Annotated in this window: 98 protein-coding genes, 1 tRNA gene and 5 pseudogenes (1 of these 104 running past the window's edge); 52 read left to right on the forward strand and 52 right to left on the reverse strand. The window is 41.8% G+C overall.

Annotation, left to right across the window (positions count from 1 at the left end; translation table 11 throughout):
- Positions 1 to 3,533: cobaltochelatase subunit CobN (cobN, locus tag RMY16_RS08500; RefSeq protein WP_322736016.1), on the forward strand; the 3,533-nt coding region annotated here is incomplete at its 5' end.
- A gap of 9 nt (positions 3,534 to 3,542) precedes the next feature.
- Complete coding sequence (locus tag RMY16_RS08505) at positions 3,543 to 4,673, forward strand: peptidoglycan-binding protein (protein ID WP_322736017.1); 1,131 nt, start codon at positions 3,543 to 3,545, stop codon at positions 4,671 to 4,673.
- Positions 4,674 to 4,804: 131 nt separating this feature from the next.
- Here the strand turns inward: RMY16_RS08505 and RMY16_RS08510 are convergent, their stop codons facing one another.
- The 4 genes from RMY16_RS08510 to lipA all read right to left on the reverse strand — a co-directional run bounded on the left by RMY16_RS08510 (position 4,805) and on the right by lipA (position 9,526).
- Complete coding sequence (locus tag RMY16_RS08510; protein WP_012407750.1) at positions 4,805 to 5,260, reverse strand: Fur family transcriptional regulator; 456 nt, start codon at positions 5,258 to 5,260, stop codon at positions 4,805 to 4,807.
- Positions 5,261 to 5,723: 463 nt separating this feature from the next.
- A complete protein-coding gene (gene sigC, locus RMY16_RS08515) occupies positions 5,724 to 6,977 on the reverse strand; it encodes an RNA polymerase sigma factor SigC (protein ID WP_289799195.1) in 1,254 nt (417 codons plus the stop codon).
- Positions 6,978 to 7,681: 704 nt separating this feature from the next.
- The gene (locus RMY16_RS08520) at positions 7,682 to 8,617 is read right to left on the reverse strand and encodes an NAD(P)H-dependent glycerol-3-phosphate dehydrogenase (RefSeq protein ID WP_322736097.1); all 936 of its coding nucleotides are present in this window, start codon (positions 8,615 to 8,617) and stop codon (positions 7,682 to 7,684) included.
- A 24-nt stretch (positions 8,618 to 8,641) separates the two neighbouring features.
- Positions 8,642 to 9,526 (reverse strand): lipoyl synthase, encoded by an 885-nt coding sequence (lipA, locus tag RMY16_RS08525; RefSeq protein ID WP_322736018.1) that lies wholly within the window; start codon positions 9,524 to 9,526, stop codon positions 8,642 to 8,644.
- 136 nt (positions 9,527 to 9,662) lie between these two features.
- Here lipA and RMY16_RS08530 point away from each other — a divergent pair.
- Positions 9,663 to 9,736 (forward strand) — tRNA-Pro (locus RMY16_RS08530).
- Between the two features lie 541 nt (positions 9,737 to 10,277).
- Here the strand turns inward: RMY16_RS08530 and RMY16_RS08535 are convergent.
- Both RMY16_RS08535 and RMY16_RS08540 read right to left on the reverse strand, forming a co-directional pair.
- Positions 10,278 to 11,045: a circadian clock KaiB family protein gene (locus RMY16_RS08535; RefSeq protein ID WP_322736019.1), complete on the reverse strand. Its 768-nt coding sequence runs from the start codon at positions 11,043 to 11,045 to the stop codon at positions 10,278 to 10,280.
- Between the two features lie 205 nt (positions 11,046 to 11,250).
- Positions 11,251 to 12,534 (reverse strand): type IV pilus twitching motility protein PilT, encoded by a 1,284-nt coding sequence (locus RMY16_RS08540; protein ID WP_322736020.1) that lies wholly within the window; start codon positions 12,532 to 12,534, stop codon positions 11,251 to 11,253.
- Positions 12,535 to 13,266: 732 nt separating this feature from the next.
- On the opposite strand from RMY16_RS08540, the gene RMY16_RS08545 reads away from it, so the two are divergent.
- On the forward strand, positions 13,267 to 13,638 hold the full coding sequence (locus RMY16_RS08545; RefSeq protein WP_094349008.1) for a hypothetical protein: 372 nt from the start codon (positions 13,267 to 13,269) through the stop codon (positions 13,636 to 13,638).
- 702 nt (positions 13,639 to 14,340) lie between these two features.
- On the opposite strand, the pseudogene RMY16_RS08550 reads toward RMY16_RS08545, so the two are convergent.
- The 5 genes and pseudogenes from RMY16_RS08550 to RMY16_RS08570 all read right to left on the reverse strand — a co-directional run.
- Positions 14,341 to 14,464, reverse strand: a pseudogene (locus RMY16_RS08550) (IS701 family transposase); the annotation flags it as partial.
- Positions 14,459 to 14,719: pseudogene (locus RMY16_RS08555) on the reverse strand (IS701 family transposase); the annotation flags it as partial. The pseudogenes RMY16_RS08555 and RMY16_RS08550, both read right to left, overlap by 6 nt.
- 252 nt (positions 14,720 to 14,971) lie before the next feature.
- A complete protein-coding gene (locus RMY16_RS08560; protein ID WP_322736021.1) occupies positions 14,972 to 15,181 on the reverse strand; it encodes a DUF4351 domain-containing protein in 210 nt (69 codons plus the stop codon).
- Between the two features lie 7 nt (positions 15,182 to 15,188).
- Positions 15,189 to 15,992, reverse strand: a complete 804-nt coding sequence (locus tag RMY16_RS08565) for an Rpn family recombination-promoting nuclease/putative transposase (RefSeq protein ID WP_322736022.1) — start codon at positions 15,990 to 15,992, stop codon at positions 15,189 to 15,191.
- Between the two features lie 407 nt (positions 15,993 to 16,399).
- Positions 16,400 to 17,272: an S-methyl-5'-thioadenosine phosphorylase gene (locus RMY16_RS08570; protein WP_322736023.1), complete on the reverse strand. Its 873-nt coding sequence runs from the start codon at positions 17,270 to 17,272 to the stop codon at positions 16,400 to 16,402.
- Positions 17,273 to 17,714: 442 nt separating this feature from the next.
- Between RMY16_RS08570 and RMY16_RS08575 the strand changes: the two genes are divergently transcribed.
- Complete coding sequence (locus RMY16_RS08575) at positions 17,715 to 18,842, forward strand: metallophosphoesterase family protein (RefSeq protein ID WP_322667823.1); 1,128 nt, start codon at positions 17,715 to 17,717, stop codon at positions 18,840 to 18,842.
- Between the two features lie 59 nt (positions 18,843 to 18,901).
- Here the strand turns inward: RMY16_RS08575 and RMY16_RS08580 are convergent, their stop codons facing one another.
- Entirely contained in the window at positions 18,902 to 20,134 is a 1,233-nt protein-coding gene (locus tag RMY16_RS08580; protein ID WP_322736024.1) for an FIST signal transduction protein, read from the reverse strand.
- Positions 20,135 to 20,508: 374 nt separating this feature from the next.
- On the opposite strand from RMY16_RS08580, the gene RMY16_RS08585 reads away from it, so the two are divergent.
- From RMY16_RS08585 to RMY16_RS08640, 12 genes are all read left to right on the forward strand, one after another.
- Positions 20,509 to 20,754: a Calvin cycle protein CP12 gene (locus RMY16_RS08585; RefSeq protein WP_322667825.1), complete on the forward strand. Its 246-nt coding sequence runs from the start codon at positions 20,509 to 20,511 to the stop codon at positions 20,752 to 20,754.
- Positions 20,755 to 21,241: 487 nt separating this feature from the next.
- Complete coding sequence (locus tag RMY16_RS08590; RefSeq protein ID WP_322736025.1) at positions 21,242 to 21,838, forward strand: DUF3177 family protein; 597 nt, start codon at positions 21,242 to 21,244, stop codon at positions 21,836 to 21,838.
- Between the two features lie 36 nt (positions 21,839 to 21,874).
- Positions 21,875 to 22,171, forward strand: a complete 297-nt coding sequence (locus RMY16_RS08595) for a hypothetical protein (RefSeq protein WP_322667827.1) — start codon at positions 21,875 to 21,877, stop codon at positions 22,169 to 22,171.
- Between the two features lie 49 nt (positions 22,172 to 22,220).
- On the forward strand, positions 22,221 to 22,409 hold the full coding sequence (locus RMY16_RS08600) for a DUF6888 family protein (RefSeq protein WP_099099501.1): 189 nt from the start codon (positions 22,221 to 22,223) through the stop codon (positions 22,407 to 22,409).
- Entirely contained in the window at positions 22,396 to 22,647 is a 252-nt protein-coding gene (locus RMY16_RS08605) for a DUF6887 family protein (RefSeq protein WP_322736026.1), read from the forward strand. The genes RMY16_RS08600 and RMY16_RS08605 overlap by 14 nt, the downstream gene beginning before the upstream one ends.
- 35 nt (positions 22,648 to 22,682) lie before the next feature.
- Positions 22,683 to 22,907 carry a DUF433 domain-containing protein gene (locus tag RMY16_RS08610; protein WP_322736027.1) on the forward strand — a complete coding sequence of 75 codons (225 nt, stop codon included), beginning with the start codon at positions 22,683 to 22,685 and terminating at the stop codon, positions 22,905 to 22,907.
- Positions 22,904 to 23,104 (forward strand): DUF5615 family PIN-like protein, encoded by a 201-nt coding sequence (locus tag RMY16_RS08615; protein ID WP_322736028.1) that lies wholly within the window; start codon positions 22,904 to 22,906, stop codon positions 23,102 to 23,104. The genes RMY16_RS08610 and RMY16_RS08615 overlap by 4 nt, the downstream gene beginning before the upstream one ends.
- Before the next feature lie 125 nt (positions 23,105 to 23,229).
- Positions 23,230 to 23,583, forward strand: a complete 354-nt coding sequence (locus RMY16_RS08620; protein WP_322736029.1) for a hypothetical protein — start codon at positions 23,230 to 23,232, stop codon at positions 23,581 to 23,583.
- Between the two features lie 238 nt (positions 23,584 to 23,821).
- Positions 23,822 to 23,989 (forward strand): hypothetical protein, encoded by a 168-nt coding sequence (locus RMY16_RS08625; protein WP_322736030.1) that lies wholly within the window; start codon positions 23,822 to 23,824, stop codon positions 23,987 to 23,989.
- 47 nt (positions 23,990 to 24,036) lie between these two features.
- The gene (cbiD, locus tag RMY16_RS08630; protein ID WP_322736031.1) at positions 24,037 to 25,152 is read left to right on the forward strand and encodes a cobalt-precorrin-5B (C(1))-methyltransferase CbiD; all 1,116 of its coding nucleotides are present in this window, start codon (positions 24,037 to 24,039) and stop codon (positions 25,150 to 25,152) included.
- A 228-nt stretch (positions 25,153 to 25,380) separates the two neighbouring features.
- Positions 25,381 to 27,003 (forward strand): glutamine-hydrolyzing GMP synthase, encoded by a 1,623-nt coding sequence (gene guaA / locus RMY16_RS08635; RefSeq protein ID WP_322667830.1) that lies wholly within the window; start codon positions 25,381 to 25,383, stop codon positions 27,001 to 27,003.
- A 735-nt stretch (positions 27,004 to 27,738) separates the two neighbouring features.
- A complete protein-coding gene (locus tag RMY16_RS08640; protein WP_322667831.1) occupies positions 27,739 to 28,143 on the forward strand; it encodes a response regulator in 405 nt (134 codons plus the stop codon).
- A gap of 247 nt (positions 28,144 to 28,390) precedes the next feature.
- On the opposite strand, the pseudogene RMY16_RS08645 reads toward RMY16_RS08640, so the two are convergent.
- Positions 28,391 to 28,797: pseudogene (locus RMY16_RS08645) on the reverse strand (cation diffusion facilitator family transporter); the annotation flags it as partial.
- Between the two features lie 328 nt (positions 28,798 to 29,125).
- On the opposite strand from RMY16_RS08645, the gene RMY16_RS08650 reads away from it, so the two are divergent.
- A complete protein-coding gene (locus RMY16_RS08650; RefSeq protein WP_322736032.1) occupies positions 29,126 to 29,479 on the forward strand; it encodes a hypothetical protein in 354 nt (117 codons plus the stop codon).
- A 524-nt stretch (positions 29,480 to 30,003) separates the two neighbouring features.
- Here the strand turns inward: RMY16_RS08650 and RMY16_RS08655 are convergent.
- The 3 genes from RMY16_RS08655 to RMY16_RS08665 all read right to left on the reverse strand — a co-directional run bounded on the left by RMY16_RS08655 (position 30,004) and on the right by RMY16_RS08665 (position 31,822).
- On the reverse strand, positions 30,004 to 30,240 hold the full coding sequence (locus tag RMY16_RS08655) for a DUF4327 family protein (RefSeq protein WP_094347157.1): 237 nt from the start codon (positions 30,238 to 30,240) through the stop codon (positions 30,004 to 30,006).
- An 836-nt stretch (positions 30,241 to 31,076) separates the two neighbouring features.
- The gene (gene rbfA / locus RMY16_RS08660; RefSeq protein WP_322667833.1) at positions 31,077 to 31,496 is read right to left on the reverse strand and encodes a 30S ribosome-binding factor RbfA; all 420 of its coding nucleotides are present in this window, start codon (positions 31,494 to 31,496) and stop codon (positions 31,077 to 31,079) included.
- A 119-nt stretch (positions 31,497 to 31,615) separates the two neighbouring features.
- Complete coding sequence (locus tag RMY16_RS08665) at positions 31,616 to 31,822, reverse strand: DUF751 family protein (RefSeq protein WP_322673395.1); 207 nt, start codon at positions 31,820 to 31,822, stop codon at positions 31,616 to 31,618.
- Between the two features lie 156 nt (positions 31,823 to 31,978).
- Here RMY16_RS08665 and RMY16_RS08670 point away from each other — a divergent pair, with 156 nt between their 5' ends.
- Positions 31,979 to 32,893 carry a DNA adenine methylase gene (locus RMY16_RS08670; protein WP_322736033.1) on the forward strand — a complete coding sequence of 305 codons (915 nt, stop codon included), beginning with the start codon at positions 31,979 to 31,981 and terminating at the stop codon, positions 32,891 to 32,893.
- On the opposite strand, the gene RMY16_RS08675 is transcribed toward RMY16_RS08670, so the two are convergent.
- The 5 genes from RMY16_RS08675 to RMY16_RS08695 all read right to left on the reverse strand — a co-directional run bounded on the left by RMY16_RS08675 (position 32,890) and on the right by RMY16_RS08695 (position 36,419).
- Positions 32,890 to 33,378 carry a PD-(D/E)XK nuclease superfamily protein gene (locus RMY16_RS08675; RefSeq protein ID WP_322736034.1) on the reverse strand — a complete coding sequence of 163 codons (489 nt, stop codon included), beginning with the start codon at positions 33,376 to 33,378 and terminating at the stop codon, positions 32,890 to 32,892. The genes RMY16_RS08670 and RMY16_RS08675 overlap by 4 nt on opposite strands.
- Before the next feature lie 214 nt (positions 33,379 to 33,592).
- Positions 33,593 to 33,892: a type II toxin-antitoxin system RelE/ParE family toxin gene (locus RMY16_RS08680; protein WP_322736035.1), complete on the reverse strand. Its 300-nt coding sequence runs from the start codon at positions 33,890 to 33,892 to the stop codon at positions 33,593 to 33,595.
- Positions 33,885 to 34,106: an addiction module protein gene (locus tag RMY16_RS08685; protein WP_322736036.1), complete on the reverse strand. Its 222-nt coding sequence runs from the start codon at positions 34,104 to 34,106 to the stop codon at positions 33,885 to 33,887. Before RMY16_RS08685 ends, RMY16_RS08680 begins: the two co-directional genes overlap by 8 nt.
- Positions 34,107 to 34,136: 30 nt before the next feature.
- Positions 34,137 to 35,357 carry a HetZ-related protein gene (locus RMY16_RS08690; RefSeq protein ID WP_322736037.1) on the reverse strand — a complete coding sequence of 407 codons (1,221 nt, stop codon included), beginning with the start codon at positions 35,355 to 35,357 and terminating at the stop codon, positions 34,137 to 34,139.
- A 402-nt stretch (positions 35,358 to 35,759) separates the two neighbouring features.
- Positions 35,760 to 36,419, reverse strand: a complete 660-nt coding sequence (locus tag RMY16_RS08695; protein WP_322673399.1) for an L-threonylcarbamoyladenylate synthase — start codon at positions 36,417 to 36,419, stop codon at positions 35,760 to 35,762.
- A 123-nt stretch (positions 36,420 to 36,542) separates the two neighbouring features.
- On the opposite strand from RMY16_RS08695, the gene larC reads away from it, so the two are divergent.
- Positions 36,543 to 37,829, forward strand: a complete 1,287-nt coding sequence (gene larC, locus RMY16_RS08700; RefSeq protein ID WP_322736098.1) for a nickel pincer cofactor biosynthesis protein LarC — start codon at positions 36,543 to 36,545, stop codon at positions 37,827 to 37,829.
- Between the two features lie 46 nt (positions 37,830 to 37,875).
- Here the strand turns inward: larC and RMY16_RS08705 are convergent, their stop codons facing one another.
- The 4 genes from RMY16_RS08705 to RMY16_RS08720 all read right to left on the reverse strand — a co-directional run bounded on the left by RMY16_RS08705 (position 37,876) and on the right by RMY16_RS08720 (position 45,017).
- Positions 37,876 to 39,429, reverse strand: a complete 1,554-nt coding sequence (locus tag RMY16_RS08705; protein WP_322736038.1) for an NAD(P)H-hydrate dehydratase — start codon at positions 39,427 to 39,429, stop codon at positions 37,876 to 37,878.
- Between the two features lie 83 nt (positions 39,430 to 39,512).
- Positions 39,513 to 40,919: a family 2B encapsulin nanocompartment shell protein gene (locus RMY16_RS08710; protein WP_322736039.1), complete on the reverse strand. Its 1,407-nt coding sequence runs from the start codon at positions 40,917 to 40,919 to the stop codon at positions 39,513 to 39,515.
- Positions 40,920 to 41,261: 342 nt separating this feature from the next.
- Positions 41,262 to 42,671 (reverse strand): family 2B encapsulin nanocompartment shell protein, encoded by a 1,410-nt coding sequence (locus RMY16_RS08715; protein WP_322736040.1) that lies wholly within the window; start codon positions 42,669 to 42,671, stop codon positions 41,262 to 41,264.
- A gap of 111 nt (positions 42,672 to 42,782) precedes the next feature.
- Entirely contained in the window at positions 42,783 to 45,017 is a 2,235-nt protein-coding gene (locus RMY16_RS08720) for a family 2 encapsulin nanocompartment cargo protein terpene cyclase (protein WP_322736042.1), read from the reverse strand.
- A 1,269-nt stretch (positions 45,018 to 46,286) separates the two neighbouring features.
- Between RMY16_RS08720 and RMY16_RS08725 the strand changes: the two genes are divergently transcribed.
- Positions 46,287 to 47,462, forward strand: a complete 1,176-nt coding sequence (locus RMY16_RS08725; protein WP_322736043.1) for a homospermidine biosynthesis protein — start codon at positions 46,287 to 46,289, stop codon at positions 47,460 to 47,462.
- 120 nt (positions 47,463 to 47,582) lie between these two features.
- On the opposite strand, the gene RMY16_RS08730 is transcribed toward RMY16_RS08725, so the two are convergent.
- From RMY16_RS08730 to RMY16_RS08745, 4 genes are all read right to left on the reverse strand, one after another.
- Positions 47,583 to 49,490 (reverse strand): adenylate/guanylate cyclase domain-containing protein, encoded by a 1,908-nt coding sequence (locus tag RMY16_RS08730; protein ID WP_322736044.1) that lies wholly within the window; start codon positions 49,488 to 49,490, stop codon positions 47,583 to 47,585.
- A 758-nt stretch (positions 49,491 to 50,248) separates the two neighbouring features.
- Entirely contained in the window at positions 50,249 to 51,394 is a 1,146-nt protein-coding gene (locus tag RMY16_RS08735) for a hypothetical protein (protein ID WP_322736045.1), read from the reverse strand.
- Positions 51,395 to 51,744: 350 nt separating this feature from the next.
- Positions 51,745 to 52,809, reverse strand: coding sequence for an agmatinase SpeB (speB, locus tag RMY16_RS08740; RefSeq protein ID WP_322736046.1), 1,065 nt, complete (start codon positions 52,807 to 52,809; stop codon positions 51,745 to 51,747).
- Between the two features lie 301 nt (positions 52,810 to 53,110).
- Entirely contained in the window at positions 53,111 to 53,413 is a 303-nt protein-coding gene (locus RMY16_RS08745) for an acylphosphatase (protein WP_322667846.1), read from the reverse strand.
- Between the two features lie 38 nt (positions 53,414 to 53,451).
- Between RMY16_RS08745 and RMY16_RS08750 the strand changes: the two genes are divergently transcribed.
- The 6 genes from RMY16_RS08750 (at position 53,452) to RMY16_RS08775 (ending at position 60,707) form a co-directional block, all read left to right on the forward strand.
- The gene (locus tag RMY16_RS08750) at positions 53,452 to 53,826 is read left to right on the forward strand and encodes a hypothetical protein (RefSeq protein WP_322736047.1); all 375 of its coding nucleotides are present in this window, start codon (positions 53,452 to 53,454) and stop codon (positions 53,824 to 53,826) included.
- A gap of 242 nt (positions 53,827 to 54,068) precedes the next feature.
- Positions 54,069 to 54,434 carry a DUF1823 family protein gene (locus RMY16_RS08755; RefSeq protein ID WP_322736048.1) on the forward strand — a complete coding sequence of 122 codons (366 nt, stop codon included), beginning with the start codon at positions 54,069 to 54,071 and terminating at the stop codon, positions 54,432 to 54,434.
- Between the two features lie 371 nt (positions 54,435 to 54,805).
- Entirely contained in the window at positions 54,806 to 56,464 is a 1,659-nt protein-coding gene (locus RMY16_RS08760; protein ID WP_322667849.1) for an alpha-amylase family glycosyl hydrolase, read from the forward strand.
- Between the two features lie 199 nt (positions 56,465 to 56,663).
- Positions 56,664 to 57,719, forward strand: a complete 1,056-nt coding sequence (locus tag RMY16_RS08765; protein ID WP_322667850.1) for a 3-deoxy-7-phosphoheptulonate synthase — start codon at positions 56,664 to 56,666, stop codon at positions 57,717 to 57,719.
- Positions 57,720 to 58,336: 617 nt separating this feature from the next.
- The gene (locus RMY16_RS08770; RefSeq protein WP_322736049.1) at positions 58,337 to 60,532 is read left to right on the forward strand and encodes a transglycosylase SLT domain-containing protein; all 2,196 of its coding nucleotides are present in this window, start codon (positions 58,337 to 58,339) and stop codon (positions 60,530 to 60,532) included.
- Positions 60,533 to 60,551: 19 nt separating this feature from the next.
- Positions 60,552 to 60,707 carry a hypothetical protein gene (locus tag RMY16_RS08775; RefSeq protein WP_322736050.1) on the forward strand — a complete coding sequence of 52 codons (156 nt, stop codon included), beginning with the start codon at positions 60,552 to 60,554 and terminating at the stop codon, positions 60,705 to 60,707.
- A gap of 211 nt (positions 60,708 to 60,918) precedes the next feature.
- Here RMY16_RS08775 and RMY16_RS08780 read toward each other — a convergent pair whose 3' ends face one another.
- From RMY16_RS08780 to RMY16_RS08795, 4 genes are all read right to left on the reverse strand, one after another.
- Positions 60,919 to 61,305 (reverse strand): type II toxin-antitoxin system VapC family toxin, encoded by a 387-nt coding sequence (locus RMY16_RS08780; protein WP_322736051.1) that lies wholly within the window; start codon positions 61,303 to 61,305, stop codon positions 60,919 to 60,921.
- Entirely contained in the window at positions 61,305 to 61,583 is a 279-nt protein-coding gene (locus RMY16_RS08785; protein WP_322736052.1) for a hypothetical protein, read from the reverse strand. Before RMY16_RS08785 ends, RMY16_RS08780 begins: the two co-directional genes overlap by 1 nt.
- Positions 61,584 to 61,720: 137 nt before the next feature.
- Positions 61,721 to 62,503 carry a DUF3883 domain-containing protein gene (locus RMY16_RS08790; RefSeq protein WP_322736053.1) on the reverse strand — a complete coding sequence of 261 codons (783 nt, stop codon included), beginning with the start codon at positions 62,501 to 62,503 and terminating at the stop codon, positions 61,721 to 61,723.
- Positions 62,415 to 62,840 carry a hypothetical protein gene (locus RMY16_RS08795; RefSeq protein WP_322736054.1) on the reverse strand — a complete coding sequence of 142 codons (426 nt, stop codon included), beginning with the start codon at positions 62,838 to 62,840 and terminating at the stop codon, positions 62,415 to 62,417. Before RMY16_RS08795 ends, RMY16_RS08790 begins: the two co-directional genes overlap by 89 nt.
- 1,117 nt (positions 62,841 to 63,957) lie before the next feature.
- Here RMY16_RS08795 and RMY16_RS08800 point away from each other — a divergent pair.
- Entirely contained in the window at positions 63,958 to 66,177 is a 2,220-nt protein-coding gene (locus tag RMY16_RS08800) for a peptidase domain-containing ABC transporter (protein ID WP_322736055.1), read from the forward strand.
- Between the two features lie 100 nt (positions 66,178 to 66,277).
- The gene (locus tag RMY16_RS08805; protein ID WP_322736056.1) at positions 66,278 to 67,780 is read left to right on the forward strand and encodes an HlyD family efflux transporter periplasmic adaptor subunit; all 1,503 of its coding nucleotides are present in this window, start codon (positions 66,278 to 66,280) and stop codon (positions 67,778 to 67,780) included.
- 143 nt (positions 67,781 to 67,923) lie between these two features.
- On the opposite strand, the gene RMY16_RS08810 is transcribed toward RMY16_RS08805, so the two are convergent.
- The 6 genes from RMY16_RS08810 to RMY16_RS08835 form a co-directional block, all read right to left on the reverse strand.
- Positions 67,924 to 68,505, reverse strand: a complete 582-nt coding sequence (locus RMY16_RS08810; RefSeq protein ID WP_322736057.1) for a Uma2 family endonuclease — start codon at positions 68,503 to 68,505, stop codon at positions 67,924 to 67,926.
- Positions 68,506 to 68,553: 48 nt separating this feature from the next.
- Positions 68,554 to 70,149 carry a DHA2 family efflux MFS transporter permease subunit gene (locus RMY16_RS08815; protein WP_322736058.1) on the reverse strand — a complete coding sequence of 532 codons (1,596 nt, stop codon included), beginning with the start codon at positions 70,147 to 70,149 and terminating at the stop codon, positions 68,554 to 68,556.
- Between the two features lie 170 nt (positions 70,150 to 70,319).
- Entirely contained in the window at positions 70,320 to 71,579 is a 1,260-nt protein-coding gene (locus RMY16_RS08820) for an MFS transporter (RefSeq protein ID WP_322736059.1), read from the reverse strand.
- Positions 71,580 to 71,849: 270 nt separating this feature from the next.
- Positions 71,850 to 73,301, reverse strand: coding sequence for an HlyD family efflux transporter periplasmic adaptor subunit (locus RMY16_RS08825; RefSeq protein WP_322736060.1), 1,452 nt, complete (start codon positions 73,299 to 73,301; stop codon positions 71,850 to 71,852).
- Between the two features lie 162 nt (positions 73,302 to 73,463).
- Complete coding sequence (locus tag RMY16_RS08830) at positions 73,464 to 73,931, reverse strand: MarR family winged helix-turn-helix transcriptional regulator (protein ID WP_094348154.1); 468 nt, start codon at positions 73,929 to 73,931, stop codon at positions 73,464 to 73,466.
- Positions 73,932 to 74,008: 77 nt separating this feature from the next.
- Complete coding sequence (locus RMY16_RS08835) at positions 74,009 to 74,173, reverse strand: hypothetical protein (RefSeq protein WP_322736061.1); 165 nt, start codon at positions 74,171 to 74,173, stop codon at positions 74,009 to 74,011.
- A 152-nt stretch (positions 74,174 to 74,325) separates the two neighbouring features.
- Here RMY16_RS08835 and RMY16_RS08840 point away from each other — a divergent pair, with 152 nt between their 5' ends.
- A complete protein-coding gene (locus RMY16_RS08840) occupies positions 74,326 to 76,053 on the forward strand; it encodes a hypothetical protein (RefSeq protein WP_322736062.1) in 1,728 nt (575 codons plus the stop codon).
- Between the two features lie 10 nt (positions 76,054 to 76,063).
- Here RMY16_RS08840 and RMY16_RS08845 read toward each other — a convergent pair whose 3' ends face one another.
- Entirely contained in the window at positions 76,064 to 77,722 is a 1,659-nt protein-coding gene (locus tag RMY16_RS08845; RefSeq protein WP_322736063.1) for an ArnT family glycosyltransferase, read from the reverse strand.
- 128 nt (positions 77,723 to 77,850) lie between these two features.
- On the opposite strand from RMY16_RS08845, the gene RMY16_RS08850 reads away from it, so the two are divergent.
- Together RMY16_RS08850 and RMY16_RS08855 are read left to right on the forward strand one after the other, a co-directional pair.
- Positions 77,851 to 78,495 (forward strand): class I SAM-dependent methyltransferase, encoded by a 645-nt coding sequence (locus RMY16_RS08850; RefSeq protein WP_322736065.1) that lies wholly within the window; start codon positions 77,851 to 77,853, stop codon positions 78,493 to 78,495.
- 151 nt (positions 78,496 to 78,646) lie between these two features.
- The gene (locus RMY16_RS08855) at positions 78,647 to 79,102 is read left to right on the forward strand and encodes an EVE domain-containing protein (RefSeq protein WP_322736066.1); all 456 of its coding nucleotides are present in this window, start codon (positions 78,647 to 78,649) and stop codon (positions 79,100 to 79,102) included.
- 489 nt (positions 79,103 to 79,591) lie between these two features.
- On the opposite strand, the gene RMY16_RS08860 is transcribed toward RMY16_RS08855, so the two are convergent.
- From RMY16_RS08860 to RMY16_RS08875, 4 genes are all read right to left on the reverse strand, one after another.
- Complete coding sequence (locus RMY16_RS08860) at positions 79,592 to 79,816, reverse strand: hypothetical protein (RefSeq protein WP_322736067.1); 225 nt, start codon at positions 79,814 to 79,816, stop codon at positions 79,592 to 79,594.
- A gap of 604 nt (positions 79,817 to 80,420) precedes the next feature.
- On the reverse strand, positions 80,421 to 81,245 hold the full coding sequence (locus tag RMY16_RS08865; RefSeq protein ID WP_322736068.1) for a M90 family metallopeptidase: 825 nt from the start codon (positions 81,243 to 81,245) through the stop codon (positions 80,421 to 80,423).
- A gap of 84 nt (positions 81,246 to 81,329) precedes the next feature.
- Positions 81,330 to 83,252 (reverse strand): Hsp70 family protein, encoded by a 1,923-nt coding sequence (locus RMY16_RS08870; RefSeq protein ID WP_322736069.1) that lies wholly within the window; start codon positions 83,250 to 83,252, stop codon positions 81,330 to 81,332.
- A 14-nt stretch (positions 83,253 to 83,266) separates the two neighbouring features.
- Positions 83,267 to 84,166 (reverse strand): hypothetical protein, encoded by a 900-nt coding sequence (locus RMY16_RS08875; protein WP_322736070.1) that lies wholly within the window; start codon positions 84,164 to 84,166, stop codon positions 83,267 to 83,269.
- 153 nt (positions 84,167 to 84,319) lie between these two features.
- Between RMY16_RS08875 and RMY16_RS08880 the strand changes: the two genes are divergently transcribed.
- From RMY16_RS08880 to hpsP, 6 genes are all read left to right on the forward strand, one after another.
- Positions 84,320 to 85,111, forward strand: a complete 792-nt coding sequence (locus RMY16_RS08880) for a hypothetical protein (protein ID WP_322736071.1) — start codon at positions 84,320 to 84,322, stop codon at positions 85,109 to 85,111.
- A gap of 390 nt (positions 85,112 to 85,501) precedes the next feature.
- Positions 85,502 to 86,278 (forward strand): glycosyltransferase family A protein, encoded by a 777-nt coding sequence (locus tag RMY16_RS08885; protein WP_322736072.1) that lies wholly within the window; start codon positions 85,502 to 85,504, stop codon positions 86,276 to 86,278.
- A 362-nt stretch (positions 86,279 to 86,640) separates the two neighbouring features.
- Positions 86,641 to 88,296: a hormogonium polysaccharide biosynthesis protein HpsL gene (gene hpsL, locus RMY16_RS08890; RefSeq protein WP_322736073.1), complete on the forward strand. Its 1,656-nt coding sequence runs from the start codon at positions 86,641 to 86,643 to the stop codon at positions 88,294 to 88,296.
- Between the two features lie 271 nt (positions 88,297 to 88,567).
- Positions 88,568 to 89,548, forward strand: a complete 981-nt coding sequence (hpsN, locus tag RMY16_RS08895) for a hormogonium polysaccharide biosynthesis glycosyltransferase HpsN (RefSeq protein ID WP_322736074.1) — start codon at positions 88,568 to 88,570, stop codon at positions 89,546 to 89,548.
- Between the two features lie 52 nt (positions 89,549 to 89,600).
- Positions 89,601 to 90,776 (forward strand): hormogonium polysaccharide biosynthesis glycosyltransferase HpsO, encoded by a 1,176-nt coding sequence (gene hpsO, locus RMY16_RS08900; RefSeq protein ID WP_322736075.1) that lies wholly within the window; start codon positions 89,601 to 89,603, stop codon positions 90,774 to 90,776.
- A 34-nt stretch (positions 90,777 to 90,810) separates the two neighbouring features.
- Entirely contained in the window at positions 90,811 to 91,983 is a 1,173-nt protein-coding gene (hpsP, locus tag RMY16_RS08905; RefSeq protein ID WP_322736076.1) for a hormogonium polysaccharide biosynthesis glycosyltransferase HpsP, read from the forward strand.
- 2 nt (positions 91,984 to 91,985) lie between these two features.
- Here the strand turns inward: hpsP and RMY16_RS08910 are convergent, their stop codons facing one another.
- Positions 91,986 to 92,699 (reverse strand): hypothetical protein, encoded by a 714-nt coding sequence (locus RMY16_RS08910; RefSeq protein WP_322736077.1) that lies wholly within the window; start codon positions 92,697 to 92,699, stop codon positions 91,986 to 91,988.
- 436 nt (positions 92,700 to 93,135) lie between these two features.
- On the opposite strand from RMY16_RS08910, the gene RMY16_RS08915 reads away from it, so the two are divergent.
- Both RMY16_RS08915 and RMY16_RS08920 read left to right on the forward strand, forming a co-directional pair.
- Positions 93,136 to 93,774: a peroxiredoxin gene (locus RMY16_RS08915; RefSeq protein WP_322736078.1), complete on the forward strand. Its 639-nt coding sequence runs from the start codon at positions 93,136 to 93,138 to the stop codon at positions 93,772 to 93,774.
- Positions 93,775 to 93,889: 115 nt separating this feature from the next.
- Positions 93,890 to 94,474 (forward strand): Uma2 family endonuclease, encoded by a 585-nt coding sequence (locus tag RMY16_RS08920; protein ID WP_322736079.1) that lies wholly within the window; start codon positions 93,890 to 93,892, stop codon positions 94,472 to 94,474.
- A 7-nt stretch (positions 94,475 to 94,481) separates the two neighbouring features.
- Here the strand turns inward: RMY16_RS08920 and RMY16_RS08925 are convergent.
- The 3 genes and pseudogenes from RMY16_RS08925 to RMY16_RS08935 form a co-directional block, all read right to left on the reverse strand.
- A pseudogene (locus RMY16_RS08925) lies at positions 94,482 to 95,057 on the reverse strand (sensor histidine kinase); the annotation flags it as partial.
- 244 nt (positions 95,058 to 95,301) lie between these two features.
- Entirely contained in the window at positions 95,302 to 95,997 is a 696-nt protein-coding gene (locus RMY16_RS08930) for a DUF305 domain-containing protein (RefSeq protein WP_322736080.1), read from the reverse strand.
- A gap of 189 nt (positions 95,998 to 96,186) precedes the next feature.
- A complete protein-coding gene (locus tag RMY16_RS08935) occupies positions 96,187 to 97,011 on the reverse strand; it encodes a hypothetical protein (RefSeq protein ID WP_322736081.1) in 825 nt (274 codons plus the stop codon).
- A gap of 104 nt (positions 97,012 to 97,115) precedes the next feature.
- Here RMY16_RS08935 and RMY16_RS08940 point away from each other — a divergent pair, with 104 nt between their 5' ends.
- Positions 97,116 to 97,913 (forward strand): HAD family hydrolase, encoded by a 798-nt coding sequence (locus RMY16_RS08940; protein WP_322667490.1) that lies wholly within the window; start codon positions 97,116 to 97,118, stop codon positions 97,911 to 97,913.
- A gap of 58 nt (positions 97,914 to 97,971) precedes the next feature.
- A pseudogene (locus RMY16_RS08945) lies at positions 97,972 to 98,562 on the forward strand (Uma2 family endonuclease); the annotation flags it as partial.
- Positions 98,563 to 98,624: 62 nt separating this feature from the next.
- Here RMY16_RS08945 and RMY16_RS08950 read toward each other — a convergent pair.
- Positions 98,625 to 99,335: a DUF4336 domain-containing protein gene (locus RMY16_RS08950; protein WP_322736082.1), complete on the reverse strand. Its 711-nt coding sequence runs from the start codon at positions 99,333 to 99,335 to the stop codon at positions 98,625 to 98,627.
- A gap of 30 nt (positions 99,336 to 99,365) precedes the next feature.
- Positions 99,366 to 99,872, reverse strand: a complete 507-nt coding sequence (locus tag RMY16_RS08955) for an MAPEG family protein (protein WP_322736083.1) — start codon at positions 99,870 to 99,872, stop codon at positions 99,366 to 99,368.
- 143 nt (positions 99,873 to 100,015) lie between these two features.
- Here RMY16_RS08955 and RMY16_RS08960 point away from each other — a divergent pair, with 143 nt between their 5' ends.
- The 8 genes from RMY16_RS08960 (at position 100,016) to RMY16_RS08995 (ending at position 108,089) form a co-directional block, all read left to right on the forward strand.
- Positions 100,016 to 100,930: an AraC family transcriptional regulator gene (locus tag RMY16_RS08960; protein ID WP_322736084.1), complete on the forward strand. Its 915-nt coding sequence runs from the start codon at positions 100,016 to 100,018 to the stop codon at positions 100,928 to 100,930.
- A gap of 68 nt (positions 100,931 to 100,998) precedes the next feature.
- Positions 100,999 to 101,124, forward strand: a complete 126-nt coding sequence (locus RMY16_RS08965; protein WP_322736085.1) for a hypothetical protein — start codon at positions 100,999 to 101,001, stop codon at positions 101,122 to 101,124.
- Positions 101,125 to 101,386: 262 nt separating this feature from the next.
- On the forward strand, positions 101,387 to 101,554 hold the full coding sequence (locus RMY16_RS08970; RefSeq protein ID WP_180277428.1) for a hypothetical protein: 168 nt from the start codon (positions 101,387 to 101,389) through the stop codon (positions 101,552 to 101,554).
- Between the two features lie 217 nt (positions 101,555 to 101,771).
- Positions 101,772 to 102,566 (forward strand): 30S ribosomal protein S2, encoded by a 795-nt coding sequence (gene rpsB / locus RMY16_RS08975; protein ID WP_190913288.1) that lies wholly within the window; start codon positions 101,772 to 101,774, stop codon positions 102,564 to 102,566.
- A 260-nt stretch (positions 102,567 to 102,826) separates the two neighbouring features.
- Positions 102,827 to 103,771, forward strand: a complete 945-nt coding sequence (tsf, locus tag RMY16_RS08980; protein WP_322736086.1) for a translation elongation factor Ts — start codon at positions 102,827 to 102,829, stop codon at positions 103,769 to 103,771.
- Between the two features lie 227 nt (positions 103,772 to 103,998).
- Complete coding sequence (locus RMY16_RS08985; RefSeq protein ID WP_322736087.1) at positions 103,999 to 104,859, forward strand: hypothetical protein; 861 nt, start codon at positions 103,999 to 104,001, stop codon at positions 104,857 to 104,859.
- Between the two features lie 91 nt (positions 104,860 to 104,950).
- The gene (gene recG / locus RMY16_RS08990) at positions 104,951 to 107,476 is read left to right on the forward strand and encodes an ATP-dependent DNA helicase RecG (RefSeq protein ID WP_322736088.1); all 2,526 of its coding nucleotides are present in this window, start codon (positions 104,951 to 104,953) and stop codon (positions 107,474 to 107,476) included.
- A gap of 265 nt (positions 107,477 to 107,741) precedes the next feature.
- Positions 107,742 to 108,089: a hypothetical protein gene (locus RMY16_RS08995; RefSeq protein ID WP_322736089.1), complete on the forward strand. Its 348-nt coding sequence runs from the start codon at positions 107,742 to 107,744 to the stop codon at positions 108,087 to 108,089.
- A gap of 227 nt (positions 108,090 to 108,316) precedes the next feature.
- Here the strand turns inward: RMY16_RS08995 and RMY16_RS09000 are convergent, their stop codons facing one another.
- Entirely contained in the window at positions 108,317 to 108,580 is a 264-nt protein-coding gene (locus RMY16_RS09000; RefSeq protein ID WP_322736090.1) for a hypothetical protein, read from the reverse strand.
- A 360-nt stretch (positions 108,581 to 108,940) separates the two neighbouring features.
- A complete protein-coding gene (locus RMY16_RS09005) occupies positions 108,941 to 109,882 on the reverse strand; it encodes a glycosyltransferase family 2 protein (RefSeq protein WP_322736099.1) in 942 nt (313 codons plus the stop codon).
- Between the two features lie 278 nt (positions 109,883 to 110,160).
- Between RMY16_RS09005 and RMY16_RS09010 the strand changes: the two genes are divergently transcribed.
- Both RMY16_RS09010 and RMY16_RS09015 read left to right on the forward strand, forming a co-directional pair.
- Positions 110,161 to 112,500: a PhoX family phosphatase gene (locus RMY16_RS09010; protein ID WP_322736091.1), complete on the forward strand. Its 2,340-nt coding sequence runs from the start codon at positions 110,161 to 110,163 to the stop codon at positions 112,498 to 112,500.
- Between the two features lie 930 nt (positions 112,501 to 113,430).
- Positions 113,431 to 115,343, forward strand: the 5' portion of a protein-coding gene (locus tag RMY16_RS09015; RefSeq protein ID WP_322736092.1) for a PhoX family phosphatase. The gene runs 250 nt beyond the window's last position; the window shows 1,913 of its 2,163 coding nt (coding positions 1-1,913); the start codon lies at positions 113,431 to 113,433; its stop codon lies off the right edge, out of view.

A 115,343-nucleotide genomic window follows, 5' to 3' on the forward strand; every position in this document is an offset into this window, starting at 1 on the left:
AATCCACCTCAGAACTCCGTTCATCCACCTTTGAACTGGATGAATCCACCTCAGAACTCCGTTCATCCACCTCTGAACTGGATGAATCCACCTCAGAACTCCGTTCATCCACCTTTGAACCGGATGAATCCACCTCAGATACTCGTTCATCTACCTTTGAACCTCAAATTTCCCAATCCCCAATCTCCAAAATCGGCATCCTTTTCTACCGCGCTCATTATTTAGCGGGGAATACTAAAGTAATTGATGCTTTATGCGAAGCTTTGGTAGAGAAAAATTTACAACCAGTGCCAGTATTTGTTTCTTCATTACGTGAACCAGATGTGCAAGTTGAGTTGAGTGAATTTTTTCAACCTAAAGAAGCCGAATCAATCGCTGTGCTGCTAAATACCACTAGTTTTTCTCTAGCACGCTTGGAAAGCGAAACACCCCAAACCGAACTTTGGCAAAAATTAGATGTGCCTGTGTTGCAGGTAATCCTCAGTGGCGGCTCGATTGAGCAGTGGGAGTCACAGTTTCAAGGGCTTTCTCCCCGCGATATTGGGATGAATGTGGCGCTACCAGAAGTAGATGGGCGGATTATTACTCGTGCTGTGTCTTTTAAAGCATTGCAAACTCGTAATCCCCATTTAGAGACAGATGTGGTAATTTATGAACCAGTGAGCGATCGCATCAAATTCGTTGCTAAACTAGCAGCAAATTGGGCGCGTCTTCGTTCCAAACCATCCCAAGAACGTCGAATTGCCCTGATTCTGGCAAACTACCCCAACCGCAATGGCCGCCTTGCCAATGGTGTAGGACTCGACACCCCAGCTAGTTGTGTACAAATCCTGCAAGCTTTACATCAAGCTGGGTATGAAGTAGAAAATCCACCTGCTCAAGGAGATGAGTTGATTCAACGGCTGACAGATGGCGTAACCAACGATCCAGAAGGTAGAGAATCGCTTCCGGTACACCAAAGTGTTTCTTGGGAAGAATACCAAGAATATTTCGCTTCATTAGCGCCAGCAGTGCAGCAAGGTATTAGTGAAAGGTGGGGAAATTTAGAGCAGGAAAGCAATCAAGAATTATTCCCCTCTGCCCCCCGGTCACTGAGCGTAGCCGAAGTGCTGCCCCCCTGCCCCCCCGCCTCTATCCCCGTTCCCGGAATTCAACTCGGCAACGTCTTTGTGGGAATTCAGCCAGCAAGGGGTTATGATAATGACCCCAGTTTGAATTATCATGCGCCGGATTTAGAACCAACTCATGCTTATTTAGCTTTCTACTATTGGGTTAGAGAAACTTTTGGTGCTGATGCTGTAGTTCATGTAGGGAAACACGGAAATCTAGAATGGCTACCAGGTAAAAGTGTGGCTTTATCGAGTAATTGTTATCCAGAAGTGGCTTTTGGCGCACTTCCCCACCTGTACCCGTTTATTGTCAACGATCCTGGCGAAGGTTCCCAAGCCAAACGTCGCGCTCAAGCGGTGATTATAGATCACCTAACACCGCCAATGACTCGCGCGGAACTCTACGGTTCTTTGCAACAGTTAGAAAATTTAATTGATGAGTATTATGAAGCCGACAGTTTAGATCCTTCGCGTTTACCAGTGATTCGCGATCGCATCCACGAACTGGTAATCAAAGAAAATCTCCATCTAGATTTAGGAATCCAAAATGAAACAGAAATTTTTAAGTCTGAATCTTTAATTTTGAATTCTATCGGTGGCTATCTGTGTGAATTGAAAGAAGCCCAAATCCGCGACGGGTTACACATTTTCGGGCAATGTCCCCAAGGAAGGCAGTTGCGAGATTTAATAGTAGCGATCGCTCGCATCCCCAATCGCCATTCTTCAGGTATTACCCGTGCGATCGCTCAAGATTGGGGACTAGATTTCGACCCTCTCACAGCCGATTTGTCAATGCCTAGTGGTGAATACTCAATAGTCAATGGCACAGAATGCCGCACCCTCGGTGATATCGTCGAAGTCCTAGAAGAACACGCCGCTCTCCTAGTAGAACAACAACTAATAAATCAAAATTCTTCTTGTAGAGACGCGATGAATCGCGTCTTAGCTGGAGAGGGAGACGCAACGAATCGCGTCTCTACCTGGATACACGATCGCCTACTCCCAGCTTTACAAAAAACCCACGAAGAAATCACCCATTTATTACACGGACTCGATGGCGGATATGTCCCAAGTGCCCCATCTGGCGCACCCACGCGCGGCCGCCCAGAAGTTCTACCAACAGGGAGAAACTTTTATTCTGTCGATATTCGCGCCATTCCCACCGAAACCGCTTGGGATATCGGTAGAAAAGCTGCTGAAACTCTCGTTGAATATTACACTCAAGAGCATGGCGAGTATCCCAGAACACTAGGCTTATCAATGTGGGGAACAGCCACCATGAGAACAGGCGGTGATGATATAGCCGAAGCCTTAGCTTTACTCGGAGTCCAACCTGTGTGGGATGGTGCAGCACGGCGAGTAGTAGATTTTGAAATTTTGCCCTTAACAATTTTGGGGCGTCCCCGTGTAGATGTCACCTTGCGAATTTCGGGATTCTTCCGAGATGCTTTTCCCAACTTAATTGACTTATTCGATCAAGCAGTATCAGCAGTAGCAGACTTGAATGAACCGCCAGAACAAAATCCCTTAGCAGATGCAGTTCGCCAAGAGACTGAATTGTGGACAAGCCAAGGATTAACTTTAGAAGAAGCAGTGGTGCGATCGCGCTATCGTATCTTTGGTTCTCGCCCAGGTGCTTACGGCGCCGGACTCCAAGGTTTAATCGAATCCCAAAACTGGACAGATGACGAAGATTTAGCCCGTGCCTACATTAACTGGAGTTCTTACGCCTATTCTTCGGGAGCAGGGGAGCAGGGGAGCAGAGGAGCAGAAATTCTTCCTAACTCCCAATCCCCAATCCCTACTCCTAACTCCTCACTCCTAACTCCTAACTCCCCACTCCCCTCCCCCGAAGCCTTCGAGCAACGTTTGTCTCAAATGCAAATTGTCCTGCACAATCAAGATAACCGCGAACACGATCTACTCGATTCTGATGATTATTACCAATTTCAGGGTGGCTTAACAGCAGCGGTGCGTTCTCTACAGGGAAAAAATCCCCAAACCTATTTTGGAGATAATTCTATACCTGCACAACCACGTGTTCGTCAACTGAAAGAAGAAATTGCACGAGTGTATCGTTCTCGCGTAGTTAATCCCAAGTGGATTGCAGGAGTAATGCGCCACGGATACAAGGGAGCCTTTGAAATGGCGGCGACAGTAGATTATCTATTTGCCTACGATGCAACCGCAAAATGTGCTGAAGATTATATGTATCAAGGTATAGTAGATGCTTATTTACTTGATCCAGTTGTTGTAGAATTTATTCAGCAAAAAAACCCTTACGCACTGCGTGATATTGCTGAAAAATTATTAGAAGCACACAAGCGCAATTTATGGGAGGATGTAAATATAGGAACATTAGAAGCTTTGAGGAACCTAGTACATCAAGCTGAAGCAGTTATCGAAGAAAAATCAATGGTGTAGGAAACAAATATGGAAAATCTTGCGTATTTGCACCTAGCTTTCGCCTACGAAGACAGCACACCCAGTGAATTGGTCTCCCTCAGTTCCTTGTTTAAGGACGCAGCTGCACCAGACTGGAAAAGGCTTTCAGGTAGGGCTTGGAAGTATATGTTGCCCCTTGCTCTGTCTTTATCTATTCTTGGCGCCCTCAGCAGCGTCATGGCACTAGAAAAAGGCGATCAAGGCCCTTCTGTCAGAAATCTACAACAAAAGTTGAGAACAGCAGGTTTTTACCAATCTTCTGTTACCCAAGTATATGACGCACCCACACAAGAAGCTGTGCGGCGCTTCCAAAAGGCCGCTGGCTTACCAGTGGATGGCATTGTTGGAGCAAGCACTCTGCAAAAATTAGAAAGTTGGCAGGCCAAAAAGGCCACAACTAGGACTACACAAGCTCAAAGAACCGCTGCTGTAGGCGCACAAGCCAAAAAGTCCAGCACTGATAGTTCAGCCACCAGCAAACGCCGCAATCCTAACTACCTTGCTAAAGGGGATGAAGGTGAAGATGTCAGAGCTTTGCAAGAACGGTTAAGAGTCGCAGGCTTTTATTACGGAAACGCCACAGGCATATTTGGCCCAATTACCGAAGAAGCTGTCAAACGGTTCCAAGATTCTTACAAATTAAGCGTTGACGGTGTTGTTGGCCCAGCAACATTAGGTAAATTGCCGGGAGTAGGCATCGGTGATGGAGAAGAGGCTCCCAAAAAGGTAGTCAATCGAGACAAACTTCGTGTAGGCGATCGCGGTGAGCCAGTTAGAATTGTTCAAGAACAATTGATCCAGGCTGGATATTTAGAGGGAGAGCCAAATGGCTACTATGGTCCCTATACTGCTGATGCTGTGAAGAGATTTCAGGCAGCTAATTTCTTAGCAGCAAGTGGTGTTGCTGGCCCAACTACACGAGCTAAGTTATATAGCTCAGTTAATACTGCTAGCAAAAGCGAATTTAATACCTTAGAAATTCAAACCCGACTACGGGAGCGGGGTTTTTATAAAGGCAAGCTCAATGGTGTGATGGCAGATGACACCAAAAAAGCGATTAAACAAGCCCAAGAATTCTACGGGATTAGTCTTAAGGATCTTAAGAGCGGACGCTTTTAACATCCGCTTTGGTGTCGTTAGTATCAGTTCCCAACTGGTTGCTTGCCTCCAGTAACAGCAAATTACGAACTGCTCAGATTCCATTTATTTGGTAAATTTGAGTAGTTTCGTCTTATTTATCCACCCAAGTGCTAAAGCGGCATCAGCGCTCGTTGGCACTTGGGACACACTGCATGGATGGTCATTTGACAATCTAAGAGGTGAAAACCTTCTTTTTGAGCGGTTTTTGACCCAATTTTTAAAATTGAATCATTTTTAAACTCAATAGTTGAGTTGCATCGAACACAAATTAAGTGATGATGGTGATGAGGATAGGGCTGGTTGATCTCATAATGCTTATGTCCCTCGCCCAGTTCTAATTCCCGTAAAATTCCCATCCTTGCCATCAACTTCAAAGTCCGATAAATAGTTGACAGACTGATCCCTTCACCATCAGTTTCGAGCCGATGATAAAGATCCTCCGCACTCAGATGTTCACCTTGCGGAAGTTCTTGAAAAATGTGTAAAATTGTTTCGCGCTGGGGAGTTAATCGCCAGCCTCGTTCGTTCAGTTCTGCCTTGAGTGAAGTAGTTGTGTAGACAGTCATACTAATAGTTCTCAACAAAGCTTGTTAGTTGAGAATATAACAAATCTTGGGAGCAATTTGCAACAATCATTGCCTATTGAGAATTCTTACTAAATATTTAAGAACAATTCATCAAATCTTGAGCAAAATTCAAGTAATCAGCTGTAGTGCATTTAATTTGCATACAGCTAATATTTAGGATACTTGTAACGATTGCATCCCTTGACTTTGGATTTTGCATAAGTTAAATTTGAATTCTTAGTTGCTCCCCACCTTCAAGATATCTGAGCAAAGATTGGGGAAAACTTTTATACAGCTTAATGCTAATTATTTGCTGTAAGCCGATAAGAGGCTTTTGACCTATGAATAAAATCACTCTTTTGTTCCTAGTCATTTGTCAAGTGTAGTTTTCTAATGACAAATGACTAATACTTCGGCTTCTCTACGAGACGCTACGCGAACGCTCAGTACAAGTGACAAATGACTAACTTAGAGACTCCAAATAGTCGCGGATGAGGTTGCGGCGCTTGGGTTGACGTAGCTTTTGCAAAGCCTTAGATTCAATTTGGCGGACTCGTTCGCGCGATAAGTCAAGAGCGCGACCAATTTCTGCTAAAGAATAAGGATGACCATCTGCCAAACCAAACCGCATCAGAATTACATCGCGCTCCCGGCTAGTCAAATCTGACAGCAGATGATGCAAATCTCTTTGTAAAGATTCTCGCATTAACATCTCTTCTGGAGTTACACTGTCAGTTTCGAGTAATTCGCCTAACTCAGTGTCTTTATCTTTTCCTACCTTGGTTTCCAAAGAAACGGAGCGAGGAACCCGCAACAAAACTTCTCGCACTTGAGTTGGTGTCATCTCTAACTCTGTTGCTAAATCTTCTAGAGTTGGGGTGCGACCTTTTTCTTGAGCAATTTTGCGTTGAGCCTTTTTGATTTTGTTTAACTTTTCGGTGATGTGAACCGGTAGGCGAATCGTGCGACTAGAAGTAGCGATCGCCCGTGTAATACCCTGACGAATCCACCAGTAAGCATAGGTACTAAAGCGATAACCCTTAGTTGGGTCAAATTTTTCTACAGCTCGCTCCAAACCTAATGTACCTTCTTGGACTAAATCCAATAATTCCAAACCACGATTTTGATACTTCTTAGCAACAGACACAACTAAGCGAAGATTCGCCTTAATCATGTGTTCTTTTGCTTGGAGTCCTTGGGACTGAACTTGCTCCAACTCTTCTACAGTCAACTTGGCGATTTCAGCCCAGCGACGTTTGCCATTTGCCAAAGTCGGCCTAAGATCGGATAAAACTATATCAGCAGTAGCAGCCCATCTTTCCAAAGACGGCCGATGTCCCAGTTCCGAAGTAAGACGTTCTTGAACTTCAACTAACCGAAGATAGGGCGTAATCACTTCATCCCCTTCCTTGGCGGCCTTAGCAAGTACTATCCGCATCCGCAAGTAGCGTTGGACTTTTTGAGCTTCTGAAACCTCTTCATCGCGCCCCAACAAGCGAACCCGACCAATTTCTTGAAGATATAGACGTACTAGGTCTGTACTCCGACGGTTGGTACTAGCAGCAGCAAAGTTAGCATTGTCAACAGAAGCTAGCTCTAGCTCCTGTAAATCATCTACCGATAACTCACTGTCATCAACCGTGAGATCCGAGTCCAAAGCCTGGCTAGACTTTTTGGTGTTGTAGGGGGCGTCTGCATAAAAAGATGTTGCTGGCATAAGATCGTCTCAATGGCTCCAGGTAACAATAGATTTCGGTCAGCTTAGATTACGGTCAGCTATTCAACTGTTGCTATTGTTCCCGCGATTAACGATGAACTAACATGGTTGAACGTTCCCTTACAATTTTTTTAGAAATTAACTGTAAGGGTTTTATTGGATACAGGATTACTGAACTTAATCGGCTGCTAAACTTTTGATTAAACCAATAGCTATTTAAATCCACAGCTAGGTTTGCAATATTTCAACTACTTAGTTAATATTTCAACCTTGATGGTTTTTTGATAGTAACTTTTGTAACACAGTATAAACATCCTTCAGTGAATGTCATCTTTATAATTGGCATAGTCACATTTACATGGCTGCAAAAGTAATATCCTGACGATTTGTCAATTTTTTCTCAGGATTATTCAGGTATAAGTAGAACTAATAGATATTGAGGAAGTGATTAGCATTAACAGCAAAAATTCTCTCGACACGGAGATAGAAAATGCGGATAAATTATCAAACACCCTCTCCGTGTACCTGCGTCGTCTTGTATGTGAGTATTGACGTGCCAATTTCAACTTGACAGACTACTAACTAGTAGCCCATCAAGCTAAGGAAAGCCTGGTATGTAGTAAGCACTTCAGTGCTTAATATAAGGACTAAAGTCCTTACTACAAACTTATTTACGCAGCATAGTTGACTTAATAAACCACTAACTAGTAGTTGTACTCTGGCTTGATATCTCGCAACATCAGTTCATCAAGTGCTTGTCCGGGTGTGATTTCGCCTTGAAGTAACCGATAAACTTGCTCGGTAATTGGAACTGCGATGTTTTGTTGCTTGGCTCGTTGCATCAAAACTCGGCAAGTATTCACTCCTTCAGCAGTTCCTTGTAAATTTGCGAGAGTTTCTGTAAGTGACTTACCGCCAGCTAGCTGATAGCCGACTTGGTAATTGCGACTTAAGGGACTATTGCACGTTGCTAACAAATCTCCTAGACCCGATAAACCATAAAATGTTTCCGTCTTTGCACCCCAGTTGTTGCCGATGCGAACCATTTCTGTAAGTCCACGGGTAACTAAAGCAGCTTTGGCATTGGTTCCCAGCTGTAAACCATCGCACACACCAGCTGCGATCGCAATCACATTTTTCAGTGTTCCTCCCAGTTCTACCCCCAAGGGATCGGGATTCGTATATACCCGGAAACGATGAGAAGAAAATACTAACTGCACTACTTCCGCAGCCGTGGGAATATTACTGGCTACCACGCTGGCTGCTGGTAATTCCATTTGAATTTCTTTTGATAAATTAGGCCCAGACAAAACAACTACTGGATGGTTAGGGAATGTTGTCTGCCAAATTTGTGACGGCGTGCAGGTAGTTTGAGGATCTAAGCCTTTCGTCGCTGTCACAAAAATTGTCTCTGGAGAAAGGGGGAAAGACTGGACTTGGGAAGCAACATCTCTCACACCAATCATCGAGATAGCAGACAGGACTATTTGGACATCTTTTAAAACTACTTGAAGACTTTGGGAACCTTGACGCGACCACACACGCACCTGATGACCATTCGCTGTGGCGAGATTTGCTAGAGATGCACCCCAAGCACCTGCACCCAGAATTGCAACGGAAAGTTTTGTGTTGGAGTACATCTGCTCACTCATAACTCCTAATTTCTAACTCCTAACTTTTGAGCGTGGGTAACGTTCCATCAACTCCCTAACTTGTTCTGCATGATATGAGCTTCTTGTCAATGGTGAAGAAACAACTTGTAAAAATCCGATTTCTTCACCGAATGCCTTCCAGTCAGCAAATTGTTCTGGATTGACAAATTCGTTTACCTGCAAGTGTTTTTGACTGGGTTGGAGATATTGCCCAATGGTCAAAATGTCGCAATCGACAGTTCGCAAGTCTTGCATAACTTGGCGAATTTCTGCGTCAGTTTCACCGAGTCCAACCATGATGCCAGATTTGGTGTATGTGCTAGGAGAAAGTTGACGAGTGCGTTGCAATAATTCTAATGTGCGATCATAGTTTCCTTGGGGACGCACCCGGCGATATAGGCGTGGAACAGTTTCGGTATTGTGGTTTAATACTTCTGGTGCAGCCTCTAGAATTAACTCTAGAGCATTCCAATTACCGCATAAGTCAGGAATTAGCACCTCAATTGTGGTGTTGGGTGAAACAGAGTTAACTGCATCAATACACGCCATAAACTGAGATGCACCACCATCAAGCAAGTCATCTCGATTTACAGAAGTGATTACTACATGATTAAGGTTCAGGCGGCGAACAGCTTCCGCCAGTCGTGTAGGTTCTGTGGGGTCTAGTGGTTTGGGTTTTTTCTCAAAATCAATATCGCAATAGGGACAAGCGCGTGTACAAGCGGGGCCCATAATCAAAAACGTGGCAGTCCCAGCGTTGAAGCATTCACCAATATTCGGACAGGACGCTTCCTCGCAAACTGTATTGAGGGCTAAATCCCGCAAAATTTCTTTAACGTTACCGATGCGTTCACGCTGAGGTGCTTTCACCCGCAACCAGTCTGGTTTTACAGTCACAATCCGCTTTTACCACTAGAGTTATACAAATTTAATCCTAGCAAGCAAAGCCTTTAGTGAAGCGATCGTATATAGATGTAATTCTGCTATTTGGCACAGATTATGATATTCTTGATTTACAATGCCATTTTTATGGCGGGATGTGGCGCAGCTTGGTAGCGCACTTCGTTCGGGACGAAGGGGCCGCTGGTTCGAATCCAGTCATCCCGATTTGTTTTGTAGAGCGACAAATTATTTGTCAAATGCTCTCCTATGAACTTAAATATAGCTGACTTTCTTTGAGTTTAAGCAGTACTGCCCGAAGTCGTGTATTTAGAGGTTTCAATCCCTAATAGGGATTTTAGCTAATTGCTATCGGACAACAATTGGAACACTTGGCGGAATTTAGAAGTTTCAATCCTTAATAGGGATTTTAGTTGATTGCGATGTGAGTTCCGCTTTTGAATCGTTGACCAAGTTGTTTCAATCCCTAATAGGGATTTTAGTTGATTGCGATCGCAGGCGTCTGAAAGCCCTGTCTTATTTGGTTTTCAAGGTTCAATAGCGCGAATGCGAAAATCATAACATAAGGACTCGGAATTGTGCTAACCATAAATAGCTGAAAGTCAGTTTATATAAGGTGCGCGGATGGTTTTAAGATGCTGCACAACTTTCAAAGTCTTGCAGATACGGCAATCTAGCCATTTTTGTCCTAACCCCTTTACCAACACCTACCCATTCGCGCATTTAGCAAAAAAACTAGTCTAATTACTTAAAAGTTTTCCTTAGCAGCTAACATCTGTAAAATCTTTTCTACATGATCCAACTCTCCAACGATGCGCCGAATTGGATGAGGCCAAACCTTGACAAGGGTAGGAGTTGCAGAAACCTGATTTAGTTCTGCTTGTTCTGGATGACTTAAAACATCAATTACCTTCAGAGTATAAGGGTGTCCGAGCGATCGCTCTAACAATTCGTGTAAATTTTGCAGAATGCGTTCAGTAGAACTGCTATGTCCGGCAACAAATAAGCGGAGAACATAGCCTTGTGTGATGGCTTCTTTTTTTTGTACTATTACTGGTTGGTGATATTTTGGTACAGGTTCAGAAAGGTCTAGACGGACAATTAAATCGTGATCCTCCCAAAGCTGCCCAAATGACGAACGATAGGTTGTTAATACCATGCGATCGCACAATCCTTCTTGCCAAGGAGCTGCTTGCCATACTAATTCCCCTGTGCCAAAAACAGCATTAAGCAAAGTTTGGTGCCTAATTACAGCCGGATAAGCTTCAGCAAAAGTTCGCACTTGTTGAGTGCGCGGATCTAACCAATTGTCAATAGTTGCAGTATAACAAGGCACTAGAAAGTGTGGTGGCTCTGGTAAATCTAGGATTTCTTGCAAAGCCGAGCACAAATGCAAATGCCATCGACCTTGCTTGCTAGGGTCGATGCAGTAAATTAAATCTCCTCCAGGTGTAAATAGCGCAATGCCTTTAAATAGCTGGGGTGTAGATAGTTTATTTGTCGTCAAGTTATTCACAGAGGTTAGGGAACTAAAAGTAAAAATTCTCTCTTTTACCTTTTACCTTAGCTATAACCTCAACCAGGATTGCAAAGATATTTGGGATTTGGGTACTGGGAGATGAGGGAACGGGGGGAGCAGAGGAGAGAAGGGGAACAAGAGAGACTTGTCTCCCCCCTCTTCCTTGTCTACCTTGTCTCTTCTCCATGCCCAATGCCCAATCTTAAACTCGACCTCGGAGAAACTGCGCCATTTCGTTAGGAGTTGGTGACATTTCCAAAGCAGTTTCTTCGGTGATTCGTCCGTCTTGATAGAGATTGAGCAGTGACTGATTCATCGTAATCATGCCGTCAAAGCCGGCTTGTTTCATCAGTTCGCCAATTTCATCATACTTACCATCTTTGATCCATTCTTTAATCGCCTCAGTATTGATCAGCACATCGTGGAAGGCAGCCCGCTTACCGTCAGTTGTGCGACACAAACCTTGAGCAATTACTGCCACTAAAGACTCAGAAATTGCCACCCGCATTGCATCCTGCTCATCACCAGAATAGAGGTTGAGAATCCGCTCAATGGTTTTGACCGCACTATTGGTGTGCAGGGTTCCCATGACTAAGTGACCTGTCTGAGCGGCTTTTAGGGCGGTGTTAACTGTTTCCTTGTCCCGCATTTCCCCTACCAGAATCAAATCTGGGTCTTCCCGCAAGGCTGCTTTCAAAGCGTTGTCAAATTTCCGGGTATGCATTCCCACTTCCCGCTGTTTGACTAAAGACTTGCGGCTTTGATGAACAAATTCTATCGGGTCTTCAATGGTGATGATATGCTTGGCCATCTCCTTATTGATGTAGTCAATCATCGCTGCCATTGTGGTGGACTTACCAGAACCAGTGGGCCCTGTCACCAGAATTAAACCTTTATGGTGATGACATATATCCCGAAAAACTGGAGGTAATCTCAACTGTTCCATAGTTAAGATTTTTAGCGGAATCAACCGCAACACCATTGCAGGCCCTTTGAGGGAGCCAAAAACATTTATCCGCACGCGAGCAAATTCGTACTGAGTTGCTCCGTCAAATTCTAAGGATTCTTCAAAGCGCTGAATTTCTCCCTCACTCATCACCTCCCGCAACCAACTCATAAAAGTTTCTTTATCTGTTTCTGGATAATCTCCTGATTGAATTTCTCCTCGGCTGCGGAAGCGGGGTGGTTCACCTACACCCAAGTGCAAGTCAGAATATCCCTGATCGTAAGCTTCTCTGATTAACTTCTCCAAAGTTACTTCTGGATTGTTGTTTTGAGGGCGAACTGAATTAGGTATTGGCGGTGGACTACCCGGACGATGACCTGAAACAGGCGGATTAGTGCCCCTATCCATTGACATATCGAGTGTTTGTGTCATCTGCCGCTGCGTACTAAAGGTTGGCGTTGGCGGTGGTGGTGGCGGCATTGGTGGCAAATTACGTGCGGCAGCAGAGTTAGAATTTAAGGGAGACTGTGATTCTGTCATATATCTTCACATTTGGCAGTTAATAAAGTTGAATTAACGAGAAGTAAAGTCACTTGCTTTGATGACTTTTGGAGAATGCTTGTCTGCAAGCCTTAGCGGTGATAGAAGGCGATTGAAACTCTAGAACCACGGTCAATCTATTTCATCCACCTCAATTGGTATCTTTTATTTCCTAAAATTTCACTACTCAGAATATTTAGATAGATTATTTAACCCATCTAAACTGGTTTAACACACGTAAGGACTTAAAAGACCTCAGTAAATACACATTGATTAAAAAGTATTTTTTAATGCTTTGATTTTAAAGTAAATATTCTCATGACTTAGATGAGAAATTTATCTCAAGTCTGGGCATGAATTGCCAGCAATTAACAGTACAAATACTGGGCAGTTCATTTATTCAGCCCGTCTAGGAATTATGAGAAAGACTACTAATTTTTATAAGAAATGTTAAGTTGAGTAGGGGCAAGATGCTGGGGATCGAGGTTGAAAGGTGATACCTTTTAGGTTCTATACCTGAAGGTAGATGCAGCAAACAAGTTTTTTTAATAGATATAAACTTGACTTTATATCCATAATTACAAAAAACTAACTGTGAACTTTAGTAAACAAATGCTCATTTTTCCAATTAGTTTTTATATACTGGATTTCACTGAAACAATTCAGTTTGCTCGTGAAAAGCGAGAAATTACTGAAATTAAAATTTGTTGTGTATTTTTGGGAGGAAAAGTCATGGTTTCTGCTCAAAGCTCTAATCAAGGAAAGACCTACTCCTTGTTGATGATTAAAAGCTTTTTAATATGGACTTTTACATTAGCAGTATGTTTGTTGGTTGTGGGTTTTCCACTAGTTGTCTTAATGGCTACGGTCGGATGTCTGTTGTCGATTATCTTGCAATCTGTGATGCCTGTTAGTGCAGTTTTGCTTGTAGCAGGCGCTCTAATAATGTTTAATGTCATGGCAGTTGTATTGGCTGCGGGTGTGCTAACTGTTAAGGGAGTTCATCCTAGTGAAGTTAAATGGTTAAGCTGGCTGCATGGAGAGGCAGACCAAATGCAGGCTACTGTTTACGCTGCTTGCCCTCTAACTTGTGAAATTAAATAGTTATTACAGGTTAATAAGACAAACAGTGCGTCTGCCCGGTTAAGCCGGGTTTTTTCATGGTTTTTATAATTTGAACTTTTAAATAGTCATTACAGTTAATTAGAGGATATTTGAAAAATCATGATTGATGTATCAAATATTTTTACCCCACCCTAACCCTCCCCTTATAAAGGGTAGGGAACCGGATTTTCTTGTTTGCCCCTTTATAAGGAGGGATTAAGGGGGGTAATAATTCGATTAAAATCACAACATACCACATTTTCAAACATCCTTTTAGATAAACAATACATTTGCCCGGTTAAGCGGTTTTTTTTATATCTTGTGTGATTTATCTATTAATATTTATGGTTTATGTAATCCCTCTTTTGTTACTTTAGGAAAAGAAAAATTAGCAAGAAATTCAACTAGCTATAGGGAAACTGACTGGACTCGCCCGAAAATTATTCATGAAGTTAATTAATTTCAAAAAGCAACGTTTCAGGCCAGGAATATTAAATACTGTGAGCCAAGGTTGAATCAAACAGTAAAAAATATAGGGTTGAATAATCAATCTCAGGTTATTTAAGGCACTCTTCCATGTAGTGCCAGACTCCCAATAAGGATGTTGGCTATAGTGAAGAAGATTAGATTCAGTGTGTGACGAAAATTCTGAAGTAGATGTTGTGCTTGATTGTTGATTAAGCTGAAAGTAGGTGGCTTGAACGCTGACTAAAAGATAGGCGCTAAAAATTATTTCCCACCAGCGTTCAATACTTTCATAATCAGTCAAACGAAAATCAGCCCAACCCAGTTCGTTTTTGACTTGTTTAAAACCATATGTTAACCACAGCCTAATTTCTCTTAACTTTTTGATATCCCACTGCGCATCTCTCAAAAAATGATGTAGTGTTTGGCTATCCTTTAGCCCCACTGTTTTAGCTATTTCTGGCAGAGATTTTCGTGAAATTTCTGAAAGTATTCTCAAATGTAAAAATTTGAAAGCTTCAAAATGCCTCACATCCTCAAATACTGAATAATAGTGTTGGCAATAGTTATCTATGAAAGCAACTGTGTTTACTGCCTGTCTACGCGGTGTAACCATTCCTGTTACTTACTTTTTCCAGCTTGCCTCCTGATTATACTCTCCCCGTAGTAACAAAAGAGGGATAAGTAGATAAACAAAAATATTTACAGCCATTACGATTGCCATGCTTCGCTCGCAATGACAACTAATTACCTGAACTTGGGATAATGCGAGCCTGTATAATTTTATGATGATGGTGCGTCACTAAATAGCCTGTCATAGCGATCGCTCTTGCTCTAAGAAATTGTGATCGCTCTTGCATCACTAACCTTAATTTTGCGCCAACCAAGCTTCTAAATCGGTTAAACCCGAAAAATCAAGTAAAGCCTCAGTCAAATCATCCAACTGTGTTGAATCTAAAGCTTGAATTTTCAATAATTGTGCAGGTGGAACAGTTCCAACCTTACGGCGAAGTAATCGCATAACAATCGATAAAGCTTTTTCCTGCTGAATATCCTGATAAATTACAGACTCACGCATAGCATTACTAACCTTGATTTTGCGCTAACCAAGCTTCTAAATCGGTTAAACTCGAAAAATCAAGTAAAGCGTCTGCTAAATCATCCAACTGTGTTGAGTTTAAAGCTTGAATTTTCAATAGCTGTGCAGGTGGAACAGTTCCGACTTTACGGCGAAGTAATCGCATAACAATCGATAAAGCTCCTTCCTGCAAAATATCCTGGTAAATTACAGACTCGCGCATAGGATCACTCCGTAATAACCTTTTAATCAGTTCCTTGTTTAATACTAGCCCAGCTAACACTGCCGTTGACGCAGCAATATTACTTTGTGTTCGAGTGTCGTTTATTTGCTCGATAGCTTCTGCAACTTGTTGTAATGTTCGCGTTTTATCCTCAGTTTGACTGAGGGTTGCGAACGGTAACAAGCCAGGAGTATTTAAAAATATCTCGCTGGGTTGTTCCCAAAGACGAATAACTCCAAATTCATGACGGGTATTTTCTAAAACAAAAGCTGTTTGTTGGACTAATTCGGATGTGGTGGGTTGCAGGTAAATGACAACTTGATGCATCCGCTTTCGGGGAAATCTGCGATACACTCTTAAGCGATAATCAGTCATCCGAAAGGGAATTTCGGCTTTTGCTTCGGTTTGGAATTCGATATGCAGGACAATTTCATCTGACTGTAACAGAATTAACGCATCTGCTCGAATCGGTTCGAGGGATAATTCTGATGGACTGAGTTGGGTGAGTGCAATAGATTCACCAAGTAACCAAGTAGCGAAATCGGCTGAATATGACTCTGCTAAAAAGCGACAGACGTTATCAAACATAGACAGGTATTATATCAGCGAGGTCTTGTCTGTCACAAAGAGATTTTAGTAATGAGCGATATCAACGACGGGCTACGCCTACGCCCAAAATTGAAATAAAGCGATCGCCCGTATGATTTTATGATGATAGTGCGGTGTCTACAATGGGCTATTCGGTGACGCCCTATCATTTGCTAGACACAAGGAACAAGCAAAGCTTTATAACAAAAATCATGAGTTTGTCAACAAAAATCACGAGTTTGTCAATGAAAATCACGAGTTTGTCAATGAAAATCATGAGTTTGGTGACGACAGCTTATATATTTACGTGCGTAGGCGTAGCCCGTCGTAGACATCGCTCTTGCTGTAATCTGATAAATTGCATTACCGAACAGCCCGTCATAAACATCGCCCATTCATCACCAACACTACAAATACTTCTGCAACAATAACCCTAACTTTTCCTTCGTCGCTGCTGGTGCTTTATCCAACTGAGTCAAAATCGCATACTGCAACGCCGAATGCGCCTCACTGGTTGGCGGATTTTCACTCAAGCGCCGCACAGTTTCTTGAATCACCTTTTGAGCATTCACAGCATTCCGCAGCAAATTGCCAATTACCAATTCCACCGTTACACTGTCATGGTCTGGATGCCAACAATCATAATCTGTCACCAGCGCTAAGGTTGCATAAGCTATTTCCGCTTCCCTTGCCAACTTCGCCTCTGGTAAATTTGTCATCCCAATGATTATTGCACCCCAACTGCGGTAAAGATTCGATTCCGCTTTAGTGGAAAAAGCTGGCCCTTCCATGCACACATAAGTACCGCCGCGATGGAGAGTAACTTCTGGTAAATTGAGAGATGCGATCGCATCTGCCAATACAGCAGCCAAGTTCTTACAAATCGGATCGGCAAAGGCAATGTGAGCAACAATTCCCTCACCAAAAAATGTTGAAATTCGATTTTTCGTTCTGTCAATAAACTGATCTGGCACCACCATATCAAGTGGTTTCGCCTCTTCTTTCAAGGAACCCACAGCACTAGCTGAAATTAAATACTTCACACCCAATTGCTTCATCGCATAGATATTAGCGCGAAACGGTAACTCAGAGGGTAACAGCGTGTGATTGCGCCCATGACGCGCTAAAAAAGCTACTCGTGTACCATCCAAAGTCCCCAGAATCAAAGCATCAGATGGTGAACCAAAAGGAGTCTCGACTCGCACCTCTTCGACATCTTTGAGGGCATCCATTTTGTAAAGACCGCTACCACCAATAATCCCAATACTAGCTTGAGCCATGATTCTGAACCTGTTTTTTGCTAATCTGCTCAGTTATTTTATCGAAAAGGGGAGTAGCAGAAAACAAAGCGATGTCTACGATGAGATATGCGTAGGCGTAGCCCTTCGGCTGCGCTCAGGAACCACCCGTCGTAGACATCGCATTTCATGCCGCTAACACTATTGAATTATTACCCATTCATTATTTATTCAGGTACAGATAGCAGCAATGCCCAATTATTCGAGCATTAATTAATAATTTTTAGCAATCAAATTTCCGATAATTTTTGGAAATTAAATGCTTCTGATTAACCCTTAAGTCAATTGTCACCATAGTGTATAATCGATGCTTTGTGTATACAAATGTTAATTAAAGACACTCCTACGCACGGAAACAAAGCAAGCGTTATACTTTTGGAAAAAGGCTTATTTTAATCCCTGCTTTTAACATTTTCATAAATCAATGACTCTCAATTTTCGCTTTGCGGTAGTCAGCGACTTACACCTGGCACTTCCTCACACAATCTGGGATCACCCTAGCCGCTTTCATCTGGTAGAAGTAAGTATCTCAGCATTTAAAAGTGTACTAGAACATTTAACACAACTCGATTTAGATTTCTTGTTGTTGCCAGGAGATTTAACCCAGCACGGCGAACCAGAGAATCACGCCTGGTTGCAACAATGTCTAGCCCAGCTACCTTTTCCCGTCTATGTTGTTCCTGGCAATCATGACGTTCCTGTGCTGTTAGCCGATCAGCAATCAATTGCTTTTGCGGATTTTCCCTACTATTACACGAAGTTTGGCTATGACGATCCCCAGCAAATGTACTACATTCGTCAATTGCTGCCTGGAGTTAAGCTGATTGGACTGAATTCTAATTCCTTTAATGATCAGGGGGAGCAGGTAGGGTCTTTGGATGCCAAACAGCTACGGTGGCTAGAAGAGGCACTGGCGGCATCTGGTGATGAATTAGTTTTGGTGATGGTGCATCATAATGTGGTGGAGCATTTGCCCAATCAATCGAACCATCCACTAGCAAATCGTTATATGTTGTCCAATTCAGCAGAACTATTGCAGCTGCTGAGGCGCTACGGAGTCAAGCTAGTGTTTACTGGGCATTTGCACGTTCAGGATATTGCTTACTCTGATGGAGTATACGATATTACCACTGGCTCTTTAGTGAGCTATCCTCACCCTTACCGAGTGCTAGAGTTTCATCGGGATAACCAAGGTAAAGAATCGTTGCAAATTTTATCCCATCGTGTAGAGTCAGTGCCTGAGTTTCCCGACTTGCAACACTCATCGCGACAGTGGATGGGCGATCGCTCTTTTCCTTTCCTAATCAAGCTACTAACTCACTCTCCGTTAAACTTACCGTTATCACAGGCAAAAAAAATAGCTCCTGGTTTGCGCGATTTCTGGGCAACTATTGCCGATGGGGATGCAGTGTTAGATTACCCTCATTTTCCCCCAGAAGTGCGGCGCTATATTCAGACATATAGTGCATCACAGTCTAACTCAGCGATCGCCACTGCTGGAAATTTGACAATGATTGATAATAACAGCACACTTTTGCTGAATAGGAGTTAGAAGGTGATCATCACTCAGCACTCAGCACTCAGCACTCAGCACTCAGCACTCAGCACTCATTACTGATTTTGGCGACAAATTCCAAATGCTGAAGTGTAGGCGTGTAAAAAGGTTCTGCCACCAACAGGGCCGATTTCACCGCCACAGAAAAAACCACCTACAGGAATATCGTTGAGGTAGCGCTGAAATAGTTCAGAATCGAAGTTGGGTTTACCATAAAGTCCTTCGCCTCGTCCCAGACAAGAAAACATTAAAGCAGCTACAGCAGAGGGTTCAGATTCTCGTTGATGTTGATAACTTTGGAGGAGTAATTCTAGGTCTTCAGCAGAGGCTTGGGCATCGCGGAGGTGGAATTGCAGCCTTTGTCCAGGACGAACGCGATCGCCAATTGCGATCGCCCCAGCATTTGGATCGACCCCAAGAATACCACGTATTAAAAAGTCTCCTTGCTGTAAAGCTAGCTTGAATTCATCCATTGCCACACCAACAAAGAGAGAATGCTGTGCTAAAATCCTTTCTTGTTCGCTGAGACTAGCAATCAAATCTCGCAATACTACTAAAGGTACTTTCTCATCTAACTCTAAAATGATATTGCGATCGGCTTTTGTAACTTGTAATGGCTTGCCAATTGGTCGGCATCCTTGGGCGACAATCGTTTCCAAAACAATATTGCCAGTCAAAGCTATACCAACAGTGCCTTCACGATACAAGTTTTGCTGTTCCTCACCATTAGTATCATTACAAAAAAGGGCAACACGGCCACCCATACCTCCACCACTAGCCTGTCCTCCCACGATCGTCGATCCTGGATAAGCAAAATCCAGTCCCTGCAACAAATCGTTGATTCCAGAGGCGAAAGAACTCGACAGCAAGATGAACTGCGGTGTCGGTGATGATGGTACACCGATCAAATCAAGCCAAGCATCTGGTGAACTGTCTAAATCAGGTAATTCTTCAGCAGCAATATGAAAAACTTGAATCTTTACTCCTGGAAGGTGTGCTAAAGTCAAGCTAATAGCTGGTTCAGCTTCCAATTCTTGGGTTTCTCCGGTTACTGTCGTCCCAATTACACCACCACCACTACAGCCAATTAGCACAGGCACAGAAAGTTTTTCAGCTAACAAGGGTAAGAGTCGGGAATACTCACTCGCAAAAGCAGACGAAATGAATACCAGTCCTAGATCCGCAGGTGCTGTTAACGATGAAACAGCTCGTTCTACCACATCTGTAACAGCGGCTTCCAGAGAATGACGGGTTGATAGGGCATTTGCCCACTGCATTTGGTCTGCCATGAGTTTTGAGCTTCTTTCTCTTTTTAGGCTAGTAGATTTTGACTTTTTATTTTGGGAAGAATTGCATCTTACAAGAATTGATGCCAGCCCTTTGTCTCCTCCATCCCAAGAAGCTGGGGTTGTCATTCCCTAATATAGGCATCTAAATATATTGTATGATTATTTATCTATGCTACTAATTCCACAAAATCTTAAAAAATAAAGGTAAATGTACTATAGATACGGTAGCTTGCTGTATTGGTTATAAATCAATAAGCTAAAACACTAACTTATGATCGACTAAATGGTTAGAATGGTTATTAATCAAGCGAAAAACTGCCATTTCTGAACATTTTCTATACTAGTATTAACAACACACAACGAGACTAAAGCTAATGACCAACATCCAAGAAACAGCAAAAGGCGACATCCAAGAGAAAATCCAAGAAGAAGTGGAACAAGCGCGTACTGTCTGTGATATTAACGGTAGCAACTCACCAGAGTGTGCTGCTGCTTGGGATGCAGTAGAAGAATTGCAAGCCGAAGCTTCGCACAAACGCCAAAGCAAGCCAAAAAATTCTCTAGAACAGTATTGTGATGACAATCCAGAAGCAATTGAATGCCGGGTTTACGACGACTAGAAATTGAGGTAACTGGATTTTCTGTTGTTTGGTGAGCAAATAACCAGCATTGAATAAAGAAGACGCCTAGAGTGGAGGACGTGGGAACTCACTAATGCCCTCCACTCGCAAGCGTTTTTCTTAAAACTACCGATTTTAGCCGTGGAAACAAAAAATAAATTCCTTATTTGAATCAATAGGCTTCTTCCAAAGGGATAAGTTGCGATTTTCATAAATTAAACAACCAATTAATTGGCACTAGGGGCGTACAGATGTACGCCCCTATAAATTTATTTTTTTTAATACTCGTGACTTCTAGTCATCCGAGGTTCAATAAACTATTATCAAGAAGAATTCAGGATGAATTGGAGTTTCACTGACTCCTGAATAAAAGGGTTTAATACCCCTGCCTTATTTAGCAGTCTACAATCAGGTAAGAGTATAAAATCACACTTGATTGATTATTTGGACTCCTGACTTCTTTTTTATCTATTGTTTGAGAAAAAATATGGACTATGATATTTGGTTTCGACCTTTCGTCTGGATTGATTACCGACTGGCAGTATTATTCCTAGTAATTATTCCGTTAATTCTTCTAATTTGGGCATTTGTACAAAAAGCAGAAGGCATACAACGCTTATTGGCTATATACTGGCGAGTATCAAGCTTGGTGGCAATCACGATTTACTTAATGATTGCCCAGTATCCAGTTAGCTTTATCTCTGGATTAATAGCTCAGATTTTGATCCCCATTTCGTTGTGGTTCTGGGTAGATATCAACGATGAAATTGAGTATCAAACCAGTGGCGCTTTGAAATTGATTTTTACTTCTTGGCGCTGGGCCACAACTGTTTATTGTTTTTTGGGCGCACTAGCATTTATACCTTTTTTGGGTTGTGCTTTTTCTGGCAATATGCTTAAGACTCCCTATTGTCGTGTCTGGTTTGAGGCTCCGTTACTATTCAAAGAATATTTTCATGCTAACAGTAAGGCTGAGTTCTTAGGTTTTCTTGGCATAACTAGTTTAGTAATTTATGTGCTTTATTTAAGCTATTTTGTCCTTATTAAGCTGGGCAAACAGGGACGCTCGGCTACACCACAGTAACCCTCGCTGTGCCACTTTACTTTTACTATTAAAACAATGAATTCCATTGGTAAGCGACTGGAACAATACACCGCTAAACGCACTAAAGAAGTCCTAATTGTAACGGTGGAAATTGCTGATGAGCAAGATACAATTGCTATTTTCAAAGGCTTTTCCAGTTCTTTAATGCGTCCAACGGCATTTGATGCAGATGTACCAGTCCTACCAGATGGAGCAAACATCCTCAACATTGATCGAGTAGCCAGTCCTTACAATCCTGAAGCACCCCGTTATATTCAACAAGGAATTTCTTGGGAAGCTATGGAAGCTTTATTATTAGAAGTAGGTGTTTGACTAATTACTAATTCGTAATTCGTTCGTAATTTTAGTGTAATTAAGTAAAATGCCTACTGCTGCTCAAGTAGCAAGTTTGTATCGTATTAGCTATCAACTGACGTATATTATGCTTCAACCCATATACCTCATTTGTGTTGATAATCGGACTCGTAATGTATACATCCTTGCTGGGTATGACGAAGAGATTGAATTCCAAATTTTACCCAACGGAGAGTTGTCTGATGAGCCGAATTAATTACGATTCAATGTCAGATGTTGAATTGAAACAGTATTTTCTCAAGCATCGCGGGGATCAAGCTGCTTTTCAAGCATACTTAGACAGGCTTAATCAGCGTCCGCGTAGGATTGTTGCAAGCCCTGACGATCCCGATTTTGATGAGAAGGTTCAAGCAGCAATTCGCCAAAAGCTAGAATCAGCAAGAAGCAGTAGTCAGCAGGCTAACACTGCGTTAGAGCCGACCGATCAAGAGTGATTTGTGAGAGTTAAAGAAAGGTTATCTACTAATTTATGAATTACCACGACATTATTACGATTGAATCTGGAAAACGCAGTGGTAAACCCTGTATCCAGGGAATGCGAATCACTGTTTCTGATATTTTGGAGTGTCTTGCTGGTGGAATGACTGAAGCAGAAATCCTAGAAGATTTTTCTGAATTAACTTCTGAAGATATCAAAGCGTGTCTAGCTTTTGCTGCCGATCGGGAGAAGAAGTTATTTGTGGTATCCCTGTGAAACTGCTTCTCGACGAAAATTTGTCTGATCGAATTATTTCACGAATTATAGATTTGTATCCTGATTCAGTACACGTTAAAACTTTAGGGTTAATCAACACAGACGATGTGCTTATCTGGGAGTACGCAAGAGCCAAAGGTTATCTGCGGCGGCTCAACGATGCCGTTGTGCGGCTTCGTCTTTTAGTGATGCCATAACCATTTATGTAAATTCATTAATGAAAATAAACTCAATTAGTGATATAAAAATATGCAGTCATCTATATACTTTTCCTGACGATAAAACTAAACAGGAAACGTATTATCTAATTTTTGAAATTCTTGTGAATGGTCAGAGGCTAACTGACTTTACATACTACGCAGTGGACTTAAAGGAGTTAATTCAATCTATCGATCGGGACGGTCAATTTTATATCATCACATGTTGGTGTGGCGTTCCAGAGTGTGCTGGTGTCAACAAAGGCGTAGACGTACTTCATAATCAAGACTTGATTCGTTGGACTGTTACTCAACCAGCACCATCACGAACGTTGACATTTGAGCAAAAAATGTATGAAAATGCAATTCGTACAGCCGTCAAGCAAGGTAAGAAACTCATTGCACAAGCAAAGTACAGCAGTAATCAAAACCTTGAAGTTGTTCCAATGCAGAATGAGGGATTGATTGCACTGGAATAACGCTTGTGCTTAAGCAAAGAAGTTTGGACTAGAAAATTGCTTCGCAGCTTATTTCCCAAAGCCAGAAGCAATGATTGACGATCGACCATTTCCGGCTTGGCGAAGCTTACGCCATGTGTATCCATTGCAGGCTAAGAGTTTGCTCAGTGAGTAAGACTGTGGACGACTGTGATAGAGCGATCGCCCAGTTTGATAAGATGGTTGGCATCGTTGGAGAAGTTTATAAGTCTTTTACGCTATGACAACCAAAAAATATGTTTACTGGCAAGATGAGGAGATGTGGCTTGGCTATTTGGAGGAGTATCCAGACTATTGGACTCAGGCAGAAACCGAAAACGAATTGAAGGAGAACTTAACTGATATTTATAAAGAATTAACGAGTGAGACAATCCCCAATGTCCTCTGAAACTGTCTTTATTTTTGAAGAATTATTTTGACTTTTAAATTTAAAAAATGTCCCGTACTGGATACACACTTCCCGTCTTTGCCTGTGCTGCTGCTATTGCAGCTTTACACTGGTTACACGATCGCAAACCCCTAACTTTAGCATCTATAGATTTGATTGAACCCGCTCAAATTGCTGAAATCCCCATTGAACAGGTAGCAGGATTATCTGAGAATACCGCTTTAGCAATAACTCGCAGCGATCCCGGTGATAATCTCGATTTGACTAAAGATACACCGATTTGGGCATTGGTGGAATGGCGAGAACAGGGTGATGATGCAGTAACTATTAAAGGTGGAGAAGGGATTGGTAGGCAATTAAACGCTGATGACAAACCAGCTATTTATGCTTATGCTCAAAGGCTGTTGCAAGAGAATTTGCAACGGATACTAGCACCGGGGGAAAAAATCACGGTGACGATTATTCTACCTGAAGGGCGATCGCTTGCTGTTCGCACTTCAAATTCTGGCTTTGGTGTGGTTGAAGGACTTTCTCTTTTAGGTACAACTGGCATTTCTCAACCTTTAAGTACACCAGATCAGCTTGCAGTTTTTCGGGCAGAATTACAAAATAAAGCCAGTCGTTTTGACAGCTTAGTATTCTGTATTGGGGAAAATGGCCTAGATTTGGCGCGTAAACTAGGGATTAATCCCGATCAATTGGTCAAAACTGCTAACTGGCTGGGCCCAATGTTAGTAGAAGCTGATGTACTAGGTGTAAAAGAAATCTTATTATTTGGCTATCACGGTAAGCTGATGAAGCTGGCTGGCGGGATTTTTCACACTCACCACTACTTAGCTGATGGACGGCGGGAAATTTTGGCAGCACACTGTGCGATCGCAGGTTTAAAATCACCAGATATCCAAGCTGTGTTTAATAGTGCTACTGCTGAAGCAGCACTAACATACTTAAAATCCCTAGATGCTGCAACTGGTAGTGATTGGGTAAATAAAGTTTACAGTGCGATCGCCGAAACTATCGATGTTCGTTCCCAAGAATACATTCAAAGTCATAGCGAAAGCGGCACAAAAGCAACAATCTGTGGCTCTATTCTCTTCGATCGCGATCGCAAAATTATCGTGAAGAGTAAAACTGCTGGTCTGTTGATAGGAAAATTATGTTAATTTATTATGAATAATCGTAAACAATCCAAAAAAATAATCCTTTAAGTAACCACTCTAGGGTAGATTTATCGTTTTAATACCATCTCCAACTCCGGGGTTTGACAAATGCACCTAAACTAGCGTTTGTCAAGGCTTTTTATACCATTATCAGCCTATCCAGGCTGGATAATAGCATCACCATAGACCACAAAGCATCTATTTATCCTTAACAGATATAACACTTCCGTCATGAATACAGCGGTGACTCTACCAACAGAACAAGCGCCCCAAACATTGGAAAATTTTGGGCGGCTTGATCGCCAATTAATTGTAATTCTGGATTTTGGCTCTCAATATTCTGAGTTGATTGCGCGTCGCATCCGCGAAACTCAAGTATACTCCGAAGTTTTATCCTATCGCACTAGTTCTGAACATTTGCGCCAACTCAATCCCAAGGGAATCATCCTCTCAGGTGGCCCAAGTTCAGTTTATAGTGATAACGCTCCCCATTGTGACCCAGAAATCTGGAATTTGGGAATACCCATTTTGGGTGTTTGCTATGGGATGCAGTTGATGGTAAACCAACTTGGTGGGGAAGTGGCAAAGGCCGATCGAGGTGAATACGGCAAAGCCTTATTATATATTGATGATCCCACAGATTTGCTTACTAATGTTGAAGATGGCACTACTATGTGGATGAGTCATGGAGACTCAGTTATCCAAATGCCATCAGGGTTTGAATTGCTGGCACATACAGAAAATACTCCCTGTGCTGCTATTGCTGACCACGAAAAGAAACTTTACGGCGTTCAGTTCCATCCAGAGGTGGTGCATTCTGTAGGTGGTATAGCATTAATCCGTAATTTTGTCTACCATATCTGCGATTGCGAACCCACTTGGACAACAGCGGCTTTTGTTGAAGAAGCAATTCGAGAAATTCGCGCCAGAGTTGGTGAAAAGCGGGTGCTGTTGGCGCTGTCTGGGGGAGTAGATTCTTCTACCCTGGCTTTCTTGCTATACAAAGCAATTGGTGAGCAACTGACTTGCGTGTTTATCGACCAAGGGTTTATGCGAAAGTATGAACCAGAGCGATTGGTAAAGCTATTCCAAGAGCAGTTTCACATTCCTGTAGAGTATGTTAACGCTCGCGATCGCTTTTTGGCTAAAGTTGCTGGGATCACTGATCCTGAAGAAAAACGCCGCCGCATCGGACACGAATTTATCAGTGTATTTGAAGAAACATCCAAGCGCCTCGGTCACTTTGACTATCTAGCTCAAGGAACTCTTTATCCAGATGTGATCGAATCTGCTGACACCAATGTAGATCCCCAAAGTGGTGAGCGGGTAGCGGTGAAAATTAAGAGTCATCACAATGTTGGCGGTTTACCCAAAGACCTAAGATTTAAATTGGTCGAACCACTGCGGAAACTATTTAAAGATGAAGTCCGCAAACTTGGGCGTTCCATTGGTTTACCAGAAGAAATTGTTCAACGGCAACCTTTTCCTGGGCCTGGTTTAGCAATTCGGATTCTGGGGGAAGTTACATCTGAGCGGTTAAATATTTTGCGCGATGCTGATTTGATTGTGCGGCAAGAAATTAACCAACGCGGTATGTATCATGACTTCTGGCAAGCATTTGCTGTATTGCTACCAATTCGTAGTGTTGGCGTTATGGGAGATCAACGTACTTACGCTTACCCCATTGTTTTGCGGATTGTTACCAGTGAAGATGGCATGACTGCTGATTGGGCGAGAGTACCTTATGATGTCTTGGAAGTGATTTCTACTCGAATTGTGAATGAGGTGAAAGGGGTGAATAGAGTGGTTTATGACATCACCTCTAAGCCACCTGGAACCATTGAATGGGAGTAATCAAGTTTTGAGTTGACTTAACTAAAGGCTCATTACTCTTTACTACGCTTGAGATTACTTGCATGAGTTTAAATTCACATATCGCAGTTTGCAAGTTGATAGTCAGATATATTACTTCTGGCTCCTAATTCCTGACCTGAGGCGGAGCGTTTTCGGCTTTGCTTCTACTGTATTGAAAAATGATAATGCCGACCTGACTAGTTTTAAAACTCGGCATTGTCTATTTTTTTGACTTTTGGTTTATAAGAGTAAGAATGCCGCAAATTACCGTATTTGCTAAGTTTTAAGTAACCTTATCCCAATTGGCTATGAAGATGCACTTCTTTATTAAAGCAGCTGCCCAGTACGCTAAGTAGAAAAAGTAAAAATTAAGTACAAGCTTACGGAGGATTGGTACTACTATTTTGATTTTTAAATAGCTTCATCAAAATCCAAACCTGTTAGTAATAAAGCAGTCAGTAGCTAGTAAGATTATTTTTGAACTTAAACAAACTATTGGTTAAAGTTAATTTTTAAATGTAAAGTGATTTAAACACTAACATAATTTTATCCAGTCAATAATTATGAATGCCAGTGAATAACTAAGCATCAATTGGATGTTGACTAGACAAATTGAGTTATTTTCTAGGAAAATCGGCACGATCGCAGTAAAATTACCAATGGTATGGTGACAGAGATAAAAACAAGCAGCTGATTGGAAATACATTTCATTCGATCAACGTTAATGGAGATGTTATGGAACCTGCTCTTCCCCTTGCTGGCTTAAACATCCTCGTAGTTGATGATGATGATGATAGCCGTTTTTACATTACTACTGTGTTGGAAGCTGATGGAGCCACCATTATGGCAGTTGCATCGGCGGCGGTAGCATTGAAAGTATTACCTGAGTTGCAACCAGATGTCTTGATTTGTGATATTGCGATGCCTGATGAAGATGGCTACACCTTCATCCGCAAAATCCGGTCACTGAAGCCTGATATTTATGAAAAACTTCCGGCGATCGCTTTAACTGCTTATGGCGATAGCGAGTATCGTAGCCGTGCTCTGGAAGCGGGTTTTCAGACTCATGTGCCTAAACCAGTCGATCCCGGAGAACTAGTTGCGATCGTCGCAGATTTGGTTGCTTCTTATAAGAGTTAATACCAAGATACAGTTATTTGTTGGTCATTATTTGTTATTTTCTTGAGTATATTTTTAAACGAAGAAATCAAGGTTATGGAACACTACTTTTGGTAAAGTATTGGCTTGGAAAAAAATGTTGCCAATCAGACAATATACTTAGGTTCAGCCTTGATCCCCCCTAACTGCCCTTTTAATGAAGGAATTAAAGCAAGCCTTTTTAAGGGGAACCCGCATAGTATAAGACGTGATTTAGAATTAGCTAAGACTACATTGCTCCAGTTTCAAAGCTAATTTCCTCAGACTTATACGCTGGTGGCTCGACTGAATTAAAATTCTCACTGGACGAAATCGTTCTTCTAATCGGCTTTCTACTTCTTCGGTGATGTGGTGGGCAATTTCTACGTCTGATGCATCCACTATTAAATGCATTTCAATGAACACTTGACGACCAAGAAGACCGCGAGAAGCGATCGCGTGACAGTTAATTACACCTGGAACAGAAGTTGCGATCGGGTGTATTGCTTCTGGTGCGATCGCCATTTGATCTACAAGCTAAGGCAAATTCTCTTTTAAAACTGACCAGCCACTCCAAAATACCAACAAGGCGACAGGAAAAGCTAACACCAAATCCATCCATTGATAACCTAGCCAAACTCCTATCAAGCCGCCGATATGGTTTCCTATCTTGCCAGTGCGGAAGCTGGCTTCATTACTGGTGCGAGTCTGAAAATTGATGGCGGCTTCGCAGCCTGATTCGGCGGTAACAGAACGACCCGATAATACTGTGATTGCAAATTGATGACAACCTGCTACGTATTAAGCACTGAAGTGCTTACTACAAACTTATTTACCCAGCAAAAATACTTGTCTTGACAGACTAACGAATTACGCCAAGCTGTACTAATGGTCTTTGAAGAAGACATGGGGAACTCTCAAAGTGGGATTCAGACCCCTTCTTCCGGTAATATAAGTACTTATCAAGAAGTTTTAATAAAAAAATATGTCTTCAATTCCTCTAACATTGAATTTAATTGAAGGTTCAGTCTCCTTCAGTTTTTCACCCCAAGCAGCACGAGAATTAAAGACAGCGACGGATCAACTGATGGAACGCCTAAAAGCGATCGCCGCTAAACCCACTCCTGGCGGTGGTAGAGTCGCTCCCCAGCCTCCTTTGGAATATCGTTATACGGGTGAAGTATTTTTAGAAGTTTTTTGTAATCCTAATATCTGGCCAACACCCTTCGCAGCCAAAGTTTTGCTGACTGTCCGCAACGCCAACATCCGCTTGACTACTGAGGCTGAACTTACTCGCATCATTGAAGACATTAATCAATATTTAGAGCAAGTAGGATAATAGTTCATCCAATTTTTCTGTGCTTTTCGAGATTTTTTCAGAAAAAATACTATAAAAATTTTGGATTTTGTGAAAGTTGAGCCAGTTGCTGGCGGAGTTTCCCTTTGTTGTTGCAACTGGTGTCGGTTAGCCCGACTTAGCAAACTTTTCTAGACGGATTTTGACTTTGAACAGCAAGCAGGTTATCACTTATTTGAGGGAAGCGATGCCATAAATTGGGAGTCAAGAGTGAAGTTCCTACACTTCTATCAGATCGATGTAGGAACTTCGCAGAATCTACATACTAAACTCAAGCCGTGACACCAGATGTACAGAACAAATGGTTTTTACGCCTTCTTTAACTTGAAAAGTTGTATAAATTCAGACTCAAATGCTTCTGTATTAATCAAAAACGCAAGATTCTGTATAGGGCAATGCTCATCAAAAACCAGAGATTATTCCCCTGATTGAGCGATGAATCGCTAATGATGACATTCACACATCAAAAACAAATCCCCAATCACAAACCCGAAATAAAACATTGATTAGTCGTTATCCCACTGTTCGCGACCAATTAGGTCGCCAATGCGATCGCGTAACAAAAAGTCACATTTTTCTAATTCACATTCAACGCAAACCCACTCTCTCGCTGGAATGTATTGGCAGAGGCTATATATTGGCTGTTGTCGGCTAACCATTCCCTTTTGCACCAGTCGGCGTGCTTCGTCTTGAATCACATCTAGAGAGTAGTAATTGATAGAAGGCACCGTATTCACACTCATGTTTTTTACTCACAAATTAACACTTACGATAGTGTTCCCGTTAATAATTAGGAACAAACATTACAGAAATTAGACTTGTGGCTAGGATTTTGTAGTTTGCTATACGGAACTATTTTTATTTTGACGCTACATCTCCTAATATTATTTCAAGAAATGTTAAGAAAGTCAACGAATCCTGACATTTGGCAAAAATCCGCTTTACAAAAAAAATTCCGAGTAGTTAACTTAACCTGCTTATGTAACTATATGACTTTGATGCCAAAAGTCTGAAAGTCTTACCATTACTGTATTTAGGCAAGATTTGGGGGTGGGAAGAGTTTATATCGAGATCGCTTACATATCAAATAATCACCTTAAAACCTGGATTTATAACTGCGGGTATTCATCTAAGGTAAACAACACAATAATATTTGTCAGTTTCTAAGGTATAAACTGTTGCAAAACATCACGGCTAAAGTATACTACGAAGGCTTTAACCATAGTATCTGTTAACAATTTCTTAAGTAAGCCTAGAATTTCTTAGTTAATTTCAGCACTAACGCCATCCAGTTTTGTTTGGAAAAACATCTGTAAAAGGGTCGAGTAATACTCTAATTCGTAATCAGGACACACATACAGGAGTCAGAATTTCAGAATTAGTGAATATTCCACCCATAAAGGAATGGAGTTTTAGCAAGGAAGAATGTTTAAACCTTGTTTCGCCTACAAGAAGAGAAGTGTCTTGCTGAATTGGGTTATGTTTACATTAAAACAGACGCGATCTAGTCACGTCTGTAAACTGTTTGGCGGATTTGCTGAGATTAATTGTTCTGAAGTTACATTGTTGTTTTAGTTACTTATTCGGAGAATTCCTCATCGTTTTGATCGGTGCTGTCTTCTACTGCTACCAGATTTTCTGGCGGGCGATCGTGGTTAAGTTGGTTTAGTAGTGCTAATACCTTATTACCGCGTTCTATAGAGCGATCTTCGAGGAATATTACCTCTGGTGTACGACGTAGCCGTACCCGCGCCCCCAGTTCGCTGCGGACGTAACCCGTGGCCGACTTTAAACCGGCCATTGTTTCTACCTTAGCTTCATCCGTACCATAGATGCTGACGTAGATTTTGGCGTGTTGGAGATCGCCGGAAACATCAACATCAGTTACACTGACCATTCCAGTACCCACACGGTCATCCTTAATTCCGTTAAGCAGCATTTGGCTAACTTCCCGTTTGATCAGTTCAGCAACGCGGGAAACCCGACGATTTGTAGCCATAAAAATTTCGCCTCATTACAGAGGTTGTACGACAAAAATAGATGCAGAATAGACAGTACTTAGGGGGAGCAACGCCAAAAGCAACCGTCTGTGGGGCACAGCCCCGATATAACGCTAGTCTAGATTGGACTCAAGCCCAGCATTGCCCGTAGGGTGAAAGTAAGGAAAACTAAGCTGCTCACAAATAAACCCAAGATAGCGATCGAGGTGATAGGGCGCTTCAACAATGGCACTAATGGCGCAAAGGTGTTCAGAAACAAGCCTAAGACGATCGTAATTAAGTACCGGGGGTAGCGAAAGACGTTATCCCAAAATCCGTCAAACATCTGAATTTATACTCCTCTATTATAATTCAGGTGGTCTATCTTACCTTTTTTTCATGACTTTATTCTAATACGTGTTGCTTTTCTCGCACCATACTAATATAAAATATAATCTCTCATTAACACCATGTAATTTTCCCTTTGATTAAATTAATAGTAATGCTAACTCAACTCAATGATAAAAGTTGTTATCGTCCGTTCCTCAAATGGGCTGGCGGTAAAAGTAAATTAATTCACAAATATATTAAATATTTGCCCCCAAATATTGATAATGTTAAACGTTACTATGAACCATTTTTAGGCAGTGGGGCTTTATTTTTCTATTTAGTAAATCGATACTCAACAATTAAATCGTCATATTTAACTGATATTAATGAAGAATTAGTTAATACATATCAATGTATTCAAAAAAACCTAGACGATTTAATTTTACTACTACAAGAGCATGAAAAACAACATAATGAATATGCTATTTACTATAAAAAAAATGGCAGTAAAAGTAAAAATAGTAAAGATAAAAATCAATACTACTACAAGGTAAGAGACGAAAGTTACGATAGAGATATTGAAAGAGCCGCTCGTTTAATTTATCTTAATAGAACCTGTTTTAATGGACTTTATAGAGTCAATTCACGAGGTATATTCAATGTACCATTAGGTAGATATGAAAATCCTAAGATTTGTCAAATAGATTTACTGGGTTCAGCATCCCAAGCACTTTCTAGGGCTGAGGTAAAAACAGCAGATTTTAAGGAAGTACTAGATTATGCAAACAGCAGTGATGATTTTGTTTATTTTGATCCACCGTACTACCCTATTAGTAAAACTAGTTATTTTACAGCTTACAGTCGCCACTGTTTTAGTGAGGATGATCAAAAAGATTTGAGAAACATTTGTGCAACGCTAGCAAGCCGAGGTGTCAGAGTTATGGTATCAAACTCTGATTGTAAGCAGATCAAAGACATTTATAGAGAAATTGGTTTTCAAATACACCCAATACAAGCAGCACGAACAATTAACTCTAATATAGAAAATCGAGGAACAATTTCAGAACTTTTAATTACGTCTTATTAGAGATGATTGTTTGACCATGCAATAAATCTATCCAAACTATAAACTGCTAATAAATTTTGATTATGGTCAACTTGTTTTTTAAACCAATCAAGTGCTTTTTGCCTCATACCTTCGCCTCCCATCACTAAAATAGTTGGCGCAGGGTAAGAGGACTGAATATTTAAGTTGAGGTAAGGAAATTTTTCATCAACTGAACCACCACTTTCTTGCCATTTGCACTCGATAATTAATCCAGATGGAAATTTAACTGTGTCAATAACGTAAAAGTCAACATATAGATCGGTTTGATATATTCCAGTTCCAATGTAAACACTTCTGGCATAGCGTTTTGGTAGTACAGTAGAGTTTAATATGTATTCTCTTTGCTGCCGTTTCGGTACATTGGGACTTACTTGATAATATTCATGTGCCCTTAATATTCCTTCTACAGTCGTTTCTAAAACCTGACCAGATTTATTTGCCCGTCCGCCTTGACTCAGAGCCATCCTAAATTCCTCTGGTAAAAGTACCTTTTATTCTAGGATTCCACGGAAGCAGTCACAAATAGTCAGTTGCTTAATATGAATTTTTGATGAAAGTACAAAAAATTGGTAATTTTGTACTAAAAAATACAAATGTATTAATAATTTGGATTAGGAACGAGTTACTAATTCAGGTAATAGTTAAAATAATGGATTTATCTTTAGTCTCAAAGAGGAACTATTGCAAGCGACTACGCCATTTTTCTGGGTCTTGGGAACAGTGAAAAACAGCGTAGATAATAATCTCCTGTTCATTAAACTCGTAAAAGACAACGTATGGAAAACGCCTAATTGTAGCGCGGCGATAAGTTTCATGAACAATCTGGTATGTGCTAGGGTGACGCTGAATTAAATTCAGGCAGGCATCAATACAGCGTAGGAACTCAGCGCCTAACCCTAATTCGTGTCCCTCGTACCAGTCATAAGCTTCAATAATGTCCAGTTCTGCGGCTGTAAGGATAGTTAAGTTTCTAGCCATGTCGTTGAGAGATTCTGGCTTTTACATCTTCCCAACTACTGCCAATGGCTAAATTTTGCAGATATTCGGCTTTGCGATGAGCTAGCTCTTGTTTCTGCCAATCTAAAACTGGGAGCGCTGCTGGTGTAGCGGCAATCTCATCCCATAAGTCTTCCACCAGTTGAAGTTTTTCCGCTCTCGAAAGACTAGAGAGTTCGGTAAATACTGGGTTCATGGTCTTCTCTATATTTTATTCACCTTTATTTTAGCCTGTCTGGGCTTCAGTATGACCGTTGCGGATAGACCATGCGATTTCTAAAAGTTGAGTCCAGCGCTTTTGTAGCTGTTTGGGGGTGCATTTGATGGTTTTGGCGATCGCAACGTCGTTTTCCCGTGCAGTTTTTAACTCTAATATTTGCTGTTGCTGTTCTGTGAGTTGATTTACAAAGATTTCCCACTGCTGCGAAGATAAACCCAGCTTTTGCTCTAAACCTGCACCTAACCATTGATGTACCAATTGCCAATGGTGTTGCTTGGCAAACTTTTCTACGTGGTATTTAAACCGTTGTTGGAGATAATCGCGCTGACGGCTAGTTAAACCGAGAATTTGGTCAATTTCTGGGGCTGAAAGGTCTTGAAGTTTCAAGCTGAGGTAGTTCATACAATCAGATTGACCTTGAGATTCCAGGTATTTCATCAATTCAGCGATGACGCGATCGCGTTCTGATTCTTCAGATGGATCGAAATTAGTTTGGGCGATCATTTGCGATCGCAGCTGTTGCACCGCCGAGTTACGCTGGTAAGATTCTGCTTCTTCACCCTTAGCAGACTCTACCGCCATTTCAATATCCACGGTAGTTTCTTGGGGCTGACGACGAGCAAAACCTTGGGCGCGCAAGATAATCAATTGCTGATTTGCACCACCAGGTAAATTGATCCGGCGTTTGGCATACTGTTCTGTAAAAGCCATATATTCAGCTAATTGCAGCTGAGTACGCGGCGTGTGATTCTCTGGTAGTTCGTTTTCTCTACGGAAAGCTTTGATCGCTTCGATATAAAATGCTTGTAAAAAATCTTCAATTAGGCTGTAACGAGCATCAAAGCCCAACTCCGAACCAGATACAGTTACATGACGGTAAACCATAGCACCCAAATTGCTATGTAATTCCACCCGCCCTTGTTTGGAACCTAGTTGGTAGTAACGTAAGCATTTTTGCATCCGATGCCTTCCCAACGTCATCTGCCAGGACTTGATTTCCCCAGATGTTTGAATGCGGGAGCTTTTGTCACAAATGCGTTCTACTTCTACGGCTATGCGCTTTGCTAAAGCTTCTACACACTTGGGTGTTGCTTTCACTTGCGCTTGCATTTCCTCAGACAGCAATTGAATCAAGCGATCGCTGCTGCTATTTGAAAATTCTTTAGTCGAAACGTGGTTCTCAAAAATTGGTGTAGAGTTTGGTAGATTGACGACGTTAGCTTTCATGACTTTTCCAGTAGTATTGCACCGTAATTACAACGCAGACACAGCAATCAAGACCGTCCAAGGCTTGTGAATTAGGCATTCATCCATCAAGACTTGCCGTATATAATGCTCACATCTAAAGCTCATATATCAAAACTATAGGAAATACGAAAGAGTTACAGTTATGGCAATGTGTCGGTTTTCTTCACAAGCCACCATCTCAACACTGGCACACGAGTACCCGCCATTTTCTGAAAGTTGTCAAATACCTTACTATGCCAAGTTTTGCCCCCATCCTCTTATATCCACTGCCTCACGGAACAGCCCATCCTAGACATCGCTTTTAAATATGACAATTTTAAAACTGGAGTTGTTTTTATCACAATTTCCGAAACCGAGAGGTGCGCCTGTGAAGTGGAATTTTTATACCCATGCTGCTGCTGCTTCCCAACCTAAACCCCTCCGTATAATTGCTGCTTCGTCTCCGGTCATATCTAGGATGGTAGATACTTCAAATGTAGGTTCCTCGCCAGTGTCTACAATTATGTCTACCAACTTGTCCAAACGATCGAATAGCTCTACCCGCGACTGAATCGTTTCAGGATCTATCCGAATCATGCCATTATCTGCTTCATCTGGTGGCAGATGTGCTGAAGTTGAGATAATCGGATTGCCCAAGGCTGCCAGCAACTCCAAACACACAGTATGGTTTGGTACTCTAATTCCAGTAGTTTTCCGCTTGGGGCTTTGCACCAATCGCGGTACTAACTTCGTAGCTGGGAGCAAAAACGTGTATGGCCCTGGAATCAGACGTTTCATAATCCGATAGGCTGTGTCACTTACGAAGGCATAAGTTGCCACATTTGAAAGCGAGGGACATAAAAATGTCAATGGTTTATCGTTTGCTAGCTGTTTAATTTGCCGCACTCGTTCTACCGCCGACTTAGCATTCAAATCACAACCGATCGCATAGACTGTATCAGTAGGGTAAAGCATGACTGCGCCACTAGAGAGCGCCGACTTTATTTCCTCTATTCGGCGAATTTGAGGATTATCCGGATGAACTGGGAAAATTTTTGCCATAGGACGGGGATTGGGGATTGGGGACTGGGGATTGGGGATTGGGGACTGGGGATTGGGGAGAATAAAAAATTATTCTTGACTAATGACTAATGACTAATGACCAATGACTAATAACTAATGACTATGAATAAAATCGCTTATCTTCAATGTCCGACAGGAATTTCTGGTGATATGTGCCTGGGTGCTTTGGTAAGTTTGGGTGTTCCTGTGGAGTATTTAATTGAAAAACTTAATGGGTTGGGTATTGAACAGGAATATCAGTTAAGGGCGGAACTTGTCCAACCGAATGGTCAACAGGCGACTAAAGTCCATGTGGATTTAGTACACGATCGCCATCACCACCATCACCACGACCACGAACACAGTCACCATCACACACGCCACTTGCCAGAAATAGAGCAGATGATTCTCAAAGCTCAGTTGCCATCAAGGGCAGAAGCTTGGAGTTTGGCGGTATTTCGGCAGCTAGCAGTGGCAGAAGGGGCGGTGCATGGCATTTCACCTGAAAAAGTTCATTTTCATGAGGTTGGTGCTATAGATGCAATCGTAGATATTGTGGGTACTTGCCTGGGGTTGGATTGGTTGGGGATTGAAAGCAATAGCGAAGGATTGCCCCTACTTTACTGCTCGGCGTTTCCGACTGGTGGCGGCACTGTTCGGGCTGCACATGGTCAGATGGCAGTACCAGTACCAGCGGTATTAAAGCTGTGGGAAATGCGGGGTTGTCCAGTTTATAGTAATGGCATTGACAGAGAATTAGTAACACCAACAGGAGCCGCGATCGCCACTACTTTAGCAAGAGATTTTGGTTCACCACCTGCGATCGCTATCAAGCAGATAGGATTGGGAGCAGGAACCATCAATTTACCCATTCCCAATATTTTACGCCTCTGGTTGGGTGAAAGCACAAGTTTGCAGTCAAATTTCAGTGATTCTGAAGATACTAGCTCAAATTTGGAAACCATCTCGGTATTAGAAACCCAAATTGATGATTTAAGTCCACAAGCTATCGGCTATGCGTTTGAGGCGTTGTTTGCGGCTGGTGCGCTGGATGTTTTTACCCAAGCGATCGGTATGAAAAAGTCGCGTCCAGGGATGTTGCTGACTGTGATTTGTCATCCAGAAAATTTACTCAGTTGTGAAGCTGTCATCTTCCGCGAAACTACAACTTTAGGCATTCGTCGCACAACTCAGCAACGCGCTATTTTACAACGAGAAATTCAACAAGTGGAAACGGAATACGGCAAGGTGCGTGTCAAAGTAGCATGGAAAGGGCGATCACCAGAAAAAGTTATTGCAAATGTGCAGCCAGAATATGAAGATTGTGCAGACTTAGCCCGAAAACATAATATTCCCTGGCGCGAAATTCAGCAGTTGGCGCTACAGCATTGGTATTTAGTCAATCCCTGATCCCAATTCCTCGTTCCCAGTCGGAGACTGGGAACGAGGAATTTGACTAAGTTAGAGCTTTCATCAAATATTGTGTCAATGTAAACGCATCTACACCTAATTCGGTACGCTCTTGGGCTGCTGAAATACCTGCTTGTGAATGCCACCAAGCGGCAGTTGCCACAATATTTTCTAGGGGAATCTGTTTAGTTGCTGCTTGCGCTAACAATCCGCCCAGTAGCCCAGTTAACACGTCGCCACTACCGCCACGGGCTAAGGCGGGTGTGCTTTCAGGAACAATCCAAACGTCACCTTGAGGGTTGGCGATCGCAGTTCTTGCCCCTTTTAACAATACTATCGCCCCACTTTGGGCGGTTGCTTCTTGTACAGCTTTCACTCTGTCATGTTTGGCATCGGCGACATCAGGAAACAATCGTTCAAATTCGCCAGTATGGGGTGTGAGTACGGTTACTGCTTGGCGTTTTTTTAATGTGGCGATCGCTCTCATTTGTGCCAAGATATTTAAACCATCGGCATCGAGAAGCAAAGGGCGATTGCTATCGATCGCTTCTTGGACAATGGGCGTAGCATCTCGTGTTAAACCAGGGCCACAAGCGATCGCATTGAAGGAACTTAAATCGGTTTTTTCTGGTAATTTTAATTGGGCTATGGCTCCGGTTTCCGTCTCTGGACAACCGACAATTAGCGCTTCTGGCAAGTGTGACACCAAAAGAGATTTCAGGGATTCGGGTACGGCAATCGAAAGCATCCCGACACCACTAGCCCTAGCACCCAAACCAGTTAAAATCGCCCCACCTGCATAGCGCCGCGAACCGCAAATCAGCAGTAAATGTCCTTCCTTATATTTGTGAGTAACTGATGGACGGGGTAAAGGTAAAGTAGCAAGTGCCTTTGCTCGTGTAATAAGTTTAATTTTAGGTGCATCTTTGAGAACAGCTTCTACATCAGCTAAAGGAATATCGAAATCGATTAACTCAACTTTACCAAGATATTCCAACGCTCGATCTTGGAAGAAAGCAAGTTTCCATAAACCTAAGCAAAATGTGTGAGTGGCGCGAATGGCAGTTCCCAATACAACGCCAGTGTCGGTGTGTAAACCTGAAGGTAAATCGATACTATAAATCGGTATAGATAATTCATTTAACTGATTAATTGCAGAGGCAATGGGATCGGTCAGGTTTTTTTCTAAACCAAATCCAAACAAGCCATCAATCAACAAATCAGAATCTGGCAGTTGCTCAATTGTTTGATAAATTGGAATGCCCAAACTCTGGGCATATTGCAAGTGCTGCGAAGTTAATTCTTTAAGCTTAGAAAAAGGAGAATAAATCCAAACTTTATACCCACGAAAGTATAATTCACGAGCTACGACTAAAGCATCGCCACCATTATGACCTGGGCCGACAAGAATTCCCACACGAGATCCCCTTAACAAAGGGGTGTTTGCAGGAATTTCTGGAATGCGACGAGCAATTAATCCCGCTACCTTTTCCATCAAAGCAACTACAGGCATTCCCGCTGCAAAGATTCGCTTTTCAATATCGCGCATCTGCCCAGCAGTTACTACCACTTGCGAAATTTGTTCTTGCCTATCTTGCATCAGTTTTGAGTGGTGAGTTATGAGTTTCGTATTAACTCTTATTTTGACACTACCAAAATTGACTCATATTCCACTCAAAAAAGTTACAAACCGATTTCCACATCTTCAAGGATGCCAAGTGCGTCGGGGATGAGAACAGCTGCGGAGTAGTAGGCTGTAACAAGGTAGGAGATAATGGCCTTTTCGCTGATGCCCATGAATCGGACAGACAAACTGGGTTGGTATTCATCCGGGATACCAGTTTGATGTAAGCCAATCACGCCCTGATCTTTCTCACCAGTGCGGAGTATAAGGATAGAACTGGTTTGATTCTTAGTAATCGGGATCTTGTTACAGGGCAGAATCGGTACATTGCGCCACGTGATTATTTTGCTCCCATCCATGTCTATGGTGTCTGGATAGATGCCTCGACGGTTGCACTGGCGACCGAAGGCTGCAATAGTGCGGGGATGAGCCAAGAAGAACCTCGGCTTCCGCCGACGAGTGACCAGTTCATCCAGGTCATCGGGAGTGGGGGGGCCGCTGCGGGTGTAGATGCGCTGTTTGAGGTCGGCGTTGTGCAACAATCCAAATTCGCGGTTGTTGATCAACTCGTATTCTTGACGTTCCCGCAATGCCTCAATCGTCAGCCGCAATTGTTCTTCCGTCTGGTTGTATGGTTGATTGTACAGATCCGCAACGCGAGTACTTACTCGCAACACAGTCTGAGCAATGCTTAATTGATATTCGCGGGGTGAGAGTTCGTAGTCAACAAATGTTCCTGGTAACGTCGTCTCTTGACTATGACCGGTTGACAACGCGATCGCAGCTTCCCCATACTTGTTTTGTGGAAGTTCGGCGCGAATCCTAAATTGCTCAACCTGAGCCTGCAACGCCGGCGACTGGTTGAGCTGTTCTCGAAATGCCTGTTGTGGTAGCGCCAATACCGTGCATCGGGTCACAGCTTTGACCGTAAACTTCCAATTGCTTTCTGACTCCACCAACACGCGATCGCCGAAATAATCACCGTCAGCTAGCATATCCAACAGAGGCTGCTCGTCATACTTGCCAATACCAATCTTGTTTACCTTGCCATGTGCGATCAAGAAAAGCTGATTGGCTGGCTGACCTGACTGGACAATGATATCACCAGGCGCGAACTCCTGCTGAACAAACCGACTTGCCAACGCCCTCAGCACCTCGGTGTCGTCAAATCCTCGCAGCAAGGGCAACTCACCAAGTTCCTGGGGAATCACCTGCACTTCGGCTCCGGTGTTAGAGAAACTTAACCGTCCATCACCCACCGTATAGGTCAACCGACGGTTAACTCGATAAGTCCCACCCTTCGTTTGCACCCACGGCAACATCTTCAACAACCATCGTGAGGTAATTTCCTGCGTTTGCGGTGCAGATTTGGTGGTCGTGGACAAATTACGCGCAGCATCTTTACTCAAACTCAGTTGAGGTTGTCCACTCTCAACATTTAAATTTGATTCAATAAAATCCGTCATCACCTCATCCTCTAGTTATTAATAAAAGTGCCATTCAGTGCTGAGTGCTGAGTTCCAAGTGCTGAGTTAAAAGACCGCCTACTTTCTTGCAGGGTATCAACAGTCAGTCCTAATTTTTAATCACTCAGCACTCAGCACTCCTAATATTTAGCGCCGAATGGCACTAAGAAAAGCCCAAAGGCTTGTTTAGTCTCGTTCCCAGTCTTAAGACTGGGAATGTATTCAGAGAGGCTCTGCCTCTCGTCAAGAAAGAGGAGGCAGAGCCTCCCAGAATGGGTTTTCAGCCTCCAGGCTGAGAACCAGTCAGGGCAAGGGCTGTGTCTTAACTTAGTGCCATTCTATTTAGCGCCCGATTTCAACATCTTCGAGGATACCAAGTGCGTCAGGAGTGAGGACGGCTGCGGAGTAGTAGGCGGTGACGAGGTAGGAAATGATCGCCTTTTCGCTGATGCCCATGAATCGAACAGACAAGCTGGGTTGGTATTCATCGGGGATACCAGTTTGATGTAAGCCGATTACCCCTTGTTTTTCTACACCAGTGCGGAGTAAAAGGATAGAACTGGTGCGGTTATTGGTGATGGGGATCTTGCTGGAAGGAAAGATAGGTACGCCGCGCCAAGATGTGACCTGAACGCCATTCACATCTACGCTTTGTGGATAGAGACCCAAGCGGTTGGCCTCACGACCGAAGGCAGCGATCGTGCGGGGGTGAGCCAGGAAGAATCCCGGCTCCTTCCATACCGTCGCTAACAGCTCGTCCAAGTCGTCGGGGGTAGGTGCGCCGCTACTGCTGTAGATACGTTGTTTGAGGTCGGCGTTATGGAGCAACCCGAATTCGCGGTTGTTGAGCAACTCGTATTCTTGACGTTCCCGCAATGCCTCAATAGTCAGCCGCAGTTGTTCTTCAGTCTGGTTGTACGGTTCATTGTACAGATCGGCTACCCGCGTACTTACTCGCAACACCGTTTGAGCAATGCTCAACTCATATTCCCTGGGTTTGAGTTCGTAATCAGCGAAGGTTCCGGGCAACTCAGCCTCTTGGGGATGATTTGCCGCCAGTTCAATGGCAGCTTCACCTTGGGGAGTCTGTGGCTGGCTCAGACGGACGCGGAACTGTTCAACATGAGTTCGCAACGCCTCGGACTGATTGATCGCCCTCTCAAACACCGCTTGGGGTAGCGACAAAACGATGGTTCTGGTAATCGCCTTGAGGGTGTACTGCCAAGTATCCTGGGACTGCACCACAGTTTCATCACCGAAATGGTCGCCGTCCGCTAGCACATCGTACACAATCTGCTCGCCATACTTGCCAACACCAATCTTGTTGACCTTACCACGAGCAATCAGAATCACGCGATCGGCAGGCTGGCCAAGTTCAACGATTACATCATCTGGAGCATACTCTTGCTGAACAAACTGGTTTGCTAACCCGATCAATACGTCAAGGTTGTTAAACCCTCGCAGCAAGGGCAACTCAGTAAGTTCTAAAGGAATCACCTGCACCGCCGCTCCAGTGTTGGTGAAAGTCACCCGTCCATCACCCACAGAATAATTTAACCGACGGTTGACCCGATAGGCGCCACCTTTTGTCTGCACCCACGGCAATAACTTCAATAACCACCGCGATGTAATTTCCTGGGTTTGCGGTGCAGATTTGGCCGTTGTCGCCAAATTCCGCGCCGCTGCTGTACTCAAGGTTAAATGGGGCTGCTGATCTTCTACATTCAAATTGGGATCGTTAGAATACGTCACAACTTAATCCTCCACTTTTTAGTTACTAAAAAAACCGATCTCACGCGATCGCATACTGACCTTGAACTAACTCAGCGACAAAAACCTAACTTCATTGACCGAGTAATGACCTTAAACTCCCCTTACCGATCCAATACGCCTAGCTGAAGTACCCAACCCTCTGGGCCCGCTAAGTAGCCGCCCTGCTAACGAATTACGCAATTCAAATTCCTTATAGCGGTCTACCGTTATATGCCATTTGAGTACGCCGCACATCCACTGCTCTAGTTTCTTGACGTATCCGAGCAGTTGCTTGCGGGTACTTGTATCCAGGTCGAAATCATCGAAAAGAACTGGCAGTTCGGTGGCGACAATGTGTTGAAATTGGAGCGCCCTAGAGGTCATCAGGTTGTTGACAACTTCAACGGCCTGTGGTTTACCGCAGTTGAGGAAATTCTGAACGACCAGCACACAGTTATGGATTTCACCCTCGAATTCGATTTCTTTTTGATAGGAGAAGATATCGTTGGTAAAACAGGCGAAGTCGGCGGCGGAATTATCGAGCGATCGCATTGTTCGGGTGCGGTAAATCTCCTGGGGGATCTCGTTGCCCTGAGCTAGTCGGGACAGACTCATGGTCAGATCCGAGCCAAAGGTCTTACGGCGCATCTCAATATAATCTATCGGGTCGGGAATCCGATTTTGGATCTGGTTGGCGAGTTCCCACACCCAGCTATCAGTCATATCCTGAATCGCCCGGCGGAACTGAGTCCGTGCGTTGGCAGACATGGGACCAGCTGTGCGAGACCAAATATCTGCCAAGCCAGCTTCCACCGGATTGGTCGGAACCTCACTGGGGGTGGAGTCATCCAGAGGCATAAACGCTGATAGTCGGGCATTGAACACTTTCGCACCAGCCATGTTACGGTTATTCCCGTAGAGCGCCGGGAAGTAATCGTCGGCATAGGTTCCCCAAACAAGCCAGCAGGCGGTCAGATTCAGCTCGTGACCAGACCCATTCGGATGGATCAACGCACCGCATAGGGCTACATCGGCAACATCAAACTTGTGGTCATCCCAGATGACGGCATCAGGAATCCCAGGTAATGATTCCAGCATCCCCATCTGGCGCGCCCATTCCTTGGAATGCTTCCGCGCAGCATTCAGATGGGGATTCAAACTTGTAGTGAAAGGCATATAAAACTTCGGCAGTGTTACTGGCCCGACAGCCTGGTATGGAACGTGAGTAAAGTTCTTGAACCTTCCCAAACCCAAGGCGGCGTATAAGGATTGAATACGCGCAGCCGATGTGCCTAGCCCTGTGGGGCCTCCCAGAACTGTAGATGTCGAAGAATTGTCTCCTCCCTTGTTCATGTAGCGGCTCGATCGCATGTGCCACTCGTGACCGCCCGATTGCCAGTCCTGGAGTCCTTTGATGTAAAGGAGAACATTCACACGAGCCACTGGGTCTAGTCCGTACTCCTCAAACAGGGGGGGCAACTCGGTGACGGCAGTGTTATCAAACTGGTATAACCGCGAGGTCAGCAGTTCGTTGGTAAGGTTAGCCGCCTCCTGAGTACTGACATTTAAAAAGCGCTCGAAGACCAGTACGCAGTTGGCGTTCTCACCTTCATCCTCCACTTCTCTCTGGTAGGAGAATAAATCATTGCGAAGATGCACCCCATCAGCAAATGTGTCTTTGAGGATACGCATTGGCCGAGTCGAGGCGATTTCGGCCGGAATCTCTATAAACACGGCGTGTTCGACGAGATCCGCTGACCACGGAGCGCCGCCAACCTTACGGCGCATCTCGATGTATTCGATGGGGTTGGCGACTCGATCTTGGTTGATATTGGCAAGTTCCCACAGAGACTCTTCTAGGAGGTTCTTGGTACTCTCAAAGAATCGAAGTCGCCAGTCCACAGATTTAGTAAAGGCGGTGCGAGACCACAGATCAGCCAAGCCGCGCTCTACTGGGTTAGTCGGAACGGAAGGGGTATCGGTGGGATGCACTGGCATAAACGCTGGCAATCGGTCAAGATACTCCTTTGCCCCAGCCATGTCTTGGGTGCGCTTATAGATTTCCAGGAAGTGATCATCGAAGAAGAATACCCAAACATACCAGTCGGTTACTAAGTCAAGCTCCGCTTCTGGCGCATCTGGATGGGTATAAGAGCAAAGTAAGGCGTAGTCGTGGGAGTCAAATGTATGTTCATCCCAGATAACCGAGCTTTGTGCTTCTTCTTCTGAGCCAAGTATCCCCATCTCGTAGGCCCAGGCTTTGGAATGGATTCGTGCCGCTTCCAGGTTTGGGTTCAGCCGTGCGGGCCAAGGCGTGTAAAATTCTGGCAGTTCAAAGGGTTGCATGATCTGCGCTAAACCTCCTCTGGGGTCTTCTTGCTATCTTTGTTTCGTGGCCGGTCTGAGCATTGTTGCAGTTCACAACTATCATCACTACCCAGCTAGATCCCCACATCTGGTTTGCTCGTGGTGGCTCGTTTCAAGCCGATAATATTAAGATGCTCATAATCTAAATAACGAACTATGTACGTTTTATTTGAAGTTGTTGGCAAATAAAATTTAATTACTGGATCGTGGTGTTCTCATAATTTTTCATAGTTGTAAATAAAAAGCAAGCTGTACATTGAAGCCGTTAAGCAAATAGTTAAATCAAAAGTTGAAGAATTAAAAGACAGTTAAGACAGTTAAGACAGTTAAGCAGATAATTAAATCAAAAATTGAATAATTAGAAGACAGTTAAGACAGTTAAGCACATAGTTAAAAGATTTAAGATAGTTATTAAAGAAAAAATACTAATTGTTAATTTTTTGATACTAATGTCCATTAAGGCATCACCATTCCAAAACAGAAAAATTACGCATTTGCCTGAAACCACGCCAGAATCAGCATTCGTGGCTTATACTAAAAAATATTTGCGTATCCTGCGCACCCTCCTTGATGTCTGGGCTACGGTGTACACACAAGTCGAATTACCCCACTTAATCCCCCAATATATTGGGAGAAAACATAAAATTTAGTTTTCTGTCCTTCACAAAGGTGAGAGATAAAACTGACGCTAAAATCTTTGCATTCTTGATTTTAAATTTGTATTAGCGATTTCCAAAAAATAAATTACTACTATTTAGAAGGTGATCCGCAAATCTAGCTTTTTCGGACTACCTCACAATAAATAATTGGATATTTTTTTATTTGAAAGTCCCTTACTTAACTCTCTTCACCTGCAAGAGATGCAACTTGTGATGCTCGCTACAAAGCTGATCGGTGGCAATGGCAACTTGGACGTATACTGAAAAGAGCTAGAGTAAGTAACACTGCTACTTGCTAGCGATAAATAGTCAAGAATGATTGTAAGCGATCGCCCACTCTGGATTGTATACAACCCAGTGCTAGTAAAGTTATGGTGCAATTTCGCAGCAATGTGACTAATGTGCCTGTGAAATGCTTCTAAGGTTTCAAGACAGCTAATCATAGTAAAATCCCAAAAGGGCTGAAAAAGGTTTCTTCTCCTACTCCTCACTTGCTTTTTCAAGCTAGTAGTAAAAAAGTATTGCTGTTACTTTGGCTGAAAGCTAGATACCATTAGATTCGGCGTGTTTACTGTTAGGGAGTGCCAAAATGTCTAAACAGCTGGGTCAAAAAATTGCACCCACACCTATATCAAATGATATCAATGTGGTGGATTTGATCGATCGATACTTCACCGCTTACAACTCAGCGCGGTTGCGGGAAATCTGCCAACTACTGAGTCGTGATGTGCTAACGGAAGGTGTCACGGTGGGAGTTAGCCTTTCCGGTGCGATGACGCCAGCAGGATTTGGGGTTTCAGCGCTTGCACCCTTAATTCGCAACGGCTTTATTGACTGGATGATTAGCACTGGTGCAAATCTTTATCACGATATGCACTACGGTTTGGGTTTTGAACTCTTTGCTGGTAATCCGTTTTTGGATGATGTGAAACTGCGCCAAGAAGGCACGATCCGCATTTATGACATTATTTTCGGTTATGATGTGCTGCTAGAAACTGATGCATTCATCCGCAAGATTCTCCAAGGAGAAGCGTTTCAAAAGCGGATGGGAACGGCTGAGTTTCACCATTTACTAGGTAAATATGTCCGAGAAGTAGAAAAGCAATTGGGTGTGCAGCATTCTTGCTTGCTAGCTACAGCTTATGAGTACGGTGTACCGATTTATACGTCTTCTCCAGGAGATAGTTCAATTGGGATGAACGTCGCGGCTTTAGCATTGGAAGGTTCGCAGTTGGTAATCGATCCATCAATTGACGTGAATGAGACAGCAGCGATCGCATATAATGCCCGTGAATCAGGAGGTAAAAGTGCGGCTGTAATTCTTGGTGGCGGTAGTCCTAAAAACTTTTTGCTACAAACCCAACCGCAACTTCATGAGGTTTTGGGGTTAGAAGAACGAGGACACGATTACTTTGTGCAATTTACCGATGCACGTCCAGATACAGGCGGTTTATCTGGAGCAACCCCATCGGAAGCTGTCAGTTGGGGTAAAATTGACCCGGATGAGTTACCTAACACAATCGTTTGTTATACCGATAGCACGATCGCTCTACCACTGGTGAGTGCGTATGTGTTAAACAAATGCCAGCCTCGTCCCCTGAAGCGTATATACGACAGGCGAGAAGCCATTTTAGAGAAACTGCAAAAAGACTATCTAGCAGCTAAAACCCAACCATCAGATCAGGTTCCAGCAGCAGTTGCTGAAAGTGCTTCACAGCAAACAGCAACTTATCCCTGTGGACGGCTGATTCCGAATACTCACTAAGGGGATAGGTAGGGAGCAGGGGAGCAGGGGAGAAGTTATAGTAAGTTTTTCTCCTCTGCCCCTCTGCCCCTCTGCCCCTCTGCCCCTCTGCCCCCCTGCCTCTTTCCATGCTCAATGCCCTCATTCCTTCCGTCCAATCAACAAATAAGTTGTCATCTTGCCTTTGCCTTTAACTTCGATTTCGCCTCGTTTTTCAAATACAAATTCATCACACAAGCACTTATAAGTATTTTCTGTAACCTGGATTTTACCAGCAATACCTTGAGATTCCATGCAGCTAGCTATGTTTACCGTGTCTTTACAGAGTTCATAAGTAAACTTATTCAGATCGATGACTTCCCCGACTACCGAACCGCTATGGATGCCGATACGGATGTTGAAATTTTGGTTATTCTCAATATTAAATAGAGCGATCGCAGTTTGCATATCCAATGCCATCAGAGCGATCGCTTGAGCACGATCTTGGCGGCGTGTAGGTAAGCCACCAACCACTACATAAGCATCATTAATGGTTTTGATTCTCTCTAAACTGTATCGTTCGGTGAGGCGATCGAAAGCTGAGAAAATTGAGCTGAGTAGGTTCAGCAGTTGAATTGCATTTATAGAAGTAGCAATTTCGCTAAAGCCAACGATATCTGCAAATAAAACTGTGACATCAGCAAAGTCTTGGGCAATACTAGCTGGTTGTTCTTTCAGTTCTTTAGAAATTGCAGCTGGTAAAATATTCAGCAATAAACGTTCGGTTTCTTCCTGCTGATGGCGCAGCGCTTTTTCTGCTGCTAGTCGTTGGGTGACATTGCGAAAAATGCCGCGAATCGCAGTTGGATGACCTTCGACAAATTTACAATTAATATTACCTTCTAGAAAGATTGTTTGACCGTCTTTAGTAACGAATGTGGCCGTTACTTGCCCAAGCTTTTTTCCTGATAAAACACGATAAAACCTTTGCAAACAGTGTTGTTTAAAGTCTGGATGTATAATATCGAAAACACTCATATTTGCGATTTCAGCTTCGCTATATCCCAAAGTTTCTCGCCATGCACGATTGACATACAAAAAACGACCAGATGGATTAACACATTGAATCAAGTCATTAGCATTTTCAAATAAATCTCGATATCGTTCTTCACTTTCCACAAGAGCATCTTCTGCTTGTTTGCGTTTAATAAATTGGGCAATTTGGCTACCAATAGAACCCATCATTTGCAATAGGTCTTTATCTTTTGGTAGTAAATCCCGGCTAAAGAAAACCATTACTCCTAAGATTTCACTATCGTCTAAAATGGGGAAGCCAAAAGCTGCGTGTAATCCAGCCTCCGCAGCCGGTCGCGATCGCCTTTGATCTCCATCTACTGTGATATCTTTAATCCACAAAGGCAAACGTCTGATCCAAATTCGACCAGGTAAGCCAACACTAGGTGTATAAGTAGTTTGCCAGGTGATTGCTTTAAACTCTCGGACAGAAACTAATCGACTTGACCAAATTTCCACACACCTTAATACTGCATTTAGACTATCTCCTTCTACCGAAGTGCCAATATATTGGCTTGGTGTCCAAAGTTCACCTAAATCCCATCCCAAGTTTTGACAAATCGACTGCAAAATTTGTGGAATTGCCTGCCTTATGCTCTGTGATTCGGATAATATACGAGTAATAGAATACTGGGCACTTGTACGCTGTTCCCGGCGTTGCCAAGCAGTGATATCCCGACCAATATAGACAATATCTTCTAGTCCTTCTGTTTTTTTGGGAATCACTGAGCAAGAAAAAGCAATCAACAATTTTTCTCTAGTTTTTGTTCGGCAAACTACTTCTAGATTCTGGGAATTAGGCTTTAAATAAGAATGTTGATAAATAGCTTTAATTAAAAGTTGATCCTCATCAATGATTACTGATATTGGTTGATTTATTAATTCTTCTTCTTCAAAACCAAATAATTCTTGAGCAGCACGATTGACTTTTTTTATTTTTCCTGAATTACTGGTGACTAACAAAGCATCTGCCATTGAAGTAATGACTTGTTCCATGTAATTAATGTTTGATTAATATACAAGCCTGTTTTTCCAAAATTTATATAATTTACTATTACTCATTTTTTTACTAAGTTTATATTACTTGATTAAGCGTGCTATTTTTACATCAATCGAGTATAGTTGAGCAAAAACGACTAGTTCGCTGTGGCGGAAACTTGCCTACCTTTAACAAGTTGTTCAGAGTAACTTATCTAGTTAATTGAGATAGTAGCTAGATTTCCGTCGTGCTGTACTAATGTAATGTCTAAGCTAGTACAAGAGGTTTTGTAATAAGCACTTTAGTCCTTATTACAAACTTACTTACCCAATTTAAACTAAATAGGCTTGATTAATATTTTTAATATACTTCTTTTGGAGGATTGACAATTTAATATAATATTGCTGTTTGAGTAGCTTATCGTTAACAGTTGCCTTCATGTTTAATTTTAATCCTATGTGGTATTTTACAAAACGGCGAATTAGATAAGTATTTCAACCAAATATAGCCGTAAACACCCAATACGGTTCGGATAAGCATTTTGAACTCAGAATAGGGTTTGGGGAAAAGGGCAAGAGTTAAAGGGGAAAAAACCTTTAACCGAACCGTATTGCGTAAACACCTTTCATTAGTTTCGCGTATCTTGAAAGTTAATTTTTAAGATAGCGCGATCGCCAGCATTTAGGAAATTTGAAACCCGCCACTTGATAAGAGAGTGGCGACTCTGTAGCTAGGTTCCCGCCACTCTCTTATTCTTCAATTCCATCAATGAAGTTTATGATTGTGCGCTGGCTACAATTTGATTCCAGGCTTTAACTGCTGTCTGTAAATTTTTTAGTAGGTTATTTTGAGAAATATCATTGTACTGAACCGTACCTTCTTGGCTGGTGAGGGTATAGGTGATATAATCAGCAGCACCACTGGGGGCTGGATAACTCAGATTCCGAAATTTACTAAACTGAGAACGTTTTAGCGATCGCACAAATTGTTGTACCTGTTGCACAGAAACGCGGCGAACACTACGTTCAGAATCATTAGCATCACCAATCCGCACGCGAATGAGTCGCCCATCTTTGAGTAAAACAGTCTCATAGGTTGTGCCAGCAAAACCCCCACTGGAGATTTGGCGAAACACTATATCTCGATCTAACGGTGGTGGTAACTCACTAGTTGGAATTTGCACAGGCTCCAGTGTAGTTTCGTTAGGCTTTTGATTCAGCCTGAGTGCGGAACCTGTTTGATTAGTATGATAAACCAAGGTTTGATCAACTCCGCCGACAACCACCCGCCAGCCTGATACCAAAGCTTGGGTACAGAATTCATCAGGATTAGCTAATTCTAAACAGCTATCTCTCCAAGTTTGCTGTTGAGCCTCAATAATGGTTAACTGAGAAATTGGCTGTTGCAAACGTCTGGATGCAGCTTGTAAAACAGCATTTTTTACAGATGTAGGTAATTTATTTGGCAGATTTTCTGAGGGAGTGTTTGCCGAAGCTAAACGTAGCGATCGCCCATTATTATTGGTATGATAAACCCAGTTTTGTTTGCCATTAGATACCACAATCCGCCAACCAGGAACTAAGGCTTGGCTACAGAATTCATCAGCTTGAGGCAGTTCCAAGCAACCATTGCGCCAAGTCTGTTGATTATAGTCAATAATTTGCAGTTGTCTAGTAGGAATTCCCTGCCTGCGCGCTAAATCTCGTAGTACTGCATTAGCTACTGGACGTGGCAAGCGGTTTCGTTTAATATTGTCTTTGAGAACTTCATTGCTTGTTTCTAGAGAGAAGTTTGCAGAAGCGCCCGTCGCACTTTTGATAACTGTTAAACCGCTAGCAACAGATAAAATTCCAGTCAAAATCAAAGCAGTGAAAATTCGCCCTTGATTGGTGTTAAAGTAGTTTTTTCGCATGATTTTCATAGTAAAATAGAACAAACAAATAGTATTCAGCTAGTAATAGACAATAAAGTATATAATTCCAGAACTTCACTATCTGGAATTAGTTTAGTCTCTAGATTCTGAAACAGATATAGAGACAGACGCTGATGTACTGATCGTTTGTTCCTTATAGAAATTCTGGTTGAAGAATTCAGCAGTCAGAACAATCAGTGGTGGATACCCTGCGGGATCTTGCTACAGAACCGCCACTGATTGAAAACCACTAAATCTTCTCTTTCATAGACGTTACACGAATGATTTAGTGGGGATTTTAAACCCTCTTATTCATCCGCCAGCCGACAGAATAAATTCTGTTACCGGTAGCGGGGCGTTTAGCCCATTCTGACTCCTGACTCCTGAATTCTATTTGATAAATCCATCAAATTTGCCAGCTTGTAAACTACCCGCGCTCCCACATTACCATCCCACTCCGCATCACCGACTTCGCAGATATCAAAGCCAATAATTTTTTTTCCACTATTGACCAATTCTCGGAACAGACAAAAAGTTTGCTCTAATTCTAACCCACCTGGAACAGGAGTACCCGTACTCGGACAGAGTTTTGGATCTAAACCATCTACATCAAAGCTAATATAAACATATTCAGGTAAATGACTAATAATTTCTCGGCATAAATCAATCCAAGTTGTTCCAGAATAAAGCTTTTGCTTAATAGCTGGGTCGTAATAAGCAATAATGCGATGATCAGATTGGTCAATCATTTGCACTTCATCATGACTAATATCACGCAAACCTACCTGCACTAACTTAGAAATTTGCGGTATTTTCATCGCATTAAACATAATCGACGCATGGGAAAACTCAAATCCCTCATAAGCGTCGCGTAAATCTGCGTGGGCATCAATGTGCAAAATGCCATAGTTTGGGTATTTAGCTGCTAATGCTTGGAAATAACCTAAAGGCGAACTGTGATCTCCACCTATGACTGCAACTTGCTTACCATTATTAAATGCTGCCTGACAATTTTCAAACAGCCATTGATTAACCTGTTGACCAGCTTGATTAATTTCTGCCAACACAGATGTTAAATCTGGTGTATCGGAGAGTTGTTTCCCTTGGGCTAATCGTTCAATAATTTTTGCTGCCAAGGCACGGTAGTATGTGTTCTTCTCTAAAATATCCTGGGGAATTTCTTCCATAAAAATTCCCTGCTTCCAACCATCAGGGTTATCAAAATCGAACAAATCTAATTGAGTCGAAGCATCTAGAATTCGCTGTGGGCCATTAGCAGTGCCAGCACCATAGGAAACAGTGACTTCCCACGGCACACCAAAAACAATCAAGTTTGCAGACTCATAATCGCAGGGCAAACCTAAGAGGTTGCCATTTATTTCACCTACGCCGCTGGGATTGTAGTCTTTTAATTGATTACTCATTGAGTATCTTCTGGATTTACGTGGATAGACAGCACGCCGCCTAGTTGACATCTGCATTGTAATCAAAATTTTTCACAGGCGGTAAACTAATGGTCTGTCAAGTTTAAATTGATGGGTAAACAAGCTCGTAGTAAGCAAGTGGATCAAATTAAACATAAAACCTCACCCTGCCCCCGGCTTCCCTCTCCTTAGTAAGGAGGGTGAGGTTTGATCTTATGTTTAATTACGCCTACCTACTTAAAGACTTTAGTCCTTATTTTCTAAGCACTGAAGTGCTTATTACTGACGAATGACTAACTATTTACTCAACCCGCTTAACTTCAAATCCCCGTAACCCTTCTGGTACTTCATATTCAACCACAACATCTTTAACTACAGCAGCAGGTGGCCCAGAGTGACACCAGCGAACCATGTTATCCACAACCTCTCGCGCCCCTTCAAAAACTGCCTCTACTCGATTATCGGGGAGATTCCGCACCCAACCGGTTAATCCCAACTGGCTAGCTGTATCCACAGTGGAATAGCGATAGCCCACTCCTTGGACTCGGCCAGAAATGAATACATGGGCGCGGATGATCTTTGGCAGTGCTGTGGAATTCTGCATAGACTGGTCTAATCTTTACGTTTTCCAGTCTACCTAGTTTGTGTATACACAACCTGTTTTTAATTTCAACTGGCGAAATTAATCACGGTCATCGTCATCATCATCATCGCGATGTCTGTACTCCCGATCATCGTCATCATCACCGCGATGCCTATACCTCCGGTCATCATCGCTGCGATGTCTATACTCCCGATCATCGTCGTCATCATCGTCGCCGCGATGTCTATACTCCCGATCATCGTTGTCATCATCGTCGCCGCGATGTCTATACTCCCGATCATCGTCGTCATTATCGTCGCCGCGATGTCTGTACTCCCGGTCGTCATCATCATTACGGCGATGTCTATGCTGGCGATCGCGATTATCCCATTCTTCATCACGTTGTTGCTGCTTGTCACCGATTATATTTCTGAACATATCCCCTATTCCCATAATTTTCCTCCTGAGTTAGCGAATCTCTTTATTCGGGTTATCTTTAGTAGTTTGTCTAATGCTTGTGGCGGATCAATCTTCCAGTGGGTGTAGATAAAAATAAAATTATCTCTATCTTTGGGAGTGTAGCAAAGTAGTGATAAAGTATTTTTTACTACCTGCTAAATACTGTGAATTTAATTCAATAGTAGTCTGTTTTTAAACCTGGAATTTTGATTTTTTTATGTCTAACCTGCCACCACTCAGTACAGAAACAATTTGGGCAATTCTTGATGATAAACTTGATGATGCCACAGTCAACCAGTTACTATGGCATTATTTAGGCTATCGGTATGATTCCTCAACTGCACAATGGGACACTAGCCTAGTTGCACCAGGATGGCAGAATGACTACCCACAACCACCAGATTTTATTGAATCTCGCCCCGCAATAGTCAAGTTGACTCGTTCCATTCCTGCTGAAAATAAACAAATGCTAAAAGAAAAGCTAGGTTTTAAAGGATATAAAATTGGGGAATTTGGGCCTAGGCAAACCCGCAGAGCAACGGCGGCAAATTGGTTATTAAGTTATCTACAACAAGCAAATTAACGGTAAAATTGAGTAATCTGATACCGCAGATATTTAGTAAAAAACATCTTATCTTTACTGAATATCTGCTATTTAAAAAGTTAAGAAATAGCCATTGTTTATCCGTTAAAATTTTATACTTTGAATTATATAACATTTTAGGCTTAGTAGTATTAAGGGCGAAAAATGCCTTAATTTAATTTTGATATTAGTAAAAAAATATGATGCACAGTCAAAAAATGCTAAGAACAGTAATTCTTTACAATTTTATTGATAAATTCATCCTGAAGATAGAAGCGCTGGCTGCATAATTCTTTCTCTAGAGCTATTTGCAAATTCAATTGAGCATCAGAGAATATTTCTATCAACCCTTGATATTACAAACACGTTCTATGGCAAAGCCAATTGAATTTAATTTATTTGCACCTTATAACAAAGGAGCTGCATTAATTGGTTCTTTTTCTGATTGGCAAGAAATTCCAATGGAAAAAGGTGATGATGGTTATTTCCGCACAAGTGTTGAACTAGAAGACGGCGTTTATAAATATAAATTTCGCGTTCAATCAAATTCATGGTTTTTTGAACCAGAACAATGGGTTGATGTTACAGATCCCTGTGCAACTGATATAGATGAACAAAGTGGAAAAGATGATGGTGTTATCCGGGTCAAAGATGGCGAAAGGATTACCGATACATACGTTTGGCAACATGATGATAAACCTTTACCTGCTGACCATGAATTGGTAATTTATGAATTACATGTTGGTGACTTTTCTGGTGGCGAGGATGACCCTTATGCACGAGGCAAGTATAAACACGTTATTGAAAAGTTAGATTATTTGTGTGAACTAGGAATCAACGCTATTGAATTGATGCCACTTAAAGAATATCCTGGTGATTATAGTTGGGGTTATAATCCGCGCCACTTCTTTGCAACAGAATCAAGTTATGGTTCAACTGCTGAGTTGAAAAATTTGATTGATGAGTGTCATGGCAAAGGTATTCGTGTAATTCTTGACGGTATTTATAACCACTCAGAAGCATCTGCTCCCTTAACACAAATTGACCACGATTATTGGTATCATCACGAACCTCGTGACCCTGATAATAATTGGGGGCCTGAGTTTAATTATGAACATTATGATGAAAAATTAGATATTAAGCCAGCTTGGAAATTTATTGGTGAGACAATCCGTTTTTGGATATCAGAATATCATCTTGATGGTATTCGCTATGATGCAGCGCGGCAAATTGCTAACTACGACTTCATGCACTGGGTTGTTCAGGAAGCCAAAAAAACTGCTAGCATGAAGCCTTTTTATAATGTTGCTGAACATATTCCTGAAACTACCAGCATTACCAATGTAGATGGGCCAATGGATGGTTGCTGGCATGATAGTTTTTATCACTGCATTCTAGAACACATTTGCGGTGATACATTTGATTTAGAGCGTCTCAAAGATGTCATTGACTGCAAGCGCCAAGGCTTTTTGGGTGCTACCAATGTGGTAAATTACCTCACCAACCACGACCATAACCATGTCATGGTTGAACTGGGTAACCGTGAGATTTTTGACGAAGAAGCCTTTCGGCGGGTTAAATTAGGAGTAGCCATCCTAATGACTGCTGTTGGCGTACCTTTGATTTGGATGGGAGAAGAATTTGGCGAGTATAAACCTAAACAACCTGAATCATCCAAAATTGATTGGACGCTGTTAAGTAATGATTTAAATCGGAGTTTATTTGATTCATACAAAGGCTTAACCAACCTGCGTAAAAGCAATCATGCTCTCTACACGGAAAATATTGATTTTATCCACGAAAATGCAGAGGCGAAAGTATTAGCTTATACTCGTTGGAATGATGAAGGTTCTCGTGTAGTTGTAATAGCAAATTTCTCAGGAGATTTTCTAGCTGGCTATCATGTTCCTAACTTTCCTAGCGCTGGTACATGGCACGAGTGGACAGGCAATTATGATGTCGAATCTGGTGACGATGGCATCATCACAGACTTGGGACCATACGAAGCGAAAGTGTTTGTATGGCAGTAATTATATACACTACCACTGAATCAGTAGTCTAATAGCAAAGAAAAGGGGAAAAGATATTTCCCCTTTTCAGTTATTATTTTAGTTCACGTACAGTTTAATTAGAAATTTGTCAATTAAAAAATAAGCTATTTTAAAATTTCATGAGTTTGTGTTACACTTCTGAGTTGAAGTGCGTATATAAAATTGTCAGAGCATCCCCATGCACAATAAATTACTTAATAGTAATATCGACAACGCTAACATTGAGAACGATCGCATTTTATTAACTCCCAATGAAGTAAAGTCAAAATTACCTTTAACACGATTAGCCGAACAAAGAGTTTTAGCATATAGACAGGAAATAGAAGATATCCTGGATTTTCAAGATCGTAGAAAATTTATAGTAGTTGGCCCATGCTCAATCCACGACCCAAAAGCAGCGCTCGAATATTCTGAGAAATTGAAAATATTGGCCGAGCGAGTCAAGGATAAGTTGCTACTAATTATGCGAGTATATTTTGAAAAGCCAAGAACAACCGTAGGCTGGAAAGGATTAATTAATGATCCAGATATGGATGATTCTTTCCATGTAGAGAAAGGTTTATTAATTGCACGGGAGCTACTATTAAAAATTACAGAGTTGGGATTACCTGCTGGCACAGAAGCACTAGACCCAATCATCCCTCAATACATCAGTGAACTGATTACATGGTCTGCTATTGGCGCACGTACAACTGAATCACAAACTCACCGTGAAATGGCAAGTGGGCTTTCGATGCCTGTAGGTTTTAAAAACGGTACTGACGGCAATATTCAAGTAGCTTTGAATGCCCTACAATCAGCTGGAAATCCGCATAATTTTTTGGGAATTAATCAAAACGGTCAGGTCAGCGTCTTTCAAACTAAAGGTAATGGCTATGGTCACGTAATTTTAAGGGGTGGTAGTCAACCTAATTTTGATCCAGCAAATGTCAAACTGGTAGAAGAGAAATTAAAACAGGCAAATTTACCACCGAGAATTGTAATCGACTGTAGCCACGGCAATACCAATAAAGATTACAAATTACAAGGTGCTGTCTTAGAAAATATTATTCAGCAAATAGTGGATGGTAATACATCAATTGTTGGCATGATGCTGGAATCGCATTTGTATGAAGGTAGTCAACCGATTACTGGTAAAGAAGAATTAAAATATGGTGTTTCTGTAACCGACAAATGTATTAGCTGGGAAGAAACCGAAAAAATTATTTTGGCTGCTCACGAAAAACTTAAATAAGAAGTCAGAATTCAGAATGTCATGAATGGGGAATTTAGAGCATGTTTGCAAGCCTGAAAGTATAATAATAAACCCCGCTGCCATTCCTCTTGTTTCGGCTACAGTCAGCATAGATACAAATTGAAAAACCTGCTCCACATTAGCTTTAATTTGGTTGTAGCGTGGCAAGGATAAAAAGTTGAAAGTAGATTTTTGAAAAAACGGAGATAAATCAATATTTTCTGCTTTTTCCTAATGCACAACTTTAGGCTTGCCACGCCATTACAAAACTAATGGCCCAGAAAAACGCTCAGGTGGTGGCGATAAATTTTATCTATCGAGAGAAGAGTTTTAGATTTGTAGCGTCAGCTTTTGGTAGGGTAGGAAAGTTCAGTGGTTCTAAATCAGTAGGAAGCGAATCCCCAGCAGAAGAGCTACCTACTAGGATCTTTAAGATATACCTAAGATAGATGTAATAGTATCTAACATGTGCTAAAGACTCAATACTACCAACTGTAGGATTGAAAATTAGTATTTTTCTACATAAAATTAAAAATCTAAAATTAAAAATTGGTAACACTGATGGTTAGGAGTGTTAGAGTTTCAAGAAATTCACCGAAACTTTTCAGCGGGTATTCATGCTGAAGAAACTACAGAAAAAGCAAATTTCGATAATTGCGGGTGCAGCACTCTTTGCCTTTTTAACTGGGGCAATGGTATCAGCACCTGAGATTGGCAAGTCTCTGGGAAAATGGCTCAAACTGAGTCAGAATCAAGCAGAGCAAAAATCAGACGGTAGTGTTGCCCAATCAGCCGTCTTTGGGCTGATATCGCAATCGCTGCCAGAACGGGCGGCAAAACTAGCTGCGATCGCTCAAGAATCGCGATCGCCAGACCGGAATCGCGCTCGTTATCTTTTGGCGAGTGATTACATTGAAAGAACCCAAGGGAAAAAAGCTCTGGTTTTACTCCAAGGACTAGAGAAAGACTATCCCATCCTCGCGCCCTATATTTTACTCAAACAAGCCCAAGCAGAGGATATGCTGGGCGAGGACGGCAAAGCCTCGGATCTCAGGCAAAGGGTGCTGAAACAGTATCCCAAAGAAGCGGCCAGCGTGAAAGCGTTATATCTGATTGCTCAACCAAAGCAACAAGAAACTGCGATCGCTCAATTTCCTTCCAATCCTCTAACTTGGGAAATTATCCGCAAACGCTTGCAAGAAAATCCCAATCAGCCACAATTACAATTGATTTTGGCTAAGTATGCCTACGATCAACCAGGCATTGTGGGCGTTTTGGATCAGCTAGCAAAACAGACTACCCTCAAACCCGAAGATTGGGAACTCATTGGTACTAGCTATTGGGAAAATAGTCAATTTCTGAAAGCGGCTAATGCTTACGCCAAAGCACCCAAAACATCGCGCAACCTCTACCGTACTGCACGGGGTTTACAGGTAGGAGGCAAAGATAAAGAAAAAGCGATTGCTACCTATAAACAATTAGTGCAGGAATTTCCCAATAGTGAGGAAACTGGGACGGCACTACTGCGTTTAGCAGAAACCGCAAAAACACCTAAAGACGGCTTACCCTATCTTGATCAGGTAATTAGTAAATTTCCCAAACAAGCTGGTACTGCACTGGCACAAAAAGCCAAAACCCTCCAAACTCTCAAGGATCAAAAGTCAGCTAGCGCGGCGTGGCAATTACTCATAGGTAAATATGGTAACTCTGACGAAGCAGCAGAGTATCGTTGGAAAATCGCCCAAGATAAAGCCGAAGCCAAAGATTATGTCGGTGCTTGGCAATGGGCAGAACCAATCGTCACTAATAACCCCAATAGTATTTTGGCTCCAAGAGCGGGCTTTTGGGTAGGTAAATGGGCCGCTGCACTGGGGAAACAGCAAGAATCTAAAACTGCTTATGAATATGTGGTTAGCCAGTTTCCTTACTCTTACTATGCATGGCGAGCCGCGACAATGTTGGGGCTAAATGTCGGCAATTTTGACAACGTGCGCGTCATGAACCCAGAAGTAATCGCCCCCCAGCGTCCATTACCGCCTGCTGGTTCTGAAACTTTCAAAGAATTGTATCTGCTAGGTCAAGACCGCGATGCCTGGTTACAATGGCAAACAGAATTTCAGAACAAAATTCAGCCAACGGTAGCAGAGCAATTTACCGAAGGGTTGATGCGGCAGGCTAAAGGAGAAAATCTCATCGGAATTGATGAAATTTCTAAATTGGAAGACCGGGAAATACCAGCCGAACTTGCCCAATATCAGACTCTGAGTAAACAAATCACCTACTGGCAAGCGCGTTATCCATTTCCTTATCAGCGAGAGATTGAAAAGTGGTCTATTGACCGTAAACTTAATCCTTTGCTAGTAACTGCTTTGATGCGTCAAGAGTCACGGTTTGAACCAAAAATCAAATCTGTCGCTGAAGCTACTGGTTTAATGCAGGTGTTGCCGAGTACAGCTAAATGGATCGCGCCACAAATCAAGGTGGATTTCAAAACAATAAGTTTAGAAAATCCCAACGATAACATCATGCTGGGTACATGGTATTTGGGTCATACCCACGATCAATATAACAATAACTCCTTGCTGGCGATCGCTAGTTACAATGCTGGCCCCGGCAATGTCTCCAAATGGTTGCAAACTCTAACTACAAAAGATCCAGATGAGTTTGTTGAACAAATTCCCTTTGATGAAACTAAAAACTATGTGCGGCAAGTATTTGGCAACTACTGGAATTATCTAAGGCTTTACAACCCTGAGATTTCTGGCATAGTGACAAAGTACTCGACCACACACCCACAACTACCGACGCGATAATCTTAGAAAGTTATGAGTTGTGAGTGTTGAGTTCAAGCAATTTTTTAATTCAAAGTTCACAACTCATAGTGATATCTGTTTAGGTTACGATGTCGAGATTCGCTTTGTAGCACCCAAAGGAAAGCGATCGCACAAAGTCGAGCCTCTGAGGATTTCTGCTAAGGAGTTAGTTTAGTCCTGTGATTGCTCTCACCAAAAGTATCCCTTTTTAGTTGGATAACTAGCTATCCAATAAAGTAGGCAGACTCAAGAGCGATTACTCTGACAAAATTGCGATGTCTACGACGGGCTACGCCTACGCACCAAAAAACAATTAGCAAAATCAAGTAAACCTGTAGTAGTCATTCTAGAAAAAGCTAGAGTTCTAAAATTTTGGCATATTTGAGCTACCCAAAATCATCAGAGAATAATGGCACATCATAAAATTTAAACTTTTGGTCTACTGTAATTATTGTTAAACCTTCTACCAAAGCTTGAGCAATTAACATCCGCTCAAAAGGATCTTTATGGTGTAGAGGCGAATCAGCAACCTTTATTCCATGTGCCAATGTCATAGATAAAACCTCAAACCGACTGAAACGCAAAGCCTCCTCCAAATTACCAGGAGCAATTAACTTTCCTAAAGACTGTTTAATTGAAATTTCCCAAGCACTAATCGCACTGACAAAAATTAAATTTTCAGGATTAATAATTACCTCTCGTAACCGATCTGACAATTTAGAATCATTTTCTAAAAACCACAACAAAATATGAGTATCTAATAAAAAACTCACTACTCATCCCCATAAAATGCTGCAATTACTTCTTCTAGAGTCTCATCAAAATCATCAGCAATCTTAACTTTTCCCTGCCAAAAACCCGCGACTCTTGGCTTTAAGGCATCATTTAAATCAGCTTTAGTAACTGTCGGCTCAGGTTGAGTCAAAGGCAAAACTTTTGCCAAAGGGACACCTTGATGAGTTAGGGTAACTTCAACATTATTTTGGATATCTGACAATAAATCAGCTAAATTCTCAGATAAATCAGCAATATCAAAAGTTTTTGGTGACATTTGGCTTATGCCCTACTGATTACCAGCATTATAACCAATAAAATCTACCCTCATTGAAGATAAAATCGAATAGTCTTGGAGGATGAAGAATGATTAAAAAATATAAAATGTAATCGTTAACACGGTAAACAATTATTTTAAATCGGCTCAGTTCCCTGTTGCCACAACTCCAGCCAATCATAATTAATACTCGTCACGGCAAAATCTGGTTCTTTATGGAACGGACGGCGTAAGTAGTGAATAGAACAATTACCTTCCATATCTTCTCCTAAAGGCACTTGCACCAATGCCAAAATGAAATTATCTGGCTTGTTTAGAGCAGTAATAATTTCATTCTTCGTCACTGTCACAGTTTTAGCACCTGTGATTCTCCCTTTCACTTCAATAAATCGCAACTGTCCTGTTTCTGGAATACGCGACTCAATATCATAGCCGCACTTCTGATGACTCACATTTATCGGTTCGTACCCTAAATTGCGTTCTACTTCCATCACAGCCGTCATTGCTGCCTTTTCTACTCGTTCCGTCTCCCTGGCAAACATCGCCGTTGTTGCCTGTTGTTTGCCTTGCATTCGTTGCAGCAAGCCTACTGAAACTACCAATGCGCCCCCAACCACCACAGGCGGTAATGGCGATAATCTACGTTCTTGCTCTAATTCCTCCAAGCGCTGCATTAACCGTGCTTGCAAATCATCCGCTCGCTGACGTGCCTTACCTGAGTTAATTTTGGCATTAGGCTTGCCAGCTTCCTCTTGCATTTTCAGTTCTTCAGCCCGATGATCCCAGTAATTAATCTCCTTGGTTAATCTATCTTTTACTGCTGTCATCGTCTTAGCAATAAGTTCCTCTTTGCGCTGCTTGAGTTCTTGAAGATGTTGGGGAACAAGGTGAGCGATCGCATAACTCTTGGCTTTCGGCACGATTAAATTCCTCGCGGACATACTCAGTGACTCGCTTATACAGTACCGCTTCTAAATCCGATAGTTCATATTCTATACGGATGCGGTGTGCTTCTGATGCCAGACGAAAATTAGCTCCATCAGCAGTAAAACTCCAAGCACCACCAGAGGTGATTATTTCTAAAGTAGGTTCTCTGTCTCGAAAGACTAACTCATTCCCTAGCGTGCCGCTAGCATCTTTGTATGTTAATTCCACAACATCAGATCCATGCCACTGAGCATCAACGATGGCGACAATACTGTTTGGCAGGATACCTTGTACTTGCGTGCCTTTTGTTAAATCCTCAAGTCTAAGCATATTGCGGTGTTTTCCCTTTTGGCAAATGTCAGTAGCAATGTAGATACCAATGTTTTTTGGACAGACATTGCTCCTTATGACCATAAGAGACACTAGGCTGGTTAGTAGCTAGTATATTTACTGTTTGTGGCTGTGGTAGCTTGATGTTGCCTAGAAAATAGCTTGAGGGCTGATTTAAGCGATCGCTCCATGCTAGTGGCTACAGGTAAAGTGAAATAGAGTGCGATCGCATTCCCTGCTACTTAGATATCTTTGCGAAAATTATAGATTGACAAAGAATTTGGTGGAGCCGTGAAGGACTGGATACTAGAGAAGGTGTATAGGAGATTTACGCAAGAAGCTAGCTAAAGGCTATGCAACAATTCTGATTTTTAAGGGGGGTTGGGGGGATCAAAAGCTTGTGGGGCAATGTTAAAAGACTTGTGTGTACACCGTAGGCTTGCGGGCAGGGAAGACGAAGCGTAGCTTTGGCGGGGTGGGGTTCTTCGGGTTTAATAAGTAATCAAGGGAACATGACAAAATGTCCTGTTTGCAAGAAAGTTTTGATTTTTTGAGTGATCGCTTCTAGTGTTTCTTGGCTTGGTTGTTTCTTAGGAAGCTTTTTGCCCCGATATCTTCTGCATAAGGATTTTACAGATTTTTTCCCAGATTTTCGCTTCTTCAGTGCATAAACACTAAAAGTCATCGTAAAGAGTCATAACAGAAAAGTTTACTTAATTAAGTATCAGAAAAAAGGTGTAAAGAAGATTTACTGGCTGATTACTGATTTGAATCTTTGAGTTTACATTAGACCTGCCTTGAAAATAGAGGCTGAAACAACGCAAAATCGTTCCAAGATCATTTTCATTGTTCCTTGTGAGCGCAGCTCATGGAGTCTCTTGCAAAAATATATTTTTGCACTCTTAGGGAAAAGGAAAAAGGTTAAAGGGAAAGGATTTTGAGTTTCTTTACCCTTTTCCCCCGCCCCTTATCCCCAGAGGGGGCCCCACCTTCCCCTTTACCCCGACAAATGCCAAGAAGTCTATTGTCCTGTCTCAGTTCAAATCGTAGAGTTAACAACTCAATTAAGTCGGGTCAAATGACTCGACTGTATTCTTCCCCATAATTGCAGCAGAAAATGAAATACCAAATAGTCCTTCAACACAGCGAAGAAGACTGCGGGGCTGCGAGTCTTGCAACCATCGCCAAACACCACGGACGCACATTTACCCTCAACCGCATCCGAGAAGCCGTAGGTACTGGTTCTAGAGGAACATCCTTGCTGGGATTGAAGCGGGGTGCAGAAGTACTAGGATTCAATGCCCGCCAAGTTAAAGCTAGTCCCCAATTACTCGACCAATTAGATCAAGCTCCTCTACCAGCAATTATCCACTGGAAAGGCTACCACTGGGTCGTATTATACGGACAAAAAGCTAAAAAATACGTCATTGCCGACCCTGGTGTTGGTATCCGTTACCTTACCCGTCAAGAGTTAATGGCAGGTTGGGGTAATGGCGTCATGCTGCTGCTGACTCCAGACGACAGTCGTTTTTATCAACAAGAATCAGATAAAATTGGCGGACTGGGAAGATATCTGCAACGGGTTTGGCCTTATCGTTCTATTCTCGCTCAAGCGATCGCCATTAACATCGCCATTGGACTACTTTCTTTGGCATCTCCTTTCATGATGCAACTCCTCACCGATGATGTCTTAGTACGAGGTGATACCCAACTACTAACGACTGTGGCCATTGGCGTTATCGCCATGAACTTAATTAGAAGCGCCATTAGTTTAGTCCAATCTCACCTGATTGGTCACTTTGGTCAAAGATTACAATTAGGGCTAATCCTAGAATACGGACGCAAACTCTTACATTTACCCCTATCCTACTTTGAAGGACGACGCAGTGGGGAAGTTGTCAGCCGCATTGCCGATGTCAAAGCCATCAATAACTTAGTTTCCCAAATTGTCCTCGGATTACCCAGTCAATTCTTTATTGCTATAATTTCCTTGGGTTTTATGCTCTTTTACAGTTGGGAACTAACTCTAGCTTCCATAGTTGCATTTATGATTATCACGGGTGTTAACCTACTTTTCTTACCCGCGATGCGCCAGAAAACCCGGAATCTGATTATTTCTGGTACAGAAAACCAAGGCTTTTTGGTAGAAACATTTCGCGGTATCCAAGTATTAAAAACTACCCAAGCCACTCCCCAAGCTTGGTCAGAATACCAAGGGAATTATGGTCGCCTCGCCAACCTGGGCTGGAGTATGATGAAACTGGGGCTGTATAGCAGTACAATTACTGGCATTCTTTCCACCTTCATTAGTATTGGCATCCTTTGGATGGGTAGCTATTTAGTCATTAATCGCACCTTAACAATTGGTCAATTAATGGCATATAACGGCATGAGTGGCAACTTTCTTGGCTTTTTAGGTGCTGCCATCGGCTTAGTAGATGAGTTTATCACAGCCCAGATAGTCCTTCAACGCATGACGGAAGTTATTGACGCTACCCCAGAATCTGAAAATGATTTTAAAAAGCCTTGGGCACAAATTCCTGGTCATGCAGATATTACTTGCACTGAACTTAATTTTCATCACGCAGGTAGAGTTGACCTCCTCCAAGATTTTTCCTTAACTATTCCTGGCGGTAAAGTTATTGCTTTAATTGGCAAATCTGGCTGTGGTAAAAGTACCCTGGCAAAATTGCTGACTGGTTTATATAAAGTCGAGTCTGGCAATATTCGTTATGGTTTTTATAATCAGCAAGACCTATCCTTAGAATGTCTCCGCCAACAGGTGGTATTAGTTCCTCAAGAACCCCACTTTTGGAGTCGTTCGATTATTGATAACTTCCAGTTTAGCTATCCCCATATTAGTTTTGAAGAAATTGTCAAAGCTTGTCAGATTGCAGGTGCAGATGAATTTATTAGCAAACTCCCTGATAAATATCAAACTGTTTTAGGAGAATTCGGGGCAAATCTTTCTGGTGGACAACGCCAAAGATTAGCCATAGCCAGAGCCATAGTTACTCAGCCACCAATCTTAATTTTAGATGAATCCACGGGCGCACTCGACCCAGTAAGCGAAAGACAAGTATTAGATAGACTTTTATCCCATCGTCACAATCAAACGACTATTTTAATTAGTCACCGTCCCAAGGTGATACAGAGAGCAGATTTAATTGTATTTTTAGAACAAGGACGCTTAAAAATCCAAGGTACACCAGAAGAATTGCGCTCTTTACCTGGTGAACATTTAGATTTCTTAGATGATCTTTTTCCTTCTCAAAATGGGTTGGCGCTAATATCTTCCTCGGCTCATCATAACGGCAAGACTGCCACTATTAATTAAGATAGTTCGTACCTCGGCTTCTCTAGGAGACGCTACGCGTAGCTTCTCCGTAGGAGTACGCTCGGTAACCTAATTCGTAATTCGTAATTCGTAAGAGATCATGGTTAGTAATACAAATTTTCTCCCTCCAATTCAAACAAACGAATTCCTCCCACCAATTAATCGTTGGACAACATGGGGCGGAATGTTTATTCTCTGCGTTCTCGGATTAGCTGTGCCGCTTGCTGCAATTTGTAAGTATAAGGTTACAGTCCAAGCACAGGCGGTTGTGCGTCCGGCGGGTGAATTGCGAATTGTGCAAGCGGCGACTGAAGGTCAGGTTATGCACATTTATGTCAAAGAAAATCAATTTATCAAAAAAGGAGATGCGATCGCAACTATCGATGACTCCCGTCTGCAAACCAAAAAAAGTCAATTGCAAACTAGTATTCAACAATCTCAGTTACAACTAGTGCAAATCAATGCCCAGATTAGTTCCCTTAATAGCCAGATTCAAGCCGAAACTGACCGCCTTAACCGGATTATTACTGGCGCCGAAGCCGAATTGAGCGGCCGCCGTCGCGAATATCAAGATAAAAATCTTACCACTGTTTCCGAACTCCAAGAAGCTGATGCCAACGTCAAAATTGCCGAGAAAGAATTGCTGGCTGGGAAAGCACAGTTAAAAACAACACAAGCAAATCTCCATGCTGCTGAAGCTGCTTTGGGTGTAGCCCAGTCAAAACAGAAGCGATATGAGAGTGTAGCCAACCAAGGGGCGCTATCTCAGGATCAATTGGAAGAAGCACAATTATCTGCCAGACAGCAAGAGCAAGCGGTAAAAGCGCAACAAGCAGCAGTGGAGGCACAAAAACAGACAATTGAACGGTTACAACAAGCTGTATCTGCTGTGATTGCCAGAAGACAACGCGCCCAAGTTGCCGTAAATCCAAGTAATGCAGCAGTAACTGTTGCTACTGAGCGAATTGCTCAAGAAAAAGCCGGAGGGGAAAGCAACAAAGCAACTTTAGAAAAAGAACGCCAAGCCTTAGTTAAGCAACGGATTGAAATTGAAAAGCAGTTAGAGCGTGATACTAGCGAACTCAAACAAGCAGAAATAAATTTAGCTCAAACTGCGATCGCAGCTACTGCCGATGGTATCATTTCCCAACTCAATCTGCGAAACCCAGGTCAAACTGTGCGTGCTGGCGAGGAAGTCTTGCAAATTGTCCCCTCTGATGCACCCCAAGTTTTGAAAGCTGCCGTGGCATCTGAAGATCAAAGTAAGTTAAAAATTGGTCAAAAAGTCCAAATGCGGGTCAGCGCTTGTCCTTACCCAGATTATGGTACTCTCAATGGTCAAGTGCAGACGATTTCTCCAGATGCGATCGCTCCTCAAAAGAATGGCACAAATACATCTATGAATGGGACTACTAGTCCAAAAGCTACTGCACCTGGTGCTTTCTATGAAGTCACAATTAAGCCGGAAACTTTGGTTTTAGGTAAAGGGAAAAACCAGTGTCATATTCAATTGGGTATGGAGGGTAGGGTTGATATTATTTCCCGTGAAGAAACTGTGCTGCAATTCTTCCTCCGCAAGGCGAGGTTGATTAGTGATTTATAACTTTGTCTTTTGGGAAGTATTACCTAATTTTAGGTTTTTAAAACTTTACTCTCATATTTGTCGAAGTAAACAAGTGAAAAATTTTTGCGATCGCTCTCTGCTGAACAACTCAACGCTTTAGGAAGTGAGCCATAAATGTTAGATTAGGAAATATTCTCATCTATCAATATTACATCTTCATATATTTCTGCGATTGCACACCGAAAATCAACGCTAGCCAAATGCACTTCTTCCCCTTTTTCATAAGGGTAAAGTACCCAATGCCCTTCGTCATTGCGGCGGAAGCATTCGACACTCATTCTATCTGGTGAAATTAACACATATTCTTGCAGTGATTCTAAATGTCGATAACTAGCAAATTTCTTTCCTCTGTCATAGCCTTCGGTTGATTCAGAAAGCACTTCGATAATTAAGGAAGGATAGCACTTAAAATATTCAAATTCTTTATCTTGTGTATCGCAAGTCACCATTACATCGGGATAAAAATAGCGATTTATGACCTCGATTTGTGCTTTCATATCTAACATATAGACACGGCAACCACCACCCCGGAGATGGTTTCGCAACAGTACAAACAAGTTTCCTACTACAGTTACATGAGCATCGCTTGCTCTTGCCATTGCGTAGACTTGCCCATCAATATACTCGTGTTTGATTTCACTAAATTTCTCGCCTTCTAAATACTCTTCTGGGGAGATATAGTACTCACTTTGGCTAATGACCATTTTAGTACCTTAGTAGTTTTATCAAATATTTTAACCCATACAACAAATTTAATGAGCGACAGCGCCACCAGTTGGCTTCACCTTTTTGAGAAATAAAATAGCAATCCCACTGAGTAACAATGCAATCCCAATAAAGTAGAAACAATCATTAAAAGCCATTACAAATGCTTCCCGGCGGACGATGTTGGATATAGATGCGATCGCTTGATTTTGGGCTGTACTTAAATCTGCTCCTCGACTGACGAAATACTGCGTCATTTGGTCAATACGCTGTTGAGTTTCTGAGTTATATAAAGATACTGTATCGCCCAATCTATTAGAGTGAAATTGCTCTCTATTAGTTAACAATGTTGCTAAAGAAGCAATTCCGATAGAACCGCCCAGATTCCGCATCATATTAAATAAACCACTTGCCGAACCTGCTTCTTTTGGACTTAATCCACCAGTGGCGATAGAAGTTAGCGGCACCATAATTAAAGGTTGACCCATTGCACGCACAAATTGCGACCACCGTAACTGATCTAATCCAGTTTCATTAGTCATTCCAGAGTTCATAAATGCACTGATGGAAAATAAAGTGACACCAACAGCCACCATTAAGCGCACATCAATGCGTTGCATCAATTTGGGTATGAGGGGAATAATAAATAGTTGGGGAATACCAGCCCAAATCAACACTTCACCAATTTGCAGCGCATTGTATTTTTGAATTTGGGCGAGATACAACGGTAAAATATAAATTGAACCATACAATCCTACCCCCAGCGACACATTGACAATACTAGCTAAACCAAAGTTGCGCCTAAACAAAAGCCGCAAATTAATAAATGGTTGCTTACGAGTTAATTCAATATAGAAAAATATCGCCAAGAAAATTCCTGCAATTATACTTAAGCGCACAATCAACGCTGAACCAAACCAATCTTTGCGGCTACCTTCTTCTAAAACAACTTGTAGGGAACCTAAGCCAATAGCCATCGCAATAATTCCCCACCAGTCACCTTGTTTGAGTAAATTAATTTGGGGTTTTTCTTGCTTAATTCCGTACCAAACACCAGCCAGCATTAATGCTCCTGGAATTACATTTATATAAAAGTTGTATTCCCAACCAAAATTTTCGGTTAACCAACCTCCTAATGTTGGGCCAATTGAGGGTGCAAAAACTGCACTAAACCCAAATGCAGCCAGTCCAACTGATTGTTTGGATTGGGGTAAAGTTGTTAAGACAACTGTCATAGCAGTAGGAATTAAAACTCCTCCGCTAAAACCTTGCAAGGCGCGAAATAAAATCATGGAATTAAGATCCCATGACCAAGCACAGCATATAGAAAAGAAGATAAAGAGTGCAGTATTGACTAATAAATAACGTCGCAGAGAAAATACTCGTGATAACCATCCTGTTAAAGGAATTACCACAATTTCTGCTACAAGATACGCGGTAGAAATCCAAGAACCTTCTTCGAGAGTAGCTCCTAAACTTGCTTGAATATCTTGCAGCGAAGCATTAGTTATTTGAATATCCAATACTGCCATAAATGCACCAAGCATACTGGCTAATACACCAATCCAGGTTCTTAGCGGTACACGCTCTGGTGGTAAAGCAGGATTTTGCCCTTGCTGACGAATTACACCTGTATTAGCCATAACTTTATTCCAGTTTCAAGGTTAAGTAGCAAAAAAATTTATGATTAAATCTTATATCAATATGTTCTTTGCCTCTGCGTAAGCTTGAATCAGCAACGCTAAAAATTAAAAAATAATTGCTATAGAAAGCTTCATTAAGATAAATCTAAATTTAACTGAGGTGATTTATTTTAAACTTCTTGAGTTGTAATAATTCCCTTTTGCTCATAAATTGGACGCATTATTTTCCTTAAAGCAGGTAACTGTTTGCTAAAAATAATTGACCCTAAAATACAAGCTATTCCATCAATAATTAAAGTGTTGGAAGCGCCAATACGACTTGCTAGGAAACCTCCTAATAAATTACCTACGGGAATCATTCCCAAAAATGACATTGTGTATAAGCTCATCAATCGCCCGCGTTTATTGTCTTCGACAATAGTTTGTAAAAATGTGTTGCTAGCAGCAATCTGAAGAATTGTTCCTAAGCCAACAAATAACATTGTAAATAAAGAGAGTGGTAAAAATCTAGATAAAGAAAAGGCAATTAGACCAGTTCCTAAAATTGCTGGAGCTAGAGCAATCAATTTCCCAATTCCTAAGATTGTTTGGCGCGTAGCTAGATAAATACCACCAGTTAAGGCTCCAACTCCAGATGCCGCCATCAAAAAACCCAAACTTTCTGCACCACCTTTGAGAACTTGTTCGGCAATTACAGGGACGAGAATAGTGTTTTGCAGTCCCATCAGGCTGACCAAAGCTGATAGCAACAAGATAGATCGAATGGGTGGGAAGCTAAAGGCATATACAAATCCCTCTTTGACTTTTTGCAAGGGATTACCCTGAGTTACCGAATTTTTCCAAGGTTTAACTTTCATCGCCAATAAAGCGGCGATTACAGCAATGTAGCTCAAACCATCAATTAAAAAACAATAGCCAGTTCCAACCCTAGCAATTAATAAACCCCCGATCGCAGGGCCAATTAATCTAGCACCGTTGAACATCGTGGAATTAATCGCGATCGCATTGGCTAAATCTTCTCTGCGTTCAACCAATTCTGGCACAAAAGCTTGACGGGCTGGCGCATCTAAGGCGTTAATAAATCCTTGGAACAAGCTCAAAGCGATGATGTGCCATACCTCAATCACTCCAGTTAACGCCAGCACTGCTAATGTTAACGATTGAATCATCGCCAAGACTTGCGTACCAATTAAGGTACGATACCGAGAAAAGCGATCTACAAATACTCCGCCAAAGGGAGCTAAAAAAAAGTTAGGAATTTGACTCGAAAATCCCACAACTCCCAACATGAATGGGGATTTTGTCAAGTCATAAACTAGCCAAATCGTGGCAAGTTGCGTCATCCACGTCCCAATTAGGGAAATACCTTGCCCAGCAAAAAATAACTGGTAGTTTCTTGACCTTAAAGCAGGTAGTAGCGGTTTTTTCATGTCAGGCTTGCTTTATACCAATCTGCTTTCATAGATATCATCTCACCTCATCTCTATACGCCTCTCTTTAGATGTAGGAGAATCTCATAAGCAGAAAGAGGTTTTTCATCTTGCTTACAGGCCATTTCGTATTTAATGATGTCTGGTTGATTACTTACTAAACCCCAAGAACCCCACCCCGCCAAACCTACACTTTGTCTCCCCTCTCCGCAAGCGGGGAGGGGCTGGGGGTGGAATTCTTTTATTATGGGTAACTTAGGGAACATGATATTACTTGACTTCCACCGCAACTTCCGCAGACATCCCAGGAGTAATCCGCGATTCGTATCCTTGAATGCTCTTTTGGTCGAAAACTATTTTAACGGGAATGCGTTGGACGACTTTAGTAAAGTTACCTGTAGCATTATCCGGTGGCAATAAGGCAAACTGAGCGCCAGAAGCTGGCGAAATACTGTCAACACGACCAATAAAGTTGTGATGAGGGAAACTATCCAGCTTGATCTCTACAGGCTCTCCTGGGCGCATTTTTTCTAATTGAGTTTCTTTGAAGTTCGCAACTACCCAATAGCTGTTATCCACGATCGCCATTAATGGTGTTCCTACTGCGACGCGGTTGCCAACTTCCACATTTTTCCTACCTACCCGTCCAGCACTAGGGGCAGTAACATTTACATAGGATAGTTGCAATTGCGCGTCTTTTAGCGATGCTTCTGATTGCGCGATCGCTGCTTTTGCCGCTTCGTATTGACTACGTTTAACTGTGGTATCTTGTCCGCCTGCGGTAGCTTGTTGCAATCCTCCCTTAGATGCCGCCAATTTAGCTTGGGCGTTGGTGACATTTTCTTGCGCTTGTGCTAATTGAGACTGGGCTTTGGCGACACCAACTCTAGCAGAGGCTAACCTGGCTTGGGCTTGTTGTACTCCCTGAAGAGCAGCGTTCCTTTGTGCTGTAGCCACGTTAAAAGCGGCCTTGGATGCGTCTAGCTGCTGGCGAGCGATCGCACCTGATTGATACAACTGGTTGTAACGATTGTAATCTGCTTGGGCATTTTCCAAATTCGCATTTGCTTGCGCTACCTGGGCTTGGGCGGCAGGAATCCCTGCTTCGGCTAGTCTGACTTCAGCTTGCGCTGCTGGTATCCCAGCTTGGGCTTCTTGCACTGCTGCTTGGGCTGTAGAAATTGCTGCTACTGCACCACTGACATCTCCTTGTGCTTGAGTTGTCTTACCAGTGGTGGTTTGTGAACTCAAAGCAATATTTGCTTGAGCAGCTTGCGCTTGACCGCGAGCATTTTCGAGGGCGGCTTGTGCCTGTTGCACCTTACTTTCATAGTCCCGTGGATCTAACTTCACCAACAATTGTCCCGGTTGCACCAGTTGGTTGTCATTTACCAGCACTTCACTTACAGTTCCGGGAATGCGACTACTAACTTGGTGAATATTTCCCACAACAGTCGCGTTGTCTGTTTCCTGGTGGGTAGAGGCGTATTGCCAGTAGTGAAAACCAAAAGTACCTGCGGCGATCACACCCACGCCTAATCCTGCCAAAATTAAACCAGTCGGTCTTTTCCGTTTCGGTGGAACTTCTTTCTCGATCTCAGGTGCTTCTGTTGTGGATGTTTCTGCGGTAACAGTTTCTAAAGTCTCTAAATCAGGAATCACTTCTTTTTCTAGAATTGGGGTTTTGTGTCCATTGCGTCCGTTAAATGTGTTAGCACCCATGATTCTTAACTTCCTTGCTCGTTCAATAACTTGATTAATAGTCGTTTATTTAGAATGCGTAATATTGTCTGAAAAAAATCCTTATTTCCTTAGTATGCGTAATATTATCTCAAAACAAATCTTTACACTGCCTCCCCCGGTCGGGTGATTATAAAATCATCTTTAAGACAGGTTAGCGATCGCTCGATTCAAGATTTGGGAAAACAGTTCGCGATCGGCAAAGGAAATACCATCCATTGCTTCATCACGCACGGCTGCGGCGATTGGCGGTAAAACAGCTTCTAGTTCCTTACCTGCATCCGTGAGCCAGATTCGCCAAATGCGCCGATCTTGAGTGTCGCGTTCTCGACGCACCAAACCGCGTTCTTCCATCCGATCTAGTACGCCTGTTAAAGTTCCTCCCACTTGTTTGAGTTTATCTCCAATACTAGAAGTAGGTAAACCATCTTCTTGCCAAAGACAGCACAACACCAACCAGTGAAATGGCGTCAGTCCAAAGGGTTCTAGCCTCTCAGTAAACTTACGACTCAGCAATTGTGAGACTAATTTGATTCTGTAGCCCAAATTGTATGGTGCCAGATTTTGCTGCCACGACTCTAAGGTTGGGGAGTGATTAGATGTAGAAACCATTTAGCAAAATACTTAGTATGCGTAGTATTATCATAACTAAACTAATCTTTTTTAGCAATAGTTACTTTACATCTATCTTAGGGAAGAACTTGAATCAACTGGTACTCTTTTACTGTGCCAAGAATGCGGTAAGACCGAGGTAATTTAGGGGACTGGTCAGCATAGATCCAAGCATAGCTTAAAACTGCTATTTGCGAAATAGAGGCTACTTGTTCTTTAAATCCAGGCAGTTCGGCTTTCATGACCTTTCGTTCTGGGTAAAAAACAGAGTGTTACTAGAATTATTGGCTTTATAACTGACCGCTCAGTACTTGAAGATTGTACAATCAGAAAAATTGAAAAAAGCTTTTGATTTTCTTAATTAACATAATTTATTCAGACATAGACGCGTACAATGCTAACACAATTACAAAAAGTTTTAACAGCACCTATTACTCAAAACAGCAAACAAAATCAATCTAGATTAACTGTTCTTTTTTGGTACAGTCTCAGTCTAACTTTTGCTGTTGGTTATATTTTGATGGGGCTGCGACAAGCTTTCACCAGCAAATATATAGTGAGCGACGATGCACGGGAATATATTTCTTGGATCTATCGTTACTTTAACCCAGATTTATTTCCTGGGGATTTAATTGCTGATTATTTTCAGTCGGTGACACCAATTGGGTATGGTATTGTTTATAAAATAATTGCAGCTTTAAATATAGATCCAATTTTATTTGGCAAAATTTTTCCATTAGTACTGGGAGTAATTACAACTAGCTATTGCTTTGTAGTTGCTATGGGGATATTACCAGTACCAATGGTGGGGTTTCTCGCCTCTTTACTTTTAAATCAAAGCCTTTGCCTTCATGATGACCTATTTTCTGCTACACCTAGAGATTTTATTTATTCCCTGGTTTTAGCTTTTATATATTATTTAATACGCTCTTCAGTATTTGGTATATTAATTGTATTTGCGCTTCAATGTTTAATATACCCTATCATAGGTTTTATCAATTTATTAATTTTACTTTTGAGACTATTTCGCTGGCAGAATGGGCAGATAACTATTTCTCATAACCGAAAAGATTTTATTTTATTTGTAGCAGCCACTATAACTGCTGGCATCCTAATTTTACCTTATACTATTCAATCATCACAATTTGGCCCGACAATTACTGCTGCTGTTGCGAGAACTATGCCAGAGTACTGGGATGGAGGAAGATTCAGGTATTTTACTCATAATATTATTAATTATTGGTTTGATGGTAGAGATAGCGGTTTTTTTGCTTTAATTGCACCTCCTCAACTATTATTTGGTTTATTTTTACCAATTATCCTGAAATTCCAATCTCACTTTCTCCTAACCAAACAAGTAAAGGATGAAGTCAAACTATTACTACAGGTAGTAATAGCTAGTTTAATCATGTTTTTTACTGCCCATGCCTTAGCTTTTAAATTGCACTGGCCTAGCCGATACACCCATCATACTTTTAAGGTAGTACTTGCTCTTGCAGCAGCAATCTCTATTACCTTAATTTTAGATGCTGCATTGCGATGGTCGAGACAAAATGGCAGACAAATTTTAATCTTGGGGACTATTACGATCCTTGGTGCAGGACTCATTTTGTACCCTAGTAGCTTAAAAGTTTTTCCCAAAACCCCTTATTTAGTAGGTCAAGCCCCAACATTATATAACTTTTTGCAAAAGCAACCGCAAAATATTGTCATAGCTTCTACTTCCCAAGAAGCAGATAACATACCCATCTTTGCTCAAAGAACAATTTTGGTGGGTAAAGAATATGCATTACCGATCCATACAAAATATTACGCTCAATTTCGCCAGCGGATGATTGACTTGATTAATGCCCAATATACTGATGATATTAATCAGATTAAAGACTTTATTCAAAAATACCACGTAACTTTTTGGTTATTAGAACGTTCTGCATTCCTTCCAGAATATATAACTAAAAATACTTGGCTACAACAATATCAGCCCGCGGCACAACAAGCGAACGCAAATTTACAGAAGGCTCTACCTGTTTTAGCAACATTAATTAACTCTTGTGCAGTTATTGAGACTGATAATTTAGTTCTTCTGAAAACAGAATGTATCAAAGCAGTAGCAAAGACTTGAATATAATGTCTTATGGAAGAACTTGAATTAACTGGTACTCTTTGACAGCGCCGATAATGCGGTGAGGTCGAGATAATTGAGAAGACTGGTTAGCATAAATCCAAGCATAGCTCAAAGCTGGTACTTGGGAAATAGAGACTACTGGTTGAGGGCGAGTAGGAAGATAGAAATTAAGCAGTACTTTTGTTTTAGCGTCCATCTCCACATAGTACGTAGGATGAGATTGGAGAATTGAAGCGATCGCACTTTGTTGTAAAAAAGTTTTTAAACCAGAGTTATAATCACTTAAGAGACCTATGCTACCTATCGCCGCCAAGGCCAGCCAACAGGGAATTAACCAACCTGCAATCCAATAACGCGCTGTGAGAAACTTTTTGTCAAAGTGGTAACGAGCAATCCACACCATAGGTAAAATTAACCAACCCAAGCCCATAGCCAAGCCAATACTTGCATACTTGCGGATATCAGAACTACCCCAGCTAAAAATGCCAATACTCGCTATAACAAGTAAAACACCTAATCCACCCAAGCCATAACTGAGGTTTCGGGGAAGATTCTTCTTTGCAAAAAGGTTCAATATCTTTTTTTTACTTTTTTGAAGAGGGAAGTGTGGGGGAATTCCTGTCTGGTAAATATTGCCTAACCAACTTAAACCCACAGATGCAAACAAAGCGATGAACGGATAAAGGCAAAGACTATAGTGAGATAAACGAGTGCTAAAAATACTAATTTCTACAAATAAAACAAGTGGAAAACCAACTAATATTAACTGGTAACAAGGAATAGGACGACGGAGAGTTAAAAACAAACCTAAAAGTCCGAAAAAAGCCCAAGGAAATGCTTTTACAGGAATATTCCATACATAGAATAGTAGCCCATTAGACTCCCGCTCTTCAGAACTTAGTTGTACAACAAACTTGATTAACTCCTCAAAACTATTATTTCCATAGTGTAGCCAGCTTAACCACAGCCAAATACAGCTAGGTATTAAACCTACGAAAAAACCTAAATATAAAATTGGGTTAGTAAGATGACGATGACGGCGATTTTCCCAAATTAAATAAGGTAATAAAGCTATAATTGGCAAGAAAATCATAAAGCTTCTAACTAAGAAGCCTAAACCTAAACTTAAACCAGCTAGAAAACTCCACCAGTAGCGATATTTGGGATGTAATTCCGTTTTTATTAAAGACAAAATAGCTAAAAGCACCAAGAGAACCATCGGTACATCAGGTGTACTTAAGCGAGAGTATTGTAGCCAGAGAAATTCCACACTTAAAATTGCAGCAGCTAGCCAACCTAATTTTTTGCCTAGCATAATTTTGCCAATTTCATACACCAGCCACAAGCTAAAAATGCCAGCAATCATACTAGGAAGACGCGCACTAGTATCACTGATACCAAACAGCTTGTAGAAACTGGCAATTAACCAATAAGGGCCAGGAGTTTTATGATGTGCTGTTTCCCAAGGAGCTATCCAATTACCAGAATCAAACATCAGACGCGCACGTGATGCGTAAAGCGCTTCATCATGTGCCATCAGGCTATTATGTCCAGAAGTAAATAGTAATAAGGGCAGTATCCAAACTAACAAACTAAAATAGGGCAATGATGCGATTAGGCGGATTTGTCGCCAAATATGCTGTAAGAAGTGTAGTTTATATAACATTAAATTGATAAAAATTGAATGCTGCTATTTAGGTATCCTGCTGTTATTAAAATATGTTACATAGTGTTTGTGAAAAAGTATCTGAAATTGCCGCAAATTTCGGAAACAGTACTCCAAAACAGAGATTTATGCAGTTAAGACCGAATCAGCGCCTGAAATTAGATGACACAGACGATAAACTGTTCTACGCCTATCCTCGCTTCGTTACCCATGTCGATGAAGGATTTATTCAACAGCTAACGGATTTATACCGCGATCGCCTCAAACCCAACACCCGCATTTTTGATATGATGAGCAGTTGGATGTCTCATCTACCAGAAGAGATGCAGTTTGACCATGTGGAAGGACACGGACTCAACGCTGAGGAATTAGCACGAAATCCCCGCTTAAATCATTACTTTGTGCAAAATCTTAACGAAAATCCGCAGTTACCTTTACCAGATGAAAATTTTGATGCTGTTCTCAATTGCGTATCTGTGCAATATGTGCAATATCCAGAAGCAGTATTTTCCGAGATTTACCGCATCTTGAAACCCGGCGGTATTGCAATTATCAGCTTTTCTAACCGGATGTTTTTTGAAAAGGCGATTCAAGCTTGGCGGGAGGCTTCAGAAGCACAGCGAGTAGAATTAGTCAAAGCTTATTTTGCCTCAGTTCCAGGATTTACAACCGCAGAAGTTATAGTTCATAAATCAACATTACCGAATATCTTACAGTGGTTGGGTGCAGCTGGAGGAGATCCGTTTTATGCCGTTATAGCTTCCCGCAGTTAAGTCAAATATTTACTAGTACAATGTCTTAGCTAGTGCAATAGGGTTTGTAGTAAGCACTTTAGTGCTTAGAAAATAAGGACTAAAGTCCTTACTACGAACTTACTTACCTGCTCAAAATTAAAATACTTTTGTATATAGATAATTTCTGTAGATGAATTATTGGCTAATGAAATCAGAACCAGAAGCCTATAGCATTGCTGACCTTCAACAGCAGAAACAGACTATCTGGGACGGCGTTCGCAATTATCAAGCTCGCAACTTTTTGCGCCTTATGGATGAAGGAGACTTAGCTTTTTTTTATCATTCCGCCACTAATCCTCCCGGTATTGCTGGGTTAATGCGTGTAGTGAAAAAAGATATTGCTGACCCGACCCAGTTTGAACCAGAAAGTCAATACTACGACCCGAAATCAAGTTCCGAATCACCTCGCTGGCAAACAGTTGTAGTGGAATTTGTTGAGGTTTTTTCTAACCCCATCTTGCTATCAATACTCAAAGAGAAGTTTAGCGCCGAAGAGTTTATGTTGGTGAAACAAGGAAATCGATTATCAGTGATGCCCGTACCTGAAGCAGTGGCTTTGAAGATTCTAGCGATGAAAAACTTCTAGTACCGCAAGGCGGAAGTCACCCATTCAAAAGTCAATGACACAGTTATTAAGTTGAAGGTTAAGAGCGATCGCCGTGTATTACTATTCAGCATTACCAATGCTCTTAGACGTTTCAAAAGTTAATATAATCAAAACATTATTCCTGTAGTTATATTTTAGAAACAAGCTGTATAATTTTGATTTTCTAGATTAATTCCTATAAACTTTGAATTAAGTAGATTAGGCATTGACGCCTTAGTTCTACCTAATAAAAGTAGGTAAAATAACACTATAACTAAACCTACACTTTACTAAGGCTAGGGCGTGTCTGCAAAGTCAATTTTGTGAATATTTATTACGAAAACTAATAGCTTACTGGAAAAGAAAGACTACCCCTGAGGTAATATTCACAAGCACAAGATCATTGATTTTGTACGTTGTAGACACACTCTAGCGCCATTCAAATCTCACAACTTTGATGGAGAAGATCATGTCAATCGCAAATACAAGTCAATTAAAGAAGCTGATAACGCTGATTCCTGCTGTTCTTTTTGCTGTTGCATCGTGGCCAAATAATGTGCAAGCTGCAACGGCGCCATCTTGTGTTAACCTTAGACAGTCGAAACAGGTAATACGACTGGCTCCTGATAAAATAGTAGCCACAGCTACGAATAATTGCAGTGGAACACAACGTTTTCGTATGATATGGGCTTTTGCAGTAGATGGTTCTTGCATAAGCATTCCGGCTGGTGGTTCGCGCACAGAGAGAAGGGGAATCCTGTCCCCGCCCTCACCTACAGTGAGCGAATTGCGAAAATGCTGATGAGGCTTACATAAAAATCTAGGCGTTGTTGAATTATAACTGGAAGCATAAGCTTTCGCTAGCGGAAAAGTTATGGTTCTAATTACAGCGGACATCTGCCCCAGCTTCTACGCTTCCTCCAGCACTCGGCACAGCAACGCTATTAAGCTAATCGGCATTTAAGTTGCATAATCAGGGCAGGCAAGATGCCCACCTCACAAGATATTGATAAAATTTTGATATGCAAATTAGATGTGTTTTAGCTTATTTTGTTATTTGAGGTCATACAATCCCTTGCGGCTGAATCAAATAGTTGAAATGGCGTTGTCTAACTTTACCACTCGGCTGGGCAAGCTTGTATCAGCGATCAAAATTAGTATATTGCCTAACTCCACTTCAATATTTTGAAATTAAATCTAGTAATTCAAGGTTTTTAAACTTCTTTTTTATGCATAATTCAAAGATTTATGTTTTTATTACTATTCCGACTCATGCAATCTGAAGCTGAGGTTATATTTAGTAGCTCATGGTCGTAGTTTAAGCCCATTGCACAGGATCTAATTGATAGTAACGTTGTAGTTGCTCATAAAGTGCCGGATGCTTGGATAACAATTGGTGCGGTTTCTCAAAGAATGTCTCAGTCGCTACGGCAAAAAATTCTGCGGGATTTGTTGCGCCATAGCTATCCATTACCGTCTTTGCACCTTGTAGAACATCATTGCAAAGTTGCTGATATGCTTCTGTCATCACCTTCGCCCAAATAGCATAATCTGAGTTGTTTTGCAGTATTGGAACTCCTTCAGCTTTACCATCTTCTTGATCTAACTGATGGGCAAATTCATGAAGCACAACATTACGTCCATCTCTCCAGTTCTTAGTGTCTTGTTTCACCTGTTCCCAAGACAGTACTAATTGGTCATTTGTCCACGATTCACCTAGTCTTGCTACACGCTTTTCCTCAACAACATATTTTCCGACGGAATTCCTTTCCTGAACAAAATAAGCGTTGGGATATACCAGAATTGAACGAAGTCTGGGGAAGTACTGCCCACGTTCATTTAATAGAAGTAAACAAGCAACAGCAGCAAGAGTCAATTTCATTTCCTCTGTCACCTGTAATCCTCTACAGCCAATAAATTGCTTTTCTGCTAAGAATACTTGAATATACCCCTGAAGTCGTCTGATTTCATCGGGAGAAAGACAGAGATAAATGGGAAGATTATTTTCAATAATGGCATTCCACAGGGGAGGAAAAGGACGATGTTTGATACGGTTTCTTCGTCTTTTGACGAGAATCGGATTGAGTAAAATCCCAGCGATAATCAGCCCAATGAGGAAAAAGAAAACTATGATTTTAATCATTGACTTTTGATCGGCTTACATATTTAATTCACTGATAAGCAGAAAATTTAGAATAATGTTATTCTTATAGCTCACTAACTACCGCTATTGGATCAGAATTATGCAAGATTGAACTTTACTGGAAAGGCTGTTTTGAAGTCCTTGCTCAACTTTGACAATCAGTTTATCAAAAGCCTCTTGATTGGCTGTCAATTGTTCTTGAAGAACTTTCTCTAACTCAGGTTTTATTTGCTCACATATATCCTCAATTTTTTTGTCACTCAAAAAACTAGAACGAATCCAACTAGGTACATCTACATTTGTCTTAATTACTTCTTGAACACTCTTACGATTTAGCTCCATTCCTGCCGCCATCACCGAAGCCCCATATACTAATGCAATCGGCCAGGTTAAATGCCCAGTTAGTATGAGAGTGATAATGCTAGCCACAGCGCCTCCACCAATTACTACATTGACGATAAACGCTACTGTTTCAGCCAAGATAGCATCTCCAATTTGTAATTCTGGGTTAACAAAAGTTGGGTCAATACTATCTTGGAACCTTAAGCTGCTTCTAGGTATCTGGAACTTTCGACAGATTGGATCGGTTTGTGCGGCTAAATCGGGTTGGATTTTATTGCTAAACCAAGAAGCGCATTGATGATTAATTATTTGCACAGCGCGTTCGCTTTTGAGCCACTGTTCTGCCCGACCGATCAAAGCTGTTTCCAAATCTGCTAAAGTCCGTATTTTGTTTTTTTGCCAATCTTTTAAACTTGGTTTAACTGCGTTGACAATCAAGCCATCTGCCAAAGGCTTAGTTAGTGATTCGATTAACTCTGGGATATGCCTTTCAATCAAACCTTTAAGCTGGTTCGAGGTAAATAGTTTGTTGACTTCTTGCTTAAAAGCAGCAGCACGCAAATCCCATCGTCCTACTCGTGCTAAACCTAGTGCAATGCACCGTTCCGGTTCTGGATCGGGGCGAAGCAGCGTTTCTGGTTCGGGAAACATTTCCTGACAAAGAACGTGCGTGAACTTCATGCGAGATGCACCGCCAGTCATCAGCACAAGTTTCGGCACGATTCCAAGTTTTTCCAGCTTTTCTTTCGCCTCTTTTAAAGAGTTGCAAAATGATTTAATCCAACTACGATTTTCCAGTTCAGGTAAGGGTTGATTTAAAATTTCCTCCATCATCAATTTATTCACTTGGGGAATAAAATAAATCTGTTCGTTGATCGACTCGAAGCCACGCGCAAAGGATTCAGGATCGCTGTATAGCTGTTCATTTGAAAAGTAATCTTCTTTAGCTTTGCGGCAAGCAAGTTCACAACGAGCTTGGTGATGGGGATATTCCTGAAATACTTTTTCGAGTAATGCTTTTTGTTCGTGGTTGGCGAGAGTCCGGGCAAAAATAGCTTTGTCAATTAGGGATGCACCTAAAGTATTACTCCCGAAATCTATCGGGATTTCTTCTAAACTTTTAACCAGAGTAAAATCTGTGGTTGAAGAACCAATATCGACAATTAGCACCGATGCCAGAAGTTTGTCATACTCCAACTTACCGGCTTCCTTGGCTTGCATGAAAGCAGCCCGCGATTCAGGCACAACATTTAATTGGGGAATGCCAGCTTCTTGAAGTAGCTTTTGGTATTCGGTGCGATCGCTAATTGTCCATCCTGAAGGGCAACCAATGTAAAAATAGCTACTTTCCCCACCTGCAAGTTGTTTAGTTTCTTTCAAAAGGCGGTAGTACGTTGCTACAAAAGTGCTAATTGTTTCTCGATATTTGGGATCGTTGTTGGGTTTTTGCTTGAAAGAGATTGTCAGTTGAGTAACGCCAGCTTGAATTAATGCTTGTTCGCCGACAAGATAACCGAGTTTAGGATGCCAGCCAAGGGCTGTAATTTGGTTCTTCTTGTTATTAATCTCCAGCATTTGGGGGGGGTCGATGCTTTCCACGATCGCTTTAGCTACAGCTGTTTCACCGTGTCCCAAATCAAAACCGATTGTTTCTAAAATTTCCATACCCTTATTGTCTATTATTCTCTAGCAGAGGAATATGCTGGTTCAATTACCCTACCGCGTCTAATCAAGCGATCGCCTTTTAACAAAGCCGGCGTTAGAGTCACGTGTTCTTTGGTATCGGGGTCGATACTTGGCTCAAAGTCAAAATACTCGCGATCGCTATTCGATCGGTAAATTTGAGCGTTAATTCCCTGAGACATTAAAATCTGTGGCAGAAGTTTCGCCAGTTCATAAGCCATTTGGGGTTTATCAAGTTTGGATGCGCCCATTAGTCTTTGGAGAAAATTCAATACCTCTGGCAGTTCTTCTATTGCTAAGTCGCCTTCATGTTTATTTGATTCTTCTAATCTAGCTACTGCTAGGTCGATAGTGTTGAGAGCATCGCCAAGATGATCTAGAAATACTTTGCTATCAACCCGGAGAATCGGTTGAGGTAATTCCAATACTCCTTCAGATATAGAATTATTTTGCTGGTTGTTTAATTCGAGTTGCAGTACAATTTCTAGTCCTATAAGTAGAAAAGTTAATAAGATAGCCATCCAAGCACCTGGGGTAGCTTTAGTCAAGGAGAACAACGAACCTAAGATGCCTATATAAATTAGTCCCTTTAGCAGTTTTAGGATTAATCTACTGGAAAAAAACTTTGTCCCTGAGTTAGTAATTTGCCTTTGTTCTGTTGGAGCAACTTGAAGATAGTTAGCCGCAGCCAGAGTGGCGATGGACTGCCGCAGCATATCGAGGAAAAAGGAAGCCAGACGAACTTGAGCCAAATTAAGCTTTTCAATGTAAATTCTTTCGAGATTATCGAGTCGGTTTTGAACTAGTTTAACTATTTGCTCAATCCCGATTGTGTTATCAATATCTATCTGGAGTTGGTTGCGTTCTTCGCTAAAAAGTGAAGTGATTGTTTTCATTGCATTGATTAAGACTTTAACGTTATTAATTAGGAGTGAAATGAACACTCGTTTTTTTCTTTCACCCTGTAATCAGATAATGACGAAATAATTCATAATTACTAATTATGAATTAGGTTGATTACAAATTACCCCATCAAAAGGAGGAGCAGAATGTTTATCTGCGTCATTGCAGACTACGGTACAGGAGATCCGGCATTTACTGAAGTCACACAACGTCTGCTGATGACTTTTCCCCATGCCCAAATTCATTTGCTTTCGGTTCCAGCATTCAGTACCTTGGCAACGGGATTCTGGATTGCCCAACTCGGACTCAACCCTGGCCCTAGCGATCGCCTAATTTATCACAACTGTGCGCCTCGTCAGGATGATCCTGAAGCCCGTCGAGATAATGAAGGTGAAGGATTAACTTATGCCCTTCTATCCAATGGTGTAAAAGTCGTGGGTGTGAATGCAGGCTATACCCTCTCCTTTATCAAAGACCATACAAAGGAGTTGCGAGCGATCAACGTTTCTCGTGGTGGTTCGCAGTTTCGCTCACGGGATGTATTTCCTCCGGCTGCGGCTGCGATTATGAATGAAGATTTTAGCCTTCTGGGAGATAGCCTCAAAAGTGAGCAAATCCCAGATGTTCCACCAGATCGCATTGCCTGGGTTGATGGCTACGGCAATATTAAAACAACTATTGGGGCCCATACAGTTAACTTGGAGCCTCAAACCAAGATCGCGATCCGAATTGGAGATATGGTCAGCGATGCAGTGTATTCTGATGGCAGTTTCAAGGTATCTGAAGGAACTTTAGCCTTTGCTCCTGGTAGTTCCGGTTGGTCAAGAGGCGATTCAGGGGAACCATTGCGCTTTTTAGAGCTATTTTTGCGAGGAGGGAGTGCTTGGGAACGCTTTGGCCGTCCTCGCGTGAATCAGCAAGTAACTCGAATTGCCTGAAATCGGGTAATTAGCCTTTGTTACTGTCAGTAGACCGAAAAGTTTTCCAGAACCCTTACCAGCCGTTAATTAGAGTTTAAGAACACAATTTGCCGCAATCCTGTTAGAGTCAGCTTTTCAAGGAACGAGCGTTGTTGGTGGTTTAAGAATCCAGTACAGGCGTAGGCGCAGCTCGCACTTCGACATAGTTCGACTCCGCTCACCAGTCGCTCTGTTACCATCGTAGACATCGCGATCGTCAACATAAAAACCTCGTCTGAAACCCTGATTATTTCGTCAACTTACAAAACTTTTCGATCTACTGACATTTAGTCTTAGCGTCAGTCTGAACGTGTTATTATTTGCTTCGAGATTCCTAGCTGTTTGTTCTGATAAAATACATAAAATACAGTGCTTGTTTTTGTTATCCCACTCAAAAGTGCACAAGTTTCCAATTCCTGGGAGCGTGTTACACAATTATTTGAAAGATGTATTAAATCAGTTTGCAATCAAAGCTCACCAAACTTTCACGTTATTGTTGTTTGTCACGAAAAGCCCAAAATAGAATTTACTCATCCTCATATTACATACATTAAAGTTGATTTTCCCCCTCCAAACGAGCCTACCCCTGTAGCTAAAGGAGACACAGACAAAGGGCGTAAAATCTTAAAAGGATTGATGTATGCTCGTCAACTTTATCCCACTCACACTATGACAGTTGATGCTGACGATTGTGTGAGTCAAAAGTTAGCGAAATTTGTTCAACAACACCCTGATTCTAATGGATGGTTTATAAATAAAGGTTATAAATATCAAGAAGGCAATAATTACATCTATATCAAGAGAAGCAATTTTTATAAAATGTGCGGGACTTGTAATATTATTCGATATGATTTAAATAATTTGCCAGAAAGCGCAGAATATAATCGTGGCTACGGATACTATAGATATTATATAGACCACGCTAAAGTTAGAGATATTTTAAAGAACAAAGGAAAATCCATTAAATCATTACCATTTCCAGGTGCGGTTTATATTTTGGCAACAGGAGAAAATCTTTTTGAGAATTCAAAAAGATTAAGATTTAGCATTTTTAATCGTAAATTATTAAATCAATCATTGAGAGACGAATTTGGATTATACAATCTACAGCAATCCAAAGAGATTTATCAACTATCAGAATTGTAAATTGTTTTTGAAAAAATCTAATGAATGGTCTTATATGGTGTGTTAGCGGAGTGTAACGCACCAAAAGCTTGAAATTGTGCCGTAGTTTCTGCTTTAACACAACGCCAGTTGCTACAACGGATAGTGCAGCGTCAAGCCTTCTTTTCTCCTGTAAAGACGTTAACGCCAAAGAGTAGGCTTGTCTGCAATACGCTATGCGAACGCCAACGGTATGAATTCTCTACCAGAGGCTGCCAACGCTGAGAGCGAGTATTCGAGCGTCGGGAACTCCGCACCGCACTAGCCCCTACGTGTATTTTAAAATCAAATATTAGTCCTATATAATGGAGTATTTTGCGAGGTTGATAGGCTACAGTGCCACTATGCCAAAATTTAAATCAAAATCTCAGCAATCTAAAAAATCGAAAAAGCAGGCTAAAAAGGAAACTTCTACCCTTAGCCTCAAAGAACAGTTAGCCCAAAAGCGCAAATCTGCCCAAGTACGTCAAGAACTCACTAGCTTACTCACCACCGCCATTTTTGGCGGTGTCTTTGTTGGCATTCTACTTTTTTTTGTAGCTGGAATTAAAGCAGCAGTCCCTGGCGTGTTAGGGATAATAGTCATCTCCCTTTCCTACAAATATCCGCGCCAAGCCCTATATGCCTTCATCATTTACATACCTGTGGGAGGTACTATCACCTACTACTTGGGCAATAGTCCTATACTCCAATTGGCTAAAGATGCCTTTTACGTTCCAGCGCTAATTGGACTTTGGCAAACTTGCCGTAAACAGGGGCTACCTATAATTATTCCCAAAGGCATTAAAACCCCACTTTATATTGTTTTCGCTTGCAGTCTGCTAACACTGTTGTTTGTCAATGGTGGACAGCAATTTAACCCGCAGAGTGTCGGACTATTAGAAAAAGCACCCCAAGAAATACCATTAGGTATGGGAATTCTGGGACTAAAAGTATTTTTAGGCTATGTCCCTCTGATTGGTTGTGCCTACTATCTAATTCGCGATAAGCGGGATTTTCTATTTTTATTGCGCCTCCAGATTGTCCTCACACTGATTTGCTGCGGGCTAGGATTTATTCAATACTTTTTACTACTAACTGGTGTATGTCAAGGCACTAGAGGTCTTGAAGGAGATGCCTTATTTAGAGCAACACTCGAAGCCCGATGTTATTTTGGTGGAGCACTAGTGTATAGTCCCGAAGAAGGGATTATTCGCCTACCAGGGACATTTGTAGCTCCTTGGCAATGGGCTTGGTTCTTAATTTCTAGCACCTTTTTTACCTTTGCCACCGGTTTCACCGATCCCTCGCCAATATGGCGGCTCATCGGTTTAGGTTCTATAGCGGGAGTCTTTATCAATGCTGTAATCTCTGGACAGAGAATCGCCTTAGCTTTAGTACCAATCTGCTTCGGAATTTTGCTATTGCTTACCGGACAACTTGGCAACCTGAAACGATTTATCCCCATAGGCGTGGGACTTGCCTTCATTCTGGGAATTGCGATGGTGACTAACCCTGCTGTCGTACAAGAGAGAACCGAGAGTTTTGTCAGTCGTTGGAACGCTTCACCACCTCAAGATTTTATCATCCAGCAATTTGAAGAAAATTGGAAAAATGTAGACGGGCCATTGGGAAGCGGCTTAGGACGAGCAACCAACTCTGCCCGTGTGATGGGTCAAACTAAGCTTGTGGAAACCTACTACCCCAAAGTACTTTATGAAGTGGGAATTTTTGGATTACTAGCGTTTCTGAGTTTGGTAACAAGTTTAACAATTTTGGGCTTTAAAACCTATCGCTCCATAAAGAACCGTAATTTCCGTAGTTCCGGAGCAGCTTTGTGGGTGTTTATATTGTTTATTAGCACCAACACTTACTACTATCCTCTGGATGTCGATCCTGTTGCTGCCTATTATTGGTTTTTTGCGGGAGTTCTTTTTAAATTACCAGAACTGGAGAAACAAGATAAAGAAGATGCCAACCCTGAGCAAAAAAACAAGAAAAAACGTCTAAAAACAATTTAAATGAAATAAAAATGGCCAAAAAGTATGATTGAAAGTCAAAAATACCTCAGTATTTAAAACCTACCTCAAAATTCTCGCCATACACTTATTTTTCGATGATACTTATTGATGAGTAAGCAATTTCGTAGTCAGAGAGAGGAATGAAAGTGAGGTTTTCCAGAATCCGTGAAAATACAGTATGTAAATTAAAGCAATAGCCACTTACTGAATTTCATGAAAATTAATTTCTACAAGGCTATTATAGAGGCAGTAAAATTACTTAATAAAATTTATGAATAATTGGTCATTAGTTACTGTAGTTATCCCGACCTACGGACGAGAGGAAGCGCTACGCGATAGCATTGTGGATGTCTTAAAACAGGACTATCCAAATTTTGAAGTTTTAGTTGTCGACCAAACCGCAAAACACCAACCAGAAATTCAAGCCTATCTAGAAGAGATGGCGGAGGCTGGTAAAATTAAATGGTTGCGCTTAGATTGGGCAAGTTTGCCAGGGGCGCGAAATTATGCTGTCCGGCGGTCATCTGGTGAAATAATATTGTTTATTGATGATGATGTTCAGTTAACCCCTGGATTGTTAGCAGCCCATGCGAAAAATTATGTGCAAAATCCAGAGGTGGGGGCTGTAGCTGGTCGGGTCTTTGACAGAATGAAATTAGGTGATTCTGGAGGAGATTTACAAATTGAATATCTGCCTCCCGAAGCTATGGATCCAGGAATTGCTTGGTATCATATTGATTTGGTACATACCATCAAACCCCAACAAGTGCTGACAGCGAGGGGTTGCAATATGTCATTTCGCCGCGAAATCTTTACTAAGTATGGATTGAGGTTTGATGAAAGGTTTCGCGGTAGTGCAGTACGCGAAGAGTCAGACTTTTGTTTGCGGGTGAGACAAACAGGGTATAAGATTTGGTACGACCCAGAGGCCCATTTGGTGCATTTAGGCGAAGAAACAGGGGGTTGTCACGATATTAGTATGCGATCGCTAAAATATCAACTCACCTTTTACCACAATCATTTTTTACTGGGACTTAAAAACCTGACTGCGACTCAAGCTTTGCGCTTATATGGTCGTTTATTTGACTGTCACGTTCTCGGACGTCCACCTTGTCACAAAAGCGGTTCCCCCATCAAAATTGCCACTCGGGCTATTTTCTACACTTTGGGTTTTTTCAAAGCCTTGGGTACTGTCATTGAATCACTATGGAACGATGGTCAAATTTATAGTCGATTGGATAAACAAGTTTAGTTATTAGTCATTTGTCATTGGTCATTAGTCATTAGTGAATAACAAAGGATAGATGAAAATCTTAGTTGCTAGTCACACTTATATCGTAGACCTCAACTGTGAGAAATTACGCGCTTTATCTCAACTAGAACCTAACATTGAAGTTACAGTTGTAGTTCCAAAGCGCTGGAAACCAGGCGGTGTACAAAACAGAATTATTGAAACTGAATACCGAGATGAAGGCAGATTTAGAATAGTTCCAGTTTCTAATTTTAGTCAAAATCATCAGGGACTCCTTACCTTTGGTGCTGATTTGATATCTTTATTAAAACAATTTCGCCCGCAAATCATCCAAGTTGAACAAGGTTCTAGAGCCTTGGCTTATACTCAAATGATTGCCTTAAATCAGCTATTAGGACTCAAGGCAAAAAATGTATTTTTTACCTGGTGGAATCTTCCTTATGAACTGAAACTGCCAATTTCTTTATTAGAAAAATATAACCTCAACCACAGCCACGGTATTATTTCTGGAAATCAAGATGGAGCAGAGATTTTGCGGCAACGGGGATATACAGGTGCAATTAAAGTCATGCCACAATTGGGTGTAGATGAAAGTTTATTTACTCCCAAAGCTCAACCAGAGTTAGCAGCTAAGTTGGGTATTGAAAAAGAGGATTTTGTAGTAGGTTTTGTAGGGCGCTTTGTGCAAGAAAAGGGTTTGCTAACGCTTTTGCAAGCCTTAGCTACTTTGAAAAACAAACATTGGAAACTACTGTTATTGGGACGGGGAGAGTTGCAAAGTGAATTAATGAAAATTGCAACAGAAAACAATATTAAAGAACGATTAATTTTGATAGAAAGTGTTCCCCATGATCAGGTTGCAAACTATATCAATTTAATGAGTACTTTAGTATTACCTTCAGAAACAACTTACAAGTTTAAAACTTTAACTTCTGCTGGCTGGAAAGAGCAATTTGGTCATGTGCTAATTGAAGCAATGGCTTGCCAAGTTCCTGTGATTGGTTCTGATTCCGGGGAAATTCCCTATGTAATTGGCAATGCTGGATTAGTATTTCCTGAAGGTGATGTTCAAGCTCTTGCTAATTGCTTAGTTCAATTAATGGATAAACCAGATTTTGCTCATACTCTCGGTGAAATGGGTTATCAAAAAGCAATGATTCAATATACAAATAAAGCTTTAGCTAAACAGCAATTAGAATTTTATAAAGAGTTAGTCATTAGTGAATAACAAAGGACAAATGACAAATGACAAATGACAAAAAATGAAAATATTACAAATTGTTCCCTCAATTTCCCTAATTTACGGCGGCCCTAGTCAAATGGTACTAGGATTAGCTCCGGCGTTAGTAAAAGAAGGAGTAGAAGTTACAATTCTCACAACTGATAGTAATGGCGATAATGGTCAAACACCTCTGGATGTTCCTTTAAATCGCCCAATTAAACAAGATGGCTATGAAATAATTTACTTTCGTTGTGCGCCGTTTCGTCGCTATAAATTTTCCCTAGATTTATTAAACTGGCTAAAACGTCACGCTCATGAGTTTGACATAGCACATATTCATGCTCTATTCTCGCCAATAATTAGTGCTGCTGCTCTTGTGTGTCGTCAGCAAAAGCTACCTTATATTTTCCGTCCTTTGGGTACTCTCGATCCGGCTGATTTACAAAAGAAAAAGCAATTAAAACAGCTTTATGTGGCAATTATAGAACGTCAAAATTTAGCTAGTGCGGCTGCAATTCATTTTACCAGCGACCAAGAAGCTAAAATATCAGAACGATTTGGAGTATCTACACCAGATTTGGTGATTCCCTTGGGTGTGATTCCTCGTCAATCTTCTGTTAAAAGTGTATATAGTCAGTTAGAAATACCAAAGGATGTACCGTTGGTGCTGTTTATGTCACGAATTGACCCGAAAAAAGGGTTAAATTTGTTGATTCCAGCGCTAGAGAAGCTGTTAACGGTTGGTTATAACTTTCATTTTGTCTTAGCTGGTACTAATCCGCAAGAACCAGATTACGAACAAAAGATAATATCCCAAATTCAAAATTCACCATTGCGATCGCACACTACAATTACTGGCTTTGTCACTGGTGAACTCAAAGTTAGTTTACTACAAGCGGCTGATTTATTTGTCTTGCCTTCTTACTACGAAAATTTTGGGATTGCTGTAGCTGAAGCGATGGTTGCAGGTGTACCCGTAGTAATTTCTGATCAAGTGCATATTTGTCAACAGATACGTGATAGTGAGTCGGGTTGGGTAGGTGCAACAGATGTGCAAGCACTGGTAGAGTTACTGCAAGAAGCTTTGCAAAATCCCGCAGAACGCCAACGACGGGGATTAAACGCCCAAAAATATGCCTTAGAAAATTTTAGCTGGGATGCGATCGCAAAGCAAACAATCAAAGCCTACCAAAAAATTCTGGACAACAAATGAATTTAACCCAACGCAGATAAAAGCAGTTTTTGCCAAATAGGTGCTAGAACCGCTTTCACAACGATATCCGCAATCACAAAACCAATTCCAATCAACATATAAGTTTTTGGAAAAGGAGATTTAGGAACTTCGCCTCTGATGCGAGTTACCAAATTTAATCCTAAAGCAGCTAAAGCTACACCAGTGGCAATAAAGCCGATTATCCGCAAAATTGACCACGGATACCACCCTAAAATAGCTGCTAGCCAGGGTTTAGCACTAACTTTTACTAATTCTGCAACATAAAAATTCATGTAGTTCAGCATCCAAGTGCCGAATATCAATGCCATGCTACTTAAGGTAACAACGCAGAGAATACAAAAAATTCCGTAGTGCAATAAATGGTTTGGTAAAAATAAACCCAGTGAACCTTCCATCCCTTCTCCCGTGCGAATCCAGTGCAACATCTCAGTAGTGTATGACTGTCCACGGTGGATAACTTTTGCTGCTGTTTCTGGTGCAATCGCTGTTGCTACAATTACAGCAATACTCTGCAAAACTCCCCACAATAACATCCACCAAAAAGCACTTTTATATTGTTGACGACGCACCTGTAAAAAGAAAATCGGATAGGGAACAGCAGCACCTAAAATCGGCATCAACCAGGGAATTCTAAAAACAAAACTCGCAGTTGTGCTGAGGATAACACCAATTACCAAAAAGATTAATATCATCATTAATTCAAACTTCAAAAATAATAAGCATATTTGTAATTTTTATTCTCACTACTTGCTTTATAAAAATTCGATTTGTAATAACTTATAAGCTTTTCACAATATTGCATATATGCGAAAAAGTTTGTCCTAATTCTGCAATAATGTGGAAATGTGGCAACTCAATAATCCTGAATGTGCAATGGCTTCTAGTCGGATATTGCCCTGATATTTGCAATTCTCTATGTAAAGAAAAACCTGTAGGGAAAATAATAAGTGAAAGCATATAAGTGTACTTTAGTCAATAGTTTTTACCTCCTTTTAATCCCTTATCTGAGAGTGTTGACAACTTAAAATTTTGTTTCAAACTGCTAAAGTCCGATTGGGGAATCGGGGTTTTATGTCATGATGGCATAGCATACTAAAATATATATGCTTTTCTAACTACAGGGAATCTCTCATGGCTCTCCGTCTAGGTGACACAGTACCCAACTTTACGCAAGCCTCAACACACGGCGACATCGATTTTTACCAATGGGCGGGTGACAGCTGGGTTGTGCTGTTCTCTCACCCTGCTGATTTTACACCTGTTTGTACAACAGAACTCGGCACAGTTGCCAAGCTCAAACCAGAATTTGACAAGCGCAATGTCAAAGCGATCGCACTCAGCGTTGATGACGTAGAATCTCACAAAGGCTGGGTGGGAGACATTGAAGAAACTCAAAGCACCAGCCTCAACTACCCAATTTTGGCGGATGCAGATCGCAAAGTTTCTGAGCTTTACGACATGATCCACCCCAATGCTAATGCGTCTGTGACAGTGCGATCAGTCTTCGTGATTGACCCCAATAAGAAACTCCGCCTAAGTTTCACCTATCCCCCCAGCACAGGACGTAACTTTGATGAACTTTTGCGGGTAATTGATTCTCTGCAATTGACTGATAATTACAGCGTGGCGACACCAGCTGACTGGAAAGATGGAGAGGATGTTGTAATTGTCCCCTCACTGAAAGATCCAGAAGTACTCAAACAGAAATTCCCCAAAGGTTACGAGGAAATCAAACCCTATCTGCGGATGACTCCTCAGCCTAACAAGTAAATCTGAGAATGATTTCGGATAAAAAGCAAAGGCGCAAAGATATAACTTTGCGTCTTTGTTTTTTGCGTGAGAATATAATCAGTTGGCTAGGCATCTGAACCTGGAGGATATCTTGATGTTTTCATCCCCTTTGGTTTTGCAAATTCCGTCATCAATGCAAATGACAGACGAACAATTTTTTGATTTCTGTCAGATGAATCGAGACTTACGCATTGAGCGAAATAAATTTGGAGAGATATCAATTATGCCGCCTACAGGTGGGACAACAGGCAACCGTGGAGGCAACATCTTTGGGCAACTGTGGGTGTGGTCGGAACAAAATAGTACAGGTATAACTTTTGACTATAGTACTGGATTTAAACTATCAACAGGTGCAAACAGATCGCCAGATGCCTCGTGGATTAAACTAGAAAGATGGAATTCTCTGTCTCCAAAACAACAAGAAAAGTTTGTACCCATTTGTCCAGATTTTGTAATCGAACTCAAATCTCCTAGCGACAACCTCCAGACTTTGAAGGAAAAAATGGAGGAATATATGAATGAGCCAGGAATACAATTAGGCTGGTTGATTGACCGTAAGCAGCGTAAAGTTTATATTTATCGTCCTGGATTGCCAGAGGAATGTTTAAATAATCCTGCTAGTGTAAGCGGCGAGTCGGTATTGCCTGGGTTTATTTTGAATATGAGTAAAGTTTGGTAAGAAAATTTTATTTAAATTTAGGCTGGCGACGATACAGCAATTTAAATTGGGAAATTGGTGTGACATCTAAGGGTAATTGAATAGTAAAAGTGCTACCTTTACCTAATTGGCTCTGCACGTTTAAACTACCTTGGTGTGCCTGAATAATTGCCTTAGCGATCGCTAACCCTAATCCAGAACCGCCAGTTTTACGAGAGCGTAGGCGCAGCCCGCCGTAGGCATCGCTATTCACTCGGTAAAAGCGATCAAAAATCCGAGTCAGTTCTTGATGTGGAATACCAATACCTGTATCTTGAACCTGAATCACAGCATAATTTTCACTGCGATCTAAGACAACAGTTACCTTTCCAAATTGTGGCATATATTGAATTGCATTGATAATTAAATTAGAAACCAGACGATAGAGTTGCTCAGAATCACCTACGATATTTAGAGGTTGCTCGACTCTGATTGCAGATGTCAGTGTTACTTTGGCAGAAAAGGCGATCGCTGCAAATTCCTCTATTAAGTCATTGACAATATCATTTAAGCAACATTCATGTCGTAATGGCAGAGGTTGCCGATCTAGGCGAGCTAATATAACCCCCTTCCCGACGCGGGAAGGAGGAAAATTCAAAGTCTCTAACGCCACGTGCTTCAAGTCGGCAGAGCCGCCCAACGCAGTGGCTCCTCCTTTTAGGAGAGAGAAATAGAAGTGAGGTTTTCCAGATACCGTAAAAAGTCAGATTGTAGACATCGCTCCTAAAATTCCCAACCGCAAATACATATTGGTTACTTGCAGATTTACACAGATACTTATAAAATTTCCGCAAAAACCATATTACGAACTACTTGTTATACCAAGCTTTTCCCCACTGTTGCATTTGTTTAATCTCTATCTCTTGGGCTTTAACAATTTCTTGGGCTAATTTCTTGATTTCAGGGCGTTTCGAGTTACTTAAGGCATCTTGCGCCATTGTTACAGCTCCTTCGTGGTGAGGAATCATCGCATTGATAAAGCGCAGATCAAACTCAGCATCAGCTGCACCTAAATCTTGACTCATCATCATGGCTTTCATTTGGTCAGACGACATTTCCATCATGTGGCCCATTTGACTGTTGTAAGCCATTGGTTTATCTCCTGCCTTGGGATACCAAGCTTGTCGCCACTGTTTCATCTGAGTGATTTCTTGCTTTTGCGATTTGATGATATTGTCTGCTAGCTTTTTGATTTCAGGACGTTTTGATTTCTGCTGCGCAACATTCGCCATTTCCACAGCCCCTTGATGGTGCGGTATCATAGCGTCGATAAATCGTAAATCAAAATTAGCATCGGCTGGACCTAAATCCATTCCCATACTGTGATTCATGCTACCACCGTGATTCATCATCTGCTTGTCATTAGCATTGGTGGCGGTTTTATTTGCTACTTCACTTTGGTTTTGGGAAACAGTACCAGCACAACCTGTGATTAACCCACCGACTGAGGCGATCGCAGTAAAAGTTAACGCCAAAAAGCCATTCCTTAAAAATAGCAGTTGCATAAATCTTATCTAACAGTTTTCTAATTCTAATGATCTAATGAAATTAAGATGAAATCTTCTAAGAATTACAGCAAGCAATCCAACAAGGTTGCAAAGCTTTATTTGCATGTTGCTAGACTTAGAAAATAATTTCATTATCATGTTGCTCCCGCTACATTGCTTGCAATTAGCGGTGAGAGTTGTCACAATTTATTGTCTAGTCGAGCCTGATTTTTTAATTCCAGGTGACTTTGGCGGAGTTGGAGTATTTGGTTGGCGACTAGTACGAAAAGTTACATTCACCCCTTCATTCGATTGTTCCAGTACTAGTAGAGGCGTAGGTTTAGCCTTTTGATCCCAATGCATGGTAGCAATCCGACCTTGAATTATTGGTTGCCAACTATCTTCGTCTTCTATAGGGCTTAGGTAAGTTTCTATACAATCAATAATTTGACTAATAGTCGCAGAAGTTGCTTGCGTCGGTAATTTCATTAACCGGATTTGAATCCGAAACAGCACCCGTTTAGCAGAATTCCCTGGACTACCAGTTTCATACTCGACATCAAAAATTTCATCTACTTGCCGTCCAGCACTATTAGCAATTCCAACCGATCCTTGTTGGGCTTGACTTGGACGCAGGGCTTGAGAAATTTTTTCTTTGATCTGAATCTTTATTTGATTAAGAATTGCAAAGTGAAACACCTCCTCTGACATCCGCATTCGCAGATAATCCAGGTTAAAGTCCCGTGAGTTCACCAAATCGGGATTAGTTTCCATTTTGCGAATTGTTTCCAGCGCCAGCTTAAACTTTTTCTCTAGTTCTCGCGCGCGGAATTGTTCAAACTTAAGTTTTTTATCCAGCTTATCCTTCTGGAGTTTAATAAACACAATCAAAGCAATCACCACTAAAGCCAGTCCTCCAGAAGTTACCAACAATAATGGTGGTATTTCAGGATTACTTGCTGGCACTTCCTGGGATGCCTTTTTAGTAGTCTTTTTCCCGGAGGATTGGGCAAGAAACATTGAAGTGGACATGGTGGGAAACTGAAAAACTTGACTCCTGATGTTTAGGATGCCCAAATCTTCAAGGTCATCTTGCTGTATGATTAATATTCTTTACAGCCTTTTACAAACCGTATATGTCCAGACACCAGAGCATCCCTGCCCTGTCTGAGTTTTCATCTACAAGCTTTAGCAATATTCGTCTGATAGCCACAGATATGGATGGCACCCTGACTAGGCGAGGAAAATTTACTCCCGCACTGCTGCAAGCTTTAGAGGATTTAGCCGCAGCTGACATTAAAGTGCTAATTGTCACCGGACGTTCTGCTGGGTGGGTAAGTGGATTGAGTAGTTTGATGCCAGTGGCAGGTGCGATGGCAGAAAATGGCGGTTTGTTCTTTCCACCTGGAAATCAGAAACCAATAGTCCTAACACCCATTCCTGATTTAGTTCAGCATCGCCAGCACTTGGCTACGACTTTTAAGAATTTACAAACTAAATTTTCTCAAATCCAAGAATCTGCTGATAATCGCTTTCGCATCACCGACTGGACTTTTGATGTAGCTGGTTTGCGGGAAGACGAACTACAAACCCTAGACAGTCTTTGTCAACAAATGGGTTGGGGATTTACCTATAGCAACGTGCAGTGTCACATTAAACCCCAAGGACAAGATAAAGCTGTGGGATTGTTGCAGGTATTGCGCGAATATTTGCCCCAGTACTCATCAGAACAAATTGTCACTGTGGGTGATAGCCCCAATGATGAAAGTTTATTCGATCGGCGTTATTTTCCTATTTCTGTAGGCGTGGCAAATGTCCTGGAATATGTGAATCAGTTGAAATATCACCCTACTTATATTACTAACGCTGCGGAAGGGGAAGGTTTTTGTGAGTTATCTAGTTATATTTTGAAAAGCTTGCACATCTCAAGTTAGGAAGAACTAGAGTTGTTCTACAATAATCTCGTAGCACTGATTTTATAACCATGACGGTTACTGTACCGGCTTTCCCAAGTTGCGGGTAGCTCCAGATGTGATGGTGATTTTTGATGTTGCACCTGCCGATCGAGACAACTATAAAATCTGGGAAGAGGGTCAAGTACCGACAGTTATTTTTGAAATGACATCCTTTGGTACTAAGGGACAAGACGAAATCTTCAAAAAGACCCTTTATGAGCAGCTAGGCGTCAAGGAATACTGGCTATTTGACCCTAAAGGCGAGTGGGTGGAACAACAGCTACGTGGCTATCGCCTGCGGGGAGAAATCTACGAACCCATACAAGATGGACGCAGTGAACCGTTACAACTGCGTTTGGTAGTTGAGGGAAGGTTAATTGGGTTTTATCGAGAGGATACGGGGGAAAAATTACTGATTCCTGATGAACTGGCAGAGGCTTTACGGCAGGAAGTTTTAGCAAAACAGCAGGCAGAAGAACTGGCAGAACAGGAACGCCAACGAGCAGAACAAGAACGCTAACGAGCAGAACAGGCAGAATTGCAGATAGAGCAGTTAAAGGCAAGGTTGCGTTCGCCCTTGGCGTTGGCGCAGCCATCGCTAAATGTAGATCCCGATACTATTCAGTAACACGCAGGGTGTAATTAAACATGGATTTTATCGTGCCGACTTAACTTATAGGTTAAGTATTGCTACAAAGAGATTTCTAAAAACCACTCATAACCTGCTTTAAACTGAGGTTTACCATTTTGTTTCATTATGCTGCCATGCGCCATGATTACTCGTTCAAAATCCCAAGTGAGAAGTTGTTGAATTGACCATTTGACTTTGACTTTATCCTGAGTTGCAAATTTCTCCAATAACGATGGACGAAGTTGGTTATAACCACCTAGAAGTTTGGCTATTAACCTTGTGCTTGGTGAACATTGATCGTCAAAATGGAAAATTGTATCGGTGACAATCAAAGTTCGGCTTTTGACATGAAAAAAAACGCATTCATTGAGCGGTGAACATCCGCTAGTATCCAATGTGTTAAATCCTTGTATTAATAAATACTCAACTCCGTCAATTAGGTGAATGGTGCGATCGCTAATAATATAGTCAATTCGCAAATCTGGTCGTTTATGCTCTAGACCAGATACTGCCCATAGTTTGGCATCGGGGTAACACAGCTTGAAGTCAGCAACAAATAGATGATGGTACAAATTGGGGGCGACAATGTAAATCACTTCCCCCAATTGATTTAGCTCATTAATAGTTGCGTCATCCATCTCAATAGGTGAGATTGCCATTAATTTACCACTGGTCAGACGAATCACGGTCATCCTCGTCCCTACTTCCAAGCCAAAATATTTTAGCGGTTGTTCAGCAACCCAAAGGTCGGTATCAATTGTTTTAAGCATTAGAATTGTTGAGTTAGTGTCGTTGCTGGACTATAAAAATTGCTGCACGCTGTAGTAAAGACAAGCCAGACTGCCGACAATATAAACTAGCCAAGTACCGAAAAAACCGATCGCCCTGCCCGGTGATGGCCCATAAGTCTGTATTAATCCCCAAGCATGGGCAATCCGAGCTAGTGTCAATAGAGTACCTAGCATCCACAACAGTCCCTTGCCAGCTTGCATCCACTCTAGGGCAATTAGGAATATGAGGCTAAGGGGTACGTATTCTGCAAAGTTACCATGCGCTCGGATAGTACGCTGTAACACTCCGTCTTCTATGTTTTTCGTGACAAGAGATTGTTGTGTCATTTTTTCCACAACCTCTGCCCAAGCATTCGGATGCTCTAGGTAATTGGGCTGTGAAGCAACCTCAAGTGGAGATGAACCATGCCAAATCCGAGTACGGGTGCGTTCCATTGCCACTCGGTAGGATAAACCCAAAGCAAGTAGCCCATGACAGCCGATAAAAAAGGTTGAAATAGGAATCAGAACAGGCATTGACAATCACTCGAATCAAAATCCTAACTTTGAAAATACTTGACTGCAATTGTTACTGTCTTTTCAATTCTTGCGGAATATCGAAATTTGCTTTTTGAGACAATAGGGTATTGCATTTAACTGGCTATTAATTGCCTTTGCCCATGAATCTGCTAAAAGAGTTTTTGTTCAATCCCCCAGAATGTAAAATTCCCCTCGATCAGCCCCCACTAGAAGCTCTACCCCAGTGGGGACACTGGTTAGAAACACCAGAGTTGATGGTAGCAATCATTCCGCCAGGACATTTAGAAGTTAATATTCGCTCACCACTTAACCTTATAGTCACAAGTTTTGGGGAAACTCGTGGGATTGCGGCTTTCAATGCTGATCGACTGCAACCTTATCAAGCGCTACCAGGAGGTTTTGATATTGTGCCTCAAGGCAGTACTTATACTTCGGTGGAAGACGCTTCTTGTTTTGTGGTGTTTGGATATTCTCAATCTTTTCTAGAGCGGATAGTCAAAGTGGAAGCAGAGGGACAGAGAATTGAATTACAGCCAGGGCAAATTCCCAAAACTCACTGGGGTTTGAGTGCTGCGATCGCTATACAAGAGTTTTTTTCTAATGGACAAACTGGTGGTGCATTTTACTTAGAATCAGTTGCAACGGCGGTGTTGGCACAAATCATTTACCGACGTTCAAACCTATCTGGACGGCTCAAACGTTCACCAGAGTTTTTAGACCCAAATTTGTTAAAGTCTGTCTTGGAATACATCAGAGCGCATCTATCCAAGGAACTTAACCTGAACCAGATTGCTGCTACGGTAGGATTCAGTCCCTACCATTTCGCACGAGCATTTAAAGTCACAACTGGACTGTCGCCTTATCAATATGTCCTCCATTGTCGTCTGGAACTTGCCCAACAACTGTTACAAAGCCAAAAGCGATCGCTAGCACAGGTAGCCGTAGAAGCAGGATTTGCTAACCAAAGTCACATGACATCTGTGTTTCAACGAATGCTACGCACAACTCCCAAGCGTTATCAGCAAGAAATGAGTAGTATTTTAGACCATACATAAAACCTTATGTGTAGTTTTCTGCAAGACGGTCTGAAAAACTTTATCCTCTCTGGGTTTGAAAACTTGCTATGTCTGAATTTTTCACAACAGAAAATCAAGCCTTTCCAGATTATCTTGCAGGTTTTTGGTTATATCTCAGCCCAATGTCAAGTAAACAATTTGTTACCTGTGTCTTTGCCACATTTATTACCTGAGACAGAATACAATAGATGAATCTCTAACGCGTTTCAATCTAGTAAGTCTCAACAATACTGATTTTATTGAGAAGACTGTTTTATACAGTCATTCACAAGTAAAACTGAATCAAAGGATAAATAAATCGCCAGCCCTTTAAGCACCCAGAGACGCTAAGAGATTAACAGATACTTCAAGGATAGGTTAGCGTTTTATTTCCTATTTCCACTAGAAAGTCCAAGATCAATAAAAATTTACCTTTAAATAGTGAGGTATAAAATTATGCAAGAAATTGAAAGATTCTTTGGCAACTTGTTCAGTGGCATAATCAACCGCTTTAAGTATTCTGCGATGGACGCTGCCGATCGCAAAATGAGAGAAACTATCGACGATCAGATCGAACAACGGCGACAAAAACCTAAACCCCAAGATCGAGAAGACCGCGAGTAGACCTTTAAAACAGCAAGATTTTCATTACTTAAGTGCTGCTTGATTGTTGAGTAGGCAGCGCTATTTTCTTGCCCTCATTCGGTCAAGCAACTACAACTCTTCGGAATATGCTAACCTAGTATGGTTAACTAATCTCGCACATCTAAGAATTCGGGTGTTTCCCGATTGGGAAATACACTTGGATGGAGGTTTAACCCGAATCGGAGTTGAAAAATATATGCCAGTAGTTTCATTGGCTCAAATGATGGAGTCAGGGGTTCACTTTGGGCATCAGACCCGGCGTTGGAACCCAAAAATGTCTCCTTACATTTATACTTCCCGCAATGGCGTGCATATTATCGACTTGGTGCAAACTGCCCAGTTGATGGATAATGCTTACAACTACATGCGATCGCACGCAGAACAAGGGAAGAAATTTCTTTTCGTCGGCACCAAGCGCCAAGCAGCTGGAATTATTGCCCAAGAAGCTAGCCGTTGTGGTTCACACTACATTAACCAACGCTGGTTGGGCGGAATGTTGACCAACTGGGCAACCATCAAAACACGGGTTGACCGTCTGAAAGATTTAGAACGCCGTGAAGAAACTGGCGCACTAGATTTATTGCCGAAAAAAGAAGCATCAATGCTACGTCGGGAAATGACGAAGCTTCAGAAATACTTGGGCGGCATTAAAACAATGCGGAAAGTGCCCGATATCGTGGTAATCGTAGACCAACGTCGGGAATACAACGCAGTTCAAGAATGCCAAAAGCTGAATATTCCCATTGTGTCCATGTTGGATACAAACTGTGACCCCGATGTAGTAGATATCCCCATCCCAGCAAACGACGATGCTATCAGATCGATTAAGCTGATAGTCGGAAAATTGGCAGATGCCATTTATGAAGGTCGTCACGGTCAGCTGGATGTTGAAGATGATTACGAAGATTACGACGGTAGTGAGTATGACGATGACTACGAAGAAACCGAATATACTGATGCCGTAATTCCCGACGAGGAAACAGAAGAATAGTGGTGAGTGGTGGGTGCTGAGTGCTGAGTGCTGAGTGCTGAGTGCTGAGTAAGATAGAAAGACTCAGCAAATTGAATAGGTGCTGAGTCTTGATTTTTGAAGTTGTAAGTTGTGATTTGTCAATGAAGAATAAAATTGATAACTGAACACTCAAAATTCAGCACGGGCTAAACGCCCCGCTAACGCTAACAAAACTCAGTACTCAGTACTAAATTAGGTGAGTGATTACAACTCGAGGTCAAGTTAGGAATTGAGGCAACATGGCGGAAATATCTGCAAAACTCGTCCAAGAGCTACGCCAAAAAACTGGTGCTGGCATGATGGACTGCAAAAAGGCGCTGATAGAGACTGAAGGCAACGTAGAAGAAGCCGCAGACTGGCTACGGAAAAAGGGCATCTCTAAGGCGGGGGCAAAAAGCGATCGCATTGCGGCAGAAGGTCTAGTAGACACTTACATTCAGCCCGGAGGTGGAGTAGGTGTACTCATAGAAGTCAACTGCCAAACCGACTTTGTTGCTCGTAATGAGGCTTTTAAAGCTTTAGTTAAGAATCTAGCAAAGCAAGCAGCGACAGCTGATAGTGTTGAGTCTTTGCTGGCTCAACCCTATATTGAGAATGAAAGTGCGACTGTAGAAGAATCCATCAAGCAAACTATTGCCACCCTTGGTGAAAACATCCAAGTGCGCCGCTTTGTTAATTTTGCAATAGCAGAAGGCACACAAGGTGTAGTAGACAGCTACATTCATACTGGCGGTCGAGTTGGTGTATTAGTAGAACTGGGTTCCCAAACTGAGTCAGTGGCTGCTAATTCAGAGTTCCAAACCTTGGCACGGAACACTGCAATGCAAGTTGCAGCTTGTCCCAATGTCGAGTATGTGAGCGTAGACCAAATCCCCGCCGAAATTGCCCAAAAGGAAAAAGACATTGAAATGGGCAAGGATGATTTAGCGAACAAGCCTGAAAACATCAAAGAAAAGATTGTTCAGGGACGGATTGAAAAACGCCTGAAAGAATTGACTTTGCTCGATCAGCCTTACATTCGCGATCAGAGTATTTCCGTGGAAGACTTGATAAAGCAAGTGAAGGCACAATTAGGCGAGGAGATTCAAGTGACTCGCTTTGTCCGTTATATATTGGGCGAAGGCATTGAAAAGCAAGAAATCAGCTTTGCTGATGAAGTCGCTGCACAAATGGGCACTAAGTAATATTAGTCATTGGTCATTAGTCATTAGCCTTTACCAAGGACAAAGGACGAATGACTAATGACTCTTTAAAAAACAGGTCAGGTTATTTGCTTGGCCTGTCTTTTATTTAGTAAAAGACGTGAAATATCGCATTTAATTTAAAATATAAAATTCTCTGAAAAGTTATCCTAAAATAAGTTTGTACATTTGTACTATGTAATGGTTCAGATGGGCAAGAGCGAAAAAATATGGCAAGAGCAATCGAGCGAATTGAGCAGGATATTGCAGCACTCCAAGAAGCGATCCGCGCGATCGCAATCGAACTACAAAGTGCTTATGCTAGTTATCTAAATACCTTGGGACTAGCTGTACGCAAACAGTTGATTCTCGCAAGTTACCATCTTTGTACCCAAGGATATCCCGAAAACTTTTTGCATTTGTCATTGAATCAGCGCCAACAATTGCAACAAGCTATTCGTAAGTTGGGTCAACTGGCAGCTGAACAATTGCTCATTTATCTCACAAGTGAAGAATCAGGGGAAGATGAGGTGGATGAGATGGATGAGGGAGATGAAATGGATGAGGTGGATGAAGAAATAATACCTTCTTCATCTTCACTATTTCTGGATACTTCTAATTCTCAGTATCTCACTGCCAACACCTCCGATCCTATAGAACTAGCAAAATGGCAACAAAAATTAGAAGAGGTTGCGCAAGAGATACTGAAAAAACTTTCGCATGATGCTAATCTTTTGTTACAAAAAGCTGGAGTATTGCCAAAAAAATTACCAGAGCCGATTTTAGCAGCAGCAGCGGCAGCATCAGAAGCATCTGCTGAGGTCATGCCAGGGCCACCCAATTTATTAAACTTAGTAATTGAAATTGAAAATGAGCAACAGTCAGAAGATTCTGGACTGACTCAAATTATGGCTATTAACTTGCGGCTAGGAGAAATTGAATTTGCTGATGTGACACTTTCCTCCGATCGCAAGCGAATCCGCAGTATTTTAGTTCAACTAAACAAACTAGGACGAGAGTATAAAAAGAGATATAAAGAAAAGGCGATCGCTGAAGCGGAAGCTGCATGGCGCGCTAGTTGGTTTGAATAAAGTTATGAGTTATGAATTATGAGTTATGAGTTATTTATTCTTAACTCCTAACTCCTCACTCCTAACTCCTCACTCCTAACTCTGCTGACCAATGACTAATGAAAAACCAGATTGGATACGATTGCACAAAGCCTTGGCAATAGAAGCTGAACGTGGCTTTACAGACTTGATGGGCAGAGAATATCGTTTCAGTGAATTTCTGAGCCTAACTTTGGGCAAATTCCCAACAGGCTTACCCCAAATTGAACGCCGCCGTTGGCAAGGATTAGCAGTGCAATTTGCTAGTTATCCACATCTAGCACTGGAAGAAAGGCAGCATTTAGTAGCAGAGACTCGTAGGTATCTTTCCCAACTACAGCAAGAGAAGCAGGGGAGCAGCACTTCGGCTACGCTCAGTGACCGAGGGGCAGGGGAGCAAGGGAAAACTTATCAATCCAAAGTTCAAAATCGTTCGACTGAGCGTAGCCGAAGTCCAAAATCTCCAATTGTTACTGAGGTGAGTCGGAGACTTGCACCGAAAATTGAGCAAAAGCTCAGTGATTTACCAGAAATAGGTCTTAAAAAAGCTGATAATTTGGCACGGCTTGGTTTACATACCGTCCGTGACTTGCTTTTCTACTATCCTCGTGACCATATTGATTATGCGCGTCAGGTGAATATCCGCGAGTTACAAGCGGGTGAGACGGTGACAATAGTGGCAACTGTAAAGCGTTGCAACTGCTTTACTAGCCCTAAAAATCAGAAATTATCAATTTTAGAATTGGTAGTAAAAGATAACAGCGGTCAAATCAAAATTGGCCGTTTTTACGCAGGTACGCGCTTTAGCAGTCGCGCTTGGCAAGAAAGTTTAAAACGCCGTTATCCAGTAGGTAGCATTCTGGCAGCCTGTGGATTGGTGAAAGAAAGTAAATACGGCTTGACATTGGATAATCCAGAATTAGAGGTTTTGGCAAGCCCAGGAGATACGATTGAGTCGCTAAATATTGGGCGGGTAGTACCAATTTATGGACTAACTGAAGGCGTGGTGGCGAATACAGTGCGACAGGCGGTAATTGCTGCTTTGCCTGCTGCTGCTAACCTGAAAGATCCTTTGCCAAGTGGTTTGCGGCAGAAATATGGTTTGATGGAATTGAAAGATGCGATCGCTAATATCCATTTTCCCAGTGATAGCGCCGTCCTACAAGTTGCCCGTCGTCGCCTAGTTTTTGACGAATTTTTCTACCTGCAACTTGGGTTACTGCAACGTCAACAGCAAGCAAGAGCGATTCAAACCAGCGCCATCCTTGTCCCACGCGGTCAACTTGTAGAGAAATTCCACGAAATACTGCCTTTTCAACTCACTGGCGCACAGCAACGAGTTCTCAACGACATTCTCAACGATTTACAAAAACCTGTGCCAATGAATCGTTTGGTGCAAGGTGATGTCGGTTCTGGTAAAACAGTCGTCGCCGTGCTGGCTATCCTTGCAGCAATTCAATCTGGCTACCAAGCGGCGCTGATGGCTCCCACAGAAGTTTTGGCAGAACAACATTATCGCAAGTTAGTTAGCTGGTTTAATCTACTGCATTTACCAGTGGAATTACTTACAGGTTCGACTAAAGCTGCTAAACGAAGACAAATACATTCTCAGTTAGGAACTGGTGAATTACCTCTGTTAGTGGGAACCCATGCCTTGATTCAAGACCCTGTAAACTTTCAGCAATTAGGGTTAGTAGTCATAGATGAACAGCATCGCTTTGGGGTAGAACAACGGGCACGTTTGCAGCAAAAAGGCAATCAACCTCATGTGTTAACTATGACAGCAACTCCTATTCCTCGAACCTTAGCACTGACGATACACGGGGATTTGGATGTGAGCCAGATTGATGAATTACCACCGGGACGGCAAAAGATTCAGACAACAGTATTGTCAGGTCAGCAACGCAACCATGCTTATGACCTCATCCGCCGAGAAATTGTCCAAGGTAGACAAGTGTATGTAGTTTTGCCATTAGTGGAAGAATCAGAAAAATTGGATCTGCGATCGGCTGTTGACGAGCATCAAAAGTTACAAGAAAGCGTTTTTCCCGATTTTCAAGTGGGGCTGCTGCACGGTCGTATGAGTTCAGCCGAAAAGGATGAATCTATTACCAAATTCCGTGATAACCAAACGCAAATTTTGGTTTCTACTACAGTTGTTGAGGTAGGTGTAGACGTACCTAATGCTACAGTAATGCTCATTGAAAATGCAGAGCGATTTGGACTATCGCAACTGCACCAACTGCGGGGGCGTGTCGGTCGGGGTGCGGCTCAATCTTACTGTCTGTTAATGAGCAGTTCTAGAAGTCCTGATGCTCAACAACGGCTGAAGGTATTAGAACAATCTCAGGATGGTTTTTTCATCTCTGAAATGGATATGCGTTTTCGCGGCCCAGGGCAAGTACTGGGAACTCGTCAATCTGGAGTGCCAGATTTTACCTTAGCGAGTTTGGTTGACGATGAGGAAGTTTTACTTTTAGCGCGGCAAGCAGCGGAGAAAATAATAGAGATGGATGCAACTTTAGAGCGCTGGTATTTGATGAAAGAAGAGTTGAAGTATCGGTATGAACGATTGATGGGTGGAGCGATTTTGACATAGTATATAATAATTCTGAAGTAGAAGACTAACCCGCCTTAACCATCCCCTAACCCGCATAACCCTTTGATTTCCTGTAGCGATCGCTTTGGGGAATTGTGACTTAGTGGGGTTATCCTAGTAGAAAATCGCGTTATTTGTATTAGGTTTGTAGTGCTAGCGATAAAATAATTTAACTATCACGCCGCCCTAAAAACAATATTTATCGCTGTTTGAGGATATTGAATCAAAGGAGAAAGTAAAATTGTAGGAGTTAAATACAAGGAAAATGACTGATACACCCGAATATTTCCCTAACCGAATAGACCGTATTGAACAAATAATCTTGGGGTTGGCACAAAGACAAACTAGTACACAAGAACAATTAGACAATTTAACCATTAGACAAGCTAACACACAGGCACAACTGGATGAACTAAGCCAAGAAATGAGAGAGCTAACCAGTAACGTTGACCGTGTTTTGGGTCGTAGTGCGATTTTGGATGATGTGTTACTTGAATTACGTGATAGCCATGAACAACATCAACGTAATTTTGAAGAACATCAGCGCACCACAAACGCTGCATTACAAAGTCTTGAGTCAATATTGTTGCAGTTGATCAGAAATAATTCTTGAAATGCGATGGTAAGAGTTAAGACCGCAGGTAGCGTGTAAGAGTACCTACGGTTAAACTTAAGTTATTTAGTATCCTCTTTATCCTTAGATGTTTGCAGCAAATGTCTGACAATACCTTTGGCTGTGTAAATTTCTTGAGTTTGTAGGGTACAGCATTCACGGATCTACAGGCACTAAACAGGCATACGGCGAACAAGGTGCGATCGCTCTTGAAGGAATTAATTTTATTACTCTCTAGCTTGCCTCAATTGTAGATATTTCTGTAAACCTTTATGAGTCAAATAAATCGGGTCTACGTCATTAAAAACTTTAGCTGTAAATGAAATTAAATCACTCTCTTTTAATAACACCAAAGTTTGCTCTAACTCAAGATGACCAAGACCTGCGTTATCATAAATCAAATGATAAACCGTTAGTTTAGGATTTTCTTCAGAGCTTTGGATCAATTTAGAAGCAATATCAAAAACTTTCTCTATCTGATTGAAGTCCATATTTATTACATTTAACTATATCCAACATTATCGGTAATAACTTATATAAAATTCTACGTCAAGCTATATGAACACTAAGGGATCTAATGCATAGTTGAGGATGACTTGCGGCAACTGCCAGAGAACAGTGCGAGTGAACCCACACTCTTAAGCGTAAAACCTGAGAACATACGACGCCTACGCGAGTTGATGAATAATTCTGAAGTTGACGACTAACCACGCCCTCGCCACACGCCCTAAAACTAGCCAATAACGTTAAGTTGACACCAATGATTGCAATACGCCCTTACAACCGATTCATCTGTTGCAAAGTTTTTTGAAAATGGTATTAGACCTAGCTCTGCACTCCTCACTATTCAATCACGATACTTGCTGCATTTCGGCATAGGCTTGATAAACACCCTTCACGTTATACCAGTTGAGGAAAATTCGGGCAATTTCTAAAGCCAATTGTGGTTTACCTAAGTTAATTAGCCATTGCAATAACGGAGCCATTGTCCGTTCATTTAACGCACCGTTAAGTGACAAAATTCCCCAAAGTAACCGGTGCAGCCAAGTCATTTGAATCATCATTCGCACTTCCCATGTAGGATGCTTTTGATAAAACAAAACTCCCATCCGTCCGCGTTGAATTTCTTGGTCAATCAATCGGGGAATTTGCTCTAAGTTAAATGCTGGATGCCAGTGATATCCTACGGCTTCTGGACATTTAATTAGTGTCAAACCTAATTTTTTCAGCCGCACACCTAATTCTAAATCTTCCCAGCCATAGAGTTGAAAACTAGTATCAAAAAGTCCCGCTTTATCTAACCAATGTTTAGGAATTGCTACATTTCCAGTAGCAAAAAAAGCTGCTGAAAAATCTGTGACTTTGTAGGGTTCAGCAGTTGGATTGTTGAAATTACAAGTATTAATAACTGCACCGTAAGTAAAAAAGCGATCGCTCCCCAATTTCTCTTTCCCCTTTACTAGTGCTTCAGCATGAGCTTGCAGGAAATTCTTCAGCACTACTAAATCGCTATCAATAAAGATAATTGTGTCTCCCTGTGCCTGTTCTACCCCCAAATTCCGAGCCGCAGCTGGGCCAGCATGATCTTGCTCAAACCAGCGCACATGAGGAAACTCTTCTTTGTGTGCTGCCAACCACTCCAATGTGCCATCAGTAGAACCATCATCTACCAAGACAATCTCGTAATCAGTAACTGAATTTGGCTGACTTAACTCCTGCAACTCCAAGGCGCGGAGGCACTTTTCTAAAATCGGTTGGCGATTATAAGTCGGTATCACAACGCTGAAAAACACAGTCTCACCCACAACACTATTGATTTATCCATCTCCAGGATAGGACAGATGGGACGCTGACACTGTTCCTTACTTGATTTGGGCTAAGGAAATAGTAAGAGGTGATAATTTTTAGTTAATTCATTTATAACCTCAGCTTAATCATTTTCAACTAAAGTAAATAATAAAATAATTATTTTTTTATTATTAATAATTTATTAGGTATTTAAAATACCACAAATTCTTAAAAATTAGAGTTGATTTCTACTATTTTTTCCTGTCACACAGAGGAAAGTTGAATGTCTAAATTAAGCCGGAGAGAACTTTTAATATTTTTTGCTGGCAGTACTGGTGCTGCTATTTTGGGAGACAAACTCCTAAATACTTTTGCTAGAGTTGCAGAAGCAAAAACGCCCAGTATCAGCTTTACACCTATACGCCTACCACATCCCCTACCAATTTATGAACAACAGAAAAATTTCTTGCCAACAGGAATTGGTCAGGGAGAAGTAGTTAATGCATCTGCGGATATTAAGTTAAGTAGCTATAACGTTATTGATGATGTGGTAGTACCGCCAGAGTACGAACGTTATGTAATTGTCAGTTGGGGCGATCGCGTCTTTCCCAACAAAGATGATTATTTCGGTTACAACAACGATTTCACTGGGTTTATTCCCCTTAGTAAAACTGATAATGTCGGGTATTTATGGGTGAATCATGAATACGTTAGTTTTCCATTTTCTAGTTTAGTAGTAGAAGATTCATCCGATCTGAAAGGACTACCCGATGCATTTGAAAACGTAATTGGTTGGGCTTTACCCTCCAGCAAAAATATTGAAGTTGAAGGGGAATTTTTATATAATCAAGGCGGCTCAATTGTTCGCATCTCTCGCCAGAATAAGAATAAACGTTTTGCTGTAGTCAAAGATGCCAAAAATCGCCGCCTTCATGGTCTTTCTGGGTTGGGTATCAATAGCCAACGCAATGATGATTACAAAAGTATCACAGCTTGGGGAAGTCGCAATCATCAAAAAGGTGACAAAAATTATTTAATCGGAACTGGCCCAGCTGCAACCCAAGTTTTTAATCTTTCTTCTGATGAATTGGGCAACAAAATTATTGGTACAGCTTTCAACTGTTCTGGCGGTAAAACTCCTTGGGGAACAATTTTATCTGCGGAAGAGAACTTCCAAAATAGCGTTACAGAAGGAGTCAAAGCTAATGGTACTCAGACAGATTATACAGAGAAAACTATCGGCAAGACTTTTGGATTAGTTGGCGAAAAATACGGCTGGATTGTCGAAATTGACCCTAAAAATCCGAAATTTCGTCCCCGCAAACACACTTCGTTGGGTCGTTTTCGCCATGAAAATGTTGCCCTACGCGTTGAAAAAGGCAAAAAATTGGTTGCTTATTTGGGTGATGACAGACGGGGGGGACACACTTGGAAATTTGTCAGCGCAAACACTATTTCTTCACCCACCAGTAAAACGAACAGTAGCTTATGGGAAAAGGGAACTTTGTATGTTGCCCGTTACAATCCAGACGGTACAGGTAAATGGATACCGTTACTTTTAACTACCGCTACCAATCCAATTACGCCGACAGTTCTATCTTCCGTAGAATTTGCTGCCTTGCAGAAAGTACAAAAAGAAGGTCTTTTACCACTACCGAGACGCAATGGGATTGCAGGTGAAACCAAAGATGGTGGTACATTTAAATGCGATCGCACTAACGAAGCAAAAGCACTACCTGATTATCAAAATAAGAAACTCTCTGACTTCTACTCTAGCCAAGGTGCTGTACTTGCCGACGCCTTTTTAGCTGCAAATTTAGTTGGGGGAACTCCCACAGCGCGTCCAGAAGATATAGAAGTGCATCCAACCACCAAAGAAGTCTTTATTGCCTATACTGATGGTGCGCCGGGAAGCGATGGTTATCCTGATTCGCGGATTTTTCAAGTTGCCAAGTTAAGTACAGATACCAAGGCGACTCAGCAATCAGGAGGACTGTACAAAATTATTGAAGATAGTGCCGATGCCACAGGTTTAACCTTCCGGTGGCAGAGATTTGCCCAAGGCGGCGAAGCCGGTTCAGTTAATGGTGCTGGTTTTGCCAACGTTGATAATCTAGTTTTTGACAATCAGAGAAATGTTTGGGGTGTCACAGATATGTCTACCGGCACTCACAATGGTTTTAATGTAGGTGCTGAAGGTAAGCAAACCAAAATCGATCATACGGCTAGCGGTAATGTTTCTGATTTTACCGGAGTATTCGGTAATAACTGGCTGTTTTATATCCCGACCAGTGGTGCAAATGCCGGACAGGTAATACCATTTGCTCATGGGCCAGTGCGTTGTGAGATGACCGGGCCAAGTTTTGTCGGAAATACACTGATTATTTCAGTACAACATCCTGGTGAAGATTGTCCAATTAACGATGGCACAATGCTGAGTCGCAGCATTGAATTACTAGATTTGAATGGTAGTACATTTAATCAAACTCGGAGTTTACCTCGTGGCAGTAGTTGGCCGAGTAATATCTCAAAAAATGATGGTGGTAAGGAGCAAGCTACAGGTATTCCCCGACCATCTGTAATTGGTATCCGCCCGAAAAATTCTCGCAGTAAGTTTATTTAAGCTGATATTTTATAACACTCTCAATTAGCACCATTACCCGCCTAAAAATTTATTCTTAAGCGGTTATTATATCTGCGGTAATATATCAGCTTTGACTCACATATTACATTATTTTTAATAACTTCATTTTGTAGGATAAAGACTGTTTATTGATGCCGAAGACCTTAATTTTTATGTTTGTGTTATTACCCATCATACAGTTATTATTTGTCGAAATTTAGTCTCAGATAGCCATCTGTATTTATCAAACACAATTCATTCTGAATTATAACCGCAAAAGCGTATAGCACAAACCCTGAGAGCAAGTCTACCAATGTCTGAATAATTCGCTTTACAGCAGTTTTCATATATTTGAACCACACCTGTCTTAGGGGCGCAAGACCTTGCGCCCCTACTGCGTGGTCTATCTACCTGAAAATAGCTGTAATACCTATTCACTAAAATTATGAAACAGATGTAAACCCTGAAAGGCAAGTATCTCTAAGTTTTTTAATCGCGTTAGCGGAGCGGGGCGTTAGCCCATTGCGAATTGTGAATTGGGAATTGGTATAAAACCCCTACCAAATTGAAAGTTTGCTGGTCTTCAATCAGTCGGAGATTCAGACCCGTGACTCTGAATTCTTCTATTATCGAAAACATATTCTTATTAAAAAAAGTTATTGATAAATTCAAATTAATCAATATATAACCTGATGTTAATACTTAGTAACTAAATTAAGGGAAACATGACTACTTTAGTCTGTGTAAGCAAAATTAGACAGTCTTAATTTGTTATTCATTGCTATTTATTAGCTGTTAAATATGTGTCAAATCTCAATAAAAATCTAAGTAATTGTTGTAAATATATAGAGTTTTTATTTACCAAATTACTCATGTTATTGAGAAATGAACTGAATAGCAACCTCGTAAGCCTTAAACGGAGAACAAAGAATGAAAGGACGCTCTCACCCTAAAAACAATTTGACCCTCAACCCATCTGGTAACGAGTCAATTCGTGATGTGATTGACCGCGTTAGCTTGAGTCGGCGGCGGTTCATCATGACGGCTGTGGGTACGTCGGTGCTAACTGTTGTGGGCGATGTTTCCATCGGTGGCTTTCTCCAAAGTGTTGATGCAGCCCCAATTCCCAAGGGAAAGGGATTTGCTGGCATAGGCTTCAAGAGCATCCCACCAAATCTACTCAACCCAGCTACTGGACTACTGGAAAAGGATCTTGTCAGTGTTCCTGAAGGTTATACAGCCAAAGTACTGATTGCTTGGGGAGATCCGATCGCGCCTGGTGGCCCGACTTGGCTACCAGACGCTTCTCAGGATGCGGCTGCTCAAGAAAAGCAGTTTGGTATGCACAATGACGGTATGTACTACTTTCCTTTACAACTAGGGAATGTTGTTGGTCGGACAGTAAGTTCACAAACAAGATCACTAAGGGGCTTTGTAAATAAGCCAATTAATACTGGTCTACTGTGCGTCAACCATGAATATACCCAGGAATCAATTTTGCATCCAGATGGTCTGGATGTAGTCACAATTGCCAAGGTACGGAAGTCTCAGGCTGCTCATGGTGTGTCTGTTGTAGAAATTTCTAAAAATGGCAATGAGTGGAGTTTTAATCGTAATTCGTCTTATGGTCGCCGCATTACTGCTAACACTGAAATCAGAGTTTCGGGGCCTGCGGCTGGCGATGCCTTGTTAAAGTCGAAGAAGTTTTCAATTCGGCCAACTGGCTCTGTTGACACTGGCACACTCAACGACGGCTACACTGCTTATGGCACAATCAACAACTGCGCCAACGGTCACACACCTTGGGGCACTTACTTGACCTGTGAAGAGAACTGGAACGGCTACTTTGCTAATCCCACAGGAGATGTAGTTGCAATTGAGGGCATCGAAAAGTCCGATATTTTGGCAGGACAAAATCGCTACGGCATTTCAACATCATCTAGCTATCGCTGGCCGGAGATTGATCCACGCTTTGATGCCAGCAGCAACCCACTTGAACCCCATTTATTTGGTTGGGTGGTCGAGATTGATCCCTACAATCCGCAAAGCAAACCAGTCAAGCGCACTGCCCTTGGTCGGTTCAAGCATGAGAGCGCTCAGGTTGTGGTTGACGACAATAAGCGTGTTGCTTTCTATCAGGGTGACGACGAGCGCAACGAGTATATCTACAAGTTCGTTTGTGCCCAACCTTTCAATCCCGGAAATCGTTCTGCTAACCGCGATTTGCTCGATAACGGTGTTTTGTACGTTGCCAAATTCAATGACAACGGTACTGGTGAGTGGATTCCTTTGGTGTACGGTCAGCGTGGTTTGACACCAGAAAATGGTTTCAGAAGCCAAGCTGAGGTGCTTATCAAGACAAGACAAGCTGGCGATCGCGTCGGCGCAACCATGATGGATCGCCCAGAGTGGGTAGCTGTGCGTCCTCGGATTGGTGGATATAAAGAGATTGAAGTCTATTGCACGCTGACCAATAATACTCGTCGTGGCACAACCCCAGTTTCCTCCAACCAACCAGACGGCACAACAGCAGCAGGCGGTGCGCGTCCTCCCGTGAATCCTCCCAACCCACGCCCTGACAACCGTTACGGTCATATCATTCGCTGGCGCGAAGATGGACGCAGCGTTACAGCTACAACTTTTAAATGGGATATTTTCTTTGAAGCTGGCGACAAAACTAGACCCGAAGCAAATCTCAAAGGCAACATTAAAGGTGACGATTTAAGTTCACCAGATGGTCTCTGGTTCGACGACTTCGGTCGCCTCTGGGTTCAGACCGACCATGCAGGTGATGGTCGTGGTGACTTGACAAACATCGGTAGCAACACTATGTCGTGTGCTGA

Source organism: Nostoc sp. DedQUE12b, assembly GCF_034530835.1.
In the GTDB taxonomy this organism is placed as follows: domain Bacteria; phylum Cyanobacteriota; class Cyanobacteriia; order Cyanobacteriales; family Nostocaceae; genus Nostoc.

Excerpts from the sequence above, each read along its gene's own strand:
- RMY16_RS08505 (WP_322736017.1), top strand. The coding sequence starts at position 3,543 with ATGGAAAATCTTGCGTATTTGCACCTAGCTTTCGCCTACGAAGACAGC.
- RMY16_RS08510 (WP_012407750.1), bottom strand. The coding sequence starts at position 5,260 with ATGACTGTCTACACAACTACTTCACTCAAGGCAGAACTGAACGAACGA.
- sigC (WP_289799195.1), bottom strand. The coding sequence starts at position 6,977 with ATGCCAGCAACATCTTTTTATGCAGACGCCCCCTACAACACCAAAAAG.
- RMY16_RS08520 (WP_322736097.1), bottom strand. The coding sequence starts at position 8,617 with ATGTACTCCAACACAAAACTTTCCGTTGCAATTCTGGGTGCAGGTGCT.
- RMY16_RS08540 (WP_322736020.1), bottom strand. The coding sequence starts at position 12,534 with ATGACAGAATCACAGTCTCCCTTAAATTCTAACTCTGCTGCCGCACGT.
- RMY16_RS08545 (WP_094349008.1), top strand. The coding sequence starts at position 13,267 with ATGGTTTCTGCTCAAAGCTCTAATCAAGGAAAGACCTACTCCTTGTTG.
- RMY16_RS08560 (WP_322736021.1), bottom strand. The coding sequence starts at position 15,181 with ATGCGTGAGTCTGTAATTTATCAGGATATTCAGCAGGAAAAAGCTTTA.
- RMY16_RS08565 (WP_322736022.1), bottom strand. The coding sequence starts at position 15,992 with ATGTTTGATAACGTCTGTCGCTTTTTAGCAGAGTCATATTCAGCCGAT.
- RMY16_RS08570 (WP_322736023.1), bottom strand. The coding sequence starts at position 17,272 with ATGGCTCAAGCTAGTATTGGGATTATTGGTGGTAGCGGTCTTTACAAA.
- RMY16_RS08575 (WP_322667823.1), top strand. The coding sequence starts at position 17,715 with ATGACTCTCAATTTTCGCTTTGCGGTAGTCAGCGACTTACACCTGGCA.
- RMY16_RS08580 (WP_322736024.1), bottom strand. The coding sequence starts at position 20,134 with ATGGCAGACCAAATGCAGTGGGCAAATGCCCTATCAACCCGTCATTCT.
- RMY16_RS08585 (WP_322667825.1), top strand. The coding sequence starts at position 20,509 with ATGACCAACATCCAAGAAACAGCAAAAGGCGACATCCAAGAGAAAATC.
- RMY16_RS08590 (WP_322736025.1), top strand. The coding sequence starts at position 21,242 with ATGGACTATGATATTTGGTTTCGACCTTTCGTCTGGATTGATTACCGA.
- RMY16_RS08595 (WP_322667827.1), top strand. The coding sequence starts at position 21,875 with ATGAATTCCATTGGTAAGCGACTGGAACAATACACCGCTAAACGCACT.
- RMY16_RS08600 (WP_099099501.1), top strand. The coding sequence starts at position 22,221 with ATGCCTACTGCTGCTCAAGTAGCAAGTTTGTATCGTATTAGCTATCAA.
- RMY16_RS08605 (WP_322736026.1), top strand. The coding sequence starts at position 22,396 with ATGAGCCGAATTAATTACGATTCAATGTCAGATGTTGAATTGAAACAG.
- RMY16_RS08610 (WP_322736027.1), top strand. The coding sequence starts at position 22,683 with ATGAATTACCACGACATTATTACGATTGAATCTGGAAAACGCAGTGGT.
- RMY16_RS08625 (WP_322736030.1), top strand. The coding sequence starts at position 23,822 with ATGACAACCAAAAAATATGTTTACTGGCAAGATGAGGAGATGTGGCTT.
- cbiD (WP_322736031.1), top strand. The coding sequence starts at position 24,037 with ATGTCCCGTACTGGATACACACTTCCCGTCTTTGCCTGTGCTGCTGCT.
- guaA (WP_322667830.1), top strand. The coding sequence starts at position 25,381 with ATGAATACAGCGGTGACTCTACCAACAGAACAAGCGCCCCAAACATTG.
- RMY16_RS08640 (WP_322667831.1), top strand. The coding sequence starts at position 27,739 with ATGGAACCTGCTCTTCCCCTTGCTGGCTTAAACATCCTCGTAGTTGAT.
- RMY16_RS08650 (WP_322736032.1), top strand. The coding sequence starts at position 29,126 with ATGTCTTCAATTCCTCTAACATTGAATTTAATTGAAGGTTCAGTCTCC.
- RMY16_RS08655 (WP_094347157.1), bottom strand. The coding sequence starts at position 30,240 with ATGAGTGTGAATACGGTGCCTTCTATCAATTACTACTCTCTAGATGTG.
- rbfA (WP_322667833.1), bottom strand. The coding sequence starts at position 31,496 with ATGGCTACAAATCGTCGGGTTTCCCGCGTTGCTGAACTGATCAAACGG.
- RMY16_RS08665 (WP_322673395.1), bottom strand. The coding sequence starts at position 31,822 with ATGTTTGACGGATTTTGGGATAACGTCTTTCGCTACCCCCGGTACTTA.
- RMY16_RS08670 (WP_322736033.1), top strand. The coding sequence starts at position 31,979 with ATGCTAACTCAACTCAATGATAAAAGTTGTTATCGTCCGTTCCTCAAA.
- RMY16_RS08675 (WP_322736034.1), bottom strand. The coding sequence starts at position 33,378 with ATGGCTCTGAGTCAAGGCGGACGGGCAAATAAATCTGGTCAGGTTTTA.
- RMY16_RS08680 (WP_322736035.1), bottom strand. The coding sequence starts at position 33,892 with ATGGCTAGAAACTTAACTATCCTTACAGCCGCAGAACTGGACATTATT.
- RMY16_RS08685 (WP_322736036.1), bottom strand. The coding sequence starts at position 34,106 with ATGAACCCAGTATTTACCGAACTCTCTAGTCTTTCGAGAGCGGAAAAA.
- RMY16_RS08690 (WP_322736037.1), bottom strand. The coding sequence starts at position 35,357 with ATGAAAGCTAACGTCGTCAATCTACCAAACTCTACACCAATTTTTGAG.
- RMY16_RS08695 (WP_322673399.1), bottom strand. The coding sequence starts at position 36,419 with ATGGCAAAAATTTTCCCAGTTCATCCGGATAATCCTCAAATTCGCCGA.
- larC (WP_322736098.1), top strand. The coding sequence starts at position 36,543 with ATGAATAAAATCGCTTATCTTCAATGTCCGACAGGAATTTCTGGTGAT.
- RMY16_RS08705 (WP_322736038.1), bottom strand. The coding sequence starts at position 39,429 with ATGCAAGATAGGCAAGAACAAATTTCGCAAGTGGTAGTAACTGCTGGG.
- RMY16_RS08710 (WP_322736039.1), bottom strand. The coding sequence starts at position 40,919 with ATGACGGATTTTATTGAATCAAATTTAAATGTTGAGAGTGGACAACCT.
- RMY16_RS08720 (WP_322736042.1), bottom strand. The coding sequence starts at position 45,017 with ATGCAACCCTTTGAACTGCCAGAATTTTACACGCCTTGGCCCGCACGG.
- RMY16_RS08725 (WP_322736043.1), top strand. The coding sequence starts at position 46,287 with ATGTCTAAACAGCTGGGTCAAAAAATTGCACCCACACCTATATCAAAT.
- RMY16_RS08730 (WP_322736044.1), bottom strand. The coding sequence starts at position 49,490 with ATGGAACAAGTCATTACTTCAATGGCAGATGCTTTGTTAGTCACCAGT.
- RMY16_RS08735 (WP_322736045.1), bottom strand. The coding sequence starts at position 51,394 with ATGAAAATCATGCGAAAAAACTACTTTAACACCAATCAAGGGCGAATT.
- speB (WP_322736046.1), bottom strand. The coding sequence starts at position 52,809 with ATGAGTAATCAATTAAAAGACTACAATCCCAGCGGCGTAGGTGAAATA.
- RMY16_RS08745 (WP_322667846.1), bottom strand. The coding sequence starts at position 53,413 with ATGCAGAATTCCACAGCACTGCCAAAGATCATCCGCGCCCATGTATTC.
- RMY16_RS08755 (WP_322736048.1), top strand. The coding sequence starts at position 54,069 with ATGTCTAACCTGCCACCACTCAGTACAGAAACAATTTGGGCAATTCTT.
- RMY16_RS08760 (WP_322667849.1), top strand. The coding sequence starts at position 54,806 with ATGGCAAAGCCAATTGAATTTAATTTATTTGCACCTTATAACAAAGGA.
- RMY16_RS08765 (WP_322667850.1), top strand. The coding sequence starts at position 56,664 with ATGCACAATAAATTACTTAATAGTAATATCGACAACGCTAACATTGAG.
- RMY16_RS08770 (WP_322736049.1), top strand. The coding sequence starts at position 58,337 with ATGCTGAAGAAACTACAGAAAAAGCAAATTTCGATAATTGCGGGTGCA.
- RMY16_RS08785 (WP_322736052.1), bottom strand. The coding sequence starts at position 61,583 with ATGTCACCAAAAACTTTTGATATTGCTGATTTATCTGAGAATTTAGCT.
- RMY16_RS08795 (WP_322736054.1), bottom strand. The coding sequence starts at position 62,840 with ATGCTTAGACTTGAGGATTTAACAAAAGGCACGCAAGTACAAGGTATC.
- RMY16_RS08800 (WP_322736055.1), top strand. The coding sequence starts at position 63,958 with ATGAAATACCAAATAGTCCTTCAACACAGCGAAGAAGACTGCGGGGCT.
- RMY16_RS08805 (WP_322736056.1), top strand. The coding sequence starts at position 66,278 with ATGGTTAGTAATACAAATTTTCTCCCTCCAATTCAAACAAACGAATTC.
- RMY16_RS08810 (WP_322736057.1), bottom strand. The coding sequence starts at position 68,505 with ATGGTCATTAGCCAAAGTGAGTACTATATCTCCCCAGAAGAGTATTTA.
- RMY16_RS08815 (WP_322736058.1), bottom strand. The coding sequence starts at position 70,149 with ATGGCTAATACAGGTGTAATTCGTCAGCAAGGGCAAAATCCTGCTTTA.
- RMY16_RS08820 (WP_322736059.1), bottom strand. The coding sequence starts at position 71,579 with ATGAAAAAACCGCTACTACCTGCTTTAAGGTCAAGAAACTACCAGTTA.
- RMY16_RS08825 (WP_322736060.1), bottom strand. The coding sequence starts at position 73,301 with ATGGGTGCTAACACATTTAACGGACGCAATGGACACAAAACCCCAATT.
- RMY16_RS08830 (WP_094348154.1), bottom strand. The coding sequence starts at position 73,931 with ATGGTTTCTACATCTAATCACTCCCCAACCTTAGAGTCGTGGCAGCAA.
- RMY16_RS08835 (WP_322736061.1), bottom strand. The coding sequence starts at position 74,173 with ATGAAAGCCGAACTGCCTGGATTTAAAGAACAAGTAGCCTCTATTTCG.
- RMY16_RS08840 (WP_322736062.1), top strand. The coding sequence starts at position 74,326 with ATGCTAACACAATTACAAAAAGTTTTAACAGCACCTATTACTCAAAAC.
- RMY16_RS08845 (WP_322736063.1), bottom strand. The coding sequence starts at position 77,722 with ATGTTATATAAACTACACTTCTTACAGCATATTTGGCGACAAATCCGC.
- RMY16_RS08850 (WP_322736065.1), top strand. The coding sequence starts at position 77,851 with ATGCAGTTAAGACCGAATCAGCGCCTGAAATTAGATGACACAGACGAT.
- RMY16_RS08855 (WP_322736066.1), top strand. The coding sequence starts at position 78,647 with ATGAATTATTGGCTAATGAAATCAGAACCAGAAGCCTATAGCATTGCT.
- RMY16_RS08860 (WP_322736067.1), bottom strand. The coding sequence starts at position 79,816 with ATGCAAGAACCATCTACTGCAAAAGCCCATATCATACGAAAACGTTGT.
- RMY16_RS08865 (WP_322736068.1), bottom strand. The coding sequence starts at position 81,245 with ATGATTAAAATCATAGTTTTCTTTTTCCTCATTGGGCTGATTATCGCT.
- RMY16_RS08870 (WP_322736069.1), bottom strand. The coding sequence starts at position 83,252 with ATGGAAATTTTAGAAACAATCGGTTTTGATTTGGGACACGGTGAAACA.
- RMY16_RS08875 (WP_322736070.1), bottom strand. The coding sequence starts at position 84,166 with ATGAAAACAATCACTTCACTTTTTAGCGAAGAACGCAACCAACTCCAG.
- RMY16_RS08880 (WP_322736071.1), top strand. The coding sequence starts at position 84,320 with ATGTTTATCTGCGTCATTGCAGACTACGGTACAGGAGATCCGGCATTT.
- hpsL (WP_322736073.1), top strand. The coding sequence starts at position 86,641 with ATGCCAAAATTTAAATCAAAATCTCAGCAATCTAAAAAATCGAAAAAG.
- hpsN (WP_322736074.1), top strand. The coding sequence starts at position 88,568 with ATGAATAATTGGTCATTAGTTACTGTAGTTATCCCGACCTACGGACGA.
- hpsO (WP_322736075.1), top strand. The coding sequence starts at position 89,601 with ATGAAAATCTTAGTTGCTAGTCACACTTATATCGTAGACCTCAACTGT.
- hpsP (WP_322736076.1), top strand. The coding sequence starts at position 90,811 with ATGAAAATATTACAAATTGTTCCCTCAATTTCCCTAATTTACGGCGGC.
- RMY16_RS08910 (WP_322736077.1), bottom strand. The coding sequence starts at position 92,699 with ATGATGATATTAATCTTTTTGGTAATTGGTGTTATCCTCAGCACAACT.
- RMY16_RS08915 (WP_322736078.1), top strand. The coding sequence starts at position 93,136 with ATGGCTCTCCGTCTAGGTGACACAGTACCCAACTTTACGCAAGCCTCA.
- RMY16_RS08920 (WP_322736079.1), top strand. The coding sequence starts at position 93,890 with ATGTTTTCATCCCCTTTGGTTTTGCAAATTCCGTCATCAATGCAAATG.
- RMY16_RS08930 (WP_322736080.1), bottom strand. The coding sequence starts at position 95,997 with ATGCAACTGCTATTTTTAAGGAATGGCTTTTTGGCGTTAACTTTTACT.
- RMY16_RS08935 (WP_322736081.1), bottom strand. The coding sequence starts at position 97,011 with ATGTCCACTTCAATGTTTCTTGCCCAATCCTCCGGGAAAAAGACTACT.
- RMY16_RS08940 (WP_322667490.1), top strand. The coding sequence starts at position 97,116 with ATGTCCAGACACCAGAGCATCCCTGCCCTGTCTGAGTTTTCATCTACA.
- RMY16_RS08950 (WP_322736082.1), bottom strand. The coding sequence starts at position 99,335 with ATGCTTAAAACAATTGATACCGACCTTTGGGTTGCTGAACAACCGCTA.
- RMY16_RS08955 (WP_322736083.1), bottom strand. The coding sequence starts at position 99,872 with ATGCCTGTTCTGATTCCTATTTCAACCTTTTTTATCGGCTGTCATGGG.
- RMY16_RS08960 (WP_322736084.1), top strand. The coding sequence starts at position 100,016 with ATGAATCTGCTAAAAGAGTTTTTGTTCAATCCCCCAGAATGTAAAATT.
- RMY16_RS08965 (WP_322736085.1), top strand. The coding sequence starts at position 100,999 with ATGTCTGAATTTTTCACAACAGAAAATCAAGCCTTTCCAGATTATCTT.
- RMY16_RS08970 (WP_180277428.1), top strand. The coding sequence starts at position 101,387 with ATGCAAGAAATTGAAAGATTCTTTGGCAACTTGTTCAGTGGCATAATC.
- rpsB (WP_190913288.1), top strand. The coding sequence starts at position 101,772 with ATGCCAGTAGTTTCATTGGCTCAAATGATGGAGTCAGGGGTTCACTTT.
- tsf (WP_322736086.1), top strand. The coding sequence starts at position 102,827 with ATGGCGGAAATATCTGCAAAACTCGTCCAAGAGCTACGCCAAAAAACT.
- RMY16_RS08985 (WP_322736087.1), top strand. The coding sequence starts at position 103,999 with ATGGCAAGAGCAATCGAGCGAATTGAGCAGGATATTGCAGCACTCCAA.
- recG (WP_322736088.1), top strand. The coding sequence starts at position 104,951 with ATGACTAATGAAAAACCAGATTGGATACGATTGCACAAAGCCTTGGCA.
- RMY16_RS08995 (WP_322736089.1), top strand. The coding sequence starts at position 107,742 with ATGACTGATACACCCGAATATTTCCCTAACCGAATAGACCGTATTGAA.
- RMY16_RS09000 (WP_322736090.1), bottom strand. The coding sequence starts at position 108,580 with ATGGACTTCAATCAGATAGAGAAAGTTTTTGATATTGCTTCTAAATTG.
- RMY16_RS09010 (WP_322736091.1), top strand. The coding sequence starts at position 110,161 with ATGTCTAAATTAAGCCGGAGAGAACTTTTAATATTTTTTGCTGGCAGT.